Here is an 81,664-nt window from a genome sequence, read left to right on the forward strand (position 1 = left end):
CAAGCAGCCTCACGGAACTTGGACTGCGGCGCGAGATGAAGCCGGGGCATACCGGACCGGACTATACCGAACACGTCTATGACTATGACACATTCTGGTATGACGCATTCTGGGATAACGGGCGCGTGATGGTCCTATGCCCTAAGCTGTTCGGGCTTTATGATGCAGTTCACGAAGGGCAGTTCTACCTGGATGGGCAAAAGGTCGAAAAACCAAGGCTGAAACAGCACGAGTTCTATGATGTCCTTGTCATTAAGGCACAGAACCGACCACAGGCTCTGGGGTTCGAACGGGGCGGAGCGCGTGTAGAATCCGCCGTCAATTCGGTACAGCAGGACGCGGCTCCTTTCGTGGGGAAGAACGTTGCCGTAACCCTATCGCGGGACAATGATCTGACATGGATCGAAGACTTCGCCCGCTATCACTGTGCGGTACACGGGCTGCAGCAGGTTCTGTTCTTTGATAATGCTTCAACCAGGTATGGTTTGGACGACATTCGCGCAGCGTTAAGACGAGGTGGGATCAGCGACCCTGTCGTGTTATCCGCGCCCTTTCGGTACGGGGTCGTATCGCAAGACCGAAAAGGCAAAACGCGCTTCAACACGATGTTTTTGCAGACCGCCCTGCTGAACATAGCACGTTTGAGGTTCCTTTCACGCGCGCGCGCGGTTCTACAATGTGACATCGATGAACTGGTTTGGTCCCGGAAAGAATCGATCTTTGACCTGACCAAAAAGCGACTCTCCGGGTTTGTCCGACTGGGCGTCGAATGGAGATACCCGGACACAGGTCGGACTGTAGACTTTCGGCACTCCGATCATGTCCGCAATGTGCCGGGGGATGAATTATGCCGGGCCAAGTACTGCATCGCACCATCCGGCCCGCTCTGGTTCACATCGTGGCATGTCCACACGATTGGCCTCTTGCGAGCACGCGGCAGCCTGATCACGCCGACAGACACAGGTATCTGGCACTGCAAGGCAATCACGTCGAGCGCTTGGCGCCATTATGACGCCGGTGCGCTGTCCAACTGTGTCATAGCCCCCGAAACCCAAGCGGCATTCGCCAATATTGAGTGGGCAAAAACCCCGGCCGAATAGATATACGCCCGGGGTTTAACGGTTTACTCTGCGGTCTGGCGCTATGCAGCCGCTGCTTTTAACTCGCGTTTTTCGTCCCGTGCAAAAAAGATCAGGTAGAAGACCGGAGCTGCGACCATCGTCAGGATGGTTGCGAAGGCCAGACCGCCCATGATCGTCACCGCCATGGACTTGAAGAACGCATCCGTCAGCAGCGGTGCCATCCCCAGAATGGTGGTGATCGCAGCCAACATGACCGGACGCAGACGCGAGACCGAGGCTTCGATGATCGACTCGCGCAGGCCCTTGCCGGTCTCACGAACCAGATCGATTTCCTCGACCAGAACGATGCCGTTTTTGATCAGCATCCCTGACAGGCTGAGCAGGCCGAGCAACGCTGTGAATGTGAACGGCAATCCGGTTCCCAGCAGTCCGATGACAACGCCGTTGACAGACATCGGCACCAACAACCAGATGATGATCGGCTGACGGACAGCGTTGAAGATCAACACTGAGATCAGCACCATGATCAGCAGGCTTACAGGGAGCTGGCGGCCAAGGCTTTCGTTTGCTTCGCCCGCGTTTTCAAACTCACCGCCCCATTCCATGCGATAGCCCGCAGGTAATTCCATATCTTCTATGACTGCGCGCACTTCGGAATGCACCTGGGCCGCCGTGAAACCCGCCGGAATCTCGGCCCCGACTGTAATCGTCAGAACCCGGTCACGGCGATGCACCAGCGTGTTGAGCGCTTTGTAGTCAAAACCGTCGACCATTTGTTCAATGGGAACAAACTTCTCGGACTGGTCCGAATAGACCACCTGATCAACGATCGAATACTCGCCATCCGCCGGGCGACGGATGATGATTGGGATCAGCCGGTCGCGTTCACGGAAAACACCCGCCCGAACGCCGTCTGTCGAGAACTGCAGCGTGCCTGCGATATCTTCACGCGTCACACCAGCTGTCTGCGCCCGTTCGGTTGCATAGATGGGCTGAACTGCCAGTTCTTTCTCGCGCCAGTCATGGTGCACATGCAGGGCATTTTCGGACGCGGAACGCATTCGCTGGATCGCCTCATCTGCAAGCTGTCGCAAGACCGCCGGATCACTGCCCGAGAACCGGGCCTGGATTGGGTCGCCGCCGCCGGGGCCAAAGATCAGACGCTTGGTGCGGAACTCGCCTTCAGGGAATTGTGCCGAACCAAACGCCTCAAGATCAGCCTGCAACGCCGGGATATCGTCCAGGGTTTCCGTGCGGATGATCATGTGACCATAGCTTGGGTTCGGTTTTTCTGCCGAATAGGTCAGCAGGAACCGAGTTGCCCCCTGCCCCACGAACGTGGTGACGGCAACCACATCGTCACGTTGGTCCAGCCATTCTTCGAACACGGCCATATCTTCGGCTGTACGCGCAATCGGCGTGCCTTGCGGCAGCTTGTAATGCACGAAAAACAACGGCGTGTTGGAGTCCGGGAAGAACTGCTGTTTGACCAGACCGAACCCGGCAAAACAGGCAAATGTTACGCCCACCAGACCGGCAACCACTAGCCAGCGGAACCGCAGTGCCCAGCGCAGGATGGCCCCGTAGATGCGGAACATGATCCCGCCATAGGCATCCACAGCGCCTTCCTCGCCCTGCTTGAAGAAATAGTGGCCAAGCAATGGCGTCACTGTCAGAGCCAGAACCCAGCTCAGCAGCAGAGAGATTGCGATCACGGCAAACAGCGAGAACAGGAACTCACCCGTCGCGTCCGGGCTGAGCCCGATACCCGCAAAGGCCATGATCCCGATGACGGTCGCACCCAAAAGCGGGATCTGCGTTTTCGAAGCAGCCTCATCCGCCGCATCGCGCGAGTTCTTCCCGCGCAGCATGGCGATCTGCATGCCTTCGGCGACAACGATGGCATTGTCCACCAGCATCCCCATAGCGATGATCAGCGCGCCCAGCGAAATCCGCTCCATCTCGATCGAAAAGATCGACATGAACAGCAGCGTACCCACAACGGTCAGCAAAAGGGTCGAGCCTACAACTATGGCCGCTCGCCAGCCCATGAACAGCGCCAGCACGATAACCACAATGGCGACGGACATTGCGAGGTTCACCAAGAAGTCATTCGAGGCCTGCTCGACCACCACGTGCTGCTGATAGATCGGCAGGATTTCGACGCCAAAAGGAATCTGCGTGTCCAGCTCGGCAAACTTCGCATCCGCGCGCTTGCCGACTTCGACGATGTTTTCCGTGGACAGGCCCGCAATGCCCAACGTGAACGCTTCGGTTCCGTTGAACCGGATCATCACCTCGGGGTCTGTCTGGCGACCACGAAACACATCCGACATGTCGAACAGGTTGATGACCTGCCCTTGCGAGCCGACGGACAGCCCGGCAATCGCCGACACCGTGTCCGACCCTTCAGCGGTCAATATCGCAGTACGGTCATTGTCGGACCTAAGCGAACCAGAGGAGTTAACCGAATCCGCATTGGCAATCGCTTCGTTGATCGCCTGCAGGGGTACGTTCTGGTTCACCGAAATGGCCAGATCGGGCTCGACAAAGATCGCTTCTTGCGGGAGGCCCATCACCTCAACATCCGCAACGCCGTCAACGGTCAGCAACTCGCGCCGCAGAAAAGTCGAAAGCTCGTGCTTTTCCGCGTCCGAAAAGCCCTCGGCAGTGACGGCATAAAACAGGCCAAACACGTCGCCGAACCGGTCATTGACCAGTGGTTGCTGTACCCCTGACGGCAGCGCGCGCGCAGTGTCGCGCACTTTGGCCCGCAGTTTGGTCCAGATTTCCGGCAGTTCCGTGCCGTCATAGGTCGATTTGATCTCGACCTCGATCAGCGACAGGCCGGGCTGGTTGACGGATGTGATCGTGTCAACCTCACCCATCTGCTGGATAGCTGACTCCAAAGGCTCGGAGACCTCAAGCGCCACCTGCTCAGCAGTTGCGCCGGGATATTGGGTCGCGATAACCGCGTTTTTGATGGTGAATGCCGGGTCCTCAAGACGACCCAGCGACAGGAAACCCCAGATGCCCCCAAACAGGGCTATCAGAATGATCAGCCACGTATAGATTGGGCGATCAATGGATGCGCGCGCTATGTTCATCGGTCTGCCCTTCAGTTCGCAAAGCCGGCAAAGCGGCGAACCGCCTGACCGTCTGTCAGCGCACCGCCGCCTGCGACGACGACTTCGTCGCCATCTTTCAGGCCTGTCAAAACACGAACTTCGCCGGTTTGTGTGGGCTCGACGGTCACCGGAACGCGGCGAACGGTGCCCTCATCAGCACCAACCGGTGAAAAGACCATCACGCTCAGCTCCCCCGACGCATCAGCGACGATGGCAGTTGCGGGCACCACGATGCCTGTCCGACCATCCTGGACCTGAACGTTCACGGTCACGGATGAACCCGGCAGAATTTGCAGACCCTCAGGTGGGGTAAGCCCGAATTGGATGCGGAATGTCTGGCCGACGCTGGACGACTCCGCATCGAACTCGCGAATCTGCAGAGGGAAGACCTCGTCGCTGACCGGGAATTTCGCGGTGATTGTGATATCATCTTGCTGCCCCGAGCGCTGGAACAGGATTTCGGGTACATCCACCTCGATCCGCAGTTCGGACATGTCGTGGATACGTACGATCGGCGCGCCCGAGGTTACGGTCGTGAACGACTCAACCATCCGGCGCGAGACCAGCGCATCGAACGGTGCCGATAGCGTGGCGTGTTCCAGATCATATTCCGCGTCGCGCACGGCAATGTCCGCCAACTGCGCCTCAGTTTCAGCGTCATCCACAGCGACCTGGCTGGCGGTTGTTCCACGCAAGCGGGACAATCGCGCAACGGTACGGTCCGCCTGATCCTTTTGCAGTACGGCACGATCATAGCGGCGCTGGAACGGCTCTTGGTCCAACTGTGCGATCAATTCGCCCTTGGGGATCACAAAGCCTTCGGTAACAGGCATTTCGACAATCTGGCCCGACACCTGGAAGGCGAGGTCCACGGTCTGGCGTGCTGCAACACGCCCAAAGAACTGCCGTGAAAAGCCAGGCGAGGTTTCCTCGACCAGCATCAGTTTCACGGGTTTTGCCGTATCTTGAGCCGTGACGGCGGTGGCAAAAACGGTCAGAGCAACGCTCAGAACAGAGAAGAGTTTCATTTCTTCAATCCCTCAGGAATTCCTGTTTTCATTATGTTTTCCCGGATTTTCCGGGCCAGTCGTGCGAATTCGGCAGTTTCATCGGCATCAAGTCCGGCGGCCCGGTGGAACAATGCTCCGGCTTCCAAGACCAGCATTTGCCGCATCTCCTGACCCTTGTCGGTCAAGACCAGCAACCATGCCCGGCGGTCTGCGGGATCGCGCTGACGGGCCAGATACCCGGCCTCTTCCAACGCGTCGGCTGTTGATGTGATGGTCGACGGCACCGTCAGCATGTCAGCGGCTAGAACACCCATCCGTTTAGGCTCATCAAGCTTGATGACCATGTGGCATTCCTGGTGGCTCAGCTCGACCTCAAGGGCAGCAAAGCTTTCTTCCAGCTTCCAGTAGAGCGCATAGACGCCCATCATCGCCTGCATTTCGGGGCTGAGGCGCCGCACCAGCGCGCTGTCGTCATATGTCATCGGCGAATCCGTTTGCGATTTCGCAGTGGCATATACTTCGAAAAATGAACTATTCAAGAACTGAAGTTGAATTGGTCGGAATCTTTTACATTCCCTTGGGTCACCTCTCTTGATCTGGCCCTGCTATGACTGCATTTTGGGCAAATCCGAAACATTCAGGTCTTATCATGTACACGCCCGCGATCACCGGCTCCGGTGTTTTCACCCCCGAAAACGTCATCACCAACGCCGAGCTTGTCACCGCGTTCAACGCTTATGCCGACAAGATGAATGCCCAAAACGCAGACGCGATTGCGGCGGGTGACATGGAGCCGATGCAGCATTCGTCGGAAGAATTCATCGTCAAGGCATCCGGCATCAAGAACCGGTATGTGATGGACAAGGACGGCGTGCTGGACCCCGATGTGATGCATCCGCTTCTGCGTCAGCGCAGCGATGACGAGCCGGGCATCATGACCGAGATGGCCGTGGATGCGTGCAAAAAGGCTTTGGCCCAAGCCGGGCGGACGGCCGAGGACGTGGATCTGGTGATCTGTGCCGCGTCGAACCATGAGCGCGCCTACCCCGCGATTGCGATTGAAATTCAGCAAGCCCTTGGAATCCAAGGGTTCGGCTTTGACATGAACGTCGCCTGTTCCTCGGCCACGTTCGGCATTCAGGCGGCGGCTGACATGGTGCGGTCTGGCTCGGTTCGCTCGGCGCTGGTCGTGAACCCCGAGATCTGCTCGGGCCACTTGGAATGGCGCGACCGCGATTGCCATTTCATCTTTGGCGACGTCGCAACGGCCACCCTGATCGAACGGATCGAGGACGCGCAGGGCCCGCATTTCGAGATCCTGTCGACGCGCTGCGCCACCGAGTTTTCGAACAACATCCGCAACAACAACGGCTTCCTACGCCGCTCGCGCCCGGACGGCGTGGTCGACCGCCGCGACATGCAGTTCATGCAGAACGGTCGCAAAGTGTTCAAAGAAGTGTTGCCGATGGTCAGCAAGCACATCTCGGATCACATAGATTCGGAAGGTGTGAACAGCGATGACCTGAAACGCCTATGGCTGCATCAGGCCAACAAGACGATGAACGACTTCATCGGTAAAAAGGTTCTGGGGCGTGAGCCGGAAGCGGGCGAGCAGCCCAACATCCTGCAGGACTATGCCAACACGTCCTCAGCCGGGTCGATCATCGCGTTCTCCAAGTATTCGGATGACCTTGTAGACGGCGATGTCGGCCTGATCTGCTCCTTCGGTGCAGGCTATTCGGTGGGATCTGTGATCGTGAAGCGGCACGGTTGAGCGTGCGCCTCGACCAGCGATTACAGGGCAAAGTTCGACGCGGTCTGTGAGAAGAATGCGCCCACTTAACCGCTACAAAATCGCACAAATCTGCGGATTTTGACGCAGCAAACATACCTACAGTTTCGATTGAGGTCTAGATTTCGCACATCCGCGCCACATCCGGCGCGCATGGGTTCAAGCAAATTGGCAAGACGTGTTCTTGCATCACCAACCAAAAGTACCTGAATAAGGTATTGGCTTCTTGGTCGTCATGAGCTTGCGCGATCTGCGCCCAACCACTTGGAGGTTTCAGCTCACGCTTTCTTCTTCCAGGTGCAGCTTCATATCCAGCAGGACCTGTTGCAGAAGGCTGGTTTCCTTCAAAAGGCGCTTGGCTTCGTTCACGGTGATGATGCCGTCCTCAATCGCGGACTGATATTCGGTCATCAGCATCGCAAACCGCTGGCTCAGTGCGATGACGTCTGAATTCACTCCGCCGGTGCGGGGGCTGTCGTCATTGCGGCCATCATAGGACAGGGTGATGTTCTTCAGGTCAGCAAGCGCCGAGGTGACGTGGGGGAAGGTCGCAACCGCCTCGAGCCGCGCAACGGCGTCCACCGGCATGAACCGGTCAGCGTGTTCGATATTGTCGGAATAGTAACGGCCCAAAGTGGCTTTGGATTTGCCGGTAATTTCGCAGGCGGATTCGATTCCTACGTCTTTGACCAGCGCTTCAGTGTGTTTTTTCAGGTAGGCCCCGATATCTGCCATACTTTTACCTTTACTGCCTGTAGCCCCCGCAACATCTGCCCGTGCGGGGGAAAGGGAGAAGAAATTTCCCATACTCGATTCATAATTGAAATGTCATATTTTGGCTATCCCTCAGATATGCAGGGGTTTTGTGAGTGAGTGGCGGCTTTTCATGCCGGTAACGAGTGTTTGCGGGGCATTTTTAGCCCTGCTTTGGGTAGGCCGCATGTTGGCCGACGGCGTCGTCGTTGTTGAGGCGGGGGTATCCATCCCCAATGGGCTTACGCTCGACCCTCGTCAGCGATAGCGGCGACGTCGCTTAATCAGGACTTTTGACCACTTGCCCGCAGGGTTAAGGCGTTTTAGACCCGGCCCATGGCAAAGCTCTATTTCAACTATTCGACGATGAACGCGGGGAAATCGACCGTGTTGCTGCAGGCCTCGCACAATTATCGCGAGCGCGGTATGGACACCTACCTGATGACTGCAGCCCTGGACGGACGGGCCGGGATTGGCAAGATCGCTTCACGTATTGGAATATCGGCTGAAGCCGACACATTCGCCGTTGGCGATGACGTGTTTTCGATGATTGAACAACGCCTTGCCCAAGGCGAGATTGCCTGCGTCTTTATCGATGAAGCGCAGTTTCTGACCGAGGACCAAGTCTGGCAACTGGCCCGCGCAGTGGATGATTTGCGCGTGCCTGTGCTGGCTTATGGGCTTCGCGTAGATTTTCAGGGTCGCCTGTTTCCAGGTTCAGCCGCCTTGTTGGCGCTGGCGGATGAGATGCGCGAGGTGCGCACTATCTGCAAATGCGGGCGCAAGGCCACGATGGTGATCCGACAGGACGAAAACGGCAACGCCATCACCGAAGGCGCACAGGTACAGATCGGCGGCAACGAGACCTATGTCTCGCTTTGCCGCAAACACTGGCGTGAAGCCGTCGGCGATTAAACCGGGTTAGGTAGCAGCCGACCTTCGACAAAGGCCGCAACGTTATCCAGCGCCATATGGCCCATATCTGTACGCACCTCTTCGGTTGCCGTACCGAGATGAGGCAGCAACGTAACGTTCTCCATATCGCAAAGGGCCTGCGGAACGGTGGGCTCGAACTCGTAGACATCCAGCCCCGCCCCTGCAATCTGACCGGATTGCAAAGCGGCGATGAGGGCCGCCTCGTCCACCACCTCGCCACGGGCGATGTTGATCAGGATGCCCGACGGTTTCATCGCCTCCAACACTTGCGCATTGATCAGGTGGTGCGTCTCGGCACCGCCCGGAACTGCGAGCACCAGGAAATCAACCGCTGCGGCCAGCTCTTCAAGGTTCAGGATGTTCTCGGCTGGAAACTCTACCTCTTTCGGACTGCGGGATTGATAGGCCACGTCCATGCCAAAGCCGAAATGACAGCGCCAGGCGATGGCCTGACCAATCCTGCCCATACCCACAATCCCGACACGTTTGCCGGTCACGTGGTGCCCCAGCATTTGCGTCGGATGCCAGCCCTGCCATTTGCCTGAACGGACCAGCCTTTCGCCCTCACCGGCGCGGCGGGCAGTCATCAGCAACAGGCTCATCGCTATGTCAGCAGTGGCATCTGTCACGGCACCAGGTGTGTTGGTGACTTGCACTCCGGCCGCCTGCGCAGCGGCCACGTCGATATGGTTGTAGCCTACGCCGAAATTGGCCAGCAATTTGCAACGCGGCTCTGGCACTTCGGCGAAAATCTCAGCCGAAAACTGATCGCCTAAGGTGGGAACGACCACATCGAACTCGGACAGCGCTCGACGCATTTCGTCGGGTGACATGGGCAAGGTGCTGCTGCGGAACTCTGTATCGAATTCAGCCCGGGCACGCTCTTCAACGGCAGCGGTCATGGGGCGGGCGATCAGCAGTTTCATCAGTGCATCCGCCCGCCTACGGGAACCTGATCATCCGGTCCGATCAAAACGATTTCACCGTTCTCATCCGGCAGGCCCAGAACCAGAACTTCGGATATGAACTTGCCGATCTGGCGCGGCGGGAAGTTTACAACGGCCATCACCTGCTTACCGACCAACGTCGAAGGGTCGTAATGAGCTGTGATCTGGGCCGAGGTTTTGCGTTCGCCAATTTCGTCGCCAAAGTCGATCCACATCTTGATCGCCGGCTTGCGTGCCTCAGGGTATGGTTCCGCACGTAAGACCTTGCCGACGCGAATGTCGACTTTCATAAAGTCGTCGAATGAAATCTCACTCACGGGACAGCTCCTTGGATCGTTCGGTAGCCGCCCTGACCGCACGGTGCAGCAGGTCGGGGAACCCCTCTTCCTCGTGCATCAGCACTTCAAGTGCGGCCTGCGTGGTACCGTTGGGCGACGTGACGTTGACGCGCAGTTGCGACGGGTCCTCTTCGGCCGCCATGGCCAAGGCCCCTGCCCCGGCTACTGTGGATTTGGCCAGCTTCATCGCAAGATCATGCGGCAAACCCTGTGCTTGCCCTGCTGCAGCCAGCGTTTCGATCAAATGGAAGACGTAAGCAGGCCCCGAACCGCTAAGACCGGTCACCGCGTCCATCTGCCCCTCGTCATCAAGACGAACGGTTTCGCCGATGGCGGACAAAAGACCCTCGGCCAAAGCAACATCGATTTCAGAAGCAACCGAGTTACCGATCAGCGCCGTGATTCCCTGACGGATTGCAGCAGGCGTGTTTGGCATGGCACGCACGATTGGCGTGCCTTGGCCCAAAACGGTCTCGAATGTCGCTATGGATGTCCCGGCCGCAACGGACACGAACAGGCTGCGGCCCCCGCCCAGCGCTGTGATTGCAGGCAGCGCTTCGCCCATCATCTGCGGTTTGACAGCCACCAACACAACAGCTGGGGCTTCGGGCAACGGAGTGTTGATGTTGACACTCTGCGCTTTCAGCCAGTCTGAGGGGTTCGGATCCACAACCCAGACGGCTGACGCAGGAAGGCCATGCTCTAACCACCCAGCGAGCATGGCCGATCCCATCTTGCCGCATCCCAGAAGTACCAGCCCCTGCTCGGCGACACGTGACATATCCATGATTGCCCCTCTCCTTATTCGGTTCGGGGCAAAGCTTTACGCGCGGCCATAGGCCTCTGCAATGGCGACCTGCATGGCCTCTTCCGGGTCGCGGTTGCCCCAGGTGACCAATTGGATCGCCGGATAGTAGCGCTCGGCGCTGAGGACTGCGGCATTGATCATCGTATCGATCTGTTCTGGGCTGGCCGTCTGGCCGCCGGCCAGAACCAGACCGTAACGGTAGACCATCAGTTTCTGGTTGGCCCAGTAGGTAAAGGCCCCGGCCCAGCACTGGTCGTTCATTTTGTTGAGCAGCTCATAAAGCTCGCTCTGACGCTCGGACGGCGGATCCATTTCAAAGGAACACACCATGCGCAGCGTTTCATCATAGTTGGACCAGGCCAGCGTAATCGAGTAGGTGCGCCACTGCCCCTCGACAGCCATGGCGATCTGATCATCCCCGATCCGGTCAAAATCCCAGTCGTGGTGTTCGGCAAGATGTTCAACAATGTCGATTGGATGAAGGTCTTCTTCGAGAAACTGCTCGGAAAGGGCCATAATGCCACCTCACTAATCTCTAGCCTTTTAGGGGCTGGCAGCGCCCCAACGCTAGTTGCTTGCTCTACAAGCCGGGCTTCCCCAGTCTGCCTGTACTAGATATGGTGCGCCGCGAGTGAGGTTCTGGCAACCCTATTTCTTGGGGATAACAGCAATAAGTTGTGGACAGTCGGCAACGGCGATCAAAATATTGGCGTCGCCCCCAGCTTTGTCTTGATTAAATTCAGCGAGGCGTCAGAATGCACAACACCGCACAACCCAAGACTGGATTGCGCGGCGCCTGACTTGTCCCAAAAATCGTGAGCGGTGGGCTTACTTGTCCAGTTTGGCTTCCAACGCGGCGATGCGCGCCTCGAGCGCTGCGTTTTCTTCACGCGCTTTCTGGGCCATGGCACGCACGGCGTCGAACTCTTCGCGGGTGACGAAATCGCGGTCGGCCAACCAGCGGTCGATCATCGACTTCATCGCGTTCTCGGCCTCTTCCCGCGCGCCCTGCGCGACGCCCATGGCGTTGGTCATCAGTTGGGAAACGTCATCAAGAATCTTGTTGCGGGTTTGCATGGCTTTACTCCGGTATCTCGGTTGGTCTCTATATGGGTAAAGACTGGCCCGGGCTCAAGGTTGACTTGCCCCGCCAACCCCGGGCAATGAGACGCATATGCAGGCTGTTTTGAATTTCCCCGATCTTTCACCCGAAGTTTTCTCGATCTCTTTGTTCGGGATGGAGTTCGCGTTGCGCTGGTACGCGCTGGCTTACATCGCAGGGATTCTGATCGCGTGGCGGTTGGGCGTGATGGCGCTGAAGCGCCCTGCCCTGTGGCCCGCAGAAACCCCACCAATGAAGCCACAACAGTTGGAGGACCTGATCACCTGGATCATCCTCGGCGTAATCCTTGGTGGGCGTCTTGGGTTCGTGCTGTTTTATCAGCCCGCCTATTACCTGTCGCACCCGCTGGAAATTCTGAAGATTTGGCAAGGCGGCATGGCTTTCCACGGCGGCCTGCTTGGCGTTGTAGTGGCCTCCTACCTTTACGCCCGACGCCACCAGATACCCATGTTGTCCCTGGCCGATCTGATTGCACATGCAGTCCCACCGGGTCTTTTACTGGGACGGTTGGCGAATTTCACCAATGCCGAACTTTGGGGACGCCCTTCCGAAGTACCTTGGGCAGTGATCTTTCCCGGCGCCGCAGCGCAGGATTGTCCCGGCGTTATCGCGGGCATGTGCGCCCGCCACCCTTCACAGCTATACGAAGCCGCGCTGGAAGGGTTGCTGCTGGGCGCTCTGGTGCTGTGGATGGCCTATCGGTGTGGGGCTTTTCACAAACCCGGCCTGATCATGGGTGTTTTTCTTGCCGGCTACGGCGCTTCGCGTTTCATTGTCGAGTTTTTCCGCCAACCGGATGCTCAATTCGTCTCTCCGGGTAACCCGCTGGGGTTGGCGTGGCACTTGGGTGGATACGGACTGACGATGGGACAACTTCTTTCCCTGCCGATGATCGCCCTTGGCCTGTGGTTCGCGTGGCGCGCGCGACGCCCCTCATGAGCTTGAAGGACCACCTGTTGGCGCAAATCGCGCTGAACGGACCGCTCAGCGTTGCGGAATACATGGCAGAATGCCTGATGCACCCCAAGTTCGGGTATTACTCCACCCGCGACCCGTTAGGTGTGCAAGGGGATTTCGTGACCGCGCCGGAAATCTCTCAGATGTTCGGAGAGCTGATCGGTTTGTGTCTGGCGCAAACCTGGATGGATCAGGGAAAACCAGAACAGTTCGCGCTGGTTGAGTTTGGCCCCGGGCGGGGGACCCTGATGGCCGACATCCTGCGCGCAACCCGCACTGTGACAGGCTTTCACGCTGCGGCCCAGATCGTTCTGCTCGAAGCCTCGCCTACTCTGCGTGGCATCCAGGCTCAAACTTTGCGAGAATACGATCCGAAATGGATCGACTCGGCATCCCACCTGCCCGACATCCCGCTGTTCCTGGTTGCGAACGAATTTTTTGACGCCCTGCCCATTCGCCAATTTCTGCGCGACGGGGATGGCTGGCGCGAACGGCTGATCGGGGCCGAGGGCGATTCGCTGGCGTTCGGGCTGGGCCCACATGGCCCGCAGGTGGCCCTGTCAGACCGGCTGCAAGACACAAAAGACGGCGATCTGGTCGAACTCTGCGCAGCTGCCATTCCGATTCTAACGGTTGTCGCAGGTCGCATAGCCACCCATGGCGGCGCGGCGTTGATCGTAGACTACGGAGATTGGCATTCGCTTGGAGATACGTTTCAAGCATTGCAGTCCCATGACCGGGTGGACCCATTGGCGGCTCCGGGACAGTCGGACCTGACCGCGCATGTGGATTTTGAACCCCTTGCCCTTGCAGCACGCGCAGCCAGGTGTGCCCATACGCGCCTGACACCCCAAGGAGTGTTTCTGGAACGGCTGGGAATCACCGCGCGCGCGCAAGCGCTGGCCGCGCCACTCGGCGGGTCTGAGCTTGAGTCCCTTGTTGCCGCACATCGCAGGTTGACGCACCCCGAGGAAATGGGAAACCTGTTCAAGACGCTGGGCCTCTACCCCTCATATGCTGCACCTCCACCGGGACTGGAACCATGACACTGGAAATTCTGACCTCGGACATCCTTTCGCCTGTCCGCCACGGATTCTTCAGTCGTCGAGGCGGCGCATCGTCGGGGATCTTCGCAGGCCTGAATTGCGGCTACGGCTCGTCCGACCAGACCGAGGCTGTATCGGTCAACCGCCAGCGCGTCGCGGCGGCGATGGAAGTCGAACCCGACGCCCTCGTTGGAGTGCATCAGGTGCATTCTCCAACTGTTCTGACGGTGGATGGCCCGATTAACGGAGACAAACCCAAGGCTGATGCTGTCGTCACGGCAACACCCGGTCTGGCACTGACGATTCTAACGGCGGACTGCCAGCCGGTCCTTTTCGCGGACCCTGACGCAAATGTGATCGGCGCCGCGCATGCCGGTTGGCGTGGTGCCCTGGACGGCGTTCTGGAAGCGACCTTGGACGCAATGGAATCCTTGGGGGCGCAACGTAGCAATACCATTGCTGTCATCGGCCCGACGATTTCCCAAAGCGCCTACGAGGTTGGGCCGGATTTTCTGGACGCGTTTGTCGCGGAATCGCCCGACAATCTAAGGTTCTTTGCAAACGGCACCGGTGACAGGTTGCAATTCGACCTGCCCGCTTTTGGCCTGCACAAATTGCGCCAGGCAGGCGTTGGACAGGCCGAATGGACGCGCCACTGCACCTACTCGGACCCGGACAGATTCTATTCGTACCGCCGGTCGACCCATGCGAAGGAAGCGGACTACGGCCGCCTGATTTCCGCCATTAAATTATAGCCCACGCCCCAATTGTGGCGATTTCGCCGCTTTTTTGCCACATTTGTTGTATTACCTAAGGTCAGACAATTTAACTTTTATTGTCTGCGCTCAGGTGCTTATACGCCCACTTTCCAGCAGCGTTAGACAATTTCAAAGAAGAGGAACTGCCGACCTTCGTCTTCCTGATTCTTTCCCGGATCAGCCTTATCGGTGCCGCATTGGCCCGAAATACTGGCCCAACAATGGAATAAGAGCAGGAATAAACATGAAGGTTAAATCTCGCTTTCTCAGTGCCGTTGTTGCGGCCACGCGGGAACAGGCACCGGAAATGCCGTGGAAACGGGTTTCTAGTTCTTCGATCAGGGTCGCGCGCCGTTTGGCTAGCCGACGCTGACCAAAGCCCCAAGGAACCAGCTGCCGGTTCCAACGGGTAAGACGCATATCGGAAGGGTGCTCCGATCCGATATGTGACCAACCGCTGCAATTTTCGGCGGTCAGGTTCCGGGGCGTGTGTGCGTAGGAAATTTCCACCTGCGTTGTAGTGAGTTTGTCTGGGGGGTCAGTGTGTTGACCAAAAGGTATGCGAATTTCAATCGCGTTGCGACGCCGGATCGGCGTACTTCCTGTGGTCACCATCTCATTCAAGACAAAAAAGATGCCGGTCAGGCTGCTCTGTACGGAGGGCGCTTGTTGTCTGGTCGGTTTTTGAAGGGGACGGAATAAAAATGACAATTCCACATTCCCTGGCACGCGCTGCCAGAAATGCCGTCGAAACGTCGGCAATGCTGCGCGAAATGCCCAGGGCAAAACAAAGACCAAAAGCGCAGTTGCGGCGCTATGAAGTCAGTACTCTGATGCCGAATGGTGATATTTCGCAAACCCGCCATATCGCTCCGGCCTTGTCCATGTTCGAAGACGCCTTCTGCGCCTTCACGCGAGGATCGCTGGTCGAGACCGAATCCGGGCCGCTGGCGATCGAAGACCTGCTGCCAGGTGACACGGTTCTGACGCAAGACGGCTCCTCGCAGACCGTTTTATGGAAAGGGTCTGTCACCCTGATTCCCGGACGCGAAGATTCACGCGGCCGAACGCGTCCGCTGACGCGGATCATGGCTGACACCTTTGGCATGCAAAAGCCGCTATCCGGTGTGATTGCAGGGCCAGCAGCGCGCCTGCTGGGAACGCCTTCGCATCTGCGGCACCTGCACGGGGACGGCGCTGTTCTGACGCCCGTTCACGAGTTCCAGGATGGCATGAGCGTGATCGAAACGCTTCCGCCAACACCGATTGAGTTGTTTCACATCTGTTTGAAGCGTCATTCAGTGATCAAAGTGGACGGACTGCAGTTCGAATCCTACCATCCCGGTGTGAATGCCGTGCGTCAGGTCAGCCGGTCACTCCGGTCGATCTACCTGAACCTGTTTGCGCATATCGAATCACTGAACGATTTCGGCCCGCTGGCTCTGCCACGCGCCGGAGACGGTGAGGTTGATGCCATCAGGGCCTAGAAAACGATAACAACTGCAATGTGGGGGCATCATGCAGCTGATTATGAGTTGGATACTATCACTGACGGTCGCAGCCTTCCTGCCGCCGTCTAAACCGCATCAAAAACGGATGATGTTCACGCCGTCCGGCTCATTCGTTCTTCGAGAACATCGAAGGGGACGCCGGGTTCGTCTTTTGCGCCGCGGATAACCAGCGAGGTTTTCACACTGGCCACGTTGGGCGTAGTCAGCAACTCGCCCGTCAGGAACTGCTGGAAACTGCTTAGATCCGGGGCGACGCATTTCAGGATGAAATCCACCTCGCCGTTCAGCATGTGACACTCGCGGACAAGCGGCCATTCACGGCAGCGTTCCTCGAACGCGTTCAGTTCGGATTCGGCCTGACTTTCCAAACCAACCATCGCAAAGACCTGAACTTCGAACCCCAGCTCGCGTGAGTTCACGTCGGCATGGTAACCGCGGATCAGCCCGGATTCCTCAAGCGTTCGGACGCGTCGCAAGCAAGGCGGCGCGGAGATTCCAACACGCTTTGCCAGCTCGACATTGGTCATGCGACCATCAGCCTGCAATTCCGCCAGAATCTTGCGGTCAATCTCATCCAGCCGTATCGCGACCATCAAATGCTCCTAGTATTTTCGGTTGTTATAGCAGCACCCAACCGATGCGCAATTATCTTTCGCACCAGCGCAATATTCCATATTTTCAATGTTCTTTTTTTGGGCACCGTGCGGCCAGTGCATAGCCGCATGTCAAAAGGTAGGGGGTTTAAGCCCTGCGCGCCGGTCGCTATATCCATCCGTCAGGGGCCAGACGCCCCAGTCAGGCAGATCGAGTTGGGGGTACCATGGCCGAAACACGACACACCAAGGTTCTGATCATCGGGTCGGGACCGGCCGGTTACACGGCCGGCGTCTATGCCAGCCGCGCGATGCTGGATCCTATTTTGGTGCAGGGTATTGAACCGGGTGGCCAGCTGACCACAACGACCGAGGTCGAAAACTGGCCCGGCGATACCGAGGTACAGGGTCCGGACCTGATGGTGCGCATGCAGGATCATGCCAAAGCGATGGGCTGTGAGGTGATCGGAGACATCATCAACGATCTGGACGTCAGCAAGCGTCCGTTTACTGCTACAGGCGACAGCGGAACCGTCTACACAGCGGATGCGGTTATTCTGGCTACGGGCGCGCGTGCAAAGTGGTTGGGCCTGCCGTCTGAAGAGAAGTTCAAGGGCTTTGGCGTATCGGCCTGCGCCACCTGCGACGGGTTTTTCTATCGCGGGCAGGAAATCGTGGTCATCGGCGGCGGCAACACCGCTGTGGAAGAAGCACTGTTCCTGACGAATTTCGCCAGCAAGGTTACCCTGATCCATCGCCGTGATGAACTGCGCGCCGAAAAGATCCTGCAGGACCGTTTGCTGAAGCACGAGAAAATCGAACCTCTCTGGTTCCATGAGCTGGAAGAGGTCGTTGGCACCAATGCGCCGCTTGGCGTCGAAGGTGTGCGCGTCAAAAACGTCAAGACTGGCGAAATCACCGAGATTCCGTGCAAAGGCGTCTTCGTTGCGATTGGCCACGCCCCGGCCAATGAGCTCGTTATAGACTCGCTGGAAACGCATATGGGTGGATACGTTGTGACCAAGCCTGGCTCGACCGAGACTTCGGTACCGGGTGTGTTTGCGGCAGGCGACCTGACCGACCACATCTATCGCCAGGCTGTGACCAGCGCTGGAATGGGCTGCATGGCCGCGCTGGACGCAGAGCGGTTCCTGGCCGAGCAGGAATAATCGGATGCTGGAATTCTCCGGCCCGGTCTGGAGAATTCTGTTTCTGTCGCAGATTGACGCCCCTCTGGCCCCGGCGCGGGCGCCAGAGGGGCGTTTTCATTATAGGGGGCAGACGGCGCTTTACGCTTCGCTCAGCGCGGAAGGTTCCGGTGTTGCCATCCGGCGGTATGTGTTGGCCGGCGATCCGCCTCGCGTTCTTCAGCAAGCGCAAGTGACAAAGGCGCGGCTGGTGGACCTGCGAGGCCAGAGCGATGCCTCGATCGTCTGGCAGGACATCCGCGACAAACAGGGCAGCTCGCCAACATGGTCTATCTCGGACAACGCGCGCGATGCGGGCGCTGACGGGTTGCTCTACAGTTCGCGCTCGCGCCCGGACCTGAGCCACATCGTCCTGTTCAGCTCCTCCCCCGCCCTAATCCATGTGGATGTACGGGCCATCCCTTGGGTGCCGATGTATCCGCACCCACCGCTTGACCGCTAAGCCGCCGCGTATCAGACTCGGGGCCGAGCGAGACGAATGCAGGTGACCTGATTGAAAAGTGTTTTGTGGCAAGGCGGGTGGGCAACCCGGCTGCGGATCGGCAGCGGCCTGGTTCTGTTCGCCTTTGCGTTCTTTCACTTCATCAACATCGGAATGGGCCTGTTCCACACCGACTACTTGCACGACATGCAGGACGCCCGGCACGTTATCACGCGTCACGATCTGGGCAGCCTGATCTTATACACCGCTCTGTTTATCCATGCGGGGTTGGCGCTGTACACCATCAGCCAGTTGCGCACCTTACGAATGCCGTTCAGCACCGGGCTGCAGGTGATACTGGGCCTGCTGATCCCGCTGCAACTGATCTCACACATCGTTCAGACCCGCTATGCGAACACAGTTTACGATGTGAACGACGAGATGGGCTATATCATCATCCTGATGTGGCCCAGCGTAGCTGTCTGGATGCAAAGCTTGCTACTGTTGCTGGTCTGGGTACATGGCTGTATCGGCCTGCATATGTGGCTGCGCTTGACGCGCTGGTGGTCCAGGGCTGTGCCCTACTTGATCGGCGTGGCCGTGTTTGTCCCGACCTTCGCACTGGCGGGTTTGCTGACCGAAGGACGGCGTCTGTGGGCGGATTTTGCTGATCCGTTTCTGCGCGAACAGTATGTCGAGCACTATAACTGGCCTTCACCGGAAGAGTTCCAGGCCCTGTTCAGCGTCAAAGACAACGCGTTAATGGCGTTTTGGGTGGCATTGGGTGCCTCTTTGGCAGTGTTTGCTATCCGCAAGCTTTGGCGCCGCCGTCACTCCGTGCGCGTCAAGTATGTCGAAGGCCCCGAGGTCGTGGCCGAAAAGGGTATGACCTTGCTTGAGATTTCGCAGGCCAACGGCATCCCGCACACCGCTTTGTGCGGGGGCAAGGGTCGCTGCACCACTTGCCGCGTGATCGTCGAAGACGGTGCCAACGATCTGCCGGAACCTGGCGAGGTCGAGGCCCGCAGCCTTGCCGCTGTCAGCGCCCCAGATGGTGCGCGGCTGGCCTGCCAGATCCGCCCGACCGCCCCAATCACCGCGTTTCGCATCTTTCGCCCCGACGGCGCGCGGAACCGGGCGCACGCAAGCCAAGGTCAGGAACGGCAACTGGCGGTGCTGTTCTTGGACATGCGTGGCTTCACCTCGCTCACCGCTGGTCAACTGCCTTATGACATCGTGTTCCTACTGAACCGCTTTTTTGATGCCATCGTGCCTGCGATCACGGCCGAGGGCGGTGTGGTCGACAAATACATGGGTGACGGGCTTTTGGCCGTGTTTGAAACCACTGATGCCCAGAGCTCGGCCAGAGCCGGGATGAAGGCCGCCGCGGATATCAGCCTTGCGCTGCAACGCTTCAATCAACAGTTGGAATCCGAAGGAAGTCCGCGCATTCGCATTGGAATGGGCCTGCATCTGGGTGATCTGGTACTGGGCGAGATCGGGGCCGCGGGCCACGCCGCCCGAACGATCATAGGTGATACAGTCAACGTGGCCAGCAGACTTGAGGCCGAAACCAAATCGTTGGGCTGCGAGCTTCTGGTGTCAGAAGACCTGCTGCGGGCCGCGGGATACGATGGCGACATGCGGCAAATGCGGTCCTTTGATCTGCGCGGCGTAACGCACCCGATTCCCGCCTTGCCCGTCCAAAGTGCCGCAGACCTGACCGTCAGTGTCGCCGCATAAGAACACACGCCCTGAAACCTGCCAAATTGTTGCCCATCCGGGGAACCGGTTTCGCGCAAAATTATGCAAACCGGAATATCCTTCCATTTCATGAAAAAACCGCGCATATCGTCCTTTGTTGCGCTCAGGTATATGGACTTCAATAAATAGCCGGGGCAAACGCCCATTAATCAACGGCAAAACGGCACTTCTACAAGAGTATTCCCATGACGATGTTAAGCAATCTGGCTCCTATCCCCGAACTGTATGTCTCGTACGAGTCAGCCCAGAAGTTGAAAGTGGAAGCCGCCGATCTGACCAGCTGGGACCTCAGCCCGCGTCAGATCTGCGATCTGGAATTGCTGATGAATGGCGGGTTCAACCCGCTCAAAGGCTTCCTCAGCCAGGCAGACTACGACAACGTTGTTGAAAACATGCGGCTGGCCGATGGCACATTGTGGCCCATGCCGATCACGCTGGACGTAGACGAAGCGTTTGCCGAGAAGATCGAGTTGGGTCAGGACATCGCCCTGCGCGATCAGGAAGGTGTCATTTTGGGCACCATAACGGTGACGGACCGCTGGACCCCGGATAAGGCGCGTGAGGCCGAAAAGGTGTTTGGCGCAGATGACGACGCGCACCCTGCCGTAAACTACCTGCATAACGTTGCGGGCAAAGTGTATCTGGGTGGCCCCGTGGTCGGCATTCAGCAGCCTGTCCACTATGACTTCCGCGCCCGTCGCGACACCCCGAACGAACTGCGCGCCTATTTCCGCAAAGTCGGCTGGCGTCGTATCGTGGCATTCCAGACCCGCAACCCGCTGCACCGCGCGCACCAGGAACTGACCTTCCGCGCCGCCAAAGAGGCGCAGGCCAACCTTTTGATCCACCCGGTCGTGGGCATGACCAAACCCGGCGACGTAGACCATTTCACGCGTGTGCGTTGCTATGAGGCGGTGCTGGACAAGTATCCAGCCTCAACCACATCGATGAGCCTGCTGAACCTGGCGATGCGTATGGCTGGCCCGCGCGAGGCGGTCTGGCACGGCCTTATCCGCGCCAATCACGGCTGCACCCATTTCATCGTGGGCCGCGACCATGCAGGTCCTGGCAAGAACAGCCAGGGCGAAGACTTCTACGGTCCCTATGACGCCCAAGACCTATTCCGCAAATACCAGGACGAGATCGGCATCGAGATGGTCGATTTCAAACATATGGTCTACGTCCAGGAACGCGCCCAGTATGAGCCGAATGACGAAATCCTCGACAAGGACAACGTCACCATTCTGAACATTTCGGGCACCGAACTTCGCCGCCGCCTGCGCGAAGGGTTGGAAATCCCCGAATGGTTCTCGTTCCCCGAAGTCGTGCAAGAGCTGCGTAACCGCTTCCCGCCGCGCTCGCGTCAGGGTTTCACAGTGTTCTTCACTGGCTTCTCGGGATCCGGCAAATCCACGATCGCTAACGCGCTGATGGTTAAGCTGATGGAGATGGGCGACCGGCCAGTTACGCTGCTGGATGGTGACATTGTGCGAAAGAACCTGTCCTCGGAACTGGGCTTTTCCAAAGAACACCGCGACCTCAATATCCGCCGTATCGGTTACGTGGCCAGTGAGATCACCAAGAACGGCGGCATCGCCATTTGTGCCCCGATCGCGCCCTATGCCACCACGCGCCGCGCGGTCCGGGAAGAGATCGAACAGTTCGGTGCCTTCTGCGAGGTCCACGTGGCCACCAGCCTCGAAGAATGCGAGCGCAGGGACCGCAAGGGTCTGTACAAGCTGGCCCGCGAAGGGAAGATCAAAGAGTTCACCGGCATCTCGGACCCGTATGACGTGCCCGAAAGCCCCGAACTGAGCGTTGAGACCGAAAATGTTGAGGTCGACAACTGCGCCCATCAGGTTCTTCTGAAACTGGAAAGCATGGGGCTGATTGCTGCGTCCTAAGCGACACGAAAATCAACACACAAAGCGGCCCACAGCGGCCGCTTTTTTTGTGACTGATTGACATTGGCACAAGGCCTCGGTGCAAATGCAGGACCTGATTAAGAAACGAAACGGCCCATGACCCGCACCCTGCCTACAATTGCCAGTTTCTGGTTCGGATCGGACCTGAGCTGGCTCGAGGCGTTGTGCATTCAGTCCTATCTGGATAACGGCCACAGCTTCGTGCTGTACACTGTACAAGACATACAAAATGTCCCCACCAGAGCCGAGGTGCGATCAGCCGGGGATATATTGTGGCCGCCACCCTTCGAACTTCGCCCCGATGACCGGTTAGGGGTCGCGGTGTTTTCCGATGTATTCCGGCTGCGGTTGATGCAGAAAACGCCGTTCATCTGGGTTGATCTGGATGCGTACTGCGTCAAACCTTTCGACTTTTCCGCACCGTATGTTTTTGGACGCTCGCATTCTGGGAACTATCCAAACGGTGTGCTGCGCCTGCCGGAAGCGTCGGAAACGCTGGCTCTTTGGCTCGCATTTGTGACCTCGGCCAACCCGACCCAGCCATGGCGTGGCGGTCGATTGTTTCGCCATAACCGACGGCGTGCCAGAAATGGGGAATCCTGGGGGATTGAAACCCTGCCCTGGGGCAGCTCAGGGCCCAAGGCATTCGAGTATTTTCTGCGACAGACCGGCGAGGACAGTCATGCGATGGCGCCGGACGTTTTCTACCCCCTCGCGAAAGAGCAGTTGTGGATGCTGCATGCCCCTCAGGTTTCCATCGGTGAAATCGAGCGCGATGGCGTCCATTCGGTCCACGTTTACGGGCATCAGAAAAAGCAGTTGGCCAGTAACACGGCGGGACTGCCGGTCATGGGTTCGTACCTGCACAGGATATGCGACCGGCACGGGATTGATCCGTCGGCCAATCCGATCTTGCCGGTGGGCTGGCTGGAACCACAGCCTTCGGCAAACTAGGCCGCGTTAATCTGTTCCCGCAGGGTGCGCACGGCGCGCCCCTCAAAGTCGCCAAACTCAGCCGCCTGCTTTTGCGCAGCCTGCAGATGTGGCAGGCGGTGGGCATAGTCTTCCGGGGAAAGCTTGGTAATCGCCTGCTGAATATCAGCCTCGGTCTCGCACAGGATCATGCCGGATGTATCCATGAAATCGCCGATATTCGGACACCCCCAATAGATCGGGACCGTCGAACACAGGATCGCGTCCGTCAGCTTTTCCGAAAAATAGTTCCGCTCGCGCACATTCTCGATCACAACGGAGTAGCGATACGGGGCCAACCCGTCGGATTTTCGGTCAAACGGCGTGTAGCCACGCCCCATGATATCCACCTCGGCCCCCGTTTCGCGCACCCAGTCAATCACCGAATGGCGCAGCTGGTGCCCCTCGAGGTCGCGTTTGGCCGAGGCGATCAGCGAACAGGGTTTCGTTTTTTGAACGTCAAGATCGCGCCAATCCGGCACCATCGTCACGCCATAGGGCAGAAACACCGCGTTCGGGATATTCTGCAATAGTACGTCGTGAAACGTCAGAACCCGGAAGAACCGCCGCCAAGTATAGCGCAGCATCCGATCATGCTTGGCGTGAATGGCCGAGGGCTCGCCCATCATCAGAGATATCTGCGCCCGAGTACCCCGGCGCAGGCGCAGATGGACGGTCGAATTGGGATACATGATCAGGTGGTCCGTACGGTCCAGATCACCCACTGTCTTCCCTAACAACCGATCCGGGCAGCCCTCTGGCCAGATCAGCTCGGACAACGGAACCGAGGACAGTTTTGGCCCCAAGCGATGTCCGTAGGGCAGAATTGCAATCGCGGGTTCTGTCATGACGCAGGCCCGGGCAGATCGACCTGGCCGCGCATCAGCACATAGCCCTGCCCCGCCACTTTGATACCTGTCATCGCATCCGCCGGTCCAACGCGGGTCACGGTCGCCCAGCCTGGACGCCCCATGTCGTGGCCCTGCTCGGCAACAAAGCTGTCTTTGGGCATGAGCCCATATTTCCAAAGATAGGCTGCCATGGCTCCTGTCGCGGATCCGGTGAACGGGTCTTCGGGCGGGCTGGGCGGCAGCATCAGCAGGCGCGAGAACGTGTCGCCTGCCTCTGTGGCCCCTTCCAGCGTGACAAGGAATGGCTCGGCCATGTCTGACCCGGAATAGCCTGCTTTTGCAGCGACCTCGCGCAGCGGACCTTCGTTCAGCTTGGCCGCCCGCAGCGCGTCGTGATCGCGCAGAACGGTGATGCAGAACGGCAGCCCCGTCGAAACGAATTGCGGAGGGGAGATGATCGCGCTTTCCGGAAGGCCGATGGTGCTGGCGACCAGATCAGCGGGCACCATTGAGCCGAACTGTGGGGCAACCTGCGTCATCTCGATCTCATCCCCGTTGAGCTGGATCGACACAATCCCGGCCCCGGTCTCAAGCGTCAGCGCATCGCCCTGAAACAGCCCCCGCGACCGCATGGCTACGACCGTTGCGATGGTGGGATGTCCGGCAAAGGGAATCTCACGGCTGGCCAGGAAGTACCGGACTCGAACATCTGCGACGTCTGACGGACCGGTAAAGGTGCATTCGACCAGCGACGTCTCGCGCACATAGGCCGTGCAGACGTCTTCGGACAGCGCGGCCCCACCGTGGACCACGGCGCAGCCATTTCCGCCAAATGCGCGGTCGGTGAACGCGTCCACCCAGTCAAAGTCAAACCAGCTCATTCTTGATGCCCCTGCTCTGCGACCCGTGTTGGGTCGCATATCTCACCCGTGGGGCGGCGGATGTCACGCGAAAATCACGCGCAGCTGGGCCGTTTCAGTGAACGGCCACCGGCGAGAAATCGTGTTCGCGCGCCAAGACAAAGGCCAGCTTGCGATCGGCAACCAGCGCCAATTGCTGCCCGTCTGAGTCGTGCACCGCATAAAGCTGATCCAGATCGCCGGCCTGTTCACGCACTTCGCGCGGCAGGTCGGCAACGTCGACCGCTTTGACATACACGATGCGATCACCTTCGGTGTTGAGTTCAATCGGTGTATTCATTGCTCTTACCCCTTCCGTATATTGATTGTCTGAACCACGGTTTCCGGCACGGCGCGGGTCAGATCCACATGCAGCAGACCGTTTTCCATGATCGCCTCGCCCACCTCGACACCATCAGCCAGCACAAACATGCGCTGAAACTGACGCGCCGCGATACCACGGTGCAGAAAGATGCGCCCCTCGCTGTCGTCGCGTTGACGGCCCCGGATCACCAGTTGACGATCCTCGATGGTAATCGACAGGTCCTCTTCCGCAAAACCGGCCACGGCCAGAGTGATGCGATAGGAAAAATCCGAGGTCTGTTCGATGTTATAGGGCGGGTACCCTTCGTTGCCAGCCTTTGCAGACCGTTCCAGAAGGCGTTCCAATTGCTCGAACCCCAAAAGATGCGGGTATGAGCCAAGAGTAAGTTTTGACACGTATTTTCGTCCTTTATTGCCAAAGCGACGTGTGGTGCGGCCCCGTTCTGGCAACCGCGTATGATAGAATATGGGAATATGCAGGGATGTCCACAAGGTCTGGCGGGATAAAGCCTGACACACTATCTTGTGTGGTAAGCACCACAGCAACGACCGAGTCGCCCATGAACGCGCCCACTGACATTTCGATGAAAACAGACGAAGTTCTTCGGGTCGAGCTTGAGGTGTTCCGCCGCCAACACCGCGACCTGGACGAAGCGATCGAGGCGCTTCAGGCCACCGGCACCTCGGATCAGCTGACGATCAAGCGTTTGAAAAAACAGAAATTGCGGCTCAAGGACATCATTCGTCTGATCGAAGACCGCCTGACCCCGGACATCATCGCCTGACGCATTGCCTCGAAGTCGGATTTGGCTATAGTGCGCGCTCTCTCAGCAGGCAGGGGCATTAAGCGGATGAGCGATGTGAAAGTGGGGATCATCATGGGCAGCCAGTCGGACTGGCCCACGATGAAGGAAGCTGCGGATATTCTGGATGAACTGGGCGTTGCCTATGAAAAACGCATCGTGTCCGCCCACCGTACCCCGGATCGCCTTTGGGACTATGGCAAAACCGCTGTTGAGCGTGGCCTGGATGTGATTATCGCGGGCGCAGGCGGGGCCGCGCATCTGCCGGGAATGATGGCGTCCAAAACACGCGTGCCAGTGATTGGCGTTCCGGTTCGGACACGGGCGCTGTCCGGTGTCGACTCGCTCTACTCCATCGTGCAGATGCCCAAGGGCTTCCCTGTGGCGACCATGGCCATCGGCGCCGCTGGTGGTGCCAATGCGGGCCTAATGGCGGCTGGTATCCTGGCGCTACAGGACGCGGCATTGGCCGAGCGATTGGATACTTGGCGCGCAGCTTTGTCGGCCTCGATCCCTGAGGAGCCTGTCGATGAGTGAAGCACTTAAACCCGGCGCTACGATTGGAATTCTGGGTGGCGGCCAACTGGGGCGGATGCTGTCGGTTGCGGCGGCGCGTCTTGGCTTTGTCACGTATATCTATGAACCCGGTGCGAACCCTCCCGCCGGGCAGGTGGCAGATCGGGTGACGACGGCGGCCTACGATGACGCCGATGCGTTGAAGGCGTTTGCTCAATCGGTCGATGTCATCACCTATGAATTTGAAAACATCCCGACCGAGGCGCTGGACCTGCTCGAAGCGCATCGCCCCATTCGCCCGGGCCGCGAGGCGCTGCGCGTCAGTCAGGACCGTTTGACTGAAAAGGCGTTTTTGCAGGGGCTTGGCCTGAAAACCGCACCGTTTGCGGATATCACCGATCTGGACAGCCTGAAGGCTGCGATCGATCAAATTGGCACGCCCTCCATTCTGAAAACCCGACGTTTCGGCTATGACGGCAAGGGGCAGGCCCGCCTGCGCAGCCCCGAGGATGCCGAGGCCGCCTTGTCCGACATGGCCGGTGCGCCTGCGATCCTCGAAGGGTTCGTCAATTTCAGCCACGAGGTTTCGGTCATCGCGGCCCGTGGAGTGGATGGTCAGGTGGCCTGTTTCGACCCCGGTGAGAACGTGCACCGCGATGGCATCCTACACACCACCACGGTCCCTGCCCGCCTCGCCCCAGCGCAGCGCACCGATGCCGTTCTACTGGCCGCAAACATCCTTAACGCGCTGGACTATGTCGGCGTGATGGGGGTGGAACTGTTCGTCACCCCGCAAGGTTTGATCGTGAACGAGATCGCGCCGCGCGTTCACAATTCGGGTCATTGGACACAGAACGGCTGTGCCGTGGATCAGTTTGAACAACATATTCGCGCCGTGGCTGGGTGGCCGCTCGGCGACGGGCAGCGGCATTCGGATGTCGTCATGGAGAACCTGATCGGCGACGATATGAGCCGGGTGCCGGACCTTGCCCGGGAACGCGACGTGGCCCTACATCTCTATGGCAAGGCCGAGGTCAAGGCAGGCCGTAAGATGGGCCATTTCAACCGCATCTCGCGGTAGATCAACCTACGAACCGCTCGGCGATATCGCCCGACATAAAGCTGACCCGCCCGCCTGCAAGCGTGGCGGCGACGCGCCTTGATTCAGCGTCGAGAATGACGATGTCAGCGCGTTTCCCAACCGACAAATCCCCCCGATCCGAAAGCCCAAGAACGCGCGCTGGTCCCGAGGACACCAATGCCCAAGCCCCGGCCAGATCCACCAGACCCGATTTGGCCAACATCAGCGCGGCGCGACGCGGGCTGGGGTAGTGATAGTCCGATGCCAGGGCATCACACAGCCCCATCGCGATCAAGTCCAGCGCACTGACATTACCCTTGTGCGACCCGCCGCGCACCACGTTGGGTGAGCCTAGAACAACGTGATCCCCGGCATTGCGGGCAGCCTCGGCCGCTTCGAGCGTTTCGGGAAACTCCGCGATACGGGCTCCGCGCGCACGCCAATCCGAACGGGTTTGGGCCGTCGCATCGTCATGGCTGCCCATCCGTACGCCCTGCTTGGCCAATGTTGCGCAGAGCGCGTCCAAGGCAGCCGGCACTTCATCCCGGCGGGCATGCATGGAGAGCAACATCTCAAAGTGCTTGTCCGGGTTCCGCCCGGCCTTGAGCGCTTGCCCCGTCAATCGCGGCGGCTTGCGCCCCTCGGCCAACCGATCATGCGGCAAGTGGTCATTGAACACGACATAGGGCACCTGCCATTCGGCAATCCGTTCAGGCAGATCCCCATACTCATCCAGCATATGGGTTTCGAACCGCAGTTGCGGCAGAAGATCCGTCACAACCCGATCTTGGACCGACGCAATCGCGTCGAACACCTGCCCCGCGAATTCCGGGCCACGCACGCCTCCTTCCCAGCTGAGGAACTGGGCCAGAACAGCGGTCGTGATACCGTTGGCGGCCAGTTCAGCTTCGACCGACAGGATGCCTTCGTCCATTTGCTTCATCGCCCCGCGTCGCGGCGCGATATGACGTTCGAACCCGTCGCCGTGCAGGTCGATGATCCCCGGCAGGACCAGATAACCCGACAGATCGATGGTACGACCGGTTGGGTCCACCTGAACGACGCCGTTCCCAACGGACAGGTTTACGCGTGACAGGCCTTGCTCCGGCAGCAGAACCTCTGCACCGGTCAACGTCATGCTTAATGAAGTCATTCAGAACGCTCCGAAGCGGGTTCCGAGCAATCCTGCCCTATGCAAATCTCATCAATGACGTCCATCACGCCGTCCAGCCAGGTGATCTGCGGATCGAATTGCCCGAATTCGATGAAATGCAACGCCTGTGCCATAACACGCGGGTTGTTCATCATGAACGTGTGGGTCACCGGCAGGACGATATGGTCGTTCATCCCCTCGACCCTGGTAGTCTCGACCGAAACCTTGCCGTCATCCGGCCCGTCGATCATCGATGAAAACAATGGGTTCAACGAGTTCTCACCCGCGATCACTCCTAATTCGAAATCCACAGGCGGCAGTTTTCGGGGAATACCTTCTGGTCCGGTTCCCAGCGCCAATCCGGCGGGGCCGTGCAGCATACCGAAAACCTCATAAGCTCCCAACTCATCCACCAACTGGCTGCCCTGATTGGGTGGCCCAAGCATCACGACGCGGCCCAGGTTTTCTGGGCTGTTGTCCTGCAACCAGTAGCGCAACAGGATACCTCCCATCGAATGCGCCACGACGTTGACACCGTCTTCGCCACATTGCGCAAAAGCATCGGGCAAGGTTTGCTCGGCCAGTTCCGGGATCGGCAGGTCAGTCGACGGATAACCGGGGCGCACGACCGAATATCCATGCGCCTTAAACAATTGCTCCATCACGGTAAAGGATGCCTCGGTCCGCGCCAGACCATGCAGCAGCAGCACGCATTTGGCATGCGCGATGGCCGGGACCAGTAACAGAAAGAGGGCAAGAAGATACCGCATAGCCGCCAGATAAGGCCAAAGATCGTGCGAATAAACCCCTAGCGCGAGATCACGCGCAAAACGGCCAGCGCAATCCCGCCCAGAACCAACGTGGCGCCCACGACCAAACGCAGGCTGGCGACCTCACCCAAAAGGATGACCCCGCCGACAATAGCGATGATCGGAACACTCAATTGAACGACCGCCGCTGTGGTCGGGGCCAGTTGCCGCAGCACCCGATACCACAGCGCATATCCCATTCCGGATGTCACACCACCTGACAGCGCAGCCAACAGGTAGCCATTCGCCGTCATGTGCCAGGCTCCACCGGTCGCGACCAAGGCCAAAGCGGTCACCGGCAGGGCCACGACAAAGTTGGCCGCCGTGCCTGACAGGGCGTCCGGTTCGGATTTCCCGACCAGCGAATAGATCGCCCAACCGACCCCAGCCGCCACCATCAGCGCCGCCCCCGCCGCATCGACCTGAACCGTCCCAGTTGGCCACAATACATAGGCCAGCCCCAGCAAAGCGATCGCAGCTCCTGCGATCTGGCGCAGGGTCGGCTTTACGCCTGTTGTTGAAGTCACCGCGAACATGGTAATCTGCACTACACCGAACAGGATCAGCGCCCCAAGCCCTGCGTCCAGCGACAGATACGCCAGTGAAAAGCCGATCATATACAGCGACAAGGACCCCGCGCCAGCGACCCTGCGACGGTTGAGCAATGGCAGAGATCCTGCCCGCAGCAGAACCAGACACGCCAGAACCACAGCCCCTGCCAGTACCCGCACCACGGCGAAAGCGGTCGGGTCGCTGGCACCGCTGTCAATCGCCAGACGATTCAGTATCGAATTGGCCGCAAAGGCACACATGGTCAAAGCAGTGAGCAGGAACAGTTTCATATCAAATGCATAGCCGTTTCAGAGTGCATTGGACACTCACATTCATGCGCGAAGCGTGAAACACAAAAAATGGGGCCGCCGGATGGCGACCCCACTGAATTGATTTGGGCTTTCCCTTTCGGCAGCCTGGCCTGAAGGCCAAGCGCCTGTCGGGGCCGTCAGAATTCGCCGAGGCGAATTCGACGTGCTTACATCATGCCGCCCATGCCGCCCATGTCGGGCATGCCGCCTGCAGCAGGTGCGTCTTTCTGCGGCTTGTCAGCAACCATTGCTTCGGTGGTGACCAGCAGGCCAGCAACCGATGCCGCATCTTCCAGAGCGGTACGGACAACTTTGGCCGGGTCGATCACGCCGAACGAGAACATGTCGCCATATTCTTCGGTCTGGGCGTTGAAGCCGAATGCTGCGTCAGCGGATTCACGGACTTTGCCCGCAACAACCGCGCCGTCAACACCTGCGTTCTCGGCGATCTGGCGCAGAGGCGCTTCGATTGCCTTACGAACGATGTTGATGCCTGCGTTCTGGTCAGCGTTTGCGCCTTCCAGCGTTTCCAGCGCTTTGCCGGCCTGAACCAGAGCAACACCGCCGCCTACAACAACGCCTTCCTGAACAGCAGCGCGAGTTGCGTTCAGAGCATCGTCCACACGGTCCTTACGCTCTTTCACTTCAACTTCGGTCATGCCGCCGACGCGGATAACAGCAACACCGCCTGCCAGCTTGGCAACGCGCTCTTGCAGCTTCTCACGGTCGTAGTCCGACGAGGTTTCTTCGATCTGAGTGCGGATCTGAGCAACACGTGCTTCGATCTCGGCTTTCTCGCCAGCACCGTCGACGATGGTGGTTTCGTCTTTGGTGATTTCGATCTTCTTGGCGGTGCCCAGCATGTCCATGGTGACGGACTCGAGCTTCATGCCCAGATCTTCGCTGATAACCTGACCGCCGGTCAGGATTGCGATGTCCTGCAGCATGGCTTTGCGACGATCGCCGAAGCCGGGTGCTTTGACAGCAGCAATTTTCAGGCCGCCGCGCAGTTTGTTGACAACCAGAGTTGCCAGCGCTTCGCCTTCAACGTCTTCCGCGATGATCAGCAGCGGCTTCTGCGACTGGATCACCTGCTCGAGCAGCGGAACCATCGGCTGCAGCGAGGACAGTTTCTTTTCGTGCAGCAGGATCATGCAGTCGTCGAGCTCTGCGATCATCTTGTCTGCATTGGTGACGAAGTAAGGCGACAGGTAGCCGCGGTCGAACTGCATACCTTCGACAACATCGGTCTCGGTTTCCAGACCTTTGTTTTCTTCGACGGTGATAACGCCTTCGTTGCCAACCTTCTGCATCGCGTCTGCAATCTGCTGGCCGATTTCGGCTTCGCCGTTGGCCGAGATGGTGCCAACCTGAGCAACTTCAGCCGAGTCTTTGACTTCGCGCGACGCGTCTTTGATGCCTTCAACAACCTTGGCGGTTGCCAGGTCGATGCCGCGCTTCAGGTCCATCGGGTTCAGGCCAGCTGCAACCTGCTTCAGACCTTCGCGAACGATGGCTTGAGCCAGAACGGTTGCGGTGGTGGTGCCGTCACCGGCTTCGTCATTGGTGCGGCTGGCGACTTCTTTCACCATCTGCGCGCCCATGTTTTCGAACTTGTCTTCCAGTTCGATTTCCTTGGCAACCGAAACACCGTCTTTGGTGATGCGCGGTGCGCCGAAGGATTTGTCCAGAACCACGTTGCGGCCTTTGGGGCCCAGGGTCACTTTAACAGCATCGGCCAGGATGTTTACGCCTGCCAGCATGCGGTTACGGGCATCGGTGTCGAACTTGACGTCCTTTGCAGCCATGTCGTTTCTCCTTGAGAAAATGTATTGTGATGAAGATCAGAGAAAGCGGGTTCGCTTACTCGATGATCCCCATGATGTCGCTTTCTTTCATCATCAGCAGCTCTTCGCCGTCGACCTGAACCTCGGTGCCCGACCATTTGCCGAACAGGATCTTGTCGCCAGCTTTTACAGCCATTGCGATCAGCTCGCCGCTGTCCTTGCGCGCGCCTTCACCGGTTGCAACGACTTCGCCTTCGCTGGGCTTTTCTTTTGCGCTGTCGGGAATGATCAGGCCGCCTGCGGTTTTCTCTTCGCTTTCAACGCGACGAACCAGCACACGGTCATGAAGCGGTTTCAATGCCATCTTTGCAGCTCCTTGGGCTCAAAGTTTATTAATCCTCCCCTCGCCAGTCGGCGAGGTGTTAGCACTCGGGTATTGAGAGTGATAACGACGCATAGCTAGGAGGTCGCAAACCCCGAGTCAACAAGCTGTGATGGATTTTTTGGCAAATTGGCTCAGTCCGGCTGATCCCAGCTATAGGCCCAATGTTTCAGGCCTTCCTGCCCTGCTTCGGTCAGACCATAGATGCCCTTTTCGACCTTTTCGAACCAACCGTAGTGATTTTCCCGCATCAGCCGCGTGGCAGCGGATACGCCGGTCGCATGCGCGACCTCGGCACCTTTGGTCGCTCCGTTTTCGGCCAGATGTGCCGCGCACCGAAGGGCATCCTGACGGTAGGCCGTCACGATCCCATGCCGCGTTGCACCGCCTGCGTTGGGGTCACCTTCCAACCGATCGAATTCGCGCAACAGGCGCGCAGCTTTTACCTTGTTCTTGCGGGGCGCGTAGGGTCCGGGGTCGCATTGCACCTCGACCGCGCCGTCGGCCCGCACGGTGATCAAACCAATCCCCAGCCTTCGGCATAACGCGAGATTGTCCTTGAGCGCCCGCCGAGCCGTTTTCCCCTTGGGCTTGCATACGCCGATGTAAACCTGATCGGTCACCTTCAGCCGTGTGATCGCCTGATGGAACAAAGCCAGTGAAAACCTCAGCTTCAACTCGACAATCACGGGGTCTTCCCCCTCGCGCACGGCGACAATATCGGCCGCGCCGACCTCGCCTTTGACGGTATAGCCCTGACGCTCTAACAGCGCCTTGATCGGGGGGTAGAGATCCTGCTCACGCTCCATTGCGCCATGCTATGCAAAATTGCCGCGAATGCCAGACATCACCTGCGCCCGTCTTGATCACGCCGCTACGCCAAGGCAATGTCGCACCGATGTAGAAGTTTTCGGGATGGACCTGATGCGCCTGTTCGCCTTGCTGATTTTCCTGTTTCTGCCCGCGACCCTGCACGCCGCTTGCGAGGGGCAAGACCTGCGGCCGAACCTCAGCGCCGAAGTGCGGGCAGAACTGCAAAAGACGGTTGCCGACATTCCTTTTCCCGAAGGCAACCACTGGATCGCAACCAAAGGCGACACTGTCCTGCACCTGATCGGAACGCTGCATGCCAATGATCCGCGGATGGATGCTGTGGTCGAGCGGTTGATGCCAACACTGGAACAAGCGGACGCGTTTTATTTTGAAGTCACACAGGACGAAATGGATGCGTTCGAGAAGGATCTGGCCAATGACATGAGCCCGATCATGATCACCTCGGGTCCCAGCCTGATCGACCTGATGTCCGAGGATGATTGGTCAGCCCTGTCAGGAGGGCTGTCGGAACGCGGCATTCCTGCTTGGATGGCGGCCCAGATGCGACCCTGGTTCCTAAGTATGATGCTGGGCATCCCCGCATGCATGATGCATGATCCGGATGCCAGCCATGGCATGGACGCCCGCCTGAACGATCTGGCCGCCGATTTGAACATCCCGCAATACTCGCTGGAACAGATTACCGACCTGATGGCCATGTTCGATAGCCACCCGATCGAAAAGCAGGTGCAATCCCTCGTGCGGATGGCCGGTGCTTTGGGCGGCAGCGAGGATCAATTGGCGACGATGGCGAATGCCTATCTGGAAGAAAAGCATGTCGAGATCATTCAACTGGCCCGCATTCAGGGGCTGGAAGAGTCAGGGTTGACGCCCGAGGAATTCGACGCGGAATGGGACAGTTTCGAACAGCAATTGCTGGTCGAGCGGAACGCCAACTGGATGCAGCATATCCTGGACATTCAAGACCAGACCGCCGTGATCGCGGTCGGTGCCGGACATCTGGGGGGTGACCATGGCTTGCTGAACCTTCTGCAACAAGCCGGTTACGATCTGTCGCGCGCGCCGTTTTGATCCCTGCCAATTCAGACCAACCGTCGCAGCGTACATACTGCCGGGTGACAACCCCTGCGCACCGCCCTATAAGGCGCGCGAAATGATCATCCTCAGGACGCTGACATGACAACGCTCGTATTTGGCCACAAATCTCCCGACACCGACTCCACAGGCTCGCCGATCCTGTGGTCGTGGTACCTGAACGAAATCAAAGGCGAACAGGCCGAGCCCGTTCTGCTGGGCGAACCCAACACAGAAGCGGCGTTCCTGCTGCAACGCTGGGACCTGCCCAAGCCGCGCATCATCGAAGATGTCGACGCGGACGCCCCTGTCGTCATCGTCGACACCAACAACCCGGCCGAACTGCCCGCCAGCATCAACAGCGCCGATATCCGCGCCATCATCGACCACCACAAACTGGTCGGCGGTCTGGAAACCAAAGGCCCGATCGACATCACCGTTCGCCCTCTGGCCTGCACCGCGACCATCATGATGGACCTGATCGGTGATGATGCCGCCAAGATGCCAGAAGCCATCAAAGGCGCGGCGCTGACCTGCATTCTGTCCGATACTCTGGAATTCCGCTCGCCCACCACCACCGCACATGACCGTGCCGTGGCCGAGAAATTGGCAGCGGATCTGGGTCTGGACGTCTCGGCTTATGCTGCCGATATGTTTGCGGCGAAATCGGATGTGTCCTCGTTCTCGGATGCCGAACTGATCCGCATGGACAGCAAAGAGTACGAAGTGGACGGCACCAAGTTCCGTGTGTCGGTTCTGGAAACCACCGCCCCCGGCGTTGTGCTGGACCGCAAGGCCAGCCTGGCAGACTCGATGGTCGACGTCGCCAAGGAAGACGGCGTTGATCAGGTCCTTTTGTTCGTCGTCGACATCCTGAACGAAGAAGCCACTCTTCTGGTGCCTAATGATCTGGTCAAAGGCGTGGCCGAAAAGAGCTTTGGCGCAAGCGTTGATGGCGACGCCGTGGTCCTTCCCGGGATCATGAGCCGCAAGAAACAGATCATCCCGAACCTCAAAGTCTGATCTGTCCAGATATTCAAAACGAAAGGCGCCTATCCGGGCGCCTTTTTCATTGTTTTGCGCAATTCGCATCTGTTGCTAGTCTGATTGCAAAAGCCAATCAGGGTCAGACAACATTTATGAGTTCCCGCAAGTTCAGCACCACACGCGATATTCTCAGATTTGAAGGAACGGACAAGGCCGCCTATTGGCGACGGTTTGCAATGCTGCTGACGTTATCCGTCGTGATTGCCACGATGGGCATGCTGCGGAACTCCGGTGCGGTGGTCATTGCCGCGATGCTGGTCGCCCCTTTGATGACTCCGATCCTTGGCGTGGCCGCATCGATGGTCATGGGATGGCTTGGCCGGGCCTTCAAGCTGGCCCTGATCGTCTGTGGTGCAGCAGTGATAAGTGTCTTTCTCGCATGGTTTCTGGTCTATGTCGCGGACGTGCCACGCGGCATCCTGATCCCCGATCAGGTTCTGGCCCGAACGGACCCCGGCACCGAAGATCTGATCGTCGCCCTGGCCGCCGGAGTGGCCGGAGCCTATGTTCAGATCAACCGATCCGAGGCCAGCCTGCTGCCCGGAGCTGCCATCGGTGTTTCGTTGGTACCGCCCCTGTCTGCCTCGGGTGTTTTGTTGTATTTCGGCGAACCGGCCGAGGCCTATGAGGCCGGATTGCTGTTCGCCACCAACCTCGGCGCGATCATCCTGTCCGCTTGCGCGGTATACATCGTGTACGCGGCGCGGGCCGTAGCCTTCAGCAAGGGTCGTCGCAAACTGAATTTCACCGCAAGCGTGGTGGTGACGCTCGCGTTTTTGGCCTTTGTTGTCCTGCAACTCGGCAAATCCACCTACAACCGATATCTGGAAACCCGAACCGAAGCACATCTGGCGCAGACGATCCGGGACTGGGCGGATCCGGTGTCCGTCGAGGTGATCCGAGTGGACGTGAATGCCAAACGCAAACACGCCGATATCTGGCTGATCGTGGACCTTCCGATCGAAGCGGCATTCAAGGTCTCCTCGATTGCCGGCCTGCTTCCAGAAACCCTGCGGGAGACACCATTGGTCGATGTGCTGAGGGATGAGCTAGGCCCGGGCTACAAGGTTATTGTTCGGTTCCAGAATAGGATCGGCGCCCAAGTCATTCTGGGCACCGAGAACGTGCAGCAAGCGCCGGATGTCGAGGAAATCAACGAATAGCGCCCAAGTGCTGCCTTTGTTGGCTCGCGAAACAGATTGCGGGATGGTCAACGGGCAAAAGCTTTGCCATAGCTGTGGCAACTCTGACTTCAGATCCCGAGGCCCCCATGACCCAGATCATCCATGCGCTTTCCGAGATTTCAGGCCGCTACAAGGCGCTGTTCGTCGACCTGTGGGGTTGCGTTCACAACGGCATCACCGCCTACCCCGAGGCCGTCGCCGCGTTGAAAGCCTATCGCGCACAAGGCGGGATCGTCGTGTTGGTCACGAACTCTCCGAAACCGCGGGCAGGTGTGGCCGAACAGTTGGGGCAGTTCAATGTGCCTGCTGACACCTACGACACCATCGCCACAAGCGGAGACTCGGCACGATCCGCGATGTTCCGCGGAGCCGTCGGCCACAAGGTCTATTTCATGGGAGAGTGGGAACGTGATGCCGGGTTCTTTGAACCTCTGAAACTGCTTCACCACCCGATCCACATCGAACGCGTCCCGCTGGACGAGGCCGAAGGCATTGTATGCTGCGGGCCATTCGACCCGATGGCGGACCCTGCGGTGAACCGCCCCGATTTTCTGTATGCCAAGCAAAAAGGAATGAAACTGCTCTGCGCCAATCCCGACATCGTCGTGGACCGGGGCGAAGTACGCGAGTGGTGCGCAGGCGCGTTGGCCAGGCTGTACACCGAGATGGGCGGAGAGAGCCTGTACTTCGGAAAACCCCACCCGCCGATCTATGATCTGGCGCGGCGCAGGCTGCAGGAACTGGGCCACGACATCCCCGATGGGGACATTCTGGTGATCGGCGACGGCCCTCATACCGACATTCTGGGCGGTATGGGAGAAGGCATTGATTCTCTGTTTATCTCGGGCGGGTTGGCTGCTGCGGAAACAAAAACTGAGCACCATCCGCACGAAGAATCTCTAAGCGATTATATTGCAAGGGAAAATATCAATCCGACATATACAATCGGCCGGTTGAGATAGTCAGAAAAGACTTGATTTTCTGCAGTTGCGAAGTAATAAAGTTGCCAAACGAGGGCAGCTTGCGTTTTTTTGTTGCCCGCTGAAATCGAGTGAGGGCGATATGTTGGATAACCTTCCACGCGGCACGATCTGTATTGAAGACATCGAAATGGGCATGACCCGCCACCTGCGCAAAGTGGTGACTGACGAAGACATCGAGATGTTCGCGCAGGTTTCAACGGACCGGAATCCGGTTCATCTGGACGACGATTATGCCCGCGACACGATTTTCGAAGGGCGCATTGCCCACGGGATGCTGACCGCAGGTCTGATCTCGGCCGTTATTGGCGAGCAACTTCCTGGCCATGGAACAGTTTACATGGGGCAATCGCTGAAGTTTCTGGCCCCTGTGCGCCCCGGCGACATGGTCTATGCCGAGGTCAAAGTGATCGACATCGACTTTGCCAAGCGCCGGGTCAAGCTGGACTGCCACTGCTCGGTCGACGACAAGAAAGTACTGGTGGGTGAGGCGATGGTCCTGGCCCCGTCCCGCAAGTTCGACTGAGCTCTCTTCCAGAGAAACCCCAAAGGCGCCAATCGCGGCGCCTTTTTTGTTGCCCAGACATCCGATGCGCCGCCCACGCGCATTCGCCGTATGACCAGCGAAGGAAACGTTCTGTTGGTCCCTGAACGTCAAAGCGAGGCAAGGTAATACTCCGACGGCAATCAGGTGCTTGAACCCGGCCTTCAGTCCCGCTAGGCAAGCTGCATGCAGATCATCCGGGATTTCCAGTTTGTCGAGCCAGAAGACCGCGGTGCCAGTGTGGCCATCGGGAACTTTGATGGCATTCACGTCGGGCATCAGTCGGTCATCGAACTGGCGCGCAGCGTTGATCCGGATGCACCGCTGGGTGTGTTGACGTTCGAGCCGCATCCACGGGAATACTTCGCCCCGGCCGCCCCACCCTTTCGTCTGATGCGAGACACCGCGCGCGCGCACCGGCTGGAAAAACTGGGCGTCGAAAAGTTGTACGAGCTGCCCTTCAACGCATCCCTCGCAGGGCTGAGCCCCGAAGAGTTTGCGCGCAATGTTATTTGTGACGGTCTCGGCCTGTCGCACGTCGTTGTCGGTGCCGATTTCTGTTTCGGCAAACGGCGCAGTGGCACTGCCGAGGATTTGGTCCGGTTCGGCAAAGAGATGGGGTTTGGCGTCACCATCGCGCCTTTGATGGAGCGGTCCGATGACGTCGTCTCATCGACTGCGATCCGCAAGGCTCTGACCGATGGCCGCCCCCGCGATGCCGCCGCCATGCTGGGCCACTGGCACCGGATCGAAGGTGAGGTGATCGGCGGAGAACAACGCGGTCGAGAGCTGGGTTTTCCGACCGCCAATATGTCCATCGAAGGATTACATCCGCCGAAATTCGGCGTCTATGCGGTGCTGGTGGACGTTTTGGACGGGCCGCATCAGGGCAGTTATCACGGCGCAGCCTCGGTCGGTGTACGGCCTATGTTCAACGGTGAAATCCCGAATATCGAAACCTTCTTATTCGATTTTTCGGGTGATCTTTATGGCTCGACATTGTCGGTCGGTTTGGTCGACTACCTGCGGCCCGAGATGACATTCGATGGACTGGACGGCCTGATCGCGCAAATGGATACCGATTGTGACAAGGCCCGCGCGCTGCTGGCTGCGCTATGACCGCCGACCCGATCGATCGCGGCGGTCTGTCCCCACGGTTCTGGGAACGCAAACCGCTGACCAAAATGAATCAGCGCGAGTGGGAAGCACTGTGCGACGGCTGCGGCAAGTGCTGCCTGAACAAGCTTGAGGATGAGGATACCGGCGAGGTCGCTCTGACCTGCGTGGCCTGCCGTTTGCTGGACGATGAAACCTGCCGCTGCACGCAATATGACATCCGTCATCAGTTCGTGCCGGAATGTATCGTGATGAAGCCCGACAACATCGACGATCACGCTTATTGGTTGCCGCAAACCTGCGCCTACCGGCTGCTTTGGGAGGGGAAGCCACTTTACGACTGGCACCCCTTGATATCAGGTACGCCGGACAGCGTACACTCCGCCGGGATGTCAGTTCAGGGGCGCACGGTGTCCGAGTTCGAAACCCCCATGGAAGAATGGGAAGACTATATCATCGAGGAGCCAAGCTGATGTATTTCGCCTCTGACAATTCCGGCCCGGTTCATCCACAGGTCATGGCCGCGCTGAACGAGGCCAACCAAGGCTACCAGATGGCCTATGGCGCGGACACTCTGATGAATGAAGTGCGGGATCGCATTCGCGGCATCTTCGAGGCTTCGGGCGCGGCGGTCTATCTGGTCGCCACTGGAACGGCTGCGAACTCGCTGGCTTTGGCAACGCTGTCAAACCCATGGGAAACGGTGTTCTGTTCACCAGTCGCGCATATCCACGAAGACGAGTGCAATGCGCCTGAATTCTACACTGGTGCCAAGCTGACCTTGGTTCCGGGCGGGGACAAAATGACCCCCGAGGCGCTGCGCGGCGCAATTTTGGCCGAGGAGACGCGCGGCGTTCACGGACCTCAGCGCGGGCCGGTCTCAATCACGCAGGTGACCGAGCGCGGATCGGTTTACTCTCTGTCCGAATTGCAGGCCTTGTGCGGCGTCGCGAAGGAATACGGCTTGCCCGTGCATCTGGACGGTGCACGGTTCACCAACGCGCTGGTTGCCCTGAACTGTTCCCCGGCTGAAATGACGTGGAAAGCGGGTGTGGACGCGGTCAGCTTTGGCGGGACCAAGAATGGCCTGATGGGCGTTGAGGCGGTCGTTTTCTTTGACGAAGCGAAGGCCTGGGAGTTTGAGTTGCGCCGCAAGCGCGGTGCGCATTTGTTTTCCAAACATCGCTACCTGTCTGCTCAGATGGCCGCTTATCTGCAAGACGACCTGTGGCTGCAGATGGCCCGGCAAGCGAATGACAGCTGTGCTTATCTGGCCGATGGTTTGCGTGCCAAAGGTGCGACCTTTCTGCATGAACCGCAGGCCAACATGATCTTTGCACAGTTTTCCCGCGCTCGGCACAAGCAGCTGCACGAGGCGGGCGCGATCTACCACCTATGGGGCGCAGAACTGGACGGTTCGGATGACGACGAAGCGCTGGCGTGTCGATTGGTGTGCGACTGGTCGATTGGTCGAGATGACATAGACCGGTTTTTGACTCTGCTGTGAGCCAATTACCCGGCGCGAGCATTTCCAGCTCGCGCTTCAGGAAGACCTGCCCCAAAAGGATTGAATTACAGCCGCCGTCTTTTGCGGATGCGTGATCGGCAGCATATGCCCCGCGCCCGAAACAACACCCGTTTCGGCATGGGGCAACCTTCGGGCAAGGCCATCACCAATCGCCGGCATGATGGGATGCGACTCAGACCCGCTGAGGATCAGTACCGGCATAGTTGCTCGGCCCAGAACGCCCGCGTCCAATATCCCTTTGGTGTCTTTGAACAGCGCGTCGTCAACCGCTGGAACTACGTGAACTCCCCGAACCATGCCTGCGCGCGTTCGCTCAGGCAAATCCGGCCAGCGAGGGCCATCCTGAGCACCCCACATCCGGTTGAAAAGCCGAGCGGCTTTTTCCATGTCCCCTGACGCGAATGCGTCGGATACAGGTTTGGCCTCATCGTGATGCCGCCGCACAAGCTCGGGCGTGTCCCGAACGGCAATGGCAAAGAAAACGGGTTCAATCAGCACCGCGCTGCGAACGAGATGAGGGAACTCGACAGCTAAGCGCAAGGCGATCATCCCGCCAAAGGAATGGCCGATCAGGTCCATCGGCTCGGTCAATTGCGCCGCAGACAGCTTGGTCACGAGGTCGAACAGATCGCCACGCCCGTCCCAATCCGGGCTGCGCCCATGGGACGGCATGTCGGGCGCTGTCAACGTCGCTTCGCCATCCAGCGCAGACGCCAGCGCCGACCACGCCCCGGAATGCGCAATGGTGCAATGCAGGGCCAGCACTTTGCGCCCACCCTGCCCCAAGTTTCTTACGAATACGCTATCTTCCAGGGAGGTATCCCTCACCCTTTCATCTCCGACAGATGCTGGTCCAGATCCTCTAGCCGGTCCTGTCCCCAGAACCGCTGACCGTCCTCAGTGATGTAGAACGGTGCGCCAAAAACCCCACGATCGACCGCTTCTTCTAGATTGGCGGCATAGGTCTCGGCACCGACCAGCAATCCGCTATCAGCCAATCCCGGATCAAATCCCGATTGGGTCAGACAATCCCGGATCACGTCATCTTGGGCGATGTCTTTTTCCTCGGCCCAACAAGCCCGCACAAAGGAATGCGCCAGCTTGCCGACATCCCCCGATCCGTCCTTGATCGCTGCGATGATCGCATAAGAGGACGGTGCCGCGTTGGTCGGCCAATGCGCAGGTTGCAAGTTGAATTCCATACCCAACTTCTTCGACTGCCGCTGCAACTCCTGCGCCCGGTATTCGATGCGAGAGATATGACGGTCCTTGGGTGGCGCGCCCCCAGTGCGACCGAACAGGGCAACGATATCCAGCGGTTTATAGTTGATCGTCGCGCCGTGCTTCGCCGCAACCTCTTCCAGCCGCATGCCTGCCAGATAGGTATAGGGCGAGAGTGTCGCAAAATAGTAGTCAATCTGGGCCATGTGCACTTTCTCCGCTTGGTTATCTTTGCTGGACGGTAAGGCCATGCTAAGCGGTGTCAACATCACGAATCTGTCACATTTGCCATTGCTGCCCGGGGACCTCAGCCGATGCCGACACTCAACGAACCCAAGCTAATCGCTGGGAACGCTAACCTTCCTCTTGCCGAATCCATCTCGCGACGCATGAGCCTGTATCGCGGCGTCGATCAGAACCTGGTCGATGCGCGTGTTGAACGCTTCAACGACGGCGAGATCTTTGTCGAGGTATTCGAGAATGTGCGCGGCGAGGATATGTTCATCGTCCAGCCGACCTCGAATCCGGCCAACGACAACCTGATGGAGCTGCTGATCATTGCGGATGCGCTGCGCCGGTCGTCAGCTCAGCGGATTACGGCTGTGATCCCTTACTTCGGCTATGCGCGTCAGGATCGCCGCACCAAGGCCCGTACGCCCATTTCTGCGAAGCTGGTGGCCAACATGCTGACCGGCGCCGGGATCGAGCGGGTTCTGACCATGGATCTGCATGCGGCGCAGATCCAGGGCTTTTTCGATATTCCGGTGGACAACCTGTACGCCTCGCCGATCTTCGCTTTGGATGTGAAGCATCAGTTCCAGGACTGCCTGGATGAAATCATGGTGGTCTCGCCCGACGTCGGCGGCGTGGCGCGCGCGCGTGAGTTGGCCAAACGGATCGAAGCACCGCTATCGATCGTTGACAAGCGTCGCGAGAAGGCCGGTGAAGTGGCCGAGATGACCGTAATCGGTGACGTCAAAGACAAGATCTGCCTGATCGTGGACGACATGTGCGACACCGCTGGTACGCTCTGCAAGGCGGCGCAGGTGCTGCTGGATAATGGTGCGAAAGAGGTCCACTCGTACATCACGCATGGCGTCATGAGCGGCCCTGCCGTTGAACGAGTGACCAATTCGGTGATGAAATCGCTGGTCCTAACGGACACTATCCAGCCGACACCAGAAGTTGCCAAAGCCAAGAATATCCGGATTGTGCCAACCGCGCCGATTTTCACGCAGGCAATCCTAAACATCTGGAACGGCACAAGCGTCTCGTCGCTGTTCGAGGACAAGACACTGACACCGATCTACGAGTCGATGTACCATATGGACTGACCGAGTTGGGCGGCCCTTTAGCCGCCCTTTTTCGTCTACGCAACAACACAGGATGTTTCCGTGACAGCCTCAAAACGTATCGTTCTCTCCAGTGACCACGCAGCCATTGAACTTCGCCAAGCGGTCGCCAACCATATCGCCGCCAAAGGTTGGGAGGTCGTGGATATCGGCCCCAAAACACCCGAGAGCACGCATTACCCAATCCATGGTAAGGCCGCCGCACAGGCCGTCGCTTCGGGCGATTGCCAGATGGGGATCATCCTGTGCGGAACAGGTCAGGGCATCATGATGGCCGCGAACAAGGTTCCCGGCATCCGCTGCGGCGTGTGTTCCGATGCATTTTCGGCCCGCATGATCCGCGAACACAACAACGCCAACATGCTGTCCATCGGCGCGCGTGTTGTGGGTGAAGGTCAGGCGCTGGATATTGTCGACGCGTTTTTGGATGCCGAGTTCGAAGGCGGCCGCCATGCGACCCGTGTGGACATGATTGAGGGGCAAGACGGCTGAAACGTCGTTAACCCCAGTCAAACGACAGGGCCCCGATCGGGGCCCTTTTTTATGAGATGTCCCAGTCATCCTCATGCGCGACTTCGCCGATGGCGGTCCACGTCACCCGAATCCGCGCGATCCGTGTGTCCGACCACGTCCGAAACACCGCGCTGAAACTGTTTGCTGTGATCTCTTCTGCGCGCACCTCGGCCCGCAAAGCGGAAGACGTATCCACATCCCACAAAGACACGCCAACCTGAATCACCGGCGCGGATCTGAAAGGTTGGCTGAATGTGATGGTTGAACGGCGCTCGCGCGGGCCTTCTCCGGTCCACATGTCACCGCCATCGGCGAACTCGGAAAACAACACTGTCTCGCCCTGGTCAATGCCAATCGGGTGGGTTTTAAACGTCTTCATTCATTCGTCTTTATCAATGAATTCCGAAACCGTACCTCGGAAACTCGTTAAAATCACTAAAAAAAACGGCCCCGCATTGGCAGGGCCGTCTTCTATCTTTGGAATTGCGAGAACCTTACAGGCTCATATGCGTCCCAAGGGCTTCCATGTCGGCCAGCAGCTTGGCGGCGTCGTCGACGATGGTCTGATCATCGCCTTCCTTTGCCGCCTCGTGCGAGGCGCGGGCTTCGGCGATCATCTCGTCCAGATGCGAACGGGTCACTTCCGAAACCGGGATCGCCTTTTCGGCCAGAACCGACAGGCTGTCTCCGTTGATCTGGGCAAACCCACCGGTGACCAGGTATTCGCTGGAGCCTTCGGGTGCCTCGACCTTTAGGACGCCCGGGCGCAGCGTGGTAATGGTAGGGGCATGATCGGGCATTGCCGTCATGTCCCCGTCCGCGCCGGGAATCTGGACCGCGGTGGCCTCAAGCGAAGCTAGGCTCCGCTCGGGGCTGACGAGGTCGAATTGCATCGTGTTTGCCATCAGGGATACTCCTTAGGCGGCTTCTGCTGCCATCTTCTCGGCTTTGGCGATCACTTCTTCGATGCCGCCAACCATCAGGAAGGCCGCTTCGGGAAGGTGATCGTATTCGCCAGCGACAACCGCTTTGAACGACTCGATGGTCACATCCAGAGGCACCTGAACGCCCGGCGAACCGGTGAAAACTTCGGCCACGTCGAACGGCTGCGACAGGAAGCGTTCGATCTTACGGGCACGGGCCACGGTCAGTTTGTCCTCTTCCGACAGTTCGTCCATGCCAAGGATGGCGATGATGTCCTGCAGCGACTTGTAGCGCTGGAGGATCTGCTGAACGTCGGTCGCAACCTTGTAGTGCTCTTCACCAACGATGGCCGGGTCGAGCAGACGCGAGGTCGAGTCGAGCGGGTCAACCGCCGGGTAGATACCCTTTTCCGAGATCGCACGGTTAAGAACGGTGGTCGCGTCCAAGTGGGCGAACGAGGTTGCCGGCGCAGGGTCGGTAAGGTCGTCCGCAGGCACGTAGATCGCCTGCACGGACGTGATCGAGCCCGACTTGGTCGAGGTGATGCGTTCCTGCAGTGCGCCCATGTCGGTGGCCAGCGTCGGCTGGTAGCCCACCGCCGAAGGAATACGACCCAGCAGAGCCGAAACCTCGGAGCCCGCCTGCGTAAAGCGGAAGATGTTGTCAACGAAGAACAGAACGTCGGTACCGGACTGGTCGCGGAACTGCTCGGCCAGGGTCAGACCGGTCAGAGCAACACGTGCACGTGCTCCCGGAGGTTCGTTCATCTGACCGTAAACCAGGGCCACCTGCGATTCCGACAGGTTGTCCGGCTTGATCACGTTCGATTCGATCATCTCGTGGTACAGGTCGTTCCCTTCACGGGTCCGTTCACCAACACCCGCAAACACCGAGAAGCCCGAGTGCACTTTTGCGATGTTGTTGATCAGTTCCATGATCAGAACGGTTTTACCAACGCCGGCACCGCCGAACAGGCCGATCTTACCGCCTTTGGCGTAAGGGGCCAGCAGGTCAACAACCTTGATGCCGGTCACCAGGATTTCCGACTCGGTCGACTGTTCGTCGAACTCGGGTGCGGGCTGGTGGATCGCGCGGGTTTCGGTTGCTTCAACGTCGCCCTTTTCGTCGATCGGCTCGCCAACAACGTTCAGGATGCGGCCCAGAGTGGCGTTACCAACCGGAACCGAGATCGGTGCGCCGGTGTCGCTGACGGCCTCGCCGCGGACCAGACCTTCGGTCGCATCCATCGCGATGGTGCGGACGGTGTTTTCACCCAGGTGCTGAGCAACTTCCAACACCAGGCGCTTGCCGTTGTTGGTGGTTTCCAGCGCGTTCAGAATTTCAGGCAGCTGATCTTCGAAGTGCACGTCGACGACGGCCCCGATGATCTGTGTGACTTTGCCTTTTGCATTCGCCATGTTTCGTCTCCGGTTTTCTTACAGCGCTTCGGCGCCGGAAATAATTTCAATCAGCTCGTTGGTGATCACGGCCTGACGCGAGCGGTTGAACTGGATCGTCAGCTTGTCGATCATCTCACCCGCGTTGCGTGTCGCGTTGTCCATCGCGGACATCCGTGCACCCTGTTCAGACGCTCCGTTTTCGAGCAGAGCCGAGAAGATCGCGGTCGCAACCCCCTTGGGCAGCAGGTCGGCCAGAATGGCCTCTTCGCTGGGCTCGTAATCGAAGATGGCACCGCTGTCGTCACCCTCGGTTTCCTCGAACGAGGCGGGGATGACCTGCTGTGCCGTCGGGATCTGGGTCACAACGTTGACGAACTTCGAGTAGAAGATCGTGGCGACGTCGAACTCACCCGCGTCAAAGCGAGACAGGACGTCCTTGGCGATGTCTTGCGCGTTGTTGTATCCAATGCGCTTGACCTCACTCAGGTCGATATGTCCAACGAACAGATCGCCAAAATCACGCTTGAGCGCGTCGCGGCCCTTCTTGCCGACAGTCAAAACCTTGACTGTCTTGCCCTTCAGGCGCAGCTCTTCCGCCTTTTGGCGGGCCAGCTTGGCGATGTTCGAGTTGAAGCCGCCGCAGAGGCCGCGTTCAGCTGTCATGACAACCAGCAGATGGACATCATCACTGCCCGTACCTCGGAGCAGCTTGGGGGCGCTGTCGCTGCCCCCGACCGAAGCCGCCAGCCCCGCCATCACGGCATTGAACCGCTCGGCATAGGGACGCGAGGCTTCGGCAGATTCCTGGGCGCGGCGCAGTTTTGCAGCCGCGACCATCTGCATGGCCTTGGTGATCTTGCGGGTCGATTTGACCGACTCGATCCTGTTTTTAAGATCCTTAAGATTTGGCATATGCCCGCCTCTCCCTTAAGCGAAGGTTGCGGCGTATTCGTCCAGCGCAGCCTTGATCTTGTCGGAAGCGTCACCCTTGATCTTGGGATCTTCGTCCGTGATCCACTGAAGCAGATCCGCGTGTTTGCCACGCAGGTGCGCCAGCAGGCCAGCTTCGTAACGGCCAACGTCGGACACATCGATCTTGTCGAGGTAACCGTTGGTACCTGCAAAGATGACACAGACGATTTCAGCGTTGGTCAGCGGCGAGTACTGCGGCTGTTTCATCAGCTCGGTCAGACGCGCACCACGGTTCAGCAGCTGCTGGGTCGCGGCGTCAAGGTCGGAACCGAACTGCGCAAACGCAGCCATTTCGCGGTACTGAGCCAGCTCCAGCTTAACCGGACCGGCAACCGACTTCATCGAGTTGGTCTGAGCCGAAGAGCCCACACGCGAAACCGACAGACCGGTGTTCACAGCAGGACGGATGCCCTGGTAGAACAGTTCGGTTTCAAGGAAGATCTGGCCGTCGGTGATCGAGATCACGTTGGTCGGAATAAACGCCGAAACGTCACCACCTTGCGTTTCGATAACCGGCAGAGCGGTCAGCGAACCGGCACCGAAGTCTTCGTTCAGCTTCGCCGAACGTTCCAGCAGGCGCGAGTGGAGGTAGAAAACGTCGCCAGGATAGGCTTCACGTCCGGGCGGGCGACGCAGCAGCAGCGACATCTGACGATACGAAACAGCCTGTTTCGAAAGGTCATCATAGATGATCAGCGCGTGGCGGCCGTTGTCACGGAAGTATTCGGCCATCGCGGTTGCGGCGTAGGGTGCCAGGAACTGCATCGGTGCCGGGTCGGACGCGGTTGCGGCCACAACGATCGAGTATTCAATCGCACCGGATTCTTCCAGTTTCTTCACCAGCTGCGCAACGGTCGAACGCTTTTGACCGATCGCAACGTAAACGCAGTACAGTTTCTTCGACTCGTCGTCGCCTGCTGCGTCGTTGTAGGTTTTCTGGTTCAGGATCGCGTCCAGAGCAACGGCGGTTTTACCGGTCTGACGGTCACCAATGATCAGCTCACGCTGGCCACGGCCAATCGGGATCATCGCGTCAACCGATTTCAGGCCGGTTGCCATCGGCTCGTGAACCGATTTACGCGGGATGATGCCGGGGGCTTTAACGTCTGCAACGCCTCGCTTGGTCGCGTTGATCGGGCCTTTGCCGTCCAGCGGGTTGCCCAGACCGTCAACAACGCGGCCCAGCAGCTCGTCACCGATCGGAACGTCCACGATCGAGTTGGTGCGCTTGACGGTGTCACCTTCTTTGATGTCACGGTCGGAGCCGAAGATAACGACACCGACGTTGTCGCTTTCCAGGTTCAGAGCCATGCCCATGATGCCACCGGGGAATTCGACCATTTCACCCGCTTGCACATTGTCCAGGCCGTATACACGGGCAATCCCGTCACCGACGCTCAGCACGCGGCCGATCTCGGCCACTTCGGCTTCTTGACCAAAATTCTTGATCTGGTCCTTCAGGATTGCAGAAATCTCTGCAGCTTGGATTCCCATTTATCCGACCTCTTTCATTGCATTCTGTAGGGAGTTCAGCTTCGAACGGATCGAGCTATCGATCATTTTCGAGCCCACTTTAACGACAAGACCGCCGATGAGGCTTTCATCCACGGTCGCATTGATAGTCACGGTCTTGCCCACGCGCTCGGACAGCGTCTTGGACAGTTTTTCCATTTGCGTCTTGGTCAGCGCCTTGGCCGAGGCAACATCGGCAGTCACTTCGCCACGCTCGTCAGCCAGCATGTCGCGCAGAACCTGCACCAGTTGCGGCACAACGAACAGGCGGCGTTTCTGTGCCATCAGACCCAGCGTGTTGCGCAGGATGGCGTGCAGACCCATTTTGTCAGCGATTGCGGTAATGGCGCCTTCTTGTTCGGCGCGCGAAACCAGAGGCGATGAGATCAGGTCGCGCAGTTCGGCGCTTTCGCCCAATGCTGCTGCCAGATCGTTGATTCCGGTTTCCAGACCTGCGAGGTCATTATTCTCTTTGGCGATCTCAAAGATCGCGGTGGCATAGCGCTCGGCGATGCCTGTGGAAATCGAAGCTGGTTCGGACACGTCCACCCTTCCGATATTTTGGGCCCCGAATTCGCGTTGCGGCAGCTACCCCGGGGGCGTGAAGAAACCCCGGCCAGACGGTCGGGGATCAAAATCACCGGGGATGTAGCAGAGCCTAACCCAGCTAGCAACATATTATCACGGCAATAGGTTTATCCACAAAACATTATTTTTCAGTCACTTAGACAAGGTGCGACCCTTTTATCCGGCTGAGCAGGCCGAAAAATGTTACGAAACTGTAGGTTTTTGCGATTCCTGTGTCCTTTTTCCCTCATTTTTCTCGATTTGACGGGGGAAAGATGACGCGTATATCAGGCAGGCTTCAAAAGCCCATCAAGCGCTTTGATCGGGCGGCGCTCGGCCTCCTTCGTGACGTTGCCGCTGGGGGGACGGATATGCTTTGTCACTTCGACCATCAGAACACCGCCCGCCATTATGGTCGGCAAGCGCTGGCCGGTCTTTTCGATCAGACTGCCGGATTTCAGCCAAAACCGGCGGAAGGATGGCGGCAGGTACAGGGCCGAACAATGGCTTTCAGGGATGAAGTGATGCGCCTTAAGCTGATTTTCCAGCTGCGTTGCTGAATAGGGCCGACCAAAGCCGAACGGCGTTCGATCAGTCCGCGACCACAGCCCCGCCCGGTTTGGCACAATAAAGAATGCACGCCCCCCGGGGCCAAGGACACGCCAACATTCATTCAGCAATTGGCTGGGCCGCTGCGTTGTTTCAAGCCCATGCATCACGACCAGTTTGTCAACATGGCCGGTTTCGATCGGCCACAAGGTCTCTTCCGTCAGAACGGACACATTTGGCATCCCTGCGGGCCACGGCATGACCCCTTGGGGCCCCGGCATCAGCCCAATGACGCGCCGAGCATCCGCAAGGTAGGGGCGCAGCAGCGGTACTGCGAACCCAAAACCGACGACCGTTTGCCCCTTGGCCTCTGGCCATTGCTGGGTCAGGCGACCACGGATCGCAGCCTGCGCCGCACGCCCAAGGGTGCTGCGATAGTAGAAATTCCTCAAATCCTGCACATCAAGATGCATTGCAGACACCCGGTCAATCGGCTTAGCTGGGCGCAGTCTAGCAACGAAAGGGCAAAAGGCCATGCCTCTTGAGATCGTTACCATCCCATGTCTCAGCGATAACTACGCTTTTCTGGCGCATGACGCCGTTAGCGGCAACACCGCCCTTGTCGACGCGCCTGAGGCTGGTCCCATTCTGGCCGAGTTGGGCAAGCGTGGCTGGACGCTGACCCACGTCCTTTTGACGCACCACCACTGGGACCACGTGGATGGGTTGCCCGGCATTTTGGAAAAACACTCCGCCAAAGTGATCGGAGCCGCCGCAGACGCACACCGCCTGCCTCCGTTGGATCAAGAAGTCAGCGACGGTGATAGCTTCGAGTTCGGCGGCGAGCCGGTGCAGGTAATGGACGTTTCAGGCCATACGGTCGGCCACGTCGCTTATTACATGCCCCAAAGCGCGGTCGTGTTCACCGCTGACAGCCTGATGGCTTTGGGCTGTGGTCACCTGTTCGAAGGCACTGCACCGCAGATGTGGGCCTCGCTCAGCAAACTGGCGGCACTGCCTGATGGCACGCTGGTCTGTTCGGGACATGAGTATACCCAGTCCAACGCGAAATTCGCGATTACTGTGGACCCAGACAATGCCGCGCTGCAGCAACGCATGGCCGATATTGATCGTGCGCGGGCAGCAGGCGCACCCACTGTGCCGTCGACTCTGGCGCTGGAAAAGGCCACTAACCCCTTTCTTCGGGCAACGGATCCGGCGATTCAGGCGCATCTGGGAATGCAAAACGCCGACCCAGCGGAAGTTTTTGCAGAGATCAGGGCTAGAAAAGACCGCTTCTAATGCCCAAATTGCCCTCCTCACGGCCACGGTCACGTGAAATGTGACTGTCAAGTGAAAGAAAACCCTTGAAGCCGGGCCACGATCAACCAAACTCTAATAGTATGAGGACATGGTTGGGATGGGGATCCGGCCGAAGCCTGCCCCTTTCGACCCAAGACAGAGGAGCACCCGCGTGCCTTCATTCTCGAGCACATTAGAACAAGCCATTCACGCGGCCCTGGCGGCTGCGAACGAACGGCGTCACGAATTTGCTACGCTAGAGCATCTGCTTCTGGCGCTGCTGGAAGAACCTGATGCGATCCGCGTCATGAAAGCCTGCAGCGTAGATCTGGATGAACTGCGCAGCACTCTGGTCGAATTCATTGACGAGGATCTGTCGAACCTTGTCACAGACATTGACGGCTCAGAGGCCGTCCCCACAGCCGCTTTCCAGCGCGTTATTCAGCGCGCAGCGATCCACGTCCAAAGCTCGGGCCGGACCGAGGTAACAGGCGCGAACGTGCTGGTTGCCATCTTTGCCGAGCGCGAAAGCAACGCGGCCTATTTCCTGCAGGAACAGGACATGACCCGCTATGACGCGGTCAATTTCATCGCGCATGGCGTCGCCAAAGACCCGGCCTATGGTGAAAACCGTTCGGTTTCAGGTGCGGATCAGGTTGAGGAAGAGGTTCAATCTGGCGCGACCGAAGGCGATCAGAAGGAAAGCGCGCTTGGGAAATACTGCGTTGATCTGAACGCAAAATCCCGCGCTGGCGACGTTGACCCACTGATCGGTCGCGCAGATGAGGTTGAGCGCTGCATTCAGGTTCTGTGCCGCCGCCGCAAGAACAACCCGCTGCTTGTGGGTGACCCCGGCGTGGGTAAAACAGCGATTGCCGAAGGTCTGGCCCATAAGATCGTGGCCGGAGAAGCGCCTGACGTTCTGTCCGAAACCACGATTTACTCGCTGGACATGGGCGCGCTGCTGGCCGGCACCCGCTATCGCGGTGATTTTGAAGAACGCTTGAAGGCAGTCGTGACCGAGCTGGAAGATCACCCTGACGCAGTGTTGTTCATCGACGAGATCCATACGGTGATCGGTGCAGGTGCCACTTCGGGCGGTGCCATGGATGCGTCGAACCTGCTGAAGCCTGCCCTGCAGGGCGGCAAGCTGCGCACGATGGGCTCGACCACTTACAAGGAGTTCCGTCAGCACTTCGAAAAAGACCGTGCGCTGAGCCGCCGGTTCCAGAAGATCGACGTGAATGAACCTTCGGTTGAAGACAGCGTGAAAATTCTGCGCGGTCTGAAACCGTATTTCGAAAAGCATCACGAGATCAAATATACAGCTGACGCGATTAAAACCGCAGTGGAGCTTTCGGCACGTTACATCAACGACCGCAAGCTGCCCGACAAGGCCATCGACGTAATCGATGAGGCCGGAGCGGCGCAGCATCTGGTCGCGGAAAGCAAGCGCCGTAAAACCATTGGCGTCAAAGAGATCGAAGCGGTTGTAGCCAAGATTGCGCGCATTCCGCCGAAAAACGTCACCAAGGACGATGCCGAGGTTCTGAAAGACCTCGAAGCCTCGTTGAAACGGGTGGTGTTTGGTCAGGATGACGCGATTGTCGCGCTGTCCAGCGCCATCAAACTGGCCCGCGCCGGTCTGCGTGAGCCCGAAAAGCCTATCGGCAACTACCTGTTCGCTGGTCCGACCGGTGTGGGTAAAACCGAGGTGGCGAAGCAATTGGCCGATACGCTTGGTGTTGAACTGCTGCGGTTCGATATGTCGGAATACATGGAGAAACACGCCGTTTCCCGTCTGATCGGTGCGCCTCCGGGCTATGTTGGGTTTGACCAGGGCGGTCTGTTGACCGATGGCGTCGACCAGCATCCGCATTGCGTGCTGCTGCTGGATGAGATCGAAAAAGCACACCCGGATGTGTTCAATATCCTGTTGCAGGTGATGGACCACGGTGAACTGACCGATCACAACGGCCGCACAGTGAACTTCCGCAACGTGGTACTGATCATGACCTCGAACGCGGGCGCACAGGAACAGGCAAAGGCCGCCATCGGCTTTGGCCGCGACCGTCGCGAGGGAGAAGACACCGCAGCAATAGAACGGACCTTCACGCCGGAATTCCGCAACCGTCTGGATGCGGTGATTTCCTTCGCGCCTCTGCCGAAAGAGGTCATCCTGCAGGTGGTTGAGAAATTCGTCCTGCAACTGGAAGCGCAACTGCTGGACCGCAACGTGACCATCGACCTGACCAAGAAGGCCGCTGAATGGTTGGCCGACAAGGGCTATGACGACAAGATGGGCGCACGTCCGCTTGGCCGCGTGATCCAGGAACACATCAAAAAGCCGCTGGCCGAGGAACTGTTGTTCGGTAAACTGGCCAAGGGTGGTGTGGTCCGCGTCTCGGTGAAGAAGGGCGAGCTGAACCTCGAAATCCTTGGCCCCGATCAGCCGCGCATTCCGGGTGACAAGCCTCCGTTGCTGACAGCGGACTAAGTGACGCCGCACTGCAAACAGAAATCCCGCCTTTTGAGGCGGGTTTTTCTTTTCGGAGTTCTGCGTCTGCCCTTGGTTGGCCCGGGAGCCGTAAATCGCGACCTCAAAGTTACTTTCGAACGCGCGGCTGACCGTTTGGCACGGGACACGGTATCGGCATGGCCTTTGGTTGCCTGTCTTGCGCCGCAAGATACGCCAACAAGAGGCATTGCGCATAGCGCGGCCCTTCAAGACCCTGAGCAAGCGCAGAAAGGATCGCAATCCCCAGGTCGCGCGCCTTGCGCAGTCGCCCAGCTTTGGACGGCGAGAAATACTCAAAATCTATCAAGCGAATCTGCTGTCCGTCCCAGCACATATCCCTAAACGCCGGGCGCCCATGCGCCAGGTCCATCGCGTGCAAACGCGCCAGCGCCCGACCTGCAGCTCGGCAGGCCTTGAGCTTATCGACCGTTGCGACATCGGCATCTTTGCAAAACTTGGTCAGACTGCTTCCGGCGTCCTCAACGACGATGTAATCCGAACCCTCGGCCAGGACCCTTGGAACAGCCACACCGCGGTTCCAGAGATAAAGATGGGACTGCCGATCCCGATCAAAAGCTTGTTCAGGTTTGCCTTTGACCAGCCAGAGATGTGGCGCAAAACGCTCAACACGTTTTAGCCAAAATCGCAGACCCCGCCGGGTCTGACACAGAGTCACACGTTGATGCGGGGCCTTCAGGGCCTTGTGCATCGCGACGTGTATCTCCGCCGTTTTGTCTGTCACGCTCACCTCCGGTCGACCTTGGGTGAGATATAGGAATTCTGCCTGCACGTTTCATCTTGGACGGGCGAATTATTCGCTCGACCAGCCCCGTTTCCGGCGCGGATCCGCCTCTGCCCTAAAGCTGCAATCGTATTTTTGCACGGAATGCCGCCTGCCACCCGTTTCACTTTCAATGTTGAAACGCGAAAGGAATTTTGATGACCAAAACTGTCGCCATTTGGAGCGCCGCATTCGCACTATCGACCATAGCTGCCATCGCCACCGCGCAGCACAGATTTCGATACCATGACGAAACCGAAACTCAGCCGCTTCGCCTGCAGGCCGCAACGGTTGATCCCGGAACCAGCCTGACAGAGATTTCAGAGTCCCAAAACAGCCTGAAGGTGTCAGCCAATGGGATTCCCGATCACCTTGTCGGCCGCTTCCCCAACCGAGGCAATCCGCACGGCATTTCGCAACAAAATGTCAGCTTGAAGATACCTGCCAATCCCAAATCCGCTCGAACGGTCACTCCACTGGAATTGGGCTGGAACTTCGGCGTGTCTTTGAACGGAGTGGTGTTCGATCCCTTGGCTGCCGAATTCTGGCACGGTGATCCTAATTCGGGTTGGTCCTATAATGCCCTCGGGGGTGCGGTTACGTTGGGACTGGATGAGAATTTCGCCCACGTGCAGCCCAACGGTAAGTACCACTATCACGGCATACCCACCGGTTTGATCGAACTGTTGGACTATGCGCCAAACCGCCACTCCCCATTGATCGGATATGCAGCGGACGGCTTTCCGATTTATGCAATGACCGGAGTCGTGGACGGGAATGTCCAGAAAATGACATCGTCTTACCGTCTTAAAGCGGGCAACCGACCGGGTGGCGACGAGCCGGACGGAGAGCATGACGGCACGTTCAACGAAGACTATGCCTATGTCGCAGGTTCCGGGACTCTGGATGAATGTAACGGAGCCTTTACGGTTTCCCCCGAATATCCATCTGGAACCTACGCTTACTTCCTGACGGAAAACTATCCGGTTATCCCACGCTGCTTCGCAGGCAAGCCAGATACTAGCTTTCGCTTCGGTCGTGGCTGATCCGTAGGTTTAACGAGTGCAACGTTACCTTTCGGTGAGTTTCAGCTCGATCCGCCGGTTCTGCGCGCGGGCCTCCGGCGTGTCGACGGGGTTGACGGGCTGGAACTCACCAAATCCATTTGCGGCCAGACGGTTTGGCGGGATGCCCAAAGCGTCGACCATATAGCGCACCACCGACAGGGCACGCCCCTGGCTTAGCTCCCAATTGTCGCGATACCGGCCTGATCCGGCCAGCGGCACGTTGTCGGTATGGCCGTCGACCCGGATCACCCAGTTCAGACCTTCGGGGATTTCTGCGGCCACACTGCGCAAGATTGCGGCAACTTTGGCAACCTCTTGCTGCCCTACCGGGGACAGGACGGCAGAGCCGGTGTCGAACAGTACCTCGGACGAGAACACGAACCGATCGCCTTCGATGCGAACGCCCTCTTCGTTGCCCAGAACATCGCGCAAACGACCAAAGAATTCGGAACGATAGCGCTGCAGATCCTCGGCCTGGGCCGCCAGTTCCTGGTTCTGACCAGACAGGGCCTCGGCCTCGGCTTCCAGCCGGGCGCGTTCGGCCTCTTCCAGCAGACGCCGGCGACGCTCTTCCGAGGCCGCACGGGCAAGGGCTGCGTTCAGGTCCTGACCAAGACTTTGAATACGGATGTCTGCAGCGGCGTTGCGCTCTTCATAGTCATCCAGAATAGCCTGCAACCCACCAAGCTGCTGACGCAGTGCGGCCATCTGTTGATTTAGCAAGGCTGTTTCGCGCTGAGCTTTTGCCGAAATCGCCTGCTCAGCCGAGATTGCTTCGCGGGCCACGGCCAAGAGGTTGGCGCGCTCTTCCGCCAGCGAACGTTGTGTCTGCGCTTCGGCCTGTGCTTCGGTTTGCGCGGCAAGAGCCGCCTGCAACTGCGCTTGCAGTTCGTCAGCGTCCAACGCACCAAATTGGCGTTCCAATTCGGCCCGGGCGGCCTGCGCTGCCGCCAGCAGGGTCAGCGTATCCTCTGCTTCTTTACGCTGAGCCTCCAGCGCCAGGGTCATGGCAGTTAGCTCGGCGTCCGCGTCCTGCAGGCGGTTTCGCAGGTTTTCGGCGGCAGCGGCCTCGGCCAGTCTTGCCGCCTCTTCCGCGCTGAGCTGATCTTCCAATTCACCAATCCGGGTCGCCTGCGCCGCGTCGCTTTGTTCCAGATCAGCGACCAGGGCTTCCAATGCCTCACGACGAGCGGCTGCCAAACGGGCCGCCTCTGCCTGTTCGTCGATCTCAGCCCGGCTTTGCGCCAGCGCCAGGTTCAGAGCCTGCTGTTCGTCCAACAGTGCTTCGCGCTGCGCCTGAAGCGTCGAGATCGCACTACGAGCGCGGTTCTGATCCGCCAGAAGCGCCGCCACCTGGGCCTCGAAATCAGTGATGCGGGCCTGTGACAGGGCCAGATCCACCTCGGCGCGCGCAAGGGTATCCTCAGTCTGCGACAGGGTCGCGTTCAGCGCTCCAAGGCGTGCTTGCAATCGGCTGTTTTCGCGCTCTTCAAGACCCAAGGCACCGACCAGTGCGGCAACCTCATCCGACAGGGCTGTCAGCTCGTCCTCTTGCCCGGAAATCGTCTCGCGCAGCACAAACTGAACCACCATGAAGATGGTCAGAACGAATGTCAGCACCATCAGCAGCCCGGTGATCGCGTCCACAAAGCCCGGCCAGACCGAACCCTGAAAACGTTGACCTGTGCGGCGGGACAGAGCCATGAGTTACTCTCCTTCCGGAGCGGTGCGCACGGCGCCTCTGGGCAGTGTCAGGGCTTTGACCAGCAATTCGATGTCCTTGCGCAGCTCGCTCATGCTTTCCTGTCGGCCCGCAGAGATTTCTTCGAGAATGCGAAGCAGCTGAACATCCATCGAACGCAGCCGCATCCGGCTTTCGGCATCAATGCCGTCGCCTGTGCCCTGCTCGCGCATATGGTCCAGCAGCGCGTCCTGACCAAGGGCCACCCGTTCCAGCGCAGCGGTAACGCCTTCGGTCTCGGACTGGCGCACATTCATCTCGCCGATTGCGTCGACCAACTGACCCAATTTGACGGAAACAGTCGCGCGATCGGCCTCTTGCGCGGAAAACAGATCCTGCAGGGCATCCATCTGTTCAGACATGGCATCCAGAACGGGCGTCAGTACCGCAATCTCTGCCCCGCCCTCTTCCGCCGACGCAAAGCCCACGCGCGTGATCGAGGATAACCATTCCTCAAGCTCGCGATAGAAGCGGTTTTGTCCGTGGCCCGCAAAAAGCTCTAGCAGGCCAACGATCAGAGAGCCCGCCAGCCCCAACAAGGACGACCCGAACGCCACGCCCATGCCCTGCAATTGAGACTCGAGCCCCACCATCAGGCGGTTGAACACAGCCAGCCCTTCCTCGCCCTCTTGGGGGTTCAGGCTGCGGATCGTGTCGACAATGGCCGGAACGGTGGTCGCCAGACCAAAGAACGTCCCCAAAAGACCAAGATAGATCAGGACGTTGGTGATATAGCGGGTGATCTCGCGCTCTTCCTCGACGCGCTCTGCAACCGAGTCCAGAATCGACCGCGTTGAGCTTGAGCTGATCTGCGATCTTGCCCCCCGCTCGCGCAGCAGCGACGCCAGAGGTGCCAATAGTTGCGGTGTGCGGGCGTCTTCGCGCACGACGCCACCGACAAATGCTTCGATCCAGCGGACCGAGCCAATCAGCTGTGTGACCTGATAAAAACAGGCGAACACGCCGATTATGAACACCAGAATGATGAAGCCGTTCAGGTATGGGTTGGCCTCGAATACCGGCAACACGTATGGCAGCGCCATAAAGACACCCAAGCCCGCCAAGGCAATTGCGACCAACATCATCACAATCTGACGGATGGGATGCGAGAAATGGGGTCGCGCGCCCTGATGTGCCTGCGCCATGCGCGTGTTTCCTGGTTTTTGCCTGCTCTGGCTTGAATCTAGCCAAATTCCGCCGACGACGCCAAGGGTTTATGAGGTAATGGCACGCACCCGTTGCGCCAACCACTCAAGATCGGGATCGCGCAAGTCAATCTCGGCCAGATGTTCCGCAGTGTTGTACAGGTATTCCGTATTTGGTCCGCGCCCGCCAACCGCGTGTGCGATGATCTGCGCCTGCTCTTCCAGCGGCATGCCCCCGCAATATTGGACGTGATCAGCATCAATCACATACGTGACCGCATTGACGACCTCACCACTGGCCAACTGCACATCCAACATCTTCTCGACATAGGCCGAAGAAATCAGCTCGCGCTCGCGCAATTCATGCAAGGTGCGGTCTTCGTGACCCGCCTCAACCGCCAGAGCCAGCCCCTTGCAGTGGGCATCAACCTGCTCGTCCAGCGCCAGAACCAGACCGGGGTGATCTTCGGTCCCACGATGGTGGATTGAGCTCATGCAGAAGGACCGCGCATAGCCGTGCAACGTGGCGTGTTCGCTGCGCGCTACCGGAAAGCCGGGATTCCACAACAGTGATCCATATCCGAAAACCCACATCGTCATAGCTCTGGTCCTTGCCCGTTTGGGCCTATAAACATCAAATTCAACGCGGGAAAAAGGGCCAACTGCCATGCGTGGACTTATACGAGTCGTCATTTTCATAGCGGTTATCTGGAGCGCCTATTGGTTCGTCGCCGGTTACGGGTTGCGCAATGCGATCACCACGTGGTTCGACAAACAGCAAGACGTTGGTTGGCAAGCGGACTTTTCAGATGTCTCAACGGCTGGCTATCCCTTTCGCCATGTCACGCGCCTGAATAATCCCGCGCTGGCTGACCCGGTCAATGGTACCGCCTGGAGCGCCGATTGGATCGAATTCCAAAGCCCGGCAATTTGGCCCGGCCGACAAGTGCTGCGCTTTGCCGACACACCCCAACGCCTGTCCTACTACGATCAGACGGCCACCATTGAGGCCAGCGACCTGCAGGCAGAACTACAGCTACAGCCGGGCGTGGCGTTGGTGCTGGAAAAGATGGCGTTGACCGCCGGACCATGGTCGATCACCGATGATGCCGAGCCTCAGGCCGGGGGCGATACACTGGCGCTGGTGATGGAACAGACCCCAATCCCGGTGGCCTATTCCGTAAAGGCCAGGATTGACGGCTTTACCCCCGGCGACGACCTGCGCACGTTGATGCGGTCGGCGACCACTCTGCCACAGGCGTTCGAAACGCTTGAGCTGGATATGGTAGCCACGTTCAACAAGCCCTGGGACCGCTCAGCCTTGGAGCAGAGCAGGCCGCAGCCGGTCAAAATCGACCTGAAACTGGCCGAGATGAAATGGGGTGCCCTGCGTCTGTTCGCGGCGGGCGAACTCGATGTCGACCATCAGGGTATTCCAACCGGAGAGATCGCGATCAAAGCCGAAAACTGGCGCGACATGATCGCCATGGCCAATGCAGCGGGCGCCCTGCCCGATCAGGCTGTTGACCCTGTCACGCGCGCGCTGAACTTCATGGCCGGGCTGGGCGGCAATCCAAATGCGCTAGACCTGCAACTGAACTTTCGGGATGGGTTCGTCGCGTTGGGTCCGCTGCCCTTGGGACCCGCACCGCGCCTGATCCTGCGTTAACGGCAGTATGGTCCGCGGCGATGGCGGGCCGTATCCAGATGGAAATGATCGCGGTGATACCGATCTGAGTTCGGGCCCAAGACGGTTCCGAACGGCCCGCATGCCCCGCGCCAAATCTTGGTCAGTTGCCGTTTGGACGGGTTCTTGCGCCAACCATTCAGAACGGTGACGACCTCACCATCCGCCATCTTGAACGCGGAAATGTCGATCGCACGGCCCTTGCCATGTTCGGAAATCCGCGCGCCTTTTTGGTTATTGCGCGTCCGGCACGCATAGTGCGCGGCTACCTGCAACTCTACCACCGGCCCGCGCCGTTTGAATGTTGGCTTAACGCTCTTGTCGACCCATTTGTTCAGCGCAATCGCGGTACCGCAATCCATCGTCGACGGTCGGCTCAGCGCTACTCCAGACACTGATGTGATCTGAACGGCATCCTTGATGCCGCAGGCTTTGATCCTTCCCGGCACACGGCCGACCGCCTTGCCCTGAATGTCGATATCGCCGCACACCGACCCTTTGCGCAACTTGCGTTTTTTGAAGAACGCCTCCTGCTCAAGGGTTTTGGGTCGCAGGTAAGGCATCAAGGACGTGTCAGGCCCCAACAAGGGCAGATCAGAGGGCCTTGCTGCAACCGCCAAAACCTGAGCAGATACCGGACGCTGTTCGGGCCGGATGTTCGAGGTGGGCAGCTGAGGTATCGCGCTGCTAAAGGCCAGTTGCTGGGGGGCCAGAGCGGCGTCAGGCCGGGCTACGGGGATCAACGACCGCTCAAGAACGCCAGCCTGAACGGACGCGGCACAGGCGGCCACCAATCCGATCAAAGCGGTTCTCAAGCGCTGTTTCATGGGTTCGCTTTCCCCCGCCCAAAGTCGGGCGCATCCGTATCCTGACCCGCGTCAATGATGCCGCGGCGGATCGCACGCGTGCGGGTGAAGTAGTCGAACAATTGCTCCCCATCACCGGTGCGGATGGCGCGTTGCAATGCGAACAACTCTTCGGTGAAACGCCCAAGGATCTCAAGCGTTGCATCCTTGTTGGTCAGGAACACATCGCGCCACATCGTCGGATCCGACGCCGCGATACGCGTGAAATCCCGGAAACCTGCCGCGGAGTACTTGATGACCTCGGTATCCGTGACCCGGCGCAAGTCATCAGCAACACCGACCATCGTGTAAGCGATCAGGTGCGGCGCGTGCGATGTGACAGCAAGAACCAGATCGTGGTGATCTGCGTCCATCTCGTCCACGTTCGAGCCCATGCCTTCCCACAGCGCGCGCAGACGGGCGATGGCATCCGCGTCGGACCCATCGACCGGAACCAAAAGACACCAACGATTGTCGAACAGCTCTGCAAAACCCGACTCTGGGCCTGAATGCTCGGTTCCAGCCAGCGGGTGCGCGGGGACGAAATGCACGTCCTCGGGAATATGGGGCGAGACGGCTTCGATCACGTGGCGCTTGACCGATCCCACATCCGTCACCGTTGCGCCTGGTTTCAGAACCGAAGCGATATCGGCCGCCACTGCCCCCATCGCACCGACGGGCACGCAGAGCACGACAAGATCAGCACCCTCAACCGCCTCTTGCGCGGTGTCGCATACGCGATCGCACAGGCCGATGCGGCGGGCCGTTTCGCGGGTTGCTTCTGACCGGGCATACCCGGTCACTTCGCCCGCAAGCCCCGCGCGTTTGATCGCCCAGAACATGGACGAAGCGATCAGGCCCAGCCCGATCAAGGCCACACGGTCGTAAACTTGGCTCATGCGGCGCCCCCTTTGAACGCGGTGATGGCCGCAACAACGCGGCGGCAGGCTTCTTCATCGCCCACGGTGATCCGCAGGGCATTCGGCAGGTTGTAGCCCGCCACGCGGCGCACGATCAAACCTTGGGTTTTGAGATAGTCGTCACAGGCCTCTGCCTCGGCCTGATCGGCAAAACGAGCGAGAATGAAATTGGTGCAAGAGACGTCTGAATGCACGCCAATCTTAGCCAGCTCGTCCGATAGCCAGACACGCAGCCGCGCATTCTCGGCCTGACAGTGAGACAGGAATTCCACGTCCTTCACCGCAGCTTCTGCCGCCGCCAACGCCGTTAACGACAGGTTAAACGGCTGCCGCACACGGTTCAGCACATCGATGATCTGCTGGGACGCATATCCCCAGCCGACCCGCATACCGCCCAGACCGTAAACCTTGGAAAAGGTCCGCGTCATGATCACATTCTCGAACCGGTCCACCAATGACGCGCCACCGTCGAAGCCGTCAACAAACTCGGCATAGGCCCCGTCGATTACCATTAGGCAGGTCTGGGGCAGCGCCTCGGCCAGTCGCACCAGCTCTGCCTCGGGGATCATGGTCGAGGTCGGGTTGCCCGGGTTGGTCACGAACACGATGCGTGTCTGCCCGTTCACAGCTGCCAAAATGTTGTCGACATCGACGTGGCGATCGCGTTCGTCCACCATCACAGGGGTCGCACCGGCCATGCGGGCGATGATCGGGTACATCGAAAACCCGTGCTCGGTATAGACCACCTCATCCCCCGGCCCTGCATAGGCCTGAGCGACGAATTGCAGCACCTCGTCACTGCCGACGCCGCAAATGATCCGCGCCGGGTCAAGACCGTGCCGTTCGCCGATCGCGGCACGCAGGCTGGCGTGGTCGGTGCTGGGATAGCGATGCAGTGTCGCGGCGCTTTCGCGCACCGCCTCAATTGCCTTGGGGCTAGGGCCAAACGGGTTTTCGTTGGAACTCAGCTTGATCACATGCTTGACCCCGGCCACATGCGACTGGCCGCCCTGATAGAGCGCGATGTCCATAATGCCGGGTTGCGGGGTGATCTTGTTCATAAGAGGCTCCGTTGTTGGAGCCCCTCATACCTGTCTCAACGGGTTGAGAAAAGCGGCAATTCCGTCACGCCGCCTTGAAGCGGGCCGTCGCCGGGTCGGCATTGTAATACGGGGCGAATTCCTCGGTCCGGCGGGACAGGTCATTGACGCTGTCTATGATGAACTGAACCGTCTCTTCGCTCATCAGATATGAGAAGTTCAGACGCACCCAACCCGGTTTCTTCATTTCCTCACCCGCAGACAAAGCAGCATGCAATTCAGTGGAAGTCTCTTGGTCGATCTCCAACAAGCGATGCGCATACGGCCCCGCACAGGCACACCCACCCCGTGCCTGAATGCCATAGATGTCGCTGAGCATCCGAGTGAACAGTTGCTGATGCACTGGCTGGCCCGAGTTGTCCCGGACAAGGAATGAGAAAATCGGCAAGCGGTGCGGGTTTTCAGTGCCTAGCAGGGTCAGGTTCGGATTATCGCGCCACCCGTCCAACGCCATCTTGTTGTACTGCGCTTCGCGTTTGGCGATCTCATCCGTGCCGACGACATCCTTGACGATAAAGGCCAGTGCGGCTCGGATATCACCGATCACGTTCGGCGTTCCGGCTTCTTCGCGCGTGGCAAGGTCTTCGCTGTAATCATGCCGCCAGGGCGAAACGAAGCTGACGGTGCCGCCACCGGGCCAGCTGGGACATGTACGGCGCACTGCGTTCTGATTGACGATAAGAACACCCGACGCACCCGGTCCACCCGGAAACTTGTGCGGAGACACCACAATGGCATCCTTGCGTGCATCCTCTGGCCCCATATCCATCGGCAAGTATGGCCCGCCGCCCGCATAATCCCAGATCGAAACCGCGCCGTGAGATTTGAGCAGGCGTGTGATCGGGTCAGGATCAGTGATGATACCCGTCACATTGGACGCCGCCGAGAATGATCCGATGATCAGATCCGAATCTGCATTGTCCTGCAGCGCCTTGCGCAGAGCATCCAAATCCACACCGCCCTCGGGTGCCTCGGGGATCTCGATGACTTCTGCCTTGCTTTCCCGCCAGGGCAAAATGTTGGAATGGTGCTCATACGGCCCGATCAAGACAACCGGCCGGTCAGCCTCCTCTACTCCCATCAGACTGACCAGCCGGTTAAGACCCGCAGTGGCACCGGACCCCGTGAAGATCACGGCATCCTCGCCCCTCGCGCCAACAATGCGGGCAATTTCTGCGCGCGCTTCGCGACGCAGACGGGTCATGTAGGACCCGCAATAGGAGGCCTCGGTATGGCTGTTGGCATAGAAAGGCAGCACCTCATGGGCGACAAAATCCTCAACTTGCCGCATGGCACGACCCGAAGCGACGTAGTCCGCGTAGACCAGCGGCACGTCCCCGTTCAGACCAGGGATCAGAACATTCTCTCCGATCAGCCAGTCGCGCAGGCTGGAATTGCGAGTGGTGGATTGGAGTGCTGCGCGAAATTTGGACAAGGTCATCTGTAAGGCTCCGTATTGCACTATCAAATATGATTGAGCCGAGACGCGGAAACTTCACCTTTCTTTGGATAGATTTCTTATTTTTTGTGTCATATGCTTCGATATGGCCGAAAACTTAGATCAAATTGACAAACACATCCTGCGCGAGCTTCAAACGGACGCCACGCTTTCCCAACGCGAATTGGCGGACCGGGTTGGGCTGTCGCAGAACGCCTGCTGGCGACGCCTGAAAGCTTTGAACGAAAATGGAGTCATCACGGGGTCAACCGCGCGGATCGCGCGCGAAAAGCTGGGGCTTAGCCTTGTGGTGTTTGTGATGCTGCGCACACGACACCATTCCGCTGAATGGTTGCAGGCTTTCCGCAGCCATGTCCTGACAATCCCCGAGGTGGTGGATTTCCACAGGATCGGCGGCGACTATGACTATCAATTGAAAGTCGTGACCGAGGATATGGCGTCCTATGACAAGGTCTATCAACGCCTGATCGAGAAAGTCGAACTGGACAGCGTAACCTCGTATTTCGCGATGGAAGCGATCGCCGAAGGGCGACCGCTGCCGATTTGAGCTTAGGACAACCCGAGCATCGTTTTCATGCCACCGATAAACGTAGCATCATCCAGTGCCTTGCGATTATCGAGGAACTCAACAGCATCCTCACCCGCGCGATAGCGCAATGTGTCGGTGCCATCCGTGGCCGCGTTCAGGATAACGTCCGCAACGACACTTGGCGGCGACGTGCGTGAGGCCATTTCTTCAGACCCCCAAGTGCTGAACAGGGCCTGAACAACGGGCTGATATTCGGTCATGCTTTCGTCGTTCACGAAGTCAAAGGACCGGCCGCCAAAGTCCGTGGCAATCAACCCGGGTTCGACGATTTTGACCTTGATACCGGCAGCGGCCAATTCGTAATGCAGCGACTCCGATATCCCTTCGACCGCGAATTTGGTCCCGTGGTAAAGCGCCCCGAGCGGGAAGGTGATCTGTCCACCAATGGACGAAATATTGACGATGCAGCCCGATCCGTTGGCCCGCATATGTGGAAGCACGGCTTTGGTCACGGCCAGCAAACCGATCACATTGGTGTCGAACTGACGACGAATGCGGTCCATCGGAAACGCCTCGAGCGGACCATACGCGCCATAACCCGCGTTGTTCAGAAGAACATCTATCTGGCCGAACCGGGCGATCCCTTCTTGGACAGCCGCAGTGATCGAGCCCTCATCGGTCACGTCCAAGCGCGTCACCAATACGTTCTCAAGCTGCGTCAGCTCGGTTTCCTTCTCAGGGCTACGCATGGTCGCGATGACATTCCAACCCTGCTTGTGAAACAGTTCCGCTGTGACTTTTCCGATACCCGACGATGCGCCGGTAATGAGGATTGTCTGAGGCATGATCCTTCTCCGCTGAAATGAGCCTGACAAACAGATAGGCGCTTGCGCCAAACCTTGCCTGCCGGATTCCACGTAACTTCTGCCTAATTCTCTGACCCCCGGGATTTTCGCTGGCTGCGATAGGGCCTGCAAATTATGCTGAAAGCGATATGACACACGCTGATCTGATTTCCGAAATCTGCTGCGCAGTGCGCGGAGAACCCGAAGACGCGCAGTTCTATCCAACGGCGCTGGACGGCTTCGGACTGGTCCACGACGTCAAATGCAAATCCTTTCAGGCTCTGGTCTACGAGCCGATCGTCTGCCTAGTTCTACAAGGACAGAAAGAAACACGCATAGGCGATCGCCTGGTACATTTCGGAGCAGGTGACTCTCTGATCGTCAGCCATTCGGTTCCAGTGATGGCTTCGGTCACCGAGGCGAGCCGCGAGAAGCCTTATGTGGGTCTGGTATTCTCGCTGGATTTGTCGGTTCTGCGAAGTGTTTACAACGAAACCAACGCCACCGATGTCGAAACCGCGCAGAGCCTCGCTGTTTCCAAGGCGTCTCCTGACCTAGTCGACGCAATGACCCGCCTGTTTCACGCCAGCCAGAACGCGATGGATGCGCAAGTATTGGCACCGCTGATCAGTCGAGAGATTCACTATCGGCTGCTGCAAGCGGATCACGGAAGGATGTTGCGGCAAATGCTCTGGCGCGACAGTAGCGGCAGCAGGATCGCGCGGGTCATCGATGTCATTCGTTCGGATTTCAAGACGTCGCTTTCTGTGCCGGACCTTGCACAAGCAGCCGGCATGAGCGTTTCGACCTTTCACGCTCACTTCAAATCGGTTACCGCCAAGTCACCTCTTCAATACCAAAAAGAACTCAGGTTGCTCGAGGCACGCAGGCTGCTGTCACACGCAACCCTCAGCGTTTCGCAGGCGGCTTTTGAGGTCGGGTATGAAAGCCCAACGCAATTCAGCCGAGAGTATTCACGCAAGTTCGGCGTGTCGCCACGACAAGACATCGGCACACACAGCGCCGCCTGAACGAAAAAGGCCGCGCAAAATGCGCGGCCCTTCGGAATGCGGTATCAGCGAAGATTAGTTCTTCGCGTAGAATTCGACGACCAGGTTCGGTTCCATCATGACCGGGTAAGGCACATCGTTCAGGCCCGGTGCGCGAACGAAGGTCGCGGTCATTTTCGAGTGGTCGGCGTCGATGTAGTCAGGAACATCACGCTCGGCCAGTGCAACAGCTTCCAGAACAACGGCCAGTTGCTTGGACTTGTCACGAACTTCGATCACGTCGCCTTCTTTGACGCGGTAGGACGGGATGTTGACCCGCTTGCCGTTCACTTTGACGTGGCCGTGGTTCACGAACTGACGTGCAGCAAAGACGGTCGGCACGAACTTGGCGCGGTAGACTACTGCGTCCAGGCGGCGCTCCAGCAGACCGATTAGGTTTTCACCAGTGTCGCCTTTAACACGCTCGGCTTCGGCGTAGATGCGGCGGAACTGCTTTTCGGTCAGGTCGCCGTAGTAGCCTTTCAGCTTCTGCTTGGCGCGCAGCTGCAGACCGAAGTCCGACAGTTTACCTTTGCGGCGCTGACCGTGCTGGCCGGGGCCATATTCACGACGGTTGATCGGGGATTTCGGACGACCCCAGATGTTTTCGCCCATCCGGCGGTCGATTTTGTACTTGGCAGACGTGCGTTTGGTCACGGCTGATCTCCTTCGTTTTGGTCGAGGCCTTTGCAGGCCACTATGAAGGGCGTTGTCCTCTTGAGGTTTCCCCCATGACAGGCATCCCCTTGCGGGGTCCACCAACACCAATGAAGCCGCGCTTATATCTGCCAGGCGGACAGAGTCAACACACGGTCGGAGAGATTTTGATAAAGGTTAAGCGTATTTTGCGTGACGGATTAGTCAGCCGTTGTGTTTGCTCGCTTCACAGCGCCAGCCCAGCCTTCAATCGCGGGTGAGCGCGTTGGAAACGCAACCACCGTACGATCCAAGCGCACGGATGCGCTGTTGTTTTTATACTCGGTGATTTCACTGACCCAGAATTCTTGATCCCGCGCCGGGTATCCGTTTTCGAACATCAGAACCGGATCTGACTCTCCCGAAACCAGGAATAGCGAGGCGGCAAACTTTTGCGCCCCATTGGTCAGCACTACAGAACCCATCGCGGATCCTTGCAAATCCGGAGAGTTTGCGAATTTGCTCGTATATTTTGCTGAGTAATCATTCGAGCCGCCCGAAAGCTCAAGCTCTTGGTGGACTGGCTCGGCGAGGTGTACGGCCTGCCCGCGCCACGACCATGCCGCTCCGACCTTCAAAAAGGACCGAGGCGCGGCCTCAAGCCCATCCAACTCTGTTTGTATCCACGAAATCGCTACACGACCGTTAAAACCGGTTCTCATTGCAACCGCCCGTACCTTTCAACACATCACTGCTCACTAGGATTGTCTTATCAGGTCAGAATCTGGCGTAAAAGAGACGTAAATGCAGCAATCACGAAAATGTTGCGGCTGAGTCAAATCAGTTTGAGACTTCACTCAAGCCAAAATCAACCTTAGCGCGAAGAGGAAGAGGCGGACACAGCTTAAACTCGCAGATTTGATCAGAAAATAAAAGTCTAACGTATTGTTATAAATATGAAAACGTTGGGTGATTCCCTCATGCCAAAATAGCTAAGGTGTATTGAGAATGCACGTTCAAAAAAGCAACCTAAACCCAGTTCACCCCTTCAAAGCATCCAGGTACGCGCGCTTTGCAACAGCAACATCCGCGTCGCTCATGTCTGATCGGTTCAATTCCAGAAAATATTCCGCGCTCCCTTCGGGCTGAACGTTTCTTTCATCGATCGACTTCAGGTGGTCTGATCGCACATTCAGCTTGGACAGAGCTGTAAGCAGCGGCATATCCCGCGCGCGCTGAGCCGAGACGTTAACCACCGCAACCTCCGCCCGTGGGGAAACGCAGTCAGACACCCGCTGCACGACCGCCTCAAGGTCCGCGCCACGCTGCAGCCGCTGGCCATACTGGTCGAGGTCTTCGCAGATTCTGTTGCTGCGCAAGTTCTGCCAATACGTGCTTCTGATCCATTCATCTGCGTTTCTGGTCGTGAACAGAAAGATGATGCGATCTTTCTCAGCCGTCAGGCGCAACACCTCGTCAAACAAGGCCCTGCTAAGAACATGCGTTTGCGCATAAGACCACACACCCTTTCGCCCTGGGATAAGGCCCGACAACTCTTCGTTGCTGATCAGCAAAGGTTTGCCCCGTTCACCTGCGAACGGCGCAAGCGCCTGACGCAGCCTCAGGCCGAAGTTTTGCAACGTCCGCTCTTTCGGAGCAACCGCATAGCGCCGAGCGGCCAAACTGACCTCCTGCAGATCGTGTGGCAATAGGATGTTCACCTGTTCCTTCAGAACATCCAGGTTTTTCTCAAGCGTCTTTTGCAGGGTCGTTGTGCCAGTTTTGTGGAACCCCTGATGAATTAGGACTTTCACAGCACGTCTTCCAAATGAGCTGGCCCTTTCCGAATGCCGACGAGCCCGCATGAAACGGGCTTGTCGAAACAATAGGGTTCAAACATCCAATCGGCTTGGAACACCACTACCGGAAAGCGGTGTTCCGTTGGGCATAAATAACCCATAATCGGCAGCCGCCAAAATCTAAAACATTGATTGTTATAGATATTTAGTATCACGCTTGATTGTGCCGCGGCCACTTCGCCCATCTTGACAACTCATTGTCGCCCACTAAAAAATTTGGGTAACAAAAAAGCCGCCCCGAAGGGCGGCCGTTACTTCAGCTTTTTGTTCTTCTAGAATTCTGAGGTTCTGTAGAGCTCCACTCCCGCCGCTTTGGGTTCCCAAACTGGCAAGATTCCTCGAGATTTTAACTTCCTTCGGGCTTCCGGAACTGTTGTTGCCATTCTCGTCGCAACGTCGGTGATCTTTTGGTAGTCCACCTTGAAACGGTCCACGCTAGCAGGGCTAACAAGATCACGCATCTGCCCCATGTGTCTAGTTTGTCCGCAAATTGTCAGAACCGGTTCGATTCCGTCTGGTGGAGTTCGAAGAAGGAAGTCGACTGAGGTGGCAGAAAGGCCAAGCTTTCGCGCGACATCCGAAATCGATTTCCCGGGAGAACCAGTTCGACAACCCAGTTTTTCACCCACTTCTGCCACGTCAACAAGTACAGATTGGTAACGCAGTTCTTCGTCGAGAAGCTGAACTCCAGTGAGTTGCCTTTGGAGCAACAGTTCGACAATCTTGACAGCAGGCACTTTCAAGGCTTCAGCCGCATTGGCAATTCCCAAAACACCCTCGTAGGGTTCTGATACGGGCTGTCCGAAACTTCGCAAGCGGTTCACGAAATTGTCCAGGTCGTTGGCGTCAACTCCCTGAGCAATGCTCCTTCGGCCATCTCTACAGCCCGCGATTGGTTTAAGCATCCCAGCTTCGATGAGCTGCGCCACTTGGGGCCGTTTGCAGCCTAGATATTTTGGAACCTCAGAAATCGCTACCGAACGCCGCATCCTCCTAAGAAGGTCTTCAGCACATGCAACATCAATGGCTCCGAAATCCCGTTTCGCGTCATAGTCCGCAGGCAGCAGATCGGCGACCATCAGCGCATTTTGAACAGTTCTGGGATGCACACCAAACTTCTGGCTCAGTGACACTACAGAATGACGCCGCCGCTGCAAAACGGGTTCTCCAAACAGAATCGTTCCCGCACCAATTGGCATGGTTTCCAGAATATGTTCACGGAAAACCTCCCGAAATGGCCCAATCGGTTTTCGGTTTTTTTTGAACTGAATCCACTTATATAGAACACCGAACACACCTTGCGGCCCGGCTTGGACCTTGGAGCATGGCGCCTTCTTCTGCACCGCTTCAAGCCCTTCTCGAACGCCTTCAGGGCCACGTCGAGTAAACTCGTACCCAACCTCCCCGGCCAAGTCCCAATCCGCTTGCGATAGATTTGGAAGATTTGCATTTGGACCAAATGCGATACACGCACCGAGCATTTCAGATGCACGTGAGGCTAGATCAATCAGCTGCCCGTCCAGCCACTCTGGCCCTGGGCGCCCTTCAAGCCTGGCTTCAAGGTAAGATTGCAGTTCAGAGACGCGCCTCTGTTTCCCAATTTCGGCCAGCTTTGCCAATCGCGCTTCGTCTGGCATATGGGCAGCCAAGTCCAGAAAGAGATTGCCTCGGCCTCTCCCAGGCTCTCGGACCAAAGGAACGGAATGAACGGGACAAGTTCTAACAGGTGAAAAAGCCCAATTGATCTTCCCAACCGGCATTCTCAACGACTGAGGGCAGTCCGAGATGTCGTTCAAGATGCATTGCGGGCAATAACTTACCCGATTGCCCGCAACGAATTCTGAATGAAACTCTTCATCTCGATGTTTGTAGTAGCGAAAGGCAAGCTGTTTGTATCCGCCCTGCGTAAGTCGCTCCGCAGGAATGCCGGTCAGCTGATGCATCTGCTCAACCGCGTTGTCTCGGGTCCTGGCGAGGTCCTGAAGCGGAATACGCACAAAAGAAGAAAACTCTTTCGCAGACATATCACATTGAACACGGGCGAACCGGCTGACCCATGAAACAAAGCTCTCACCTGGCAAAATGGGCATCATTGGCAAAATTGTACTCAATGAATCACCCCCGTCCAACTTGCTGATGTTGCCGCCGGGTTCGTTCTGCATCAAACTCTTCGGCGTCGCTATCGATCTCCAGCGCTGCCCAATCATGAATCTCGAACACGTTTTGATCCCAAGAGCAGCCTTCTTGGATGCTCCAAGCTTCCGCAAAATGAGATCGCTTCAAACGGCAGCTCTCTGCGTAGAGGGCTTGTTCGATGGCCGCGAGGATAGTCTCGATTGCTCTTCCGAACAGACCCCGGCTGCCATGGATAAGGCGCCTCAGTGTATCTGTTTCGATGTCGGGTCGGATGCCGGCCATCTGACAGTATGTATCAATCAAGCCTTGAAGATTTTGTTCGTGGTGGCCCACGACGAGCGGTCGAGACATGATTTTTCTGAACCGTCTGTCAACTTGCTGATCATAACGCGCCACCTCAAGAAGCCGGTCAGTGCCACTGAGAACGAGAACCACTGCTTGGTCTCCTTGCATCAGCGATTTCAGCGTTTTGCGCATGTCGTCAATCTCACGTGCTGAGCGTGACAGGAAAACGTCCTGGGCTTCATCGATCCAAAGCACGACGATGCCCAACAACGACAAGCGATGCTTCACGACGCGCCAGATGTCCCAAGCGGGGGCTCGATCTGAAACGTCGTTCATTCCAAGTTCTCCGAGAATGGCGCGGCCCAGGCTTTTGAGTGTCGCTGGACTTGGCACCTGAATGCGGATGTACCGAGGCACGTCCTGCTCCGTCGCCGCTTGCAACGCCGGGTGGCGACTCAGGACCCTGTGAACCGCGGTAGTTTTACCATCCCCCGGCTTCGCAACAACCATAAGCCCCCTGGCCTCAAGCCCTCCTGCATGGAGTTCCGGAGCAGGCAACCTACCACCTTGCTGGTCGGGTTGAAGCAAACGGTCGAGTTCACGCGTAATTTGGTGGTGCCGATTGTTTGTGAAGTACTTGGCCCGCAACGACTGCATAACCGTCTGAGGATCGATAACTGGGTTGATCTGGTTCATTTGTCACCCTCCTCGTCGCTCTCCCAAACATCTTTTTCAACGGGTGGATGACGGTCCTGGTTACCCTCGTCCTCGGACAAGTAGTCGGGTTTTGTCGGAGCAACGGTAATGCCAAACTGCGTTGGCCCCTGTTCCAGCCGTGTCTCAGACGAGGAAACGGTAAATCCGACAAACAGTTCCTTTTCCAACGCCGCCATGCGTGTCTCAGAGTAGACCTGTGAAACCAGACCGAACTCGAGCGATTTTTTGAGGTTCATTGCATCAATGGCTTCAAGCGCATTTGCAACGACATTCTGTTCCCACGCCCTTTTACGCGGTTCAGAACTCTTCATCTTGCGTCGAGCCGCAACCCACTGTTGCGCATGAACACTGTCGAATTCATCGTAAACCGCTGGCACTTCATGCCAGTGTTCCCCAAGCTTCACAAAGATTGCCCCAATATTCTCAGGCAACCAGCTGACTTGCAGATCCTGCTTGCCACGATGCGCAAACCATTCCGCCAATTGCTCTGAGTGGTACTGTACACCCAAAACTGTGACACCTGATTTGCTCAGGGTCCGTTCAAGTTTCTTTCCAAAAATCAGCCGCCTCTTGCGCATATCAGGCGTTGCCTGAGCGGGAAAGTTGCCGTCCGCGATATCTTTGTTCCATTGCTCGAGCGGCGTCCGACCGTGCAGTCCTTCATGGGGTGTATTATGGTAAACGTCCACAATCCAGCGCACCAGCGCAAAGCACAGATCTTCAGTGTTCAAGCAGGTGCGCTCCTCTGTCGGATGATCTCCGCGTTCAACTGAATTCGAAAACGTGCGACCATGAAGTCGGGCAGCAAGCCCCGTCGATGCAGTCTTAAAAAACCTTTCGACTGTTCCGCGCATACCGGGCATGCCGGCGATGGTTTTTTCAACGGTAATACCCAGATCCAGGCAAGTGCTGATGAACTCTTGCGATTTGAAGGCAGCTCCATTGTCCGTAACAAGGACTTCCGGCAAGCCAAACATGTCCCAAGCCGCTTCGGCGCCTACGGAATCCACCCATGCACCTTTGTCCTGTACCGCCATTTGCAAGCAATCGATTGCCGTGGCGGATTTAGGGTTCTTCGTCAGTTTCATCGCAAGAATGCAGCGACTGCGGCAATCAATCATGACAGACAGCCACCAACGTGTGCTCTTCGCCCCTTTTTCGCCAAGCAAACCAAGGTCCTCGAGCTCTTTCTGATTGAACAGTTCGCCAAGACCTGTGCTGTTCACAAGGGTGCAAAGATCGACCCGCCATTCATCCATTTGAGCTTTTTGGAGCAATCGAGAAGTCTCAATTCCCCGCCCTACCGGCTTGCAGCGTTTCATCGCCTCTTCGTACCCGTACCGGTGCAGCAAAACTTCGAACTCACTATAGCTCTTAATGCATCGGCGCACTGCATCGCGACTAGGCACGCGGAATGGGGTCAGACCCTCTTTTTCACGTTCCTCGTTGACCCTTACAAACGCCCGCTGAACGTCTTCGGTAGTCTTCTTTTGAGTCGGTCGGTTGAGATTGAAGTAACTTTTTCGCGTTTCTGCATCGAGCAATTTTTTCTCTTCGGAGCTGAAGTAACTATACCGATTTCCGCGGTTATGAACGCTATCGATAAGACCAAGCTTGCCGTTTCGACGATATGCAGTCACCCACTTCCTCAGCGTGGTCGCATGGACGGGCTCAACGCTCCCTACAATCCGTCCGCCGCCCTGCCGACGCCGCCGCTTTCCAGACCGAATTTCTTCGTCGCGCATGCACTCTTCTGGGGTTGGCATCTCTTCTGAGGCGATTGTTGCGGCCAATTGACAAATATCCGCCATACGCTCCTTGATCGATTTGTCATTTGGTGAGACGCGATCCTCGCTTTCCAGCTCCAGATAAGCGCTTACCAAGCTGTAGCGTTTCCAGAACCGCTCTTTCTGCTTTTCCGTCAAATCGAACAGCGAGATAGAGTTATTGAAGTTTTGATTGCGATCCGCCTTGGGCAGGAAGTGGTTACGTTCATGCACAATTTCGCCAGAGGCGTTGCGACGGCTCAATTCTTCATAACCAAAAAACTCGGCAAGTCCTGATCCGGAAGTTGGGTAAAGGACATAGCCGTTTGCAGTTCTGCCGGCCAACCGCATACGTTTGCCTGCAATAGTTACGCGGTCATGCATCGAGATTTCGAAGCGGCTTTTTGTTGAAGCGCTTGCGATATTCTTCGCTTCAGCCATTTTCTTGGTCAGATCATAGTGAACAGTCATGGGAATTATCCTTTCCGTTGGACAAGTGTTTGGGGGTCGATGATTTCGCGGGTAAGTGGCACAAGGTGTTGAGCGGCAACCAAACGCACGAGCGCTCGCCAACCGTCTACGCCAAGCCCAGTTTTGATCGTCAGGTCGCGCAGCGAAGCAGCGCCAACAAGGTCTTGGGCTACATTCCAGGCCACTTCGTCGGCACTGGGCATTGGATGACGCGACGCCCAGAACAACTGAGCATTCTGTTGTTCAATCCGGTCTGCGCTGTGCTCCGTCAGGATCCGTACTTCATCGCAAAAGCCAGACCGAGTGGAAAACCACGCAATCTCCTGCATTTGCTTCACAAATTCTGGCTTCCTAGCCCGGAGACTTGGCTTTACGGCAAAGGCAACTTTAGAGCCTCCACGAATGTGTGCGACAAAGTCGAACACATGCTCCCGGACCTTTTCGCTGAAGCCATTCCAACGGAACCGCACTTGATCGAAGATGTCTTCAATCTCCAGCTGGGCGTTCAATACCAGCAGATTGACCAACTCAAGATGAGACTCCGCCTGAACTCTTACACCCGGGTTTGAACCGATCACGGTGTAGGCAGTGCAATGGTGTTTCGCGGCCTTCGCAATGGCACGGTCTGAACGAAAATCTGACGGGAGTCGGATTCCGTCAGGAAGGTTTTTCTTCATGTGAATACCTCACGTCTTATCGAGCCCACCGAACGCGTTCGGTAGAAAAACTCGTGATTTGAATTTTGGTGGGAAGCAGGCGGCCGAAACCGCCCGATCACACGGCTATTCGCGTGAGATTCAAGAAACGCGGAGCAAAAGAAGGAGTGATGTCGCGATGGCTATCGCAACACATCTTCAAGAACCCCAAAAGTTTTTTAGTAAACGCCATGACAAGCGCCTCATATCGACTTAGTGCCTACAGGAGCTCGCAGCAGAAGAAGGATATGTGAACCTATCGCTGAAGAGAGCTACCAACGGATCGGAAACTCAGAAAACCCGTATCTGATTGGGCGCGATATGAAGGTCAGCATTTTGCATGGGCGTTCCTCGTACTCAAAACTCGGAGGTCTGCGCAAGCGAAAAGATGCGGGTACAGATGACGTGACTTTTACGCCAACAAAGTGTGACTAATTTGTCAGATCATTCGACCCCACTCTAAACAACTGGCTACCTCATTGATTAGCCGATTTGTGCTTTTCGTCTTTTTCAACGAAAAGGCGCTTCCGAACTCAGCACTGCGTTACGGGCAGCAAATTTATCTACAACGAATGGCATATCTCTCAGCCTCGCTTTCATTTCGTGCACCCCCCAATTTGGGATAGGTTCGACACGCCAATCAGCATACCAAAGTCCCACAGGATTCTCAATAAGATACTGTTTTTAAACATTTATCCTTGGGCGCACTTGCGATGAAAAATGCGGCCCTGAATTAGGCTCTGCCTAATTCACTTCTTCCGAGTAAGGATAAATTGAAAGAGAGATAGTTGTCGTTGCGGCATGAGAGAGCGCTCAAGTGTAAGAATAGAATTCCTTCGCTTTCGTCTGGTCAAATGGCCTCAACAGCCAAATCACCCGTGTCCTGAGCGAGGTGATTCGCCGCTTGTTGAAACTGGAGCCGGGGCTCTTTGGAACCCACGGCAGTCTCCGCTCAATGTGCTCCGACACTATCGCAGTCAATCAATCGGGACGGTTTCGCGACGGTTAGTCCAATAGTGATATTGCGCGGATTGCCCTGCAAGTCATCAACGGCAGAAATGTTCATTTCCCGGAGCTGTCGAATGCACGCACCGGTTTAGCAGTAAAAAGCCGGGATTTGATGATTTTATTCAGGTCGCGAAAGTACTGCATTTGCAGTATCGCGATCTCGCATCAAATGTTTGCTTCGGGCTGGCATCAGTTTCCGATGCAAAAGGCGGCGAACTTCGACTGCGAGCCCAAATCAACCGATGCTGCTGAAAGCACCAATGTCAGCAATGCGCAGTAAGCGGACTTTGCAAAGTCTTTGGTACGGGTCGCAACAGAAGCCCATTTTCGTAGTATTCCGGGCCTATTCGCTGGCACGGCCCTACGATCACAGGAAACTTAAAATTGCAAAAATATAGCTTAAGAAATTGATGGGCGACTACGTTCATTTTTCTGTCAAACTAGCACACCAATACTTCACTCCAGTTTTTCCCGGCTGTGCCTTGCAGAAATATGGCATGGGTTGTGCCGTAGTTGCGCATCTAAATGATTGGCTTCGTGACAGGTGGGGCATAAAGCAACCGCGATCTCAACGGCCTCACCAGTCTCATAGTCAAAACAATACTGCTGGCCACAAATCTCTAAAACCTGTCCTAGGGTTATCAAATCTGAAACAGTTGCACCGCAATGATCGCATACGCCATTGTGCAAAGCATCTTTCAGCTCAGGCAATTCCACCGTTCTTTGAAACTTGCATTCTCTTTCACTCATAACCGAACCAAAATTTCACCTGTCCTAACATAAGGTTAGTTTGGTGATGAAAGAGATCAAGCTATCGCGGCTATACCTTTTGCATGGCAACGGTTGAATAGAACCAACCGACAAAACATCCTTGGTAATGAAGCAGAGGGTCGATCAGTATGAAGTGTTCAACCAAACGAACGCGCGATGCTGCGAAACATCCGGGCGACTTGGCCAGGAAGCTCACTTTCGTCATCTTGGGCAAAAACCGCATATGCTGCGAAGGCAAACCGAGGGGCTTCCTTTATCAAGCTTAGTTGACCGCTCCTAAGTTCTGCTTCTACGACCCGTTTTGGAAAGTAGCCGGCAGATGGAATGGACTTCAAATACTGAAGGCCCAGGGTCCCGATACCCAATTGAAGACGAGGTGCATCAAGCTCTGGAAAATTCAATAAATGCTCAGCCTTAAATTCAGGACCCCAATCTATGAGAAGGTACGCGTCTCCCAACTCGTTTGGCAGACCGATGGGACCGCTGCTTACAAGAACAAATTCATCTTGGAATAGTTGGAGGGCAGACAATCCCGACGCCCGTCGAGGCTGGTACATTATGGCCAAGTCGAGGTCGCCCTCTTCGATCTCCCGCGACAGAGCCTCGGAAGAAGCTGCGGAGGCCCGTATGGCAACGTCTGGCAGCGTTTCCATCAATTCGGGTAAAGCCCTCATAAGATATCCGTCCCAAAGGCTGGGTGCGGCGCCAATCTCTAGCGCTGCTGTTATTGGAACAGGGAGACCAACGTCCAACTTCGCTTGTGTCCAGGTTCGCACAAGCAACTGTGCGTGTTTGAGAAAGTGTTGTCCCGCATTCGTCAGTGCTGCGCCAGATTTGCTGCGGTCAAAAAGCACTTGCCCAAGTTGCTGCTCTAAAGTCCGAATTCTCATGCTCACCGTAGATTGGGTGACATGGACCTTTTTCGCAGCATCAAAGAAGGTGCCCGTTTCAACAACGGCCAGAAAGGTTCGAGCTTGTTCGATATCCAAGGGCTATCTATTCCATTTTTCGATACCATCCGAGAATAAAATTCGTTTTTCAACACAAATATTTCGTGCGATATACCGAGTGTAGCGCGAAAGTGCCCCCACCAGATCGGAACGCTAATCAACATTTCTCATTTTGTAGTGGAGATCCCGAGCTGAGGAACCGTTGCAATCTGACCCCTGTGGATTTGCCACCAACACCGGAGCGCTGCACCAACCCCACAATGGGCAAGAAGCCCATTTTCCCATGGAGAAAACAAAATGAGTCGAGTTTCTATTGTTGCTCTTCTCTCTTCGCTGTTTGCTGTTCCGGCATTCGCCATGCCCGCTGATCTTGACATGGACGGTGATGGCCTGGCGTCGCTGGCAGAGCTTCAGACCAAGTATCCTGAAGTCTCGGATGATCTCTTCCTGGAGATCGACGCGAATGCTGATGGTTTCATCAATGACGACGAATTGGTTGCCGCCGTTGACGCAGAACTTCTCCCTGGTCCCACAGGTGATCAGTAAGCAAAGGTTGTCACGGCTATGAGGAAGCCAATCCCGCCCCACAAATGGCTGCTTGCCGCGATGGGTATTTGGTTGGTTTTGTCCCCCTTTGTCCTGTTTCGTGAGGAAACACTGTTGCAGGGCATGGCTGAACTTGAAGCAATCGCCTTCATGGCAACTGGCATTGTTGTTCTGGTCATGTCCGGCGCCGACGGCCGGAGCCACCTTCTCGCACGGGTGGCTCCGGTATCGGCACTGGGGTTCGTGTTGATCGTGGCGCCGGCGGCGTTGAACTTCACGGGCCATATTGTGGCGACGGCTAATGCATGGATAGCGGGATCGGCGCTGGTCGGGCTTGCCGCTTGGGAGGTGCTGGAGAGCCGCGGATTGCGTGCAATCCAGTAAATTGGTGCGGGGCGGGAAAACGCCCCGCGTCGTGCTATAATCCAACTAGCATTGGGCATATTTTTAGGAGTCTACTCAGTGACTATCGCTAAAGTAGTTGAAGCTCAGAAATTTAAACAACGCCCATTCTGTAGTGCCGACACGACAGTCTTTGACGCGGCCGTAACCATCGCTTTATTGGATGTGAATGCGCTCGCTGTTCTCGAAGATGACAAGCTAGTTGGGATTATCACTGATCATGATATTCTGTTGTGCCTCGCCGACTCCGGCTCTTCATTTTATGAACAAACTGTTAGCGATTGGATGACCGAAAAGCCTGTCACTTGCGCTTCAGGATCCAGCCTATCAAAGGCTCTTAGCCTTATGGCAAAACACGGTTTCAGGAACCTTGTTGTCACACGCCGAGGCGATCCGTTTGCGGTCGTCAGCAGTAAAGAAATCCTCGCGCGTATTCACGACGACGATAAAGCTGAACTGGAAGCGCTGAGGGAAATGACCCATCACACATCGGATTGATCGCATACCTGATACCTTTCAAAAGATGAACGCACTTTGGTATTCTTAGTATTCAAAGCGCCTAGTTCTGCCAGTAACCAATAGTGGCATAGGTCGCTAAACCAATTATGTTCTGTCCAGTTTAGGGGATAGTCCGCGCGCAGTCTTTGGCATGCTTTGGCTTCCCAATCGACGCAAAATAGGATTGCCAATGAACACCCAAACAGTCACTCCCATCTGCGCGTTTGATATAGTAGCTGGCCAAGCAGTTCCCGTCTCTTCAGAGTGGCCAGAACCCTTTGCAAGGCAGCAAAACGGTTATCGCTGGATTCATTTCGACCTCGCCGACAGCGGCTTAAGGCAATGGGCATCCGAACAACTGCCAAACATAGCCGCGCAAGCATTGCTTCAATCGGAAACGCGACCACGATGTGATATGCACGACGATGGCATCATCTTGAACCTACGTGGCGTTAACCTGAACCCTGATGCGTCTCCGGAGGATATGGTTTCTCTAAGGCTCTGGGCCACGGAAAGAACCATCGTATCTGCCCGTGTGCGCAAAGTCTGGGTAGCAGATAGTCTTCGCCTAAAAGCCGAAAGCGGTATCGGGCCAGAAAGTGTCGGTGTATTTTTGGCAGAACTTGCTGCGGGGCTCACAAAGCGGATTGAGGCTGTTTCGCTTGAACTTGAAGACGAGACAGACTCTCTCGAGGAGATTGGGCTTTCAGGAAATGAAATCAAACCAGAGAGCATTGCGCGGTTGCGGCAAACAGTGATCAAACTTCGGCGCTATATTAGTCCGCAACGCGATGCGCTCGACGCATTGTCCTCAATAAATATCGACGTAATTCAAAGCGATGCATCTGTGTTAGTCAATGAAGCTGCGAACCGCACTCGCCGTACACTTGAGGAACTGGATACAAGCCGTGATCGCTTGACAGCCCTTCAGGAGCAGATGGACGCCGAGCACGCGAATGCGCTTGCTCGAAACGGCTATCTATTGTCTGTGGTGGCCGCGATCTTTTTGCCGCTCGGATTTCTGACTGGTCTGTTTGGTGTGAACGTGGCTGGCATGCCCGGCTTGAGCGCGCCCTTTGCCTTTTGGGCGCTGACACTTGCTTCGGCTGCCATCGGAATTGCACTTTACATTGTGTTCAAACTCTCGAAGTGGTTGTAGTTAAAGTAGGTTGCTAAAGATTGACCAAACTGCTGCACAGAAAGCCTTGATCACCTTCGCCAAAACGCGTTTGCAAGCAAAATAGCTTCTCATTTCACAGTTTGACATTAGGCTGGAACCGATGTTCCGACAGCTCTTACCGATATCAGCGCTGCTTCTTGGATCAGGGCTTCTTCTGTTCGCAGGTGGTGTCCATGGTCTGATACTTCCCGTTCGTGGCTCTTTCGAAGGTTTTTCCGCCAGCTCTCTGGGCCTTTTAGGAACGGGGTGGGCAGTTGGCTATGTAGCAGGATGCCTTGTTGCACCAAGGCTTGTTGGGGCAGTAGGACATATTCGAACTTTCGGCGTAATGTGTGCTCTCGCCGCCGTAACGATCCTTTTCCAGGCTGTGGTAGTAGAAACGTGGGCTTGGATACCGTCGCGAGCAGTTTCAGGATTTTGTTTTGCGGGCGCGGCAATGATCGTCGAGTCATGGCTCAACGATAAGGTTGAACCCAATACGCGTGGTACAGTCTTTGGCGTCTACACGATGGTTAACCTGGGTGCGGTGACAGCCGGTCAGATGGCTATCTCACTGGGAGATGCAACGGGTTTCATTTTCTTTGCCGTAGGCGCGATGGTGTATTGTTTGACGCTTATACCAACTGCCCTGTCAACCTCGGCATCGCCAGCACCCCTGACATCTGTGCGTCTCGATCTACCGGCGTTGTGGCGAAACTCACCAGTTGCGGTCGCCGCGGTCTTTCTTGTCGGCATTTCAAATGCAGCTTTTGGGACTCTTGCTGCGGTGTATGCGGATCGCGTTGGGCTATCACTTACTGCAATTGCGTTGTGTCTGACGTCAGAGCCAATGGGACAGTTTAGGTTTATTTGATAAGAGAGGGTTTCTGGCTCATCGTAACCGCCAAGGAGTGGAGATG

At 57.5% G+C, this 81,664-nt stretch carries 84 protein-coding genes (1 of these 84 cut by a window edge); 36 read left to right on the forward strand and 48 right to left on the reverse strand.

All coding sequences use genetic code 11. The annotated features are described in order from the left end of the window. Nucleotides 1-1,100, forward strand: the 3' portion of a protein-coding gene (locus ACR0MV_RS11460; RefSeq protein ID WP_480702201.1) for a hypothetical protein. 31 nt of this gene lie to the left of the window's left edge; the window shows 1,100 of its 1,131 coding nt (coding positions 32-1,131); the start codon falls outside the window, past its left edge; its stop codon occupies nucleotides 1,098-1,100. 41 nt (nucleotides 1,101-1,141) lie between these two features. Here ACR0MV_RS11460 and ACR0MV_RS11465 read toward each other — a convergent pair whose 3' ends face one another. The 3 genes from ACR0MV_RS11465 to ACR0MV_RS11475 are packed head-to-tail and all read right to left on the reverse strand — an operon-like array spanning nucleotide 1,142 to nucleotide 5,702. Then, on the reverse strand, nucleotides 1,142-4,189 hold the full coding sequence (locus tag ACR0MV_RS11465; RefSeq protein WP_480702202.1) for an efflux RND transporter permease subunit: 3,048 nt from the start codon (nucleotides 4,187-4,189) through the stop codon (nucleotides 1,142-1,144). 11 nt (nucleotides 4,190-4,200) lie between these two features. Further along, on the reverse strand, nucleotides 4,201-5,238 hold the full coding sequence (locus ACR0MV_RS11470) for an efflux RND transporter periplasmic adaptor subunit (protein ID WP_170466664.1): 1,038 nt from the start codon (nucleotides 5,236-5,238) through the stop codon (nucleotides 4,201-4,203). After that, nucleotides 5,235-5,702: a MarR family winged helix-turn-helix transcriptional regulator gene (locus tag ACR0MV_RS11475; RefSeq protein WP_170423049.1), complete on the reverse strand. Its 468-nt coding sequence runs from the start codon at nucleotides 5,700-5,702 to the stop codon at nucleotides 5,235-5,237. The genes ACR0MV_RS11470 and ACR0MV_RS11475 overlap by 4 nt, the downstream gene beginning before the upstream one ends. A 167-nt stretch (nucleotides 5,703-5,869) precedes the next feature. Here ACR0MV_RS11475 and ACR0MV_RS11480 point away from each other — a divergent pair, with 167 nt between their 5' ends. Beyond that, nucleotides 5,870-6,994, forward strand: a complete 1,125-nt coding sequence (locus ACR0MV_RS11480) for a beta-ketoacyl-ACP synthase III (protein ID WP_480702203.1) — start codon at nucleotides 5,870-5,872, stop codon at nucleotides 6,992-6,994. 291 nt (nucleotides 6,995-7,285) lie between these two features. Here the strand turns inward: ACR0MV_RS11480 and ACR0MV_RS11485 are convergent, their stop codons facing one another. Beyond that, complete coding sequence (locus tag ACR0MV_RS11485; RefSeq protein ID WP_170423053.1) at nucleotides 7,286-7,747, reverse strand: hypothetical protein; 462 nt, start codon at nucleotides 7,745-7,747, stop codon at nucleotides 7,286-7,288. A gap of 354 nt (nucleotides 7,748-8,101) precedes the next feature. Between ACR0MV_RS11485 and ACR0MV_RS11490 the strand changes: the two genes are divergently transcribed. Further along, a complete protein-coding gene (locus ACR0MV_RS11490) occupies nucleotides 8,102-8,680 on the forward strand; it encodes a thymidine kinase (RefSeq protein ID WP_170423055.1) in 579 nt (192 codons plus the stop codon). On the opposite strand, the gene ACR0MV_RS11495 is transcribed toward ACR0MV_RS11490, so the two are convergent. From ACR0MV_RS11495 to ACR0MV_RS11515, 5 genes are all read right to left on the reverse strand, one after another. Further along, a complete protein-coding gene (locus ACR0MV_RS11495; RefSeq protein ID WP_480702204.1) occupies nucleotides 8,677-9,627 on the reverse strand; it encodes a 2-hydroxyacid dehydrogenase in 951 nt (316 codons plus the stop codon). The two genes, ACR0MV_RS11490 and ACR0MV_RS11495, sit on opposite strands and share 4 nt — an antisense overlap. After that, on the reverse strand, nucleotides 9,627-9,965 hold the full coding sequence (locus tag ACR0MV_RS11500) for a tRNA-binding protein (RefSeq protein WP_480702205.1): 339 nt from the start codon (nucleotides 9,963-9,965) through the stop codon (nucleotides 9,627-9,629). Before ACR0MV_RS11500 ends, ACR0MV_RS11495 begins: the two co-directional genes overlap by 1 nt. After that, a complete protein-coding gene (gene proC / locus ACR0MV_RS11505) occupies nucleotides 9,958-10,773 on the reverse strand; it encodes a pyrroline-5-carboxylate reductase (protein WP_480702206.1) in 816 nt (271 codons plus the stop codon). Before proC ends, ACR0MV_RS11500 begins: the two co-directional genes overlap by 8 nt. A 36-nt stretch (nucleotides 10,774-10,809) precedes the next feature. Beyond that, nucleotides 10,810-11,310, reverse strand: coding sequence for a type III secretion system chaperone family protein (locus ACR0MV_RS11510; RefSeq protein ID WP_170423063.1), 501 nt, complete (start codon nucleotides 11,308-11,310; stop codon nucleotides 10,810-10,812). Nucleotides 11,311-11,622: 312 nt separating this feature from the next. Further along, the gene (locus tag ACR0MV_RS11515; RefSeq protein WP_050604795.1) at nucleotides 11,623-11,871 is read right to left on the reverse strand and encodes an accessory factor UbiK family protein; all 249 of its coding nucleotides are present in this window, start codon (nucleotides 11,869-11,871) and stop codon (nucleotides 11,623-11,625) included. Between the two features lie 97 nt (nucleotides 11,872-11,968). Between ACR0MV_RS11515 and lgt the strand changes: the two genes are divergently transcribed. The 3 genes from lgt to pgeF are packed head-to-tail and all read left to right on the forward strand — an operon-like array spanning nucleotide 11,969 to nucleotide 14,675. Then, on the forward strand, nucleotides 11,969-12,856 hold the full coding sequence (gene lgt, locus ACR0MV_RS11520; protein WP_480702207.1) for a prolipoprotein diacylglyceryl transferase: 888 nt from the start codon (nucleotides 11,969-11,971) through the stop codon (nucleotides 12,854-12,856). Then, on the forward strand, nucleotides 12,853-13,920 hold the full coding sequence (locus tag ACR0MV_RS11525) for a class I SAM-dependent methyltransferase (RefSeq protein WP_480702208.1): 1,068 nt from the start codon (nucleotides 12,853-12,855) through the stop codon (nucleotides 13,918-13,920). The genes lgt and ACR0MV_RS11525 overlap by 4 nt, the downstream gene beginning before the upstream one ends. Further along, nucleotides 13,917-14,675, forward strand: coding sequence for a peptidoglycan editing factor PgeF (gene pgeF, locus ACR0MV_RS11530; RefSeq protein ID WP_480702209.1), 759 nt, complete (start codon nucleotides 13,917-13,919; stop codon nucleotides 14,673-14,675). Before ACR0MV_RS11525 ends, pgeF begins: the two co-directional genes overlap by 4 nt. A gap of 186 nt (nucleotides 14,676-14,861) precedes the next feature. On the opposite strand, the gene ACR0MV_RS11535 is transcribed toward pgeF, so the two are convergent. Then, nucleotides 14,862-15,389 (reverse strand): hypothetical protein, encoded by a 528-nt coding sequence (locus ACR0MV_RS11535; protein ID WP_480702210.1) that lies wholly within the window; start codon nucleotides 15,387-15,389, stop codon nucleotides 14,862-14,864. On the opposite strand from ACR0MV_RS11535, the gene ACR0MV_RS11540 reads away from it, so the two are divergent. Next, entirely contained in the window at nucleotides 15,383-16,165 is a 783-nt protein-coding gene (locus tag ACR0MV_RS11540) for a Hint domain-containing protein (RefSeq protein ID WP_480702211.1), read from the forward strand. The genes ACR0MV_RS11535 and ACR0MV_RS11540 overlap by 7 nt on opposite strands. Nucleotides 16,166-16,281: 116 nt before the next feature. Here ACR0MV_RS11540 and ACR0MV_RS11545 read toward each other — a convergent pair whose 3' ends face one another. Further along, on the reverse strand, nucleotides 16,282-16,782 hold the full coding sequence (locus tag ACR0MV_RS11545) for an Lrp/AsnC family transcriptional regulator (RefSeq protein WP_170423073.1): 501 nt from the start codon (nucleotides 16,780-16,782) through the stop codon (nucleotides 16,282-16,284). 227 nt (nucleotides 16,783-17,009) lie between these two features. Here ACR0MV_RS11545 and trxB point away from each other — a divergent pair, with 227 nt between their 5' ends. The 5 genes from trxB to ACR0MV_RS11570 all read left to right on the forward strand — a co-directional run bounded on the left by trxB (nucleotide 17,010) and on the right by ACR0MV_RS11570 (nucleotide 23,054). Further along, on the forward strand, nucleotides 17,010-17,951 hold the full coding sequence (trxB, locus tag ACR0MV_RS11550) for a thioredoxin-disulfide reductase (RefSeq protein ID WP_480702212.1): 942 nt from the start codon (nucleotides 17,010-17,012) through the stop codon (nucleotides 17,949-17,951). Nucleotides 17,952-17,955: 4 nt separating this feature from the next. Beyond that, nucleotides 17,956-18,432, forward strand: coding sequence for an RES family NAD+ phosphorylase (locus ACR0MV_RS11555; protein ID WP_480702213.1), 477 nt, complete (start codon nucleotides 17,956-17,958; stop codon nucleotides 18,430-18,432). Between the two features lie 51 nt (nucleotides 18,433-18,483). After that, complete coding sequence (locus tag ACR0MV_RS11560; protein ID WP_170466700.1) at nucleotides 18,484-20,154, forward strand: adenylate/guanylate cyclase domain-containing protein; 1,671 nt, start codon at nucleotides 18,484-18,486, stop codon at nucleotides 20,152-20,154. 206 nt (nucleotides 20,155-20,360) lie between these two features. Beyond that, nucleotides 20,361-22,079 carry a bifunctional sulfate adenylyltransferase/adenylylsulfate kinase gene (locus ACR0MV_RS11565; RefSeq protein ID WP_480702214.1) on the forward strand — a complete coding sequence of 573 codons (1,719 nt, stop codon included), beginning with the start codon at nucleotides 20,361-20,363 and terminating at the stop codon, nucleotides 22,077-22,079. 117 nt (nucleotides 22,080-22,196) lie between these two features. Further along, the gene (locus ACR0MV_RS11570; RefSeq protein WP_480702215.1) at nucleotides 22,197-23,054 is read left to right on the forward strand and encodes a glycosyltransferase family 32 protein; all 858 of its coding nucleotides are present in this window, start codon (nucleotides 22,197-22,199) and stop codon (nucleotides 23,052-23,054) included. Here ACR0MV_RS11570 and ACR0MV_RS11575 read toward each other — a convergent pair. From ACR0MV_RS11575 to ACR0MV_RS11590, 4 genes are all read right to left on the reverse strand, one after another. Continuing rightward, nucleotides 23,051-23,920, reverse strand: a complete 870-nt coding sequence (locus ACR0MV_RS11575; protein WP_480702216.1) for a hypothetical protein — start codon at nucleotides 23,918-23,920, stop codon at nucleotides 23,051-23,053. The two genes, ACR0MV_RS11570 and ACR0MV_RS11575, sit on opposite strands and share 4 nt — an antisense overlap. After that, entirely contained in the window at nucleotides 23,917-24,804 is an 888-nt protein-coding gene (locus ACR0MV_RS11580) for a PhzF family phenazine biosynthesis protein (protein ID WP_480702217.1), read from the reverse strand. Before ACR0MV_RS11580 ends, ACR0MV_RS11575 begins: the two co-directional genes overlap by 4 nt. Before the next feature lie 94 nt (nucleotides 24,805-24,898). Further along, the gene (locus ACR0MV_RS11585; protein ID WP_170423088.1) at nucleotides 24,899-25,123 is read right to left on the reverse strand and encodes a DUF1150 family protein; all 225 of its coding nucleotides are present in this window, start codon (nucleotides 25,121-25,123) and stop codon (nucleotides 24,899-24,901) included. 5 nt (nucleotides 25,124-25,128) lie between these two features. Next, nucleotides 25,129-25,542 (reverse strand): Hsp20 family protein, encoded by a 414-nt coding sequence (locus ACR0MV_RS11590; protein WP_058275530.1) that lies wholly within the window; start codon nucleotides 25,540-25,542, stop codon nucleotides 25,129-25,131. Between the two features lie 164 nt (nucleotides 25,543-25,706). Between ACR0MV_RS11590 and ACR0MV_RS11595 the strand changes: the two genes are divergently transcribed. From ACR0MV_RS11595 to ACR0MV_RS11605, 3 genes are all read left to right on the forward strand, one after another. Then, nucleotides 25,707-25,931 carry a YdcH family protein gene (locus ACR0MV_RS11595; RefSeq protein WP_058275529.1) on the forward strand — a complete coding sequence of 75 codons (225 nt, stop codon included), beginning with the start codon at nucleotides 25,707-25,709 and terminating at the stop codon, nucleotides 25,929-25,931. Between the two features lie 66 nt (nucleotides 25,932-25,997). Continuing rightward, entirely contained in the window at nucleotides 25,998-26,486 is a 489-nt protein-coding gene (purE, locus tag ACR0MV_RS11600) for a 5-(carboxyamino)imidazole ribonucleotide mutase (protein WP_480702218.1), read from the forward strand. Next, nucleotides 26,479-27,546, forward strand: coding sequence for a 5-(carboxyamino)imidazole ribonucleotide synthase (locus ACR0MV_RS11605; RefSeq protein ID WP_480702219.1), 1,068 nt, complete (start codon nucleotides 26,479-26,481; stop codon nucleotides 27,544-27,546). Before purE ends, ACR0MV_RS11605 begins: the two co-directional genes overlap by 8 nt. 1 nt (nucleotide 27,547) lies before the next feature. Here ACR0MV_RS11605 and ACR0MV_RS11610 read toward each other — a convergent pair whose 3' ends face one another. The 6 genes from ACR0MV_RS11610 to ACR0MV_RS11635 form a co-directional block, all read right to left on the reverse strand. Then, on the reverse strand, nucleotides 27,548-28,699 hold the full coding sequence (locus ACR0MV_RS11610; protein ID WP_480702220.1) for an alpha-D-ribose 1-methylphosphonate 5-triphosphate diphosphatase: 1,152 nt from the start codon (nucleotides 28,697-28,699) through the stop codon (nucleotides 27,548-27,550). Further along, nucleotides 28,696-29,469 carry an alpha/beta fold hydrolase gene (locus ACR0MV_RS11615; RefSeq protein WP_480702221.1) on the reverse strand — a complete coding sequence of 258 codons (774 nt, stop codon included), beginning with the start codon at nucleotides 29,467-29,469 and terminating at the stop codon, nucleotides 28,696-28,698. Before ACR0MV_RS11615 ends, ACR0MV_RS11610 begins: the two co-directional genes overlap by 4 nt. Before the next feature lie 38 nt (nucleotides 29,470-29,507). Further along, entirely contained in the window at nucleotides 29,508-30,350 is an 843-nt protein-coding gene (locus ACR0MV_RS11620) for a DMT family transporter (protein ID WP_480702222.1), read from the reverse strand. Between the two features lie 188 nt (nucleotides 30,351-30,538). Continuing rightward, nucleotides 30,539-32,179 carry a chaperonin GroEL gene (gene groL, locus ACR0MV_RS11625; RefSeq protein ID WP_480702223.1) on the reverse strand — a complete coding sequence of 547 codons (1,641 nt, stop codon included), beginning with the start codon at nucleotides 32,177-32,179 and terminating at the stop codon, nucleotides 30,539-30,541. A 55-nt stretch (nucleotides 32,180-32,234) separates the two neighbouring features. Next, on the reverse strand, nucleotides 32,235-32,522 hold the full coding sequence (groES, locus tag ACR0MV_RS11630) for a co-chaperone GroES (RefSeq protein WP_170423103.1): 288 nt from the start codon (nucleotides 32,520-32,522) through the stop codon (nucleotides 32,235-32,237). A gap of 152 nt (nucleotides 32,523-32,674) precedes the next feature. Then, nucleotides 32,675-33,349 (reverse strand): DUF2161 domain-containing phosphodiesterase, encoded by a 675-nt coding sequence (locus ACR0MV_RS11635; RefSeq protein ID WP_480702224.1) that lies wholly within the window; start codon nucleotides 33,347-33,349, stop codon nucleotides 32,675-32,677. Between the two features lie 115 nt (nucleotides 33,350-33,464). Here ACR0MV_RS11635 and ACR0MV_RS11640 point away from each other — a divergent pair, with 115 nt between their 5' ends. The 8 genes from ACR0MV_RS11640 (at nucleotide 33,465) to ACR0MV_RS11675 (ending at nucleotide 40,826) form a co-directional block, all read left to right on the forward strand. Continuing rightward, nucleotides 33,465-34,445, forward strand: coding sequence for a TraB/GumN family protein (locus ACR0MV_RS11640; RefSeq protein WP_480702225.1), 981 nt, complete (start codon nucleotides 33,465-33,467; stop codon nucleotides 34,443-34,445). Nucleotides 34,446-34,550: 105 nt separating this feature from the next. After that, nucleotides 34,551-35,471 (forward strand): manganese-dependent inorganic pyrophosphatase, encoded by a 921-nt coding sequence (locus tag ACR0MV_RS11645; protein ID WP_170423109.1) that lies wholly within the window; start codon nucleotides 34,551-34,553, stop codon nucleotides 35,469-35,471. 116 nt (nucleotides 35,472-35,587) lie between these two features. Next, nucleotides 35,588-36,658 carry a DUF389 domain-containing protein gene (locus tag ACR0MV_RS11650; protein WP_170423111.1) on the forward strand — a complete coding sequence of 357 codons (1,071 nt, stop codon included), beginning with the start codon at nucleotides 35,588-35,590 and terminating at the stop codon, nucleotides 36,656-36,658. Between the two features lie 107 nt (nucleotides 36,659-36,765). Further along, entirely contained in the window at nucleotides 36,766-37,641 is an 876-nt protein-coding gene (locus ACR0MV_RS11655; RefSeq protein WP_480702226.1) for an HAD family hydrolase, read from the forward strand. Nucleotides 37,642-37,741: 100 nt separating this feature from the next. Next, nucleotides 37,742-38,185 carry a MaoC family dehydratase gene (locus ACR0MV_RS11660; protein ID WP_480702227.1) on the forward strand — a complete coding sequence of 148 codons (444 nt, stop codon included), beginning with the start codon at nucleotides 37,742-37,744 and terminating at the stop codon, nucleotides 38,183-38,185. Between the two features lie 204 nt (nucleotides 38,186-38,389). After that, nucleotides 38,390-39,322, forward strand: a complete 933-nt coding sequence (locus tag ACR0MV_RS11665; RefSeq protein ID WP_480702228.1) for a bifunctional riboflavin kinase/FAD synthetase — start codon at nucleotides 38,390-38,392, stop codon at nucleotides 39,320-39,322. Continuing rightward, entirely contained in the window at nucleotides 39,319-39,792 is a 474-nt protein-coding gene (locus ACR0MV_RS11670) for a YcgN family cysteine cluster protein (protein ID WP_170423120.1), read from the forward strand. Before ACR0MV_RS11665 ends, ACR0MV_RS11670 begins: the two co-directional genes overlap by 4 nt. Further along, complete coding sequence (locus ACR0MV_RS11675) at nucleotides 39,792-40,826, forward strand: threonine aldolase family protein (RefSeq protein WP_480702229.1); 1,035 nt, start codon at nucleotides 39,792-39,794, stop codon at nucleotides 40,824-40,826. The genes ACR0MV_RS11670 and ACR0MV_RS11675 overlap by 1 nt, the downstream gene beginning before the upstream one ends. 36 nt (nucleotides 40,827-40,862) lie before the next feature. Here ACR0MV_RS11675 and ACR0MV_RS11680 read toward each other — a convergent pair whose 3' ends face one another. Then, a complete protein-coding gene (locus tag ACR0MV_RS11680; RefSeq protein ID WP_480702230.1) occupies nucleotides 40,863-41,675 on the reverse strand; it encodes an alpha/beta fold hydrolase in 813 nt (270 codons plus the stop codon). Next, complete coding sequence (locus ACR0MV_RS11685) at nucleotides 41,672-42,274, reverse strand: DsbA family protein (protein ID WP_480702231.1); 603 nt, start codon at nucleotides 42,272-42,274, stop codon at nucleotides 41,672-41,674. The genes ACR0MV_RS11680 and ACR0MV_RS11685 overlap by 4 nt, the downstream gene beginning before the upstream one ends. Before the next feature lie 108 nt (nucleotides 42,275-42,382). On the opposite strand from ACR0MV_RS11685, the gene ACR0MV_RS11690 reads away from it, so the two are divergent. Together ACR0MV_RS11690 and rpiB are read left to right on the forward strand one after the other, a co-directional pair. After that, nucleotides 42,383-43,402, forward strand: coding sequence for a ribose-phosphate pyrophosphokinase (locus ACR0MV_RS11690; RefSeq protein WP_170423128.1), 1,020 nt, complete (start codon nucleotides 42,383-42,385; stop codon nucleotides 43,400-43,402). Between the two features lie 60 nt (nucleotides 43,403-43,462). Continuing rightward, nucleotides 43,463-43,912: a ribose 5-phosphate isomerase B gene (gene rpiB, locus ACR0MV_RS11695; RefSeq protein WP_480702232.1), complete on the forward strand. Its 450-nt coding sequence runs from the start codon at nucleotides 43,463-43,465 to the stop codon at nucleotides 43,910-43,912. A 49-nt stretch (nucleotides 43,913-43,961) separates the two neighbouring features. On the opposite strand, the gene ACR0MV_RS11700 is transcribed toward rpiB, so the two are convergent. The 7 genes from ACR0MV_RS11700 to ACR0MV_RS11730 form a co-directional block, all read right to left on the reverse strand. Beyond that, nucleotides 43,962-44,312, reverse strand: coding sequence for an H-type lectin domain-containing protein (locus ACR0MV_RS11700; RefSeq protein ID WP_170423132.1), 351 nt, complete (start codon nucleotides 44,310-44,312; stop codon nucleotides 43,962-43,964). 115 nt (nucleotides 44,313-44,427) lie between these two features. Next, the gene (locus tag ACR0MV_RS11705; protein ID WP_170423134.1) at nucleotides 44,428-44,838 is read right to left on the reverse strand and encodes a F0F1 ATP synthase subunit epsilon; all 411 of its coding nucleotides are present in this window, start codon (nucleotides 44,836-44,838) and stop codon (nucleotides 44,428-44,430) included. Between the two features lie 12 nt (nucleotides 44,839-44,850). After that, a complete protein-coding gene (gene atpD, locus ACR0MV_RS11710) occupies nucleotides 44,851-46,275 on the reverse strand; it encodes a F0F1 ATP synthase subunit beta (RefSeq protein ID WP_170423135.1) in 1,425 nt (474 codons plus the stop codon). 18 nt (nucleotides 46,276-46,293) lie between these two features. Continuing rightward, on the reverse strand, nucleotides 46,294-47,169 hold the full coding sequence (locus tag ACR0MV_RS11715; protein WP_170466770.1) for a F0F1 ATP synthase subunit gamma: 876 nt from the start codon (nucleotides 47,167-47,169) through the stop codon (nucleotides 46,294-46,296). 15 nt (nucleotides 47,170-47,184) lie between these two features. Further along, nucleotides 47,185-48,723 carry a F0F1 ATP synthase subunit alpha gene (gene atpA, locus ACR0MV_RS11720; protein ID WP_152459013.1) on the reverse strand — a complete coding sequence of 513 codons (1,539 nt, stop codon included), beginning with the start codon at nucleotides 48,721-48,723 and terminating at the stop codon, nucleotides 47,185-47,187. Next, nucleotides 48,724-49,284, reverse strand: a complete 561-nt coding sequence (locus tag ACR0MV_RS11725) for a F0F1 ATP synthase subunit delta (RefSeq protein ID WP_170466774.1) — start codon at nucleotides 49,282-49,284, stop codon at nucleotides 48,724-48,726. It lies immediately after the preceding gene. A gap of 311 nt (nucleotides 49,285-49,595) precedes the next feature. Next, nucleotides 49,596-50,330: a class I SAM-dependent methyltransferase gene (locus tag ACR0MV_RS11730; protein ID WP_170423142.1), complete on the reverse strand. Its 735-nt coding sequence runs from the start codon at nucleotides 50,328-50,330 to the stop codon at nucleotides 49,596-49,598. 61 nt (nucleotides 50,331-50,391) lie between these two features. On the opposite strand from ACR0MV_RS11730, the gene gloB reads away from it, so the two are divergent. Both gloB and clpA read left to right on the forward strand, forming a co-directional pair. Next, entirely contained in the window at nucleotides 50,392-51,159 is a 768-nt protein-coding gene (gene gloB, locus ACR0MV_RS11735; protein ID WP_480702233.1) for a hydroxyacylglutathione hydrolase, read from the forward strand. A 172-nt stretch (nucleotides 51,160-51,331) separates the two neighbouring features. Then, nucleotides 51,332-53,656, forward strand: a complete 2,325-nt coding sequence (gene clpA / locus ACR0MV_RS11740) for an ATP-dependent Clp protease ATP-binding subunit ClpA (protein ID WP_170423146.1) — start codon at nucleotides 51,332-51,334, stop codon at nucleotides 53,654-53,656. Between the two features lie 109 nt (nucleotides 53,657-53,765). Here the strand turns inward: clpA and ACR0MV_RS11745 are convergent, their stop codons facing one another. Continuing rightward, nucleotides 53,766-54,419, reverse strand: a complete 654-nt coding sequence (locus ACR0MV_RS11745; protein ID WP_170423148.1) for a BUD32 family EKC/KEOPS complex subunit — start codon at nucleotides 54,417-54,419, stop codon at nucleotides 53,766-53,768. Between the two features lie 197 nt (nucleotides 54,420-54,616). Here ACR0MV_RS11745 and ACR0MV_RS11750 point away from each other — a divergent pair, with 197 nt between their 5' ends. Then, complete coding sequence (locus ACR0MV_RS11750) at nucleotides 54,617-55,504, forward strand: YHYH protein (RefSeq protein ID WP_480702234.1); 888 nt, start codon at nucleotides 54,617-54,619, stop codon at nucleotides 55,502-55,504. 24 nt (nucleotides 55,505-55,528) lie between these two features. Here ACR0MV_RS11750 and ACR0MV_RS11755 read toward each other — a convergent pair whose 3' ends face one another. The 3 genes from ACR0MV_RS11755 to ACR0MV_RS11765 form a co-directional block, all read right to left on the reverse strand. After that, nucleotides 55,529-57,229, reverse strand: a complete 1,701-nt coding sequence (locus tag ACR0MV_RS11755; protein WP_480702235.1) for a peptidoglycan -binding protein — start codon at nucleotides 57,227-57,229, stop codon at nucleotides 55,529-55,531. Between the two features lie 3 nt (nucleotides 57,230-57,232). Continuing rightward, nucleotides 57,233-58,411 carry a biopolymer transporter ExbB gene (locus ACR0MV_RS11760; protein ID WP_170423154.1) on the reverse strand — a complete coding sequence of 393 codons (1,179 nt, stop codon included), beginning with the start codon at nucleotides 58,409-58,411 and terminating at the stop codon, nucleotides 57,233-57,235. Nucleotides 58,412-58,480: 69 nt separating this feature from the next. Continuing rightward, a complete protein-coding gene (locus ACR0MV_RS11765) occupies nucleotides 58,481-59,011 on the reverse strand; it encodes a gamma-glutamylcyclotransferase (protein ID WP_170423156.1) in 531 nt (176 codons plus the stop codon). Between the two features lie 67 nt (nucleotides 59,012-59,078). Here ACR0MV_RS11765 and ACR0MV_RS11770 point away from each other — a divergent pair, with 67 nt between their 5' ends. Beyond that, a complete protein-coding gene (locus ACR0MV_RS11770; RefSeq protein ID WP_480702236.1) occupies nucleotides 59,079-60,080 on the forward strand; it encodes a DUF2125 domain-containing protein in 1,002 nt (333 codons plus the stop codon). Here the strand turns inward: ACR0MV_RS11770 and ACR0MV_RS11775 are convergent. The 4 genes from ACR0MV_RS11775 to ACR0MV_RS11790 all read right to left on the reverse strand — a co-directional run bounded on the left by ACR0MV_RS11775 (nucleotide 60,077) and on the right by ACR0MV_RS11790 (nucleotide 64,404). Then, nucleotides 60,077-60,925: an extensin-like domain-containing protein gene (locus ACR0MV_RS11775; RefSeq protein WP_480702237.1), complete on the reverse strand. Its 849-nt coding sequence runs from the start codon at nucleotides 60,923-60,925 to the stop codon at nucleotides 60,077-60,079. The two genes, ACR0MV_RS11770 and ACR0MV_RS11775, sit on opposite strands and share 4 nt — an antisense overlap. Beyond that, nucleotides 60,922-61,842: a prephenate/arogenate dehydrogenase family protein gene (locus tag ACR0MV_RS11780; RefSeq protein WP_480702238.1), complete on the reverse strand. Its 921-nt coding sequence runs from the start codon at nucleotides 61,840-61,842 to the stop codon at nucleotides 60,922-60,924. Before ACR0MV_RS11780 ends, ACR0MV_RS11775 begins: the two co-directional genes overlap by 4 nt. Next, complete coding sequence (gene hisC, locus ACR0MV_RS11785) at nucleotides 61,839-62,924, reverse strand: histidinol-phosphate transaminase (protein ID WP_480702239.1); 1,086 nt, start codon at nucleotides 62,922-62,924, stop codon at nucleotides 61,839-61,841. Before hisC ends, ACR0MV_RS11780 begins: the two co-directional genes overlap by 4 nt. Before the next feature lie 64 nt (nucleotides 62,925-62,988). Further along, entirely contained in the window at nucleotides 62,989-64,404 is a 1,416-nt protein-coding gene (locus tag ACR0MV_RS11790) for an aminotransferase class V-fold PLP-dependent enzyme (RefSeq protein ID WP_480702241.1), read from the reverse strand. A gap of 103 nt (nucleotides 64,405-64,507) precedes the next feature. On the opposite strand from ACR0MV_RS11790, the gene ACR0MV_RS11795 reads away from it, so the two are divergent. Next, complete coding sequence (locus ACR0MV_RS11795) at nucleotides 64,508-64,969, forward strand: Lrp/AsnC family transcriptional regulator (protein WP_480702242.1); 462 nt, start codon at nucleotides 64,508-64,510, stop codon at nucleotides 64,967-64,969. A 2-nt stretch (nucleotides 64,970-64,971) separates the two neighbouring features. On the opposite strand, the gene ACR0MV_RS11800 is transcribed toward ACR0MV_RS11795, so the two are convergent. Further along, complete coding sequence (locus ACR0MV_RS11800) at nucleotides 64,972-65,796, reverse strand: SDR family oxidoreductase (RefSeq protein WP_480702243.1); 825 nt, start codon at nucleotides 65,794-65,796, stop codon at nucleotides 64,972-64,974. Nucleotides 65,797-65,945: 149 nt separating this feature from the next. Between ACR0MV_RS11800 and ACR0MV_RS11805 the strand changes: the two genes are divergently transcribed. Beyond that, complete coding sequence (locus ACR0MV_RS11805) at nucleotides 65,946-66,827, forward strand: AraC family transcriptional regulator (RefSeq protein ID WP_480702244.1); 882 nt, start codon at nucleotides 65,946-65,948, stop codon at nucleotides 66,825-66,827. 54 nt (nucleotides 66,828-66,881) lie between these two features. Here the strand turns inward: ACR0MV_RS11805 and rpsD are convergent, their stop codons facing one another. From rpsD to ACR0MV_RS11850, 9 genes are all read right to left on the reverse strand, one after another. Further along, nucleotides 66,882-67,502 (reverse strand): 30S ribosomal protein S4, encoded by a 621-nt coding sequence (gene rpsD, locus ACR0MV_RS11810; RefSeq protein ID WP_480702245.1) that lies wholly within the window; start codon nucleotides 67,500-67,502, stop codon nucleotides 66,882-66,884. 200 nt (nucleotides 67,503-67,702) lie between these two features. Continuing rightward, the gene (locus tag ACR0MV_RS11815; protein WP_480702246.1) at nucleotides 67,703-68,203 is read right to left on the reverse strand and encodes a hypothetical protein; all 501 of its coding nucleotides are present in this window, start codon (nucleotides 68,201-68,203) and stop codon (nucleotides 67,703-67,705) included. Between the two features lie 318 nt (nucleotides 68,204-68,521). After that, complete coding sequence (locus tag ACR0MV_RS11820) at nucleotides 68,522-69,295, reverse strand: hypothetical protein (RefSeq protein ID WP_480702247.1); 774 nt, start codon at nucleotides 69,293-69,295, stop codon at nucleotides 68,522-68,524. A 317-nt stretch (nucleotides 69,296-69,612) separates the two neighbouring features. Beyond that, nucleotides 69,613-71,502, reverse strand: a complete 1,890-nt coding sequence (locus ACR0MV_RS11825; RefSeq protein WP_480702248.1) for a TniQ family protein — start codon at nucleotides 71,500-71,502, stop codon at nucleotides 69,613-69,615. Next, complete coding sequence (locus ACR0MV_RS11830; RefSeq protein ID WP_480702249.1) at nucleotides 71,456-72,457, reverse strand: TniB family NTP-binding protein; 1,002 nt, start codon at nucleotides 72,455-72,457, stop codon at nucleotides 71,456-71,458. The genes ACR0MV_RS11825 and ACR0MV_RS11830 overlap by 47 nt, the downstream gene beginning before the upstream one ends. Beyond that, nucleotides 72,454-74,715, reverse strand: a complete 2,262-nt coding sequence (locus tag ACR0MV_RS11835) for a DDE-type integrase/transposase/recombinase (RefSeq protein ID WP_480702250.1) — start codon at nucleotides 74,713-74,715, stop codon at nucleotides 72,454-72,456. Before ACR0MV_RS11835 ends, ACR0MV_RS11830 begins: the two co-directional genes overlap by 4 nt. A 5-nt stretch (nucleotides 74,716-74,720) precedes the next feature. Beyond that, nucleotides 74,721-75,392, reverse strand: a complete 672-nt coding sequence (locus ACR0MV_RS11840) for a hypothetical protein (protein ID WP_480702251.1) — start codon at nucleotides 75,390-75,392, stop codon at nucleotides 74,721-74,723. Nucleotides 75,393-76,874: 1,482 nt separating this feature from the next. Further along, nucleotides 76,875-77,168, reverse strand: a complete 294-nt coding sequence (locus ACR0MV_RS11845) for a hypothetical protein (RefSeq protein ID WP_480702252.1) — start codon at nucleotides 77,166-77,168, stop codon at nucleotides 76,875-76,877. 158 nt (nucleotides 77,169-77,326) lie between these two features. Next, nucleotides 77,327-78,178: a LysR family transcriptional regulator gene (locus ACR0MV_RS11850; RefSeq protein ID WP_480702253.1), complete on the reverse strand. Its 852-nt coding sequence runs from the start codon at nucleotides 78,176-78,178 to the stop codon at nucleotides 77,327-77,329. Between the two features lie 258 nt (nucleotides 78,179-78,436). Here ACR0MV_RS11850 and ACR0MV_RS11855 point away from each other — a divergent pair, with 258 nt between their 5' ends. From ACR0MV_RS11855 to ACR0MV_RS11875, 5 genes are all read left to right on the forward strand, one after another. Beyond that, nucleotides 78,437-78,685, forward strand: coding sequence for an EF-hand domain-containing protein (locus ACR0MV_RS11855; RefSeq protein WP_170332111.1), 249 nt, complete (start codon nucleotides 78,437-78,439; stop codon nucleotides 78,683-78,685). 18 nt (nucleotides 78,686-78,703) lie between these two features. Next, the gene (locus tag ACR0MV_RS11860; protein ID WP_480702254.1) at nucleotides 78,704-79,069 is read left to right on the forward strand and encodes an SPW repeat domain-containing protein; all 366 of its coding nucleotides are present in this window, start codon (nucleotides 78,704-78,706) and stop codon (nucleotides 79,067-79,069) included. 78 nt (nucleotides 79,070-79,147) lie between these two features. Next, a complete protein-coding gene (locus ACR0MV_RS11865) occupies nucleotides 79,148-79,585 on the forward strand; it encodes a CBS domain-containing protein (protein WP_480702255.1) in 438 nt (145 codons plus the stop codon). A 190-nt stretch (nucleotides 79,586-79,775) separates the two neighbouring features. Continuing rightward, nucleotides 79,776-80,744, forward strand: a complete 969-nt coding sequence (locus tag ACR0MV_RS11870; RefSeq protein WP_480702256.1) for a zinc transporter ZntB — start codon at nucleotides 79,776-79,778, stop codon at nucleotides 80,742-80,744. A 121-nt stretch (nucleotides 80,745-80,865) separates the two neighbouring features. Continuing rightward, complete coding sequence (locus ACR0MV_RS11875; RefSeq protein WP_480702257.1) at nucleotides 80,866-81,618, forward strand: MFS transporter; 753 nt, start codon at nucleotides 80,866-80,868, stop codon at nucleotides 81,616-81,618. Nucleotides 81,619-81,664: the final 46 nt, after the last annotated feature.

Source organism: Ruegeria sp. BC3 (assembly GCF_056539265.1).

What these genes read in the sequence shown, in the direction of transcription:
- ACR0MV_RS11465 (WP_480702202.1), bottom strand. Translation starts at nt 4,189, where the DNA reads ATGAACATAGCGCGCGCATCCATTGATCGCCCAATCTATACGTGGCTG.
- ACR0MV_RS11470 (WP_170466664.1), bottom strand. Translation starts at nt 5,238, where the DNA reads ATGAAACTCTTCTCTGTTCTGAGCGTTGCTCTGACCGTTTTTGCCACC.
- ACR0MV_RS11475 (WP_170423049.1), bottom strand. Translation starts at nt 5,702, where the DNA reads ATGACATATGACGACAGCGCGCTGGTGCGGCGCCTCAGCCCCGAAATG.
- ACR0MV_RS11480 (WP_480702203.1), top strand. Translation starts at nt 5,870, where the DNA reads ATGTACACGCCCGCGATCACCGGCTCCGGTGTTTTCACCCCCGAAAAC.
- ACR0MV_RS11485 (WP_170423053.1), bottom strand. Translation starts at nt 7,747, where the DNA reads ATGGCAGATATCGGGGCCTACCTGAAAAAACACACTGAAGCGCTGGTC.
- ACR0MV_RS11490 (WP_170423055.1), top strand. Translation starts at nt 8,102, where the DNA reads ATGGCAAAGCTCTATTTCAACTATTCGACGATGAACGCGGGGAAATCG.
- ACR0MV_RS11495 (WP_480702204.1), bottom strand. Translation starts at nt 9,627, where the DNA reads ATGAAACTGCTGATCGCCCGCCCCATGACCGCTGCCGTTGAAGAGCGT.
- proC (WP_480702206.1), bottom strand. Translation starts at nt 10,773, where the DNA reads ATGGATATGTCACGTGTCGCCGAGCAGGGGCTGGTACTTCTGGGATGC.
- ACR0MV_RS11510 (WP_170423063.1), bottom strand. Translation starts at nt 11,310, where the DNA reads ATGGCCCTTTCCGAGCAGTTTCTCGAAGAAGACCTTCATCCAATCGAC.
- ACR0MV_RS11515 (WP_050604795.1), bottom strand. Translation starts at nt 11,871, where the DNA reads ATGCAAACCCGCAACAAGATTCTTGATGACGTTTCCCAACTGATGACC.
- lgt (WP_480702207.1), top strand. Translation starts at nt 11,969, where the DNA reads ATGCAGGCTGTTTTGAATTTCCCCGATCTTTCACCCGAAGTTTTCTCG.
- ACR0MV_RS11525 (WP_480702208.1), top strand. Translation starts at nt 12,853, where the DNA reads ATGAGCTTGAAGGACCACCTGTTGGCGCAAATCGCGCTGAACGGACCG.
- pgeF (WP_480702209.1), top strand. Translation starts at nt 13,917, where the DNA reads ATGACACTGGAAATTCTGACCTCGGACATCCTTTCGCCTGTCCGCCAC.
- ACR0MV_RS11540 (WP_480702211.1), top strand. Translation starts at nt 15,383, where the DNA reads ATGACAATTCCACATTCCCTGGCACGCGCTGCCAGAAATGCCGTCGAA.
- ACR0MV_RS11545 (WP_170423073.1), bottom strand. Translation starts at nt 16,782, where the DNA reads ATGGTCGCGATACGGCTGGATGAGATTGACCGCAAGATTCTGGCGGAA.
- trxB (WP_480702212.1), top strand. Translation starts at nt 17,010, where the DNA reads ATGGCCGAAACACGACACACCAAGGTTCTGATCATCGGGTCGGGACCG.
- ACR0MV_RS11555 (WP_480702213.1), top strand. Translation starts at nt 17,956, where the DNA reads ATGCTGGAATTCTCCGGCCCGGTCTGGAGAATTCTGTTTCTGTCGCAG.
- ACR0MV_RS11565 (WP_480702214.1), top strand. Translation starts at nt 20,361, where the DNA reads ATGACGATGTTAAGCAATCTGGCTCCTATCCCCGAACTGTATGTCTCG.
- ACR0MV_RS11570 (WP_480702215.1), top strand. Translation starts at nt 22,197, where the DNA reads ATGACCCGCACCCTGCCTACAATTGCCAGTTTCTGGTTCGGATCGGAC.
- ACR0MV_RS11575 (WP_480702216.1), bottom strand. Translation starts at nt 23,920, where the DNA reads ATGACAGAACCCGCGATTGCAATTCTGCCCTACGGACATCGCTTGGGG.
- ACR0MV_RS11580 (WP_480702217.1), bottom strand. Translation starts at nt 24,804, where the DNA reads ATGAGCTGGTTTGACTTTGACTGGGTGGACGCGTTCACCGACCGCGCA.
- ACR0MV_RS11585 (WP_170423088.1), bottom strand. Translation starts at nt 25,123, where the DNA reads ATGAATACACCGATTGAACTCAACACCGAAGGTGATCGCATCGTGTAT.
- ACR0MV_RS11595 (WP_058275529.1), top strand. Translation starts at nt 25,707, where the DNA reads ATGAACGCGCCCACTGACATTTCGATGAAAACAGACGAAGTTCTTCGG.
- purE (WP_480702218.1), top strand. Translation starts at nt 25,998, where the DNA reads ATGAGCGATGTGAAAGTGGGGATCATCATGGGCAGCCAGTCGGACTGG.
- ACR0MV_RS11605 (WP_480702219.1), top strand. Translation starts at nt 26,479, where the DNA reads ATGAGTGAAGCACTTAAACCCGGCGCTACGATTGGAATTCTGGGTGGC.
- ACR0MV_RS11610 (WP_480702220.1), bottom strand. Translation starts at nt 28,699, where the DNA reads ATGACTTCATTAAGCATGACGTTGACCGGTGCAGAGGTTCTGCTGCCG.
- ACR0MV_RS11615 (WP_480702221.1), bottom strand. Translation starts at nt 29,469, where the DNA reads ATGCGGTATCTTCTTGCCCTCTTTCTGTTACTGGTCCCGGCCATCGCG.
- ACR0MV_RS11620 (WP_480702222.1), bottom strand. Translation starts at nt 30,350, where the DNA reads ATGAAACTGTTCCTGCTCACTGCTTTGACCATGTGTGCCTTTGCGGCC.
- groL (WP_480702223.1), bottom strand. Translation starts at nt 32,179, where the DNA reads ATGGCTGCAAAGGACGTCAAGTTCGACACCGATGCCCGTAACCGCATG.
- groES (WP_170423103.1), bottom strand. Translation starts at nt 32,522, where the DNA reads ATGGCATTGAAACCGCTTCATGACCGTGTGCTGGTTCGTCGCGTTGAA.
- ACR0MV_RS11635 (WP_480702224.1), bottom strand. Translation starts at nt 33,349, where the DNA reads ATGGAGCGTGAGCAGGATCTCTACCCCCCGATCAAGGCGCTGTTAGAG.
- ACR0MV_RS11640 (WP_480702225.1), top strand. Translation starts at nt 33,465, where the DNA reads ATGCGCCTGTTCGCCTTGCTGATTTTCCTGTTTCTGCCCGCGACCCTG.
- ACR0MV_RS11645 (WP_170423109.1), top strand. Translation starts at nt 34,551, where the DNA reads ATGACAACGCTCGTATTTGGCCACAAATCTCCCGACACCGACTCCACA.
- ACR0MV_RS11650 (WP_170423111.1), top strand. Translation starts at nt 35,588, where the DNA reads ATGAGTTCCCGCAAGTTCAGCACCACACGCGATATTCTCAGATTTGAA.
- ACR0MV_RS11655 (WP_480702226.1), top strand. Translation starts at nt 36,766, where the DNA reads ATGACCCAGATCATCCATGCGCTTTCCGAGATTTCAGGCCGCTACAAG.
- ACR0MV_RS11660 (WP_480702227.1), top strand. Translation starts at nt 37,742, where the DNA reads ATGTTGGATAACCTTCCACGCGGCACGATCTGTATTGAAGACATCGAA.
- ACR0MV_RS11665 (WP_480702228.1), top strand. Translation starts at nt 38,390, where the DNA reads ATGCAGATCATCCGGGATTTCCAGTTTGTCGAGCCAGAAGACCGCGGT.
- ACR0MV_RS11670 (WP_170423120.1), top strand. Translation starts at nt 39,319, where the DNA reads ATGACCGCCGACCCGATCGATCGCGGCGGTCTGTCCCCACGGTTCTGG.
- ACR0MV_RS11675 (WP_480702229.1), top strand. Translation starts at nt 39,792, where the DNA reads ATGTATTTCGCCTCTGACAATTCCGGCCCGGTTCATCCACAGGTCATG.
- ACR0MV_RS11685 (WP_480702231.1), bottom strand. Translation starts at nt 42,274, where the DNA reads ATGGCCCAGATTGACTACTATTTTGCGACACTCTCGCCCTATACCTAT.
- ACR0MV_RS11690 (WP_170423128.1), top strand. Translation starts at nt 42,383, where the DNA reads ATGCCGACACTCAACGAACCCAAGCTAATCGCTGGGAACGCTAACCTT.
- ACR0MV_RS11700 (WP_170423132.1), bottom strand. Translation starts at nt 44,312, where the DNA reads ATGAAGACGTTTAAAACCCACCCGATTGGCATTGACCAGGGCGAGACA.
- ACR0MV_RS11705 (WP_170423134.1), bottom strand. Translation starts at nt 44,838, where the DNA reads ATGGCAAACACGATGCAATTCGACCTCGTCAGCCCCGAGCGGAGCCTA.
- atpD (WP_170423135.1), bottom strand. Translation starts at nt 46,275, where the DNA reads ATGGCGAATGCAAAAGGCAAAGTCACACAGATCATCGGGGCCGTCGTC.
- ACR0MV_RS11715 (WP_170466770.1), bottom strand. Translation starts at nt 47,169, where the DNA reads ATGCCAAATCTTAAGGATCTTAAAAACAGGATCGAGTCGGTCAAATCG.
- atpA (WP_152459013.1), bottom strand. Translation starts at nt 48,723, where the DNA reads ATGGGAATCCAAGCTGCAGAGATTTCTGCAATCCTGAAGGACCAGATC.
- ACR0MV_RS11730 (WP_170423142.1), bottom strand. Translation starts at nt 50,330, where the DNA reads ATGCATCTTGATGTGCAGGATTTGAGGAATTTCTACTATCGCAGCACC.
- gloB (WP_480702233.1), top strand. Translation starts at nt 50,392, where the DNA reads ATGCCTCTTGAGATCGTTACCATCCCATGTCTCAGCGATAACTACGCT.
- ACR0MV_RS11750 (WP_480702234.1), top strand. Translation starts at nt 54,617, where the DNA reads ATGACCAAAACTGTCGCCATTTGGAGCGCCGCATTCGCACTATCGACC.
- ACR0MV_RS11755 (WP_480702235.1), bottom strand. Translation starts at nt 57,229, where the DNA reads ATGGCTCTGTCCCGCCGCACAGGTCAACGTTTTCAGGGTTCGGTCTGG.
- ACR0MV_RS11760 (WP_170423154.1), bottom strand. Translation starts at nt 58,411, where the DNA reads ATGGCGCAGGCACATCAGGGCGCGCGACCCCATTTCTCGCATCCCATC.
- ACR0MV_RS11765 (WP_170423156.1), bottom strand. Translation starts at nt 59,011, where the DNA reads ATGACGATGTGGGTTTTCGGATATGGATCACTGTTGTGGAATCCCGGC.
- ACR0MV_RS11770 (WP_480702236.1), top strand. Translation starts at nt 59,079, where the DNA reads ATGCGTGGACTTATACGAGTCGTCATTTTCATAGCGGTTATCTGGAGC.
- ACR0MV_RS11775 (WP_480702237.1), bottom strand. Translation starts at nt 60,925, where the DNA reads ATGAAACAGCGCTTGAGAACCGCTTTGATCGGATTGGTGGCCGCCTGT.
- ACR0MV_RS11780 (WP_480702238.1), bottom strand. Translation starts at nt 61,842, where the DNA reads ATGAGCCAAGTTTACGACCGTGTGGCCTTGATCGGGCTGGGCCTGATC.
- hisC (WP_480702239.1), bottom strand. Translation starts at nt 62,924, where the DNA reads ATGAACAAGATCACCCCGCAACCCGGCATTATGGACATCGCGCTCTAT.
- ACR0MV_RS11790 (WP_480702241.1), bottom strand. Translation starts at nt 64,404, where the DNA reads ATGACCTTGTCCAAATTTCGCGCAGCACTCCAATCCACCACTCGCAAT.
- ACR0MV_RS11795 (WP_480702242.1), top strand. Translation starts at nt 64,508, where the DNA reads ATGGCCGAAAACTTAGATCAAATTGACAAACACATCCTGCGCGAGCTT.
- ACR0MV_RS11800 (WP_480702243.1), bottom strand. Translation starts at nt 65,796, where the DNA reads ATGCCTCAGACAATCCTCATTACCGGCGCATCGTCGGGTATCGGAAAA.
- ACR0MV_RS11805 (WP_480702244.1), top strand. Translation starts at nt 65,946, where the DNA reads ATGACACACGCTGATCTGATTTCCGAAATCTGCTGCGCAGTGCGCGGA.
- ACR0MV_RS11815 (WP_480702246.1), bottom strand. Translation starts at nt 68,203, where the DNA reads ATGAGAACCGGTTTTAACGGTCGTGTAGCGATTTCGTGGATACAAACA.
- ACR0MV_RS11825 (WP_480702248.1), bottom strand. Translation starts at nt 71,502, where the DNA reads ATGCAGAACGAACCCGGCGGCAACATCAGCAAGTTGGACGGGGGTGAT.
- ACR0MV_RS11830 (WP_480702249.1), bottom strand. Translation starts at nt 72,457, where the DNA reads ATGAACCAGATCAACCCAGTTATCGATCCTCAGACGGTTATGCAGTCG.
- ACR0MV_RS11835 (WP_480702250.1), bottom strand. Translation starts at nt 74,715, where the DNA reads ATGACTGTTCACTATGATCTGACCAAGAAAATGGCTGAAGCGAAGAAT.
- ACR0MV_RS11840 (WP_480702251.1), bottom strand. Translation starts at nt 75,392, where the DNA reads ATGAAGAAAAACCTTCCTGACGGAATCCGACTCCCGTCAGATTTTCGT.
- ACR0MV_RS11845 (WP_480702252.1), bottom strand. Translation starts at nt 77,168, where the DNA reads ATGAGTGAAAGAGAATGCAAGTTTCAAAGAACGGTGGAATTGCCTGAG.
- ACR0MV_RS11855 (WP_170332111.1), top strand. Translation starts at nt 78,437, where the DNA reads ATGAGTCGAGTTTCTATTGTTGCTCTTCTCTCTTCGCTGTTTGCTGTT.
- ACR0MV_RS11860 (WP_480702254.1), top strand. Translation starts at nt 78,704, where the DNA reads ATGAGGAAGCCAATCCCGCCCCACAAATGGCTGCTTGCCGCGATGGGT.
- ACR0MV_RS11870 (WP_480702256.1), top strand. Translation starts at nt 79,776, where the DNA reads ATGAACACCCAAACAGTCACTCCCATCTGCGCGTTTGATATAGTAGCT.
- ACR0MV_RS11875 (WP_480702257.1), top strand. Translation starts at nt 80,866, where the DNA reads ATGTTCCGACAGCTCTTACCGATATCAGCGCTGCTTCTTGGATCAGGG.